Below are 82,924 nucleotides of genomic sequence, written 5' to 3' on the forward strand. Positions count from 1 at the left end.
TGTCGATCACCGGGGCACGTGGACTCGCCAACTCCCGCGCATAGACGGGCTGCCAGGGGCATGGCACGCCCGTATCGTGGACGGCGCCGTCCAGGCCGAGGAAGAGATGTGTGCCGAGGATCCGGCCGATTCCGCCGTCGTCCTGACGTTCCATGTTCACTATCAGCAGGGGGATGAGGCGTTGAGTGACACCGTGGAGGATGCCCCGCTCGCCGGGCCTGCGCAGCTGTCGGCGGAAGTGCGTAGGTCGCGGTGGCTACTGACGGGCTATTTCGTAATACAAGGGGTGGCCATGGCGACTTGGGCGACCCGGCTGCCCGCGGTGCAGGAGGCCGCCGGCCTCACGCCTGGCGCCCTGTCCCTCGCGCTCCTCGCGGCATCCACAGCGATGATCTCCATGCTGCTGGTGAGCGGACGGCTAGCCGAACGTCCCCACGGCACGGGCAGGTTACTCCTGGGAGCGGCGCTCGCGTTGGGGACGGCACTGGTGCTGGTGGGCCAGGTGCGGTCTTTCGGTCCGATGGTCGCGGTGGCGGCACTGTTCGGTACAGGACAGGGCATGTTGCTGGTGCCGTTGAACACGGCCGGGGCCGCCCTGAGCCGAGAGTGCGAACGTCAGTGCGGGCGGCCGATCATGGCCTCGCTGCATGCCGCGTATTCCGTGAGTGCGGTCTGTACCGCAGGCGCTGCCACGGTCACCGCTCAGCTCTCCCACACGATGGTGTTCAGCGTGGTGGGCTGCGTCGTGGTCATGGCGGCGCTCCTGACCGCGTCTGTGACCCTCTCCCTCGCGGAGCCGGACGCGGCGGCTGCGGCTGACGGTCCGCTCGTACGGCACCGGAGCGTGTGGCTCCTCGGCGTCATGGTCGCCTTCGGGCTCATCGCGGAAGGCACCGCCCTGGACTGGGCAGCGGTCCACGTACGGTCTCTTGGTGCCTCGGTCACGACCGCGGCCTGCGCGTACTTCCTTTACGGCAGCGGCATGGCCACGGGGCGCTTGTTGAGCGACCGTCTCACCCAGCGCCATGGCCCCGTGGTGCTGCTGCGGACCGGAGCCTTGATGGCTGCCGCCGGTCTCGGAGCCGGCCTCTCTGTCACCGGCACCGGTGTCGCGCCCGCAGCCGCGCTGATCGGGTGGGCGCTCCTTGGGCTCGGGCTCTCCCCGGTCGTCCCCTTGCTCTACTCCGCCGCTGGCTCGTGTGGCCCACGCGCGGTCGCTGCGGTCAGCACCATCGGAAACGTCGGCCTGTTGGCGGGCCCGGCGGCCATCGGCGGCATCGCCACCGTCGCCAGTCTGCCGCTCGCTCTGACGGTGCCGGTGGCCCTGGCCGCGACCCTCGCTCTCGGCGCCAAAGTAGTCGCACCAGCCCGCACTTGACGGAATCACAAGGGCAAGGCGATCGCCGTCTACAGTCCCGTCGCGGCCACCCTGGAGGCAAGGAAGGCCGTGGTCGATCTGTCCAGCCCCGCCTTCGGCACGGTCCTCCTTGGCCGCCAGCGGGAGCGCCGCCCGCGCATTCCCCGTCGTCCGAGCTTCCGCTTCGCCGCACCGCACAGGTGATTCGTCTGCATGACGGCGGCATGCCGCCTTCATCCCTGCTGTGCTGGGCATAGCCCTCATAAGAGGCACAGTGGAAATCATCCGGTTTCGGGAAAACAGGGGTCCTCTATGCACATGTGGAAACGGCTCGCCAGGATGACCGTCGTCGCAGGCTCGGCGTTCGTGCTGGTGACAGGGGTGTCGACCAGCGCCCAGGCGGCGTCGGGCACCTTCTTCTACAACCGGGCCGACACGGGCTTCCGGGTCCCGATCGCCGATCCGCCGGACGACACGTGTGTCCCGCTGGACGGTGGGGCGGGTATCGCCGACAACGGCACCGACACCCAGGCCGTGCTCTTCCGCGACACGGAGTGCATGGTCCCGCAGGACGCGCTGGCGCCCGGCGGGAGCGGCGCCTACGGCGGAGCCACGGTTCCGCATGCGGTGATCTTCACCGGATAGCGAGCGCGGCGGCGGAACCTTGGGGCGCTCTCGGCGCCCCAGGTTCCGCTTCCCCGCGTACGCCGCCGGATCAGTACGGGCGGTCGCCCGCGATCGCGACCCGTAGTCGTCGACGGCGTAGTGCTGCGTGGCGCGGTTGTCCCAGAAGGCGACGTCACACGCCTGCCAGTGGAACCGCACCTGGTACTCCGGCACACGGGCCTGGCGCACGAGGAAGCTCAGCAGCCGGTCGCTCTCCGCCTGCTCCATACCCACGATGTGGGTGGTGAACGAGGTGTTGACGAAGAGCATCCGCCGACCCGTCTCCGGGTGGGTGCGCACCACGGGGTGGGTGACGGGCGGGAACCGGTCCTGGTGCGGAGCGAGCTTGTCGGGACCGTAGAAGCGGGCGAAGCCGGGGATGAAGTCGTGCACGGCCCGCGCGCCCTCGATGCGCTCCTTCACGGTGTCGAGCAGGTTGTCGTACGCGGCCGCCATGTCCGCCCACATCGTGTCCCCGCCGTACGGAGGCACCTCGCGCAACTGCAACACGGCGCCCAGGGCGGGGTGTTCGCTTCAGCCAGCAAGGCACCCGAGAGCGCGCATAGCAGGAGCCCAGAACTGAACAGCTCACCGCGCCACTGAACTATCGCGTGCGCGACTGAACTCTTTCGGGCCGTTCAACATCAGGCCGGCCGCCTCCTTCACGGCTGGCAGGCGCGTCGCCCATGTCGCCATCACGACGCCCTGACCAGCGAAGTGCCCCGTCAGCAGCCACCGCGCCCGCCGCACGTCGGCTGACGGCTGAAGCGCAGCGCCGAGCGAGGTCTCGTCAGCGGTGTCGCTCACCCCGCGCCTCGGGCTGCGGGCAGCGTTTTTTCCAGGCGCTCGTACGGTTCGATCGGCTGCCCCGTCCGGCGGCGGTCGCTGCACTCCCGTGCTGGGCGACCGCACATACAGACCTGCGGGACTGGAGTCGCGGCGTGCGCCAGGACCATGGTGTGCCAGTTGAGGGTCTCCTGGTCGTACACCGCTCCCACCCGGCCCTCGACGGACTTCAGATACGCCAGGGCGCGGGCAAGGGCGTACTCGATCCGCTCACGGTGCGTCCCGACGGTGAGGTTCCGGTCCTCGGCCATGGACTCGGTGATGCCGTCCTGGGCCAGCAGGCGAGTGATGTACTGCCCGCCCTCGACGTCGGCCGGGGCGAGCGTACGAAGCTCCTGACCGATGTCGCGGGCCAGATGCTCCCGGTCGCCCTCGCTGTAGTCGATCATGGGCCCGTCCCCTCCCTGATGTGGAACGCCAGCCAAACTACGGTGCTCGCCAGGCCCGTGACAGCCGATTGGGGCAACCAGGCCCCGTCGCCTACGAGTTCATCGTGCGGTTGGGGAGTTGCCCTGGAGTGCCGCGGGTACCGTGGAAGCACTGGAGGATCCAGGAGGGCCAGTGGACCGACGCGGCTTCGTCATCGCATCTCTGGGCACACTCGCCGGCACCGGCGCGCACTGGATCACAGCCGCTCCCGACGCCGTCGCCGCCACCCGGGGCCGGCGCATCGGAGCGAGCACAGCCACCCTCTTCGAGTCCCGCCTGGACACCCTGCGCCGCCTGGACGACAAGGTCGGATCGACCACGGCCTACGACGCCGCCCGCGCCGAGCTGAAGCTGATCCGGCACACCCTCAAGACGAAGTCGTACGGCAGCAGCACAGCGGCCCGGCTGTACGCGGCCGAGGCCGAGGCATCCCGGCTGGCCGGCTGGTGCGCGTACGACAGCGGCCGCCTGGCCGACGCCGAGGGCCGCTTCGTCGTCGCCCTGCGCGCCGCCGCCACCGGCGGGAACAGCACCCTCGGTGCCAGCACGCTCGCTTTCTGGGCCAACCTCCGCTACAGCGAGGACGACCCCTACGGCGCCCTCGGGCTGATCGAGTGTGCCCTCGACGACCGTCACAAGATCACCTCCGGCCGGGTCCTGGCCATGCTCCACGCGCGACGGGCCCGCGCGCACTCCAAGGCCGGTGAGCCGACCGCCGCCTACCGGGCCCTCGACGCTGCCTTCGCCGCCAATGACCGCTCCGGGGAACATGATCTGGCGTCGATGTACTGGATGAACCACGGCGAAGTCCACGAGGTCGCGGCCAGCTGTGCCCTCTCGCTCGGCGAGCCACAGCGGGCGCTGCGGCACTTTGCGGACGCATTGCGGCACGAGGACCCCTACGACACGAACACCGAGGCCCGCGGCGCCGGGATCTACCTCGCCCGCCAGGCCGGGGCGCACCTTCAACTGGGCGACGTGGACGCTGCTGTGGACATCGCCTGGCAGGCCATCGAACAGCTTGGCGGCGCCGGCTCTGCTCGCGGCAGCAGCACCCTCGGCGCCCTGCGGGAGCAGCTCGCTGCCTACCGCGGCGCACACCCAGTCGCAGACTTCCTCGACCTCACGGCCTGAGCTCGACCCTTACGTGCGCATGGGCCCAGATGGGCCGCCGGGAGGAGCTCCGGCTCGGGTGTGTGCGTGACGATGTTGGGCTTGCTTACCCGCCCGATGGGCCAGGCTCCCCGGAAGGTCGCCTCCTGTTCGAAGGATGCGTGCTCCTTGAGGCCGTCCTGGTGGTGGGCGCGGCCCTCCTGCTGATCATCGGGGCATGGCTCGGCTTCATCTGGTTCCTGTACCGCTTGTCCGGCTGCGACCACAACGGGCTCGGCGAGCACGGCGAGCCACCGCGTTCGCCGAGCCGGGCCCGGCGGCGCCGTGGCACCGCTCACGTACCGGATCCGTCGGCTAATCAGCGATCCACACCCGGCGGGGTGATGCGGCCGACCAGGTCGTGCCACTGCTCGATGGTCACGACGAGCATCTGGTCGTGCTGCGAAGACATCCTTAGGAAGACCTCTTCGCCGCCGGGCATCAGGGCGAACTCGACGTGGTCCTCCTCCCTCGTCCCTACGGGGTAGAACCAGTCGAGGCCGCCGGCATCCTTCACGGTGGCGACGGTGCGCACTTCCATAGCCGCCGCCAGCGCCTCCAGGGCGGCCTTGGGGATCCGCAGCTCTGCCTTCTCGGGCTCGGGTATCTCCGTCACGATGAGCACTTCCTCTCCGGGGTCCGGTTCCGCCGCGTTAGGGCACCGACCGGCACCGTGTCCCGCCTTGCCTCGTCTCAGTGCGCCATGGGAGTACCGGTCAGGAGCCAGAGCGTCGTTTCCGAGAGCACGTTCGGCTCCGGCGGCCACGGCGCGGGGAGTTTGCGCCTGGTCAGCGCTCCGGCGTCCTGCAGTTCGGCCCCGGGTGCGCAGATGCCGGCGAGCAGCCCGGTGAACAGGCCAACGGCGTAGGCGTGTTCGGCGTAGAGGGCTTCATCGGTGGGATGGGGTTCCGTGCCGTTCTGGACCGCGGCGCGGTCGTAGTACGCCTCCGTGGCCTTCACGGCGTCGAGGAGGTTGTCCCCGGTGAGGAACACGGTGAGCTTGGTGATGTCCTCGAGCATGCGGGTCGGCTCGCCGTAGTTGGAGATGAGGACGAGTTCGGCGTCCGCGGTGCCGCGGTCGCCGATTTCGTCTAGGTAGGTCAGCAGCAGGTGGACGGTGCCGTTGTCGTCGATGATCAGGCCAAGCCCGGGAGCGGGCATCGTCTCGGTCAGTTCTGCGGGGACACGGTCGCTGGCGGTTGCCTGTAGCGGGAGCGTGGTCAGGACGCTGTGGCGTCCTGCGCTGCGCCAGGCCCCCAGCGCAGCGATGCGGGGACCGTCCCACATGGCCTGGTCGACCGGCGCGTCGTACATCGTGATGAGCCACCTGGATACGCGGACGGTCGGCATCCAGCACCACGGTTGCCACTGCGAGCCCTCTTGCGCGCGCAGTTCTTCCAGGCTCTCGAAGACGCCGGGGTAGCGCTGGGCGGCCTGCATTTCCAGGCGGTGCCAGTGGTCGGCTGCTTCCCGGTAGATGTGGGCGAGGCGCCGGTGGCCGGCTTCGAGCTGGTGGTCGAGCGTTGCGTCGAAGACGCCGTGATCGGCTTTCTTCGGGGTGGCGGCGAGTTCCGGCGCAGGCTCGAAGATGTCGCCGTCGCTCACCTCACGCAGCTTCTGCGCGGCGCGCTCGGTGATGTCCTGGCGGGCGGAACTGGTTCCGCTGGTGGTGGCGACCTGGACACCGCGCTTCTTCGCCTTCTGCTCTCTCAGCGCTTGCGTGACGGTGGCGTTCGGCCGTTCCTCGCGGTGCGTGGTGCTGTCCGCGGTGAGGGCGTACCAGGCGGCCACCACGGTGCGCAGCGGGACAGCAGAGTAGATCAGCCCGGAGGGCAGCTGCTTCAGGTGCAGGCGGGTATCGAACAGCGGCAGGTAGGACAGGTGGAGGTCGAAGTCCGGAACCACCGGGATCAGCCGGCCGCGGGCAGCGGCGTCCTCTTCCTGCTCCTCCTCTCCCATGGCCGCCCACCACGTCAGATGCACTCCCGGTGAGAAGCCGTCCATGGGCGGCCCCCAGGTGACCGCGACCACCGGGTCCCCTGGGGGGATATGCGTCAGCGGCTCGTCCTCGGAGAAGACGAGCATGCCCGACGGTGAGGGCAGGACATCCGGGGTGAACGGGAGAGGGATCGACTGGTCGTGGCCGACCTCGCGTGCCGCTCGCACGAGGTCGGCGGCCATCGCGAACGTGGTGCCGTCGGCGACCCGCTTTCCCTCTGCGGCGAGCAGCCCCTCGATCTGACGAGAGCGGGGCAGGGCTGACCATGCGGCCGGCATGACGAACGCATGCCCCTGGTCGAGGAGCATGTCCCAGAACTCGCGGCTCACCGGGGCACGCAGGAAGGTGAGGGTCCTGGAGCGCAGGCTGGCGGCCAGGTCAGCAAGGGGATGCGCAGGCATGCCGCAACACTAGAGCGCGTCGTCGCGCCTGCGGTAGGTCACTGGGTCTTGGTCGGTCCGGCTGGCTCGCACTGCCCGGAATTCCGCGGGCACCGGGAACCGCCGCACCGCCCTGGGCCGGCCGTCCGGTGCTCAAGGCGAGTTCTACGTGGTCGACTCGGCAGCGGAGCCGGCTGATCCGGAAGCACTCTGCCTCCAATTCGCCACGCGAGCCGGTAGGTTCGGGGAGGCTGAATTCCAGGTCCGCGCACTCACCGACTAGCAGGAGCCACCCCATGCCCCCTTGCTCACCGGCCCCCGATCCGTGGGACGACGCCGCCCGGCTCGGCGGGACGGACGTATGGAGGCTCGCAGCATGACGGAGAAGCGTCCAGTGGCCTGGGCACCGGCGGTTCAGCGCGCCGACGAGATCGCGGAGTTCGGACATCATCCGGCGGACTCGTGGGATGGGCGGGCGATTCGCGGCGTCCTCGCGGTGACCCTGGCGGGCCTGGCCGAGCGGCAGGAGAGTTCCGCTGAGGACGTGGAGATCGGCAGCGTGCTGTGGCACCTCGACCGGGGGCCCGCCATGGTGTACGAACTCGGGGCCGAGTTGGGGCTGTCGGCTGAGGATGCCGATCCCGAGAGCGCGGCCGTTGAGTGGGCGTGGCTGGTCCGCCGGTGGCTTACCGCGCCCGCGCTCGCCAACAGTGACGGCATGCCGCGCGGCATCGGACGCGGGTCACCCCTGCCCGCGGTTGACGTTGCTACGGGATGGGCCTGCGCAGCTGCGCAGGCGGCGCTCGCCGCCGAGCGGCCAGCAGGACTGGCGCCCCGAACCCGAGTACGGGTAATCGCCGGCGAGGAGAAGGGGCGGAGTGGGGAAGTTGTTGCTCCGGCCTGGCTGATGGACGATGAGCACCGCACCGTGCTGCCCGGGCCGCCGCCCGGCTACGAGGTGGCGCTCACCATGCCGGGGCAGGAGAGCGAGCCTCGGCGGCTAGTGATGTCGACCATCGAGGGAGAGATCCAGATCGAGGCCCCCGGCCCGCATGGCGAGCACGTGATCGTAGAGTCAGACCACCTCGATCCAGAGGACCAGGAACCCGCCGCAGAGCCCTGTTCGCCGTAGATGTCGGCGAGTTGGCACGACGGTCCCGGTCGTCGTGGGCGGGCGTTGCCCTCGGCCCGTATGGGTGTCCGCCTCAGGATGGGACCAGCCGATCACGAGACCGACCACAGGGCCGCGTGATCTGATGAACTGAGTTGTCCCCATCGGGGCGCCTGCTCCCCCGCCTTCGTCATCTCGCTCGCAGCAGCGAGAGAATTAGGAGTCTCATGCCCGCAACCGCCGTGGTCCCCGCCCGGGACGAGCTCGCACGCCGCATCGCCCAGGCTGATCCTGAACGCGTCGTCCCAGGACTGTATCCGGGCATCCTCAAGATGGCCGGGCGCACGCTGACCGGCGCGGGCGTTGTCGTCATGCTGTCCAACGCCATCGCCGAGCACACGCGAGGACCGGACGGCGACAACACCTCACCCCCCATGTACGAGTTGCTTCTGATGAAGCTGCTGCCCGATTTCGTCCACGCGATCGTGGATGACGAACAGGTCCGCGCCGACGCTCTCGCGATGCTGGAGAAGTCCGCCGGTCCTGGTCGGGGCCATTCTTAGTCCTCGTCGCCCCAGACCTCGGCGAGTCGGTCAAGTCCACGACGGTGCTGCTCGCCGAGAAGAACATCCCCGATCGTGGTGGCGTGCTCCCAGTACGGGCCGTCGGCCCGGGCGCCGGGGTGGCGGGGGCCGGTGTGACGCGCAGGGGTGCGTCTGGCGGCGGTGTCCACGACGGTCAGGGCGGCCGATCGGGCCCGGTCCCACAGCAGTCGGTCGTCAGGGTGCGATGAGATGGCGTTGCGCATCAGCAACGCCCGCGAGGGACCCCCTTGTTCTTCGAGGTCAGGGCTGAACTCCAGCGCGCTGTAGGCCGACCGTCGCAGCGTGCCGGTCACACCCTCCTCCTGCGGAGCAGCAAGCGGCACGAACACCGCATCGGTGAATGACAGGTCCAGTCCCAGGATCCGCTCGTGCAGGGCCGCCCCGATCAGGAAGGACACCAAGTGCCGGTCCATCCCGACGTACAGCGAGCTCTCCTCCTCGGAAAACTTGAAGAGCCGGTCGCGGCGGTCCTGCTCCAAGGCTTCCATGTGAAGGCCGATCAGGAGGTCCGCCCAGACCAGGCAGCACTCCCACACGGTCTGGGGCGAGGTCGCAGCCATCGGCGGCTCAGGGGGTGTCATCAGCCATCACTCCCGCATCAAGGACGTGGACACCGGCGTCGTCCACAGGCTGGACCAAGCCTATGAAGCCACCCGCGAGGGCGGGGAAGGAACAGCACGATCCAGCGGGTGGTGATGTGCACCCGGGCAGGCCGTCTGCAACGGCTACGCGGGCTTCAGCCGCCTGCCTTCGGCTCGGGCGCTGCCCCTTCGCGTATAGCCGCCCGGACGAAGTCGGCGATGTCCTCAAGTCCCGGCTGGTATCCGTCCGAGGTATCCACCGTCAGGGTGGGGACGTCCAGGGAGATCGGCACCCAGGAATCGAGGGAGTGCTCCCCCGCGGTGATGGCGTCGAGCAGGTCTTGGTCACCGTGGGCGGCTCGGTGCGTGTTGTCCTTGGCGCGCTGGACGATGCGGTCGTGGGCGACGGCGGCCTGGGTGGTGCAGCGGATGACGCGCAGGTGTGCGAGGCCGGTGAGAGGTTCGAGGTTCGGCCGCCACAGCCGGTCCTGGAAGGCGGCTTCAGCGATGAGCGTGACGCGCGCTTCCAGGAGCGCCTTCAGCACGCCGAAGAAGGCGTCGAGGGTCGGGTAGTTGAGGGGGTCGTCGGCGCCGCTCTGGTAGCCCGGGTGGGACATGGCCATGCCCTGCTTGATCTCGTCGCGGATGATCGCGGGGCATCCGAGGGCGCGGGCGAGCTGGTGCGCGAGCGTGGTCTTCCCCGTTCCGGGACTGCCGCTCACGACGACCAGGGTCGGCACCCCCGGGGACTTGCATGCGATGTCCGTCTTGCCGGGCGTCTGCCCCGTGGGGCAGACGCTACGCATGCGGTGAGCGGAGTCGGGCTCTGTGTGCGGCCGGACGGCGTCCATGCCGGGAGCCTAGCGAGTTCGCCAGCACCACGCCGACCGCACCTGCCGTCCGGGATACGCGCCAGTAGGGTGCTGTTGAGGAGCAGATCATCGGGGGTGGAGAGAGTGAACTTGCGGGACTGGGGGCTGGCTTGGTGGTGTCCGCGGTGCGCGGCTCAGCCGGGCAGGGCATGTGTGTCGGCCCAGGACCGGGCACGCAGCACACACTGGGCGCGCGTGTTCAGCGGGTGGATCTTCCGCAAGGCGGTGGATCGTGCGAGGCTCCTGCCGCAGAGTCAGCGCCTGGAGCTGGCCGCCCGTCTCCTTGTGCCCCGGACGGATCCACCTGAGCCGCTCACCGCCGTGACCCCACTGTCGTGGCAGGAGACCGCCGACGGCATCGAGAAGGCGGCCCGGCTGCTGGACGACGCCGCGCTGAGCCTACGGCCGGTCGCGGGCCTGTACCTGGACGTTTCCGACCTCACGGCCAGCGTCGAACAGACCGCGCACGAGGTACGGGAGGCCTCGACGCTCCTGACCGAGGTCTACGGCGACGGCGAGCACCTGGTCGACCAGGCGCTGGTGCCACGCTTCATGCCAGACCCGGACCAGCTGCGGCTGGCCCGGCAGGCGGGCGAACGGGCCGCGCTGGTCGCCGCGTTGGCCCGTCGCTCGGTTCCCGGTGACGGCGAGGGAGTGTGGTCGGCGACCTGGCGGGCCGACGGCACGGTCGAAGCGCGCTGGCCCGGTTGGCTGGTGCGGGGCTGGGCGGCGCTGCCCGAGGCGGTGCCGCACCTCCTGCTCCCGTTCCAGGAGTACGGCCGCCCGCCGGCACGGGTCGAGCTCGAAGCTGAGGCACCGGAGCCGGGCTGGCCAGCCGGGGGCGTCCCCGAACTCGAGCGGGCCGAGCGCCGTGCCGCGTTCTATGACCAACCGGGCCGCCTCGCCGACGTCATCGACCAGATCACACGACTGCAGGGGGCATGGCCAAAGGACGAGATCGCTGAGCGCGTCCGGCAGGCCGCGGCCGAGCTGCACCAGCGGGCACCGATGTGCCCGCACATGCGATTTCGTGTCGACGATCCGGCATGGGCGATGGCCGACAGCGCGGGGTGGGTACGCTGCGAGGCGATCGTGGAAATGGGCGACCCGGTATGGGGTCAGTTCCAGCGCGCCGGCACCGACCGGGGGCCCGTCTGGGCGCCGACCGCCGCACAGGAGCTCCTCGCCCAGGCCCCGGACACGCTCGCAGAGTTCCTGCTCCACCATTTGGGGCAGAAACCCAGCGTGCGACTGCGGGCGATTCCCGGCCCGGCGGGCCCCATCTACACCCTGGGCGGCGACGGGATCCACCGCACCCACCTGTTCCGGATCCTCGGACTGCCCTGGATCTTTGCCCGGGTCAGCGCAGATCCCCTGCCCCGCGAGGTGGACGCCATCACGATGGTCGCCCGGACGGACCCAGCCGACCTGAAACCCACCGCCGCGCGGTGGCAACGGCTCCTGGAGCGCGGTCTGGTGACCGGCCGGCTCGGCGAGCGCTATAGCAATGCCGTACTCACACTGGATGCGGCCCCGGCCCCCTGGCTCCTGGCAGCCCCGCGCGTCGCAGCTGCCTACCACCGTGCCTATGAACGGATCTATCCAGGATCCCTCGCGCCTCTGGGCATCCCCAGCCAGGCGGTGGAGAACGAAGAAGCCTGGCGTCGCTGGCTCGACGAACCGTCGCCGGGCCCGTAAGCCCACCAACTGTCGGCGTACGCCGTGTCCTCGCTTATGACCCGCCGCACCGGTGCCCGTGCCGCCCACTCCCGCGAGTGGCGAGTCACCCGACTCGATCGCTGCCGTTCGCCGTCGCGGCCCTGCCGTTGGCGTCATCCTGAAGCGCCGACCTGAATCGGGGAGCAGGACCCGCCCACCATGGGAAGCCCCAGCGGCGAGGACTCCAACGCCGAAGTATGGCTGCGCCGGTGCCCCTCGGAACGGTGCACCCCAGTCCGCCCGCGCCGCCGATAGCCGATGTGGTCGGGGACAGGAGAGGACGGCGGGGCGCCGCGCTGCACGGGGTGCCACCGAACAGCGCGGGTACTATCGCCCCTGGAGAGCTCGACGAGTCAACAGCGCGAACTCATCCGCCCGTTGGCGTACCGCGCGTAGTCTGCAGGGAGTCGGCCGGCGGAGGCGGTGCGGGTATGGGACGCGACTTCTACTGCGAGCAGGTGTTCAGCGGGCGGACGGCGGTGCGAGTGGTGGAGGACGGCCCTCGTGTTCTCGCCTTCGAACACACCAAGCCCGCGTATCCCGTTCATGTGGTCGTGGTGCCCAAACAGCACGTTCTCTCGCTTCTGGACCTCGGCGACGGGGGCGAGGAGTTGCTCAGCTCCGTGATGGCGGTGGTGCGTTCAGTGGCGGCGGCGGTGACCGACGAACACGGTGCATGTCGGGTGATCACAAATACGGGGGCCTATCAGGACTCCCCGCATCTTCATTTCCACGTGGTGTCCGGGCAGCGTCTCGCCTGATCGCCCGGCGCGGCACACCGGGTGGGGCCACGCCGGGCAGTCGGGCCCTGTGGCGGGGCATCTGTCGGGCATGTGTCCCTCAGCCTGGCCTGCCGGGCCTTCCAGACCCGGCCGCGCCGTGCTGATGGCAGCGTCAGGGGTGCGTAGGGGCTGGAGACTTCCCGCGGCGGGCGCGGTCGGTCAGGCTTCCGGGGACGCCGGCTCTCACGGTGCGGGGGTCCACCGCTTCCAGCGGGGTCGCACTCTGGTAGAGGGCCGAAGGGCTCTCGGAACGGTCGTGGGGCAGCAGCCAGAAGATCCGCCGGTCGAACCGTCCCGAAGACCGGGTGGAGGTGGTGCCGGGGCGCAGATTCGCGTAGCCGATGAGGCGGCCGGCCCGTGTGTAGGCCGGGCGGCCGGTGGCACGTTTGGTGATCTCCAGGCTTTCGCGTACGTAGTCGAGGTCCTCGGTGGGGACGAGCCAGACGATCTCGGTCTCGTCGGTGAGCCGGTCGGGGGTTGCCCGGTGCATACGCGTCCTTTCAGCCAGCGGGGCGCGGTCCCCGCGCGGAATCTCCATGGTCCCGCACACGGCCAGCATGGTGCCGACGGCCCGGTCCGCGCCGGGTGCCGCACCTACTGGGGCGCTGGCCCCATCAGGGCATCGAGCGCTGCATCCTCTCGCCGGGCCGGCGGGCATCCCCCAGGTCGCTCAGGACGGGGGTGAACGCCGCGTGCGCCTGGGCCGCGGTGATGCGTCCCGTGTCGATGAGATCCAGCAGCATCAGGACGGCGGGCAGTTCGACGGCGGCGCCGTTGCCAGGCAGGTCCAGGCGGCTGGGTGGGGGTGGATCGCTCCGATCGTCCAGACCATGTGCTCAAGGGTGACGCTCCCGGCGGCCAGGCGCTGTGGCTGTGCGGCACGGGGACGTCCTCTCCGGAATTCCTTCCGGCACGGTCGAGATCAACGTGTCGACTGTCCGTCGAGTATCACGACTCATGGCCGCGCCCCCTGGTAGCGACGCCGAGGTGACCACCGGCCGTTGCGTGCCGGGACTCAGAAGGACTGAGTACGGCGACTCATGCTTAAAGCACCGCGGTCTCGTAGCGTCCACATCATGATCAGGATGGGAATGTCGAGGGTCCCGCGCCGCTCGCGTGCCGCGTTGGGGGCCATCGTGCTCGGCTGCACGCTGCTCGCCGGCGCGGGGACCGCCGCGGCTCTGGTGGTGCCCGCGGCCCTGCACAAGATTGCGGACGGGACGCCGTATCCGACGGCCGACCCGGATGCCGCCGCGGAGCGCCTGCAGGAATACTCCCGCCAGGCATACACCACGCTCGGTCTGCCCGAGCCCACCACAGTTGCCCTCAACAGCCTGGACTCCGGGCCCTGTTACTCCCACGGGTTCATGCAGATCGACAAGACTGCGCCGGGCGTGGTCAGCGTGCGCCACTCCTGGGGTGTCACAGGCGTCCCGCAGGCCACTGCCGACGCGGCCCTGGACCGGCTCGAGGCCCGGCTTGCCGCCCAGGGGTGGACACGGACCTATGACCATGACCGCAGCGGTCCGGGATGGAGCGAGCTCGGCTTCCGCTACGAGGATCCGCACGGCGGCGACAAGCTCGACGCGCACTGGAACAGCACCGGCGGCGGCCTCTACGTCGACGCCTACGCCCCGTGTGCCACGATCCCGGCCAGCAACCCGGCCCGCGGCGACGCGCGTTTGACGTGGACGCCGCACGCCCCCTTCCCCGCTGCCGGCCAACCCCGTTCCTGAAGACCGGTCCCGGGCCCGTGCACGGTGGCACGGGGTTCAGGGCTGGTGAGGGTTGAGCGCGCGGAGCCGGTCCAGGAAGCCGTGGTCGGCTAGGGCCGGAACGTGCCGTGCGGTGTCGAGATCGAGGTAGCCCCAGGTACCGGGGCGGCCCGGGCCGCACACCATCAGGCTGAGCGTGCCATGGGGTTCGTGGACAGCGGTGACCTCGTGGTAGTCGGTGCGGCTGATCGCATTGGCGCTGCCCGCGGTGCGGGAGACGCCGGTCTCGGTGCGCACCTGGCCGCCGACGAGGGTGTAGCGGTCTTCGGTGTAGCCGCCGGTGAGGATGTGCGAGGTGAACGCCCATGGGTGGTTGTGGGGTTGGGGCTCCTCCGAGCCCCGGCGGTCCGCCCGGATCCATAGGTTGATCTTGATGGTGCGGGCGGGGTCGTTGCGCAGGACCAGCTCGGCCTTGTAGGCGATGCCGTGGTCATCCGGGACAAGCCACCAGGCCCTTGGAGTGGTGAACTGCTCCCGGCTGAGCAGCGGGTGCCCGGGGACGTGGACGGCGATCCCGGCGACCGCCGCCTCGTACAGATGCTCGGTGATCGTGAGGCCCGGGATGACCGTGGTCGGCTTCATGAGGTCAGGGTGCGGCTTCGCCCCGGCCCGGCGGAAGAGCGCCTGCCATCGTGACCACCGGCCTCCTCCCGCCCTTCGGGGCACGGCGTCGACGTCGACTCCCCTCGCCCCTGCGGAACGTCTGTGATCTGCGCACTTGTTAACGTCCCGGGATGAGCACGACGGGCATGCGGTACAGGCATCCATCCAGGCAGCCGAGGCCGGCACCGCGCCCGACAACAGGGCCCTGAGGACCCTGATCACTTGAAATTCCGGAGTCCCGCCCGTCTCAACCGATGGTTGCCTCTGGACACGGACCAGATCGTTTGCGGGACACTTGAGTAGCAGTACTCATCACAGGGCTGTCGCATTGCGATGGGGTGGAGACATGTCTCGCTCCCTGCCGCTCATGTGGGCGCTGCGCACCGCTGCACTGTTCGCCGTCGCAGCAACCGCAACAGCCTGCACCAACCAGGTTGACCCTTCCGCGCGCTCGGACAGGCAGGCGTGGGATGCGATGTACCCGCCCGCCCGGGACGCGGTGAGGGCCGTTGACCCCCACATCGAACCGGAAGAATCCGGCGGGGGACACAACGCGTGTCACCCCACGGACTTCATCGGCGACTCCTTGGACAAGAGCGAGGTCATCGGGTCCGCCTCGATCACTCTCTACACGTCCCCGTCGGACAAGCGCTCGCCGACGCAGCTCGCGCGCGAAGTCGTCACGCGGATGGAGCGCAAAGGGTGGCAAGGGCCACGCCCTGACGGCATCGCACCAGTGAACGGCCAGATCTCCGTGAGCCTGAAGATGCCCGGCTCGGGCCGGGCTGACGTCTCCGCGAGCCATGAACATCCCACCGAGGCCCCGGCCTTCAACCAGGTGACAGTCAGCCTGACCACAGAATGCCTGCGCAACTCGGACTGGCACGGGTGAATGGTTGCCCCTCGGCTCATTCAAGCGGGGGGGCTACGCAGGCACGGAAGGGACCGGGTTGCCCGCCTGAACTGGTTCGGCAACATCATGCGTCCGGTGGTCTCCGGGAGTGTTCGGCGGTGTTCGGTGCAGCGCCGCCTGTGCTGGCCCGGCTTAGGGCCTGGCAGCCGGGATTCTCGCCCATGTCTGCCTGCACATGGGCGGCGGTCGGGGAGAAACAGAAACTTTGTCTGTCCTGGATGAGGGGTGCTCGTATTGCTAATCCGCCAGGTGGCGGGCAGCGCTACGTAACCGGAGATCAGCGCGATTGGGTACACCGGTCAAGCCACTGAGCTGTTTTGGTACTCCACCAGCTGAGACTGGGCCGATAGGGTCGCTGGTATGACTTCCCAGGAGCGCCGTATCACTGGCGAGGCCGTCACCGAGGCCGGCCACTACCCGACGCCGCCGATCACGCGTCTGAACGCCCAGGCGCTGCGGCTGTTCGGAGCCGAGCCCATGATCGCGTTTATCCAGCCGGACACCGTCGCGTACATCGCGGAGTCCGGCGAGTCCCTCGCGGCGGACACGATCGAGGTGTCCATGCAGGCGAACGGCGCCCGGCGCATCACCATGCCGCCTGAGCCGCCCACGGACATCACGGACGGCTGGATGGCCCGTCTGAACGTGCGCACGCACGAGCTCGTCATCCACTTCCCCAGCGGACTCGTCTTCTACGACGGCACCATGCCCACGGCCCCCGGCTGGCACCAAGACCTTCCGTCGAGCGGCAGCGCACGCAGCGGAAACCCGATGGCTCGGCGTCGGCAGTCCGTCGTGATTATCACCGGTCCCATGGCCACCGCCGCCGACATGGAGCCGGTGATGGCAGCTGGCCGGGCGCACTGGCTGCGCATCCCGATCACGGTGACGGGCTGAGCGCAGGGCCTCGATATCTGCATCTGCCTGGTGCGGTGAGCGGGAGTACCCGTTGGGACCGTTCGTGAGTTGGGGAATCAGGCACGAAGTCTGGACGTTGTTGGCGATCTTCGGCGAGGTCGCCGTCGCATTCCAGGATGCACTGGGCGGCCGTCGCCGCCCAGCAGCAAGGGTGCTGGCTGAGGACCGCCTGTGGGGGCGCTTCGGGCTGCCGAACCAGCCCGCTGTATAGGGCGCAGCGGCGCGATTGAGCGATGGGTGGCCAGGCGGTATGGATCGACCTGACCGAGAGGGGCCTCGCGTTTTCCGGACAGGCTTCTGACGATCTCTTACGCGGCGGCTCGCAACTTCTGGTACTCGGCGTGAGCGGTCAGCCCCGCCACCAGTCCCCGGAATCCTCCAGGGCGCGACGCAGGTAGTCGTCCAGTCCGTTCGCCGCCCACACCCGCTCGTCCGTCGCGTGATCCCAGACGAACACGTCGGCACGCAACGGGACCCTGACGAAAGCGAACTGATCCCCGCCACCGTTGTCGCCGAAGAACATCAGCGGCTCAAAGGGCATATAGAGCTTGGCGAAGTCCGCCGACGCGCGGAAGGACGCGTTCTCCTTGGCTATCCGCTCAGCACTCCACACAGCGTCGGTGCCGTAGTGTCCACGCACTCCATTGCACTCATGGAGCAGAAGCGCGAGATCCTCGGGAAGCGGCTGCCCCAGCACACGTTCGACCTCGGCCAATGCCTCACTGGTTGCCGGCTGAGCAAGCTCCGCGTCTGCCATCACTTCCAAGATCTGTTCACGCCACATCCGGCGAGCATCGCAGGGCGTCGAAGATGACGACAACCCGATCACGCCTTCAAGGCACGCCTTCGCCCCGGAGTGCCGACATCTCACCACGCCAAGATCAGCAAGTGACATTCGGACTCATCGACGATCGACACTCGCCGGCACCGACATAGTCACCCGGTGATGGGCCAAGGCACTGCTTCGTCATCCGGCGGAGGGACGGAGCCGGGTTGGAGCAACGTCAGGGGCGGCGGCACCTTAGCGCCCCGTCGTAGTGAGTCCGGCAGTCGCGGGGAGTAGTTCGGTGACGGCGCGCACGGTGTCGGGCAGTGAGGTGTGGACCGTGAGTTCGGGCCGAGCGTGGCGGAGTTGTTCGACCACGTCCAGGCGGCGTGCGTACGCGGAGTCCGTGCCGACGGCGATCGTCGCGCCTCGCGCGGCGTGGGCGCCGAGCTCGTACAGGGCGATGGGCTGTACCGGACCGGCGGGGAACCAGAACATGATGGCCGTCGCGGCCGTGAGGGCGTCGAACTCCCAGGCGATCTGGGCGGGAGCGGCTGCCGGGTCGTGGATCGGGAAGACTTCCCGACGGGGGTTAAGGACGGTGGCAGGGCAGGTGCTGAGCAACTGCAGTGCCGCCGAGAGCTGCCAATTCCACGCCCCAGTGATGGCGCCGGCGGTGAAGATCGTCGGCTTGCCGCGGGTCTGGGGGGCGGGTGCCTCGACGTAGCGCGCTGTCTGCGTCAACTCCCCGGGGAGCCGGTTCGTGGCGATGGCGTGCAGCAGATCGCGCACCAGGGCCTGCGCCTCGCTACCGCCCGCGGGGTAGGCGCGCAGCACCTCGGTCAGCCGCCATGCTTCCACCTCGGCGTCGAGGGAGTCCGTGCGCAGCATCTGAGCGATGGCCGTCTCGGTGAGCACTCCCCCGGTGGGCAGCTCGTCCAAGCCGCCGTCGGCGTCGGCGTCCACGGCCAAGGTGCGGGCGCGGTGTTCCTCGGTCGGTTCCGGCCGCCACCTGCCGTGCAGGTAGTCGGCGGCGAGGGAGTCGGCCAGGCGCTGGAGTTCGGTCACAGGGCCAGCGTACGGAGAGGACATGTTCGGCTGGAACCCCTCCTGGTCGACGGGAACTTGAGGCGAGCCTGATGTGGGCGGGGTGCGGAGTAGATACGGTGCCGGGCACGTCGCCGACGGGGAGGTCCCGCTCGCGGGCCACGATACAGAGGGCGGTGGCGAGCCCTGCCGTGCCATGCCGTCCGCGAGCTCTCCACCGGCGGCGCGCCAGCCACCACGCGTAACCCACGTCGGGCAGCATCGCGACCGACGCAAGCAGGTCAGCGTCGTCGTTCACTACCTAAGCTGACGGCGGCTCGTGCGACGCCTTGCAAGTCGAGTGGGGGCAGCGCCGAGGCAGCGACGCCCACGTTCGGCCTCCGCGAGCCGCCGTGCCCACTCCACGTCCGGCTCATCTGTCTGAAGTGAATGGTCTACGCGGCGGTTTCGAGGGAGCCGAGGAACGAGACCAGATCACGCGCGAGACCTTCCAGCGCGTCGACCTGCTTCCACATGGCGCGGGAGACGGTCCGGTTCTGCCAGTCGCCGTACGAGGTCTGTGTTTCGTCGGGGCGCAGCGCCTGCTCTGCCCACTCCTGTTCCAGTTCCTGCACCGTGTCGGCCAGCGCCTCAAAGGCGTCCGTGGTGGACTTGAACGCCACGGTGAGCAGCTCGCTGACGGGTTCGCCGCCGGGCGGGGTGGCGGTCGTGACGGTATGCAGGGTTGTGGCGAGGGTGATCAGGCGGTGGGCGCGCTGCAGCCAGGACGGGTGCAGATCGTCGGAGGGCTCGGGGGTGGCCGGGTAGTCGTAGGACGGCGGCTGGTCGAGGCCGGTACGGGTGATCGCAGCCCGGTCGGCGGCGCTGACCGGGCTGCTGAGAAGCCTGGCGAGGTCGATGTGGTGGCGTGCGCGGTCGATGGACTTGGCCCAGTCCCCGAAGGTCCAGCCGGGGGTGGCCCGCAGACCGCGGACGAGGTAGCCGATGCTCGCCGCGATCTGCTTGTCCGGCTTGTCGTAGCGGTGGCCGTGGTCCGCCAGCATCTGGGAGATGCGCGTGAGGACGCTGGGGTCGATGGTGCTGGGCGGGGGGATGATGCCGAGCGGGGCGGTGGGCAACTCCGCGGCGAGCAGGTCCTGTTCGCTCCAGAACAGTGTGTCCGTGAGCAGCGCCTGGTCGACCAGGACGTCATGGTTCAGGGCCGTGCGCCACAGGATGAGGGCAAGCACGCTGCGCTCGGTCCGCCACCTCTCCTGAAAGCCTTTGTTCTTCTTCTCGTACCGTTTGCGGGCGTCGCGGTCGGCAAGGCCCAGGGTGCGCTCGACATGCCAGCAGTGCAGGTAGCCGCCCATTTCGGCGGCGCGCTCCCACGCGCTCTTGCCGTACGCGACCTGATGCTGCTCGTCCCATGCTTTGCCCGCCCTCATCATGGTCGCCACGGTAGTCCGCGCGTGTGGGGGCGGGGATGCGAAGTGGCCATCTCGCATGTGCTGGGTCCGTCGGGGACACTGCCGCTGCCCCGAGGGGGTTCGCAGCAGGCCTTCATCATGGCGATGCGGCGCGGGCGGCTGGGGGCACAGCGCTCGCGTCACTCGATCGGGGCTGATCCTTGGCGTTTTGCGCCGAGAGGTCTGACCACAGGGCAGACTCGTCCTTGTTGTCTGCCCTGCTGTGCAAGGGCGGTGCGGGTGAGGGGAGTTCGTCGGCTGTGGGTCGCTACCGCCTGATCGATTACGCGGCGGCGCTTGACCCTGCCGATCCTCCGCGTTCGGGCCGGATGGTGTTCTGGAGGCCCTTGGCGACGATGGGGCCGCCCGAGAGGCTGACCGTTCCCGAGGGTGCCGAACGCGGAGAGCGGGAGACGACGGTGGTGCGGGCTCGCCGTGACGGGGTCGGCTCCGCCCGGGCGCCGTACTGGTGGATGCCCCTCGACGCCGCGCTCCCGGTACTCGCACGCAGCCGTCTCGACGGGGAGGGTGACGAGAGCTGCCAGTTCTGGGGTGCCGCGTCCCTGTTCGCTCTCCAGTTGCTGGCGCGCGGCCGGCTGCGCCCGGACGTGACCGGGTCGGGCTTCGACACCTGGCGCAGCGCCGCCCATCTCCCGGACGAGCAGGAGTACTTCGACGTGCTCGCCGGGGCGATGCCCCCGCAGGCCCGTGCTCTGCCGGTCAACGCCAATACCTACCCGCCGACCATTGCGGAGCGTTCGTTCCTCCTCGGCGCCTTCCTCGACGCGGTCGCCGACACCCTCGCGCGCACCCCGGGCGGTTCAGGGCCGTACGCGGCCCGCGAGCCGCAGCATGTCCCGCATCTGACGCTGGGCACGGGTGCGCGGCCCGCGGGCGCGCCGGTCAGCGTGCAGATCTCCCTGCGGCTGGAGATCGAGGAGCTGGGTGACACCGGTGTGCGGGCCGTTGTCCAGGTGCAGGACGTCGATCCGCCCCAGGACCTGGTGGACGCCGGCGCGCTGTGGCGTCGCCCGGCGCCGCCGGGATCACCGGACGCGGCACGCCAGACGGGCACGCTGATCGCGCTGCGCGGTGCCGCGCGCGCCTGGCCGCCGCTGGAGCACCTGCTGGAGGAGGCCGTGCCCGACGCCCTCGAATTGAGCCCCGAGGAGGTCGACGACCTCCTCGGGGATGCCGTGGACGACCTGGTCGCGGCGGGCTGCGCGGTGCACTGGCCCCGTGACCTGGTCCGCTCGCTGACGGTACGGGCCGTCCTGGGGCCCAAGAAACCGGGTGCCGCACCGTCCGGCCGTCTGAGCCCGGACGCACTGCTGAGCTTCCGCTGGCAGGCCGCGCTCGGAGAGAAAGGCGACCTCACCGACAGCGAAATGGACAAGCTGGCCGAAGCGAAGCGCCCCTTCGTACGGCTGCGCGATCAGTGGGTCCGGGTGGATGCGGCCCTCCTGCGCAAGGCCCGCCACCGGAAGATCACGGACCTGGCAGGCTTCGACGCCGTCGCGGCGGCGCTGACCGGCCAGGCCGAAGTGGAAGGCGAGATCATCCCGGTGGAACCGGCCGGGTGGCTCGCCACGCTGCGCACCGTACTCACCACGCCGGTCCCCGAGACGCCGGCCCCCGAGGCCCTGGCCGGCACGCTGCGCCCCTATCAGCGGCACGGCCTGTCGTGGCTGCGGCAGCTCACCTCCCACGGTGTGGGCTGCTGTCTCGCCGACGACATGGGCCTGGGCAAGACGATCACCCTCATCGCTTTGCACCTCACCCGCCAGGAGGCCGGAGCGACCCGCGGCCCGACGCTGGTGGTCTGCCCGGCCAGTCTCCTGGGCAACTGGGAACGCGAGATCGGCCGCTTCGCCCCCGCGACGGGCGTGCGCCGCTTCCACGGCCCCGGCCGCACCCTTAACGGCCTCGGCGACGACAGCTTCGTCCTGACCACCTATGGCACCGCCCGGCTCGACACCGAACAGCTCGCCGCCGAGCAGTGGTCTCTGGCCGTCCTCGACGAGGCCCAGCACGTCAAGAACTCCGCCTCCTCCACCGCCCGGGCGCTGCGGAAGATCCCCTCCCTGGGCCGCGTCGCGCTCACCGGCACACCGGTCGAGAACGACCTCTCCGAGCTGTGGTCGGTCCTGGACTGGGCCACCCCCGGACTCCTCGGCCCGCTCAAAGGGTTCCGGACCCGGTTCGCCAAGCCGATCGAGACACACCGCGACCCAGCCGCCACCGCCCAACTCGCCACCCTCATCCGCCCGTTCGTGCTGCGCCGCCGCAAGAGCGACCCCGGCATCGCGCCCGAACTGCCCCCCAAAACCGAGACGACCCAGTACGCGCGCCTGACCCGGGAACAGGCGGTGCTGTACGAGGCGGTGGTCCGCGAGACGATGGCGCAGATCCACGCCGCCGAGGGCATCGCCCGTCGCGGCCTGGTCCTCAAGCTCCTCACCGCACTGCGGCAGATCTGCAACCACCCCGCCCAGTACCTCAAGGAACAGGAATCCCCGCTGCTGACCGGCCGTTCAGGCAAGCTCGACCTCTTCGACGACCTGCTGAGCGTGATGCTCGCCGAGCAGCAGTCAGTGCTCGTCTTCACGCAGTACGTCGAGATGGCCCGCCTGGTCTCCGCCCGCCTCGACCAGCAGAACATCAACCACCGCACGCTGCACGGCGGCACCCCGGTCGCCCGCCGCCACGCCCTCGTCGACTCCTTCCAGAACGGCGACTTCCCCGTGTTCCTGCTGTCCCTGCGGGCCGCCGGAACCGGCCTGACGCTGACCCGGGCCAGCCACGTTGTCTTCGTCGACCAAGGGTGGAATCCCGCGGTCATGGGCCAGGCTGCCGACCGCGCGTACCGGATCGGCACCCCCCATCCCGTCCAGATCCACAGCCTGATCAACGAAGGCACCGTCGAAGAGCGGATCGCCGAGCTCCTCGCCGCGAAGAAGGACCTCGCCGACACCGTCCTCGCCCAGGCCGGCAGCGGGCTGACGGAGCTGGACGACGAGCAGCTCTTCGACCTGATCGCGCTCAGGAGCAGCGGATGACCCTCACCGACCAGAGCCCCTACCGGATGCGCTTCGCCCCCTTCGCCCCGCTGCCGGACGACAAGCTGTGCGAAGAACTGGGCGGCCGCCTCTGGCTGGACTCGCTCTCCCTCCGAGCCAAGGGCACTGCGAAGGGCGGCCCGTTCGGCCGCGCCCGGGCCTACGCGCGGACCGCCCCGGTGACGCAACTCGTGATCGAGCCCGGCACCATCCGCTGCTGGATCAACGAGAACACCAACCCCGCCCCGCACGCGTATACACCCCAGCCCAACCCCACGGTCCACATCCCGGTCCTGGACGCCGCGCAGTGGCGCGACCTCACGGTGATCACCCGCCACCTTGCCGACCGGTTCGCCCGCCTGCCCGCCGAAAGCGTCTTGCAGGAGATCAACAACACGGGCGCCCGCAACGGCATCCGCCTCCTGCCGACCCTCGACCAGTGCCACACCTCGTGCAGCTGCTCCAGCCGCAGCGCCCTGTGCAAGCACGCCGCCACAGCCCTGATTCAGGTCGCCCGCTGCCTCGACGCAATGCCCCTCGTCCTGCTACTGCTTCGCGGCCGGTCCCCGGTCGACTTCTTCTCAGGCCTCCAAGACCCCGACCATCCCAGCCTCCGCCCCTACTACCTGCCCAGGCATCACCCGGACCCGCCCGCCGCCTCCGCCCAGACTGCTTACGACCGGTGGCAGCACTCCCCGCGCCCGCCCCTGCCTTCGCTCCCGCTGCCTCCGGAGCGCCCGGCCGAACCGGTGCTGCCCGCCGTGCCCGGTCTCGACGCCCAGGACCTTGCCGGGCTCGCCGTCGAGACCGTCCGGCGCGCCCACGCCCTGCTGTCTGCGCTCACCGCAACACACGACACGGCGTACACAGTGCGGGCGTCCATTCCCGATGGCGAGGGCTGCGATGGCGACCAGCCGGTCGCTCGCCTTCGTCCCCAGATCCCGTTGCAGCAGCGGCTGCAGGACCTTCAGGAGGCCACGGGACTGACCCGAGAGGAACTCGCCCGTGCCGTCAGCGAATGGGGCACGAGCAGCTGACCCGCTGCTCCTCCTCGACTCGCTGTCACGCGTTGGGATCGAAGCCCGGTACCGGTCAGCGCTCTGGTTTGGTTGGTCGTTGCATCAGCGCGGACGTGGCCTGGTCGAGGGTCACTTTCCCGTTCAGCAGGGCGGTGATCACGCTGGTGATCGGCATGTCGACATCGTGGGCGTGGGCCAGGGCGAGGACGGCCTCAGCCGACTTGACGCCTTCGGTGGTCTGCCGCGTGGCGGCGGTCGCCTCCTCGACGTTCAGTCCGCGGCCGAGGTGGGTACCGAACGTACGATTTCTGGAGAGCGGCGAGGCGGAGGTCGCGACGAGGTCGCCGAGCCCGGACAGACCGGCGAGGGTGGCCGGATGGGCGCCCATGGCCACGGCAAGCCGGGTGGTCTCGGCAAGTCCCCGCGTGATGAGCATGGCCGAGGCGTTGTCCCCGAGGCCCATGCCGCCGGCAATGCCGACCGCGAGGGCGACGACGTTCTTGACGGCACCACCCAGTTCACAGCCGACTACGTCCGTACTGGTGTATGGCCGGAAGTAGGCGGTGTGGCACGCCTTTTGAACACGGACAGCCACGGCTTCGTCGGGGCAGGCCACGGTCGCGGCGGCAGGCTGTTCCGCCATGATCTCGCGGGCGAGGTTCGGGCCCGAGAGCACCGACACCCGTTCCGTGGGGATGCCGGCCACCTCGGTGATGACCTCGCTGGCTCTCCGACTGGTCTCGCGCTCGATCCCCTTCATCAAGGACACGATCACAGTGTCGGGCCCGATGAGCGGCGCCCACTCGGCGAGGCTGACCCGCAGGGACTGCGCGGGGATGGACAGGACGAGGAAGTCCGCGCCCTGCAGCGCGGCGGCCGGGTCGGTCGTGGCCGTCAGAGCGGCTGGCAGCTCAACGTCGGGAAAATACCCGGGGTTGCAGTGCGTCGCGTTGATCGCGTCGGAGATCTCGCGGCGACGGGCATGCACGATCACGTGCGTTCCCGCGTCGGCCATGATCTTGGCGACGGCGGTTCCCCATGACCCGGCGGAGAACACCGCCGCACGCACAGGACGGCGCTGGGTCATTCCGAGCCCTTCCAATAGATGCGGGGACACCGGACTTCGGTCAGCCTAGCGGCCCCGGGAAGTGCCAGGCACGGTCGCGGCGCGGCGCCCGCTCAAGGGCGCAGCATCCGGTGCTCCTTCATTGGATATCGGTCCGGCCCAGCGAGCCGGCGTGACCGTTCACTCTCCGAGCTGTGGGCTCCTCGTAGAGGTGCCGGGGATGACATCACAGCACGTTGAGGAGTCCGGCCTGAACGCCTTCGATGAGAGTGAACGAGTGCGTTGCGGGTTGCTGCGGGGCGCGCGGCAATTGGTGGTGGTAGATCGCTCCAGGGCTGTTCTGCGTGTCGGCAGACCGGGTTGGGGGACGGAGGATGTCATAGAAGCACCGCCGAGCCGTTGATCCAGCCGACCGCGGCGTCCTTGGCAGCCGCCAGTGCTGCGGCTTCCTGCCCTGCCTGATCGATCCCAGCTGTCGTCGCAGCCTCCCGCGCGGCTGCCACACGGCGACGGACATCGTCGGATGCCCGGCGGGCGGCGGCCAACTTGTGTGTACCGGACAGCCCGCGGCCGGCTGCGTCCATCGCGGCGATCTCCGTCTGGGCCAGCGTGTGCCGGACGGCACATCGACCGCACCGGCCATCGGGACACCGTCCCGGTGCCCAGGACCGGCAATCCGGACACCGGCTGGGCACATCCGACTCCAGCCCTGCCGAGCTTGGCGGGACTGAGGGCCGCAGAGCCACGGGTGGCTTTGCGATGGGAGGCAAGGAGGCCGGATAGGGAGGATCCTGCTCTGGATCCCCCTGGGACGAGGTGTCGTGGCCGGACTCGTGGAGACGCTGAGCACGACGATGTCGGCGTTCCTCGCGGCACTCGCCGCACTGCTCGCCAGTGTGCCATCGGATGCCGCCTTCGCACCGGGGGTCGTGGCATCCCCACCGGATCGCAGCGACCTTGAGCAGCCAGCCCTCGACGTTGCGGATATCGACCGGGAGGGTGGTCGCGAAGCGTCCCGTCAAACGGCTGCGCAGGCGTTCTGGCTCGGTACCGAGAGCCATCTCGGCACTGAGAAGCCGGGCGAACTCTCGCTGGACGTACGGCCTAGCCTGAGCGAGGAGCAGCCGTACTGGCTCGGTGATCCAGGCCATTTGTGGGCTGAACGTCAAGCGGGGCCCGGAGTAGGCCGGTTTTGCTTGGGGTGAACGGCCCAGTGGGGAACGGGTTTTGGAAACCGCGCGGAGCGCGAGACTCGGAGGGCCAGCGTCACCAGAGGCTGAATCGGGTGAGTTATCCACAGGAGCCTCGCGCGTTGTTACCTCAGCTCCGCCTACGGCGGGAACCACAAGACGGCCTTCGTTCACGAATCGGTCAATCTGCAGGTCTTCCTCATTCGTGAGGGAACCGTCATCGGTCCCAGAACCCGATCCGTCACTAACACCAGAACCATCGAACTCCCCTTTAGGCGTGGCGTCATCCGGCTTCTCCGGCGCTAGCAGGGCAGCACGAGCAACGGTAGGAGCCTCCAGTACCTCGTAGGAATGCCGGCCCTGCCACCCCGCCCGCCGGTGGACTCGGACCCAGCCTTGTGCCTCCAACCCATCCACCACCGCGGCGGCAGCACCCGCCCCGATTGGCTGTCCTGTCCGCTTGCCACTGTGGTGAACGAGGATCTCGCCCAACTCCGCCTGAGACACTTGCTTGCCCACCGCGTCTGCGTACGCCAGGGCCGCCCACGCGCGCAGCTGCCGCGGCTCCAGGAGCTCGGCGGCGATGACAGGAACCCACACGAAGGCCTCCCTCCGGCCCACGGCCCGTACCCGACGCTCAGCGGTCGTTCCCACTCCCCCACTCTTCGTACGACGACGCGTCGTCACCTCAACGACACCCCGCGAGGAATGAGGCCTCGACAGCGCCCGAAGCCCGCGCTCAACCGTGGAGGGGCTCACGCCTAGGTAACTCGCCAACACCGACACCGCCGCGGTACACCCCTCAGGACGCCACGCCAACGCAGCGACCTTCACATACACAGTCAGGGCTGCATCGGGATACGTAGGTGAGGAGACGAGGCGCCACGGAACCTTGACACGGCCGCGACGATCGGCGAGTGCCGCTAGGTCTGCTGGTGGTGTGGCCCCCGCTCGTCGTGAGAGACGCCGCGGCGTACGACTGTTGTGCGAATGGGGAATTGAGGATTCTTCGTGACCTTTAGGGGTATCTGGACTTGTGTCAGGCAGCACGAGACCAGCCCCAGGAGTGGCAGCTATGATCTGCTCCAGGAGCGCGTACGGAAAGAGACAAAACGACACCAGCCGCTTGGCTTGTCGAGTTGCAGAGCGGCAGAGTGTCTGTTCAGTTAGAGGTTTGGCTGCGTCTCACCACGTCCGTTTCTGTTCGGCGTTGACGGTTGCTGAGCAGGTGCTCTTTGGGGAGTGGGTGGTGCCACTCCCCCGAACTGCGCCGCCGGGCGGCACTTTGGCTGACAGGACTGACATCCTGGTAGCCAAAGCACCGCCCGGTTGGTTCGCAAACCTGCGCGTGCTGAGTGTCATCCTGTGCTCCGGCGTCGCACTGTTGATTCCTTGACGGCACCTAGATGCTTCAGCTGCGGTCCGTACTCATCGAGAAGAGCCTGGAAGGCTAGCGGGCGTCGAACGAGCCCGTCCCCTGGGAGTTCGTACAACTCGTGCCATGGAGCCGTCGCTGCAGCATGGGCGTGCAACGGCCTCTCTACGACTCGGATGTTCACACCAGGGTTTCGCGTCAGCACGTGATTGCGAATGGCTTTGACGGCGGGTGCCTCAAGCCCTCGGGGGCTGCCGCAGAAGGCCGTGATCTGTCCTCGAATGGTGCTGAACGCCGTGATGTGCACTTCGACGCCATCAGAGAGTGCAAGGTTCTCGGAGAGGAGCTGCCGAGGCCAGTGGAAGATTGTCTCGAGATGAGGAGGGAGCTCTGCGACCCACTCCCCGATGGGCATTCCGACGAATCCCGAGCGGATTGATCTTGAGTTGACCAGGAAGGCGGCGTGAGCCCCCGGCGAGTGCGTCAACTCCACGCCGTCGGACATGATCCAGAGGATTGAGTCGAGGTTGGTCTGTGGATCCCGTGCTGCATCGCGCGCGGCGTTTACTGCCAGGGACTGCCACGGTTCCATGCTTCGCGAGGCACTACGAGATCGCCGTTCCCCGGGCCAAACCAACTGGTCGACGAAGGCGAAGACACGGACAACGATGAGGTCTTCGCCGTCGAGCGCGCTCGTGTTTACAAGGCCTAGTTGTGCAGCCTTGGTTACCCAGCCGCGGTTCATGTTGGCCGCGTTGGCGAGTCCAGCCGGCGGAACGAAGGCGGACAAGGGTTCTCCAGCTTGTGAGCATCGATATGACTGTGGATCACCGTAGCGCATCTGGCGCCAGTTTCATGTCACGACGCGACACGCAGGTGCATTCGATTTGCGGCTCCGACCTGGCCTTATGGGCGAATTCAACAGTTATGTGCCACTAGATCACTGTCGCGACGTGTCAATTAGGTGGGAGGTCGGATGGGTGATCGGTGCGAACATAGGAAGAAGTATGAATGCCTACAGACATCGCTACGGGATTCCCTACATAGATGCCTACAGAGCTACAAGAATCACTACAAGATGAGTCGCGGTGTACCTCTTGAACGCCGAAGGGCCAACCACCTCCTGGTGGTTGGCCCTTCGGCGTTCAAGAGAGCGTGCGCTACGCCGACCCCCCGAGCAGCCCTTCCTCCTCAAGTGCCCTGAGGTAGAGATCCAGGGCACCCGAGTAGACGTGCACGGCCGTTCGGGCGTGACCGGCCTGCCGCAGCTCGTTCGGAAGTCTGGAGGCAATCGCGAAGACCTCGGGACTGACCCGATGGCTCCCCTGCTTTCCAGCATCTACATCGGCCTCCCTCGAAACGAGGAAGTCCTCTGCGAGGTCGAGTTGCTGCTCTATCGACACGGGCAGATACAGAGACATAGCGGCATCGACGTACTGCGCAGCAGTGAGCTGCTTTCCCGAAGAGGTGCTGTCTGCCGCCACACGCGCGCTGAGAGTCGTGACAAGGTCCGGTGCGAAACGAAACGGATGCGTCTGCCAGCGCTGCTTGCGCAGCTTGAGATCCATCCGGCTCCCCCGCCACGATTTGAGCAACGCCTCGTGAGCGGGACCAAGCTGCTTCGGCTCATCCGTGGTCGAGGCATGCACCGGCCGCCGAGCAGCAGGTTCTCGTCGCTTCGGCGGAGTCGGTGTCTTCGATGCCGCTTTAGGCTTTGTGACCTCTGGAGCAACCGGCTTGTTGTCCTCCCGGCCCGGAGTGGAGGTGTGAGCCGGGGGCGACGGAGTGGACTCAACTACAGGCAGATGACCGGATAGTGGCTCAGTTGACTGCTCAGTTCGGCTGGCGGGCACGGCGACGGCCTCAGTCGGGGCTTGCGCAACCTCGGTGACGTGCTCAACGTCGCGAGCGGCGTGCGCATGCACACGCGCAGACGATGCGTCTGCCTCGCCCGAGGCGGCTGCCGGACCCGAGGGCTGAACATCAGCGGTAGTGACTGGCGGGTGGACCGGGCCAGCCGGAGCTGTTGTACCGCTGCCCTGTCCAAGTGCGGACCGTGCCACGACTGACTGGACGCCGGCCAGGGCAGCGTTGTTGAGGAGGGATGACCCGCTGCGTGCTCGCAAGGCGGCCACCTTCTTGGCTGCCTTCTTGGCAGGCTTCTTGGCCTTGCCTTCTTCCTGACCGGGGGCGTCGGGGGTTTCGCCGGCCTGATTGGTGGTTGGTTCAGTCATCAAGCTCGTCCTCTGCGCCTACCGGTTCGGCGATCTGCCACTTCTCACGAGGCAGCACGATGCGGTCCAGGATCTCTTCGATTACCGCGGAGTACTGCTTGCCGCAGCTGTGGTTCGGGAAGCGCACGACCGCTGGCTTGCCGTGGATGTACGACTCCGAAATTCGGACGTCCCGCCGGACATCTTGGACGAAGGGCAGAAGTCCTCGCCCCGGCAGGGCGGTGACGCCATCCCCGACCATGGCGTTTCGGATGTCTACGTCTTGTACGGTCCACGCCGACTCTGGGTTGGAGCGGTTGAGGAGCGCACCCAGGAGCTTGGGTTTGCATTCGCCGTCGGTGTTGGTCTCGACCGCGTAGGTTGCAGCGCTGAGGACGAGCGCGCCCTTGATGCTCTGGTACTCCGGAACACAGACCGTTACGACGTAGTCTGCGGCGGCTAGAGCGACGGCGTTCAGGTGAGACACAGCTGGCGGAGTGTCGATGAGGACAAACTGGAAGCCCTGAGCTTCCGCCAGGAGCAGTCGACGAAGAGTTGGCGTCATGCTGTACGGCTTGGTGACGAAGGCGTTCTGAGCCGCAGTCATTGAGGCTTCTTCAGAAGCGAGGACACACAGGCGGCCGGGTTCTTCGAACTCCCCCAGGACTTCATCCGTGCGGTCGAACATTGCTTCTTGAAGGTGGGGCCTGGGGAACTTCTGAAGCGCCATCTGGAGGATGTAGCCCAGAGACCGCTGAAGCTCTGCTTCGTTCTGCTCGTCGTCCTCAGACCCGCCGAGGGTTACGCCCAGCGCTGTGCCGGCCTGGGCCTGCGGCTCCAGATCCACGATAAGGACGTTGGCGCCCTCCATCGCGAGGCGGGCGGCCAAGTTGACTGTCGTTGTGGTCTTCCCGACGCCACCCTTCTGGGTCGCGATGGCAAGAACGATCGGCGGAGTTGCCACAGCTTCCTTGTCCAGTGGGTTCTCGCTGGTGAGTGAGGTGGCAGTCATCGGACCGGCCTTCCGGGCAGGCTGAGGGAGGGGGACGGCACAGTGCCTTGACTGTTGCGTCGCATCAGGGGCGATGGCGAAACAGACGCTGGCTGGCGACCACTTGTGAGCATCTAGCAGGCACTTTGCTGGCGAAATCGGGCAATTGACCGTCACGTCGATGGACCGTTAGTGAAGTGCTGTGCTACGACGCGACACACGAAACCCTAACAGGAACGGCAAGCACGTCAGCGCTCATCGGTCAGATCTGCGGCGTGTCGGCGTGCTGGGGGCAGACGGGGTGGGTGTATGGGGGCGCCGCTCCCGGAATGCGCGACGCAAGAGGCAAATCCGAGAGAAGCGCGCATGCCCGGTGAAACTGTCCAGCCGTCGTGAGGTCGAGGTAGCGAAGCATCCCGCGGACGGACCCTCAGCGTGAACGTGTGAGTGCTGATGAAGCCATCAGTGACCGGCAGTTGAAGTCGACAGGAATGTGCGACGTGGAGTCGATTGCATAAAGCGTTGGCGTAACTGGGCGAAGCAGAGAGTGGAGGTCTCTCCTGACATGCCTCGACTGGTCGAAAGGGAAGCACGGAAGTGCTTGAGGAGACAGGTAGTTCAAAAGCATCAAGCGGAAGTCCCTAGATACGTGTCCAGGTTGAGCGTGAGATAGGTCTCTGCGTGCCAGGTAGAGATGGCAGGTACCGCCATAGATGCGTCGGCAGGGAGAGAGTGTGGTCAATTCATTCCGAGTAAGGCACATCGTAGCGATCGATCGAGAAACCATGCATGCGAAGAGGAGCAGGCGCATGCGTCGCTAGATGCGGATGGAGCTAGCTAGCAAAGCAGGAACACACATCAGTGATAGATGCCGAAAGGAGGAGAATCAAACAGGGAGACGTACTGTAGCGAAGAGCCTAGATGTAGAACGAGGTAGGTCAAGAAGAGCGTATCGGTGTGCACTGGTGATGACATCCCTACAAAGATCAATAGATAGATGCGTGAATCACTACGTAGATACCTACTGAGATGCCTACAGACCTACCGGCATCGCTACTGACAAGACTATCTAGTTCCATACATGACTCACTACCGACTTCGCATCCGTTGCGCCTACCTAGGAACCTACCGAGATACCTACAAGCATCAATACAAGTGCAGGTCAGCGAGACAAACTCGCTCGCATGGCGACTGTCCAAGATGGGAGTGCGAGGGGAGGCCCTCGAAGTCAAGTACCTGGGACTTCGCGGCGCAACAGCACTGAGCTCCACCGACGGGCTGAGAGGGAGGAAGTGACCGCAGGGCTCAGGGGGAACTGTGTGCCGGTGCTCCATGCCCGGCAGCAACTGCAGTCGACGCTGGTGTAGAAGCAAGCGACTCCACCGCCGCACGCACACGGATTGCGACCTGCGCTCACCGGCATTGCTACGCGGTGGGCGTGGATGGGCCATGTGTAACGCTCCGCGTGCTGGCAGCCGCTGCATCCGCGACGGCAATCAGAGGTGGAAGTCGGATCGAGATCGCAATACCCGCTCCTCAAGATCCCGCCCCTTCTCCAGTCAGCGCACCTACTGACCGAGCATGAGGTCGGCCCTAAGAGACTCGAGGAGCGACGAGTCGAGAGACGCCGTGCCCGCGAGGACGCTATTGAGGGCCAGTGGGAACCAGGCCCGGATGTTGGGGAGTACGCACGATTACCGACGTCTCGTTGGCGGGTATGTGATGGGAACAATGCGAGGGAGGAACAAGGCAGCGTTGGGGAGCCCCCTGGTTGGAGATGGTGAGGGCGTACGGCAAGGCCCTGGACCCTGGCCACCATGCCTACGACGAGACCGGGCCGCACAGTGATCCGCACGGATACAGGAGCATCGCCGCGCGCCTCGTGCTGGAAACCCACGTGAGGACCGAGGCGACGCACCGGCCGCACGGGTGTGTCCCGCGCTGTGCAACATCTCACATGAATTCGCATCAATAGGTACCCGTCCCGAACCTGCTGATCCCGGTAGTGGGCAGCAAGACCGGCCCAGGGGAGCAGCTACTGGTAGAGCTCCTCCCCAGCAGGTCAGCTCCGGGGCAGGACACTTGCCAGCCGGCCAAACATGCGGTCTTCGCCGCAGAGTTGGTGTGTTCCCGTGGGTGGTTGGCTCGGCCGGGGGAGCACCGCTCTAGCGCCGGTGAGGCAAGGACTGGTGGCCCGGCGGCGGGCGCGTCGCGGGACTCTACCCAGCCCCTCTGACAATCGGACGTTCCATCACTATCCAGCCAGGTCGGCTGTTTTGCGTCACTCGGTGGCTGCTTGCTTCCATGACGCTCGCTCAACGCCCTGATCTGCACTGATGCCGGTCCGGGTGGTCAGTGCAGTGAGAGGAAGGAGCCCCAGCGTGCTGCATCCGTTTCGTGTTGACCGTGACCCGTGTGTCCCGGTCCGTGTCCGTGCCGGTCTGACCGCGGACGAGGCTGAAGAGTTGGCCGGCCTGGTGCCCGGGGCGGTCGAGGGCGGCACGGTCGTCGTTGGCCTGCGGGCCGTGTTCGAGGCCGCGCATCTGCTGGCCGACCTCGAGGTGCCCGAACCGCCGGTGGAAGCGATGTGGCGCCGGATGCTGGCTGCGGTCGCCCTGCGGGTGGGCGGCCTGGACACGGCGGACGGTGAGGCCTGGCTTGATGCCCGCGAAGGCCTGCTGGACGGAGGCCGGTTCGATGCTGCCCGGGTCGCCGGCTATTTCGACCCGGCACCGGAGCGGTGGCGCCTGTACGGGGGGCCGCGCCCGTTTCTCCAGGACGCGTGCCTGGCTGATGAGGGCGGTGACCTCGCGCCGCCGGGCCGGCTGGTGATGACCCGGGCGTCCGGTGCGAACGCGCTGTGGGCGGACTCCACCCCGCAGGACGTCCCGGTCGAGGCGGGGGAGGCCGTCGCCTGGCTGCTGGGCTGGCGCGGCTATGGCCCCTCCGGCACCGTCGGGACGCGCAGCTGCGGGGGCCGCAGCAGTCACATCGCCAAGGCCAGTCCGTACCGCGCGCTCATCTCCTACTTCCCCCATCACCCCGACAGCCTGTTCACCACCCTGGTGCTGTCGGTGCCCGCGCCCAGCGCCTGGCCCGCGAACCCCGGCCTGGACCGGGCCCCTTGGGAGAGCGAGCAGCTGCCCGACCCGCTGTCGGTACAGCCACCACCCTCGGGTCCCGCGTCCCTCCTGGCCGGCCGCGCCGCCCACGCCGTTCTGCTGACCGGTGACGATGAGGGCCGGACCGTCGGCTGCCGGGTCACCTGGGGCACCACTGCCGATCTGCCGCCCGCCACCGACCCGTACGTCATCGAACGCGACAGCGGAGGCCCGGTCCGCGCCTCCCGCAGCCGTGCTGTCTGGCGCGACCTGGACGCGCTCCTGCTCCACCAGCGCCCCGGCGACAAGAACACCTTGCGCCGCCCCACCGTCTTCGACCACCTCGCCGAGCTCGACCCCGACCTCCTTGGCGTCCTCGGCGTCCGGGCGCTGGGCTGGGACCAGGAACGCCGCGACGTCGACCGCGCCTGGTACAGCGCCACCACCCCACCCGTGCTGCGTCACCTTGCCGAAGCCGACCCGGACGGCGCGGCCGCGATCGCGGCCGCCCACCGCAGTGCCGAGACCTGGGCCGGAAAGCTGCGCGGCGCTCTCGCCTCGGCCTGGCGCGGCGCCAACTCCCTGCGCCACAAGGACGACCAGCCCGGCTTCGTCGACCAGGGCGCCGCACGGTACTGGGAGCGCGCCGAGAGCGAGTTCTGGACCGCCATCACCACTGCATCCGATGCGCCTCCGGCCTTCGCGGCCCTGGCCATCTCCTGCTTCGACACCGCTACCGCCACGCTCAAGTCCACGTCCCACGGCCGCCGCGCCACCGCGCAGGCCCGCGCCCAGCTGACCCGCGCTCCCCGTAAGGCCGCCGCCTCACGTCCGGCCGCCTGACCCCGTCACGACCACCTGGAGATCAGCGCACCGATGCCCCCCACCACCGCCCAACTGCCCGCCGACGTCACCCCCGACAGCCCAAACGCCGAGCCTCCCTCGTGGCTCGTGCGGGAAACCGCCTACATGACGTACGTCGCCGACGTCTGCTCCGCCCCGCAAGGCCGCCGCGATCTGCGGGACGGGCTCAACATCCGCCGCCTGGACGAGTCGTGGCGCATGATGCGGCACCTGCGTCCGCGCATCCCCAAGTGGGGGCCCGACGCCACCCTTGCCCACCTCGCCGTCGCCGGCCTCTACGCCCACCAGGCCGCCAACCCCACCACCGACCGTGACACCCCCGTTCTGTACGACCCCGGGCACGGCAACCTCGGCTGGTCCCTCGAACGCGCCGTCCACCACAGCGTGTTGCGCGAGGACAGCACCGCCGACCTCCTGGAGCGCACCGCCCGCCAGCGCCGCCTCCAGCCGGCCCTCGCGCTGCTGCACCGGCCCGTGACCCGGATGACCGCAGCCGGCATCCCCGTCTCCTGGCCCAGGCTGCTGCGCGACCTGAACAACTGGCCCAAGTACCGCACCCAGATCGCCGATGCCTGGATGCAGAGCCACTACAGCCCCGACCCCACCCCCGACACGAACACCGCCGAGGAGCTTTCCGCATGAGTCTGATCATCGACGCCCACGTCCTGCACGCCTACCCGCTGTCCAACCTCAACCGTGACGAGTTCGGGTCCCCGAAGATCGCCGTGCTCGGCGGGGTCGAACGCACCCGGATCTCCTCCGCCTGCCAAAAGCGCGGCTGCCGCATCAACACCGAAACCGTCCTCGGTGACCGAGCCCTGCGCACCCGCCGCATCCCCGAGAAGGTCGCCGCCGAACTGCGCGCCCGGGGCTGGAACGAGAAGGAAGCCCTCGACGGCGGGCAGGCCATCGCGCTGAGCGCCCAGTTCTCCGGCCTGAAGCTCGCCGAGACCGGCATCACCAACGTCATGCTCTTCGTCCCCGAATCGGCGATCACCGACCTCGCCGACCTCGCCGACGCCCACCGCGACCTGCTCGCCGCAGCTGCCGAACTGGCCCGCGCCCAGGCCGATGCCGCCGACAAGACCAAGCCCAAGACCAAGGGCAAGGCGAAGGGCCCGGAGCTGGACAAGGCCACCAAAGCCAAGATCGCCGAGCTGCGGGACGCCGTCCGCACCGTGCTGTGCCAGCGCAACGGGTCCATCGCCGCGTTCGGACGGATGCTCGCCAACACCCCCGAAGCCACCGTCGACGGCTCCATCGCCGTCGCTCACGCCATCACCACGCATGCCGGCGAAGAACAGCCGGACTACTTCACCGCTGTCGACGACATCCCCGGCTCCGACAACGGCTCCGCCCACATGGGCCAGCACGCCCACGCCTCCGGCACCTTCTACCGCTACGCCACCATCAACGTCGACGAACTCATCCGCAACCTCGGCAACGACCAGGCCATGGCCCGCGAACTCATCCACGCCTTCCTCACCGAGTTCGCCCGACACGTCCCGAGCGCCAAGAAGAACAGCACCGCGCCGTTCACCCCGCCGGCCCTGGTCCACTTCACCGTCCGCACCGACCAGCCCATGAACCTCTCCGGCGCCTTCGAAGCCCCCGTCACCGCCGACGACACCTCCGGCTGGACCGCCCCCAGCATCACCGCCCTCGACCGCCACGCCACCGCCGTCAACACCTTCCTCGGCGACAAGCACCTCCTGGCAGCCGCCCACTCCGGCACCGCCGACCTCACCCGCATCACCGCCCTCGGCGCCCACATCCCGAACCTCGAAGCCCTCGTGGACACCATCACCGACACCGCGCTCGCACCGGCAGGCCAGCAGTGACCCCCGCCCTCCTCCTGCACCTCTCCGGCCTGCAGTTCTGGGGCGGCCCCCAAGGCGGCACCACCCGCACCAGCCACCCCCACCCCACCCGCAGCGGCATCACCGGCCTCCTCGCCGCCGCACAAGGCCGACCCCGCGAAAGCGACCTCACCGACCTCGACCAGCTCACCCACACCATCCGCGTCGACCGGCCCGGCCATCGCCTCCTCGACTTCCACACCGTCGGCGGCGGCAACCCCAAACACCACACCGTCCCCACCGCCAGCGGCGGACACCGCGGCAACGCCCTCATATTCCGCGACTGGTACCTCCACGACGCCGCCTTCACCATCGCCGTCACCGGCCCGGCCCCCCTCATCGACGACCTCACCACCGCACTCCGCAACCCCGTCTACCCACCCCACCTCGGCCGCCGCGCCTGCCGCCCCGACACCCCGCTCCTCATCACCACCACCACCGACCCCGACACCGCACTCGAACACCTCCCCCTCCACCGCACAGCCCCCCGCACCGACCAGACCGTGCCGGTGACCTTCCTCCACGAACACCCACCCACCCCCAACACCCCCCACACCCGCACCATCGACGACGCCCCCCGCCCCGGCCGCACCTGGACCACCCGCCGCATCTGGGAAACCACCCGCCACCTCCCCGCCACCCGCTGCGCCGGCCTCGGCACCGCCTACCTCACCGCACTCACCTCACACCGAACCCCCTGACAGCACCCGCCCGCCCACGCGGGAACCCCCACCGGAGCACCACCATGACCCCCACCGCCCACCTCACCCGACTCAACCTCAACCCCATGTCCACCGAGGCCGCCCGCGACCTCCGCAACGCCCACTCCCTCCACCGCACCGTCCTCACCCTCGCCCCCGACCACCTCGGCGACAGCCCCCGCCAAGCCGCCGGCATCCTCTTCCGCCTCGAACACCACCCCCGCGGCCAGATCCTCCTCATCCAGTCCCAACACCCCCTCAACCTCGACGCCCTGCCCATCGGCTACGCCACCACCATCGACGAACGCGACCTCACCCCCCTCCTCACCTGGTGCCAACCCGGCACCCCCATCCGCTACCGCATCCATGCACAGCCCACGCGCAGCACCCGCCCCGAGAACCCGGAACGAGACGAAAAAGGAAGCCTCAAACGAGGCCGCCGCATCCCCCTCCACGGCGACGACGCCACCCACTGGTGGCACGAACGCGCCACCGCCGCCGGCCTCACCCCCCACACCGACACCACCAACACAGCACCCCAGCCCGGCATCGCCGGCTGGAAAGACAACCCCGACCCTGACGGCAAGCGCATCCCCATCCGTGGCCGTGTCACCCGCTTCGAAGGCACCGCCACCATCACGGACACCACTGCCCTCCACATCGCACTCACCACCGGCATCGGACGCGGCCGCGCCTTCGGCACCGGCCTCCTCTCCATAGCCCCCCTCGGCCGACGCTAGACACACAAACCACCCGGCCCTGCAGCCACGATCCTTGATAACAAAAGAGCAAAGCCCTCAGGAATGAGCAGGTCGTGAAGTGTGCCTCCCGCCCGTGCGGGTGTCCGACGTTGTCGCCGCGCGGGCCGAGCAGGCCCGTGCAGTGCCTCCCGCCCGTGCGGGTGTCCGACACCACCATCATGCAGCTGGTCCGCGAGGTGGCCGTGCCTCCCGCCCGTGCGGGTGTCCGACGTTCAACGCCCGCGTCGAGGCCGCCCGGTTCAAGTGCCTCCCGCCCGTGCGGGTGTCCGACGCTCTGCACGGCCCGCGCACGCCAGCGTGCCGAGTGCCTCCCGCCCGTGCGGGTGTCCGACGCGCAGCGCGCCAGGGGCGAGGGTCGGTAAGCGGTGCCTCCCGCCCGTGCGGGTGTCCGACGGACGCGACGTCCGACGAGATGGGCGACGCGATGTGCCTCCCGCCCGTGCGGGTGTCCGCCGTCGACCTTCGGGTCGATTGCCACGCACCCTGTGTGAAACCTGCCTGTGCGGGGGTCCGACGTTTGGCGGGGCGGTGTCGGCTTAGTCTCCGAGGTACAGCCCTGCCCGTGCGGGCGTCCACTGCCGAACAGGCCAGACTGGAACTGCCGTTGGCTGGTGCCTCCCGCCTGCGCGGGCGTCCGTCGGTGAACATCACCTCATCGCCAGGCTGAAGGTCGTGCAACCCGTCCGTGGAGGGGTCCGCCGTGCTCACATACCTGCCGCAGCGACGGCATGGTGTGAAACCCGCCCGTGCGGGTGTCCGACGGAGTTCGACCCCGAGGTCATCCAGCGCCGTGCGTGCTTGCCGCCCGTGCGGGTGCCCGACGACGACAAGATCCCTGGGCAGAAGAGCATCGTCGTGCCTCCTCCCGTGCGGGGACCGTCGAGGGCGAACTGGACGAGCGGGAGGAGCGTGCCAAGTGCATCCCGCCAGTGCGGGGTCCGCCGTTGCCGTACGGAGCGTTGCCTAGGACGGCGTCGTGCAGTCATGCAGTCCGCCCGAGCGGGTGTCCGACGGTGATCGAGGCCGAGCTGGAGCGGCGGGAGAAGTTCAACCCGCCCGAGCGGGGGTCCGCCGATCAGCACCCACATCACCTACGAGCACGTCCTGTTCAACCCGCCCGAGCGGGGGTCCGCCGCACCACACCATCTGACCGCGGGCGTACGACAGGTTCAACCCGCCCGAGCGGGGGTCCGCCGCACCACACCATCTGACCGCGGGCGTACGACAGGTTCAACCCGCCCGAGCGGGGGTCCGCCGCTCGACGAGCTCGAAGGGGAGCCCCGCGGCTAGTTCAACCCGCCCGAGCGGGGGTCCGCCGCAGACCAGTTCGTGTGTCAGCTGGTCGGGGCCGTTCAACCCGCCCGAGCGGGGGTCCGCCGTTCACGGAGTCTCCGGTGCTCACCGAGCACCCGTTCAACCAGCCCGAGCGGGGTCCGCCGTCGACGACCGTCGCCTCGACGTTGTCCCGGACGTTCAACCCGCCCGAGCGGGGGTCCGCCGTGGTTCACGATCACGGCTTTCAGAGTCGGGTCGTTCAACCCGCCCTTGCGAGTGTCCGTCGTCGACGACCAGGTCGAAATGGCTGCGCCCCCAGTGCAACCCGCCCGTGCGGGTGTCCTGCGCACGGGCGGATGCCGAGATAGACGGGCAGGGTGTGTAACGCCGTCGGCATGGCTCTGGTCGGCCACGACCACCACCTGCCGCCCGAGCGGGGGTCCGACGACAACTACCGAGCGCGCGGACGAAGTTGAGGTGTGTAGCCCGCCTGAGCGGGGCTCCGCCGCTGATTGTGTCAGCGGGCAACCCCGTGCGGGGGTCCGTCGATGATGCAGCTGATGATGCCGGTGATGAGGACGTGCAACCCGCTAGTCCCGTACTTCGCGGGTCGTCGTTTCAGGTCTGTGGCCAGCGGGTTCGTGTGATGTCGGTGTCGAGGAGATCGAGGAGGTGGAGTTGGATGCCGCGGGTGATCTGGACGGTGGGCGGATCGGTGGTGTTGCCGATCCGCAGGGTGAGTTCGCCGAGGTGGTAGAAGATCATGCGGCCGGTGGGGCGGACCCGGCGCTGGTCCGGATAGAGGCCGACCATGGTCTGCTCGGACCCCAGGGCGCGTCTGACCTGCCGTTCGATCAGGCTGAAGACGAGCAGGGCCAGGCAGATGACCTGGATGAGGGCGGCGACACGCCGGTTGTGCTGCACGAAGACCGGCGCGACCGCCAGGGGGCCTTTGAAGTCGTGGTAGCGGCGTTCGACGGAGCCCTGGCCTTTGTAGTGGACAAGGATCTGGTGCGGGCCGGCCTTCTTGGCCGGGATGCTCGTCAGCAGCGCCCACCAGCCGTCCACCGCAGCCTCGGCCGCCAGGACGTCTTGGTCGAAGTGCCACTGAAGGGCGGGAGGTTCGCCTTCGCCTCCGATGATCGTCCAGCGCAGGCAGGAGGTGACGTGCCGCTTGGCGGCGATGACCCCGATCCGTGCTGTGATCTTCTGGTGGGTGCCGTAGTGTCGGCCGCCTGCCGCGCCGGCGAGCTTGTCCATCTCCTCGCCGGCCCGGGCCAGTCGCTTCTCGCGGGCCCGGTGCTGGCCCGCCGCGACAGCGGTGGAGTGCACCAGGATCCGGCGCACCCGGTGCACCGGATCCCGCTTGCGGCGCCCGGCCATGGTGTGAATGTCCTCCAGCACCCGGTAGCTCTCCCGCTTGGCGGCCGGTTTGCCCGCGTCCCGCTCGGGCACCCAGTCCACCGCCTGTGCCTGTGCAAGTTCCAAGGCTGCGTAGACCTCGTCCTTGACCTGGGCAGCCGGGACCGGCGCGATGAAATCCACCCCGGCCGCGAGCAGTGCGGCGACATTCGTATAGGACACCAGCTTGGAATCGGCGACCATCAAGAACTCCCGTGCACCAGCCATGCCTTGCAGGTCCTTCATCGCGCCGACGACCTGGCTGACCTCGGCCGCACCCCCGTCGAAGACACGGGCGTGGACAGGGATGCCGCCGTCGGCGGACACCGCGAGCCCGGCCTGGACCTGCTTCAGGTCCACCCGCCGGTCCTTGGGACGCCCGTAGCCGATGAGCGGGTACTGCTCGTCCTGGCCCTCAACAGGGAAGGCACCATGGACAGACATACTGGTCATGTCCCAGTGCAGCCTCGACACGTCGATGCCGAACTCGGCGATCGCCCGGGCGCCGACCGTCCCAGCGATTCTGTCCAGCGCCGGCGCGATCGCGTCCAGGGCCCGGGCCAGACGGTCGTCATTGAGCAGAGCCGGCTCGATGCCGAACACCTCCTCCACCGCCCAGCACCTGGCCCAGTCACCGACCCGCACCAGCGGCGCGGGCGAGGTCAGCCGGTTGGCCACCAGCGCCTCGATCACCTGCCCATGGGTCAGAAGCGCGCTCGCTCCTCCCGGACACACCTCGTCGACGATCCCGGCGACATCCAGCCGGCGCAGAAACTCGGCAGCGACAGGCAGAGCGCCCAGACGCTTCTCCACCACGGACGTCACCACCACATCAAGGCGCTGACGCTGAAACCGAGGCCGCGGAGACCGGGAAGTCATCGACACACCCCACCCAACGCCACACCACCGGCCCAGGACACCCCCGGACCGGTCACACCATACGAATCAACGACCTGCGAAGTCCGGGGCTAGTGCGGGAGTCCGCCGAGCAGAGCCTCGGTCATGTGGTCGCGCACCGCGTTCAACCCGCCCGAGCGGGGTCCGCCGGCGCCCGGCTACATCCGGATGCCGGTCCGCTGCATCAACAGCCCGTGCGGGGGTCCGCCGGCCCTGACCAGTGGCCCCGGCCTCAAGGTGCTGGTCAACCCGCCCGAGCGGGAGTCCGACGTCCGGCCTGTCGACCAGTTACTGCGTCACCGTGCGCAACCTGTCTGTGCGGGTATCCGCCGCACCTTTTCCCGTCCGCCCTTTGGGGTGGATCGTGCCTCCCGCCCGTGCGGGTGTCCGACGATCACACCGGCGTCGCAGGCCAGGGGCCCTGTGTGCCTCCCGCCCGTGCGGGGTCCGCCGAAGGCGAACTGGACGAGCGGGGGAGCGTGCCAAGTGCATCCCGCCAGTGCGGGGGTCCGCCGAGACCGAAAGCAGGATGGCGGAGCACAAGCGCGACCAACCCGCCAGCACGGGGGTCCACCGAACCAGGGCAAGGCGCCATCAGCCAGTACGATCCAACAACCCGCCCGCGCGGGAGTCCGCCATCGTGCTCGGCGGCCACGACCGAGGCCTCTGTGGTGCAGTCGCCCGTGCGGGGGTCCGCCGCCGAAGTCGTTGGTGATTCCCGCGTCCTCCGGGTGCAACACTCCCGTGAGAGGGTCCAGCGGTGCTCGCCTGGGTCACCCCGGACAAGGACCGGTGTGTCTCTATCGGGGTCGTGCTCGGCGAGGTGCGACCCGCCCACGCGGGAGTCCGCCGTCCCGGGGGACCCCTCCGGACGTCCGCCCCCGTGCAACCTGCCCGTGCGGGTGTCCGACGCTGGTGAGCAGGACGCCGGACTTGGTGTTTGTGTGCTTCCCGCCCGTGTGGTGGTCCGCTGAACGGGGCCGTGCTCGTGGCTTAGAGCCGGGGGTGCAACCCGCCAGCGCGGGGGTCCGCGGTGCGCCGGACCTTCGTGTTGAAGCAGCTCGCCGCCCGTGCGGGGGTCCACCGCCCAACGACGACGGCGAAGTGGTCGAGGGGTCGTGCTTCCCGCCCGTGCGGGTGTCCACCGGCCGTGCTGTCCGAGCACCAGGTGCTGCTGCTGTGCAACTGCCCGTGCGGGTGTCCGCCGTAGAGATGCAGGGGTCATGGACTCGATGGACGTGCAGCCCGCCCGTGCGGGGGTCCACCGATCAACGACTTCTTCGAAGTGCTCGGCGGGAGGTGCAACCCGCCCGTGCGGGTGTCCGACGCTGCGCGGAAGCGCGCGGAATCCGAAATGACCGTTCAACCCGCCCGTGCGGGGGTCCGACGTGGAACGTCTTCACCACCACGGTCCCGTTCATGTTCAACCCGCCCGAGCGGGGGTCCGACGCCAGCGGCCTGCTGGTCTACGTCGCCTGGAACGTTCAACCCGCCCGAGCAGGGGTCCGACGATCGCGGTCGGCACCGACTACATGCCCGGCGAGTTCAACCCGCCCGAGCGGGGGTCCTTCGGACCGCCTCCGGCGGGGCCCTTACTCCCAAGGCGTAACCCGCCCGTGCGGGTGTCCAACGAGTGCCGGCACCGCAGGCGAGCAGGAGAACCAGTTCAACCCGCCCGTGCGGGTATCCGACGGCCTCCGGCAATGGGTGCTACCAACACCCGCCGTTCAACCCGCCCGTGTGGGTGTCCGACATGTCGCTGGTCTTGGTCTGGCCGATGGAGGAGGTTCAACCCGCCCCGTGCGGGTGTCCGACGCTGGCGGGCTACGAGCCGCTGATGGACCAGGAGTTCAACCCGCCCGTGCGGGTATCCGACGGCGAAGGGCTGCTGGGGCGTCACGGCCAGCCGGTTCAACCCGCCCGTGCGGGTGTCCGACGTTCTGGCACCACGGTGGCGACAAGCTGGTCGTATGCAACCCGCCCGAGCGGGGGTCCGACGTCGAGCCCTGAACGTCGCGCCCGTACGGCACGGTTCAGCCCGCCCGTGCGGGTGTCCGCCGCAGGCGATGTACATGCAGATGCAGCGGATGCAGTCCAACCCGCCCGAGCGGGGGTCCGCCGGGGGCGGACGTCCCCGGAGCCGAGGACGAGGAGTCCAACAACCCGCCCGCGCGGGGGGCCGTCGGCACGGCTGGAGGCCGAGCTCGCCGAGACCGCGTTCAACTTCAACCCGCCCGTGCGGGTGTCCGCCGCCGAGCCGGGCCTTGAGGCGGGGCCACCAGCCGTGAAGACTGCCCATACGGGGTCTGCCGATTGCGCATGGGAGATCCCTCTCGGTGAGAACGTGCAACCTGCCCCCATGCGGGTGTCCGCCGCCGAACCCGACCGGGGTGGTGAACACTCACTGGTTCAACCCGCCCGTGCGGGTGTCCAACGCACCAGCCGACCACCACGACGGCGGCGCGTCCGTGCAAGTGCTGCAAGCAATCCGCCCGAGCGGGAGTCCGCCGTCCGGCCTGTCGACCAGTTCGCGTCACCGTGTGCAACCTGCCTGTGCGGGGGTCCGTCGCCCTGGTTGGCGAAGTCGACGGCACTGCGGTCGTGCAACCCGCCTGCAGGGGTCGGCGCATGGGCCAAGATGGCGACCCCGGCCAAGTCGGTGCCTCCCGCCCGCGCGGGGGTCCACCGGATCCGGGTGTGCTTCATCAGAGTGCTCCGGGGCGCCCATGCAGGGGGCCGACGAGGACCAGGACGTGAGGTCGCCGCCATGCAGCCTGCCCGTGCGGGAGTCCGCCGGCCGGCAAACTCGGCGGCGGCCCGCTGATGCTGTGCAACCCGTCCGTGCGGGTGTCCGCCGATCCCGCTGGTGGAGGGCCAGCACACCCGTGAGTGCAACCTGCCCGTGCGGGTGTCCGACGCTGGTGAGTAGGACGCCGGACTTGGCTTTTGTGTGCTTCCCGCCCGAGCGGGGGGCCGACGGAGTAGTCCATGGCCACAGTCAACGAACAGTCGTTCAACCCGCCCGAGCGGGGGTCCGACGCCCCGGACGATGGGCGGCACGACCAACACGGGGTGCCTCCCGCCCGCAACCGCCTCGCCCCCCGCCGAGTGCCTCCCGCCCATGCGGGGGTCCGTCGAACACTAATGCGGCTGCTGTCCCCAGTGTGATGTTCAACCCGCCCGTGCGGAGTCCGTCGTTCAGCTCCCGGCTGGCCGGGGCGGTGGGGCGGCCTTGTCGTGCAGCGCCCTGTGCGGGTGTCCGTCGACCTGCCCCGGTCCGACGGCCGGCAGCTGGCCGTGCAACCCGCCGGTGCGGGGGTCCATCGGAACACGAGCGGGCGGGCGAGATGGACCCGATGTGCAACCCGCCAGCGGGAGTCCGCCTGTCCGGCGGACCTTCAGGCCGCCGAACACCAGTGCAACCCGCCCGTGCGGGTGTCCGACGCCCATGATGGCTGACCTGCGCGAGTCCGGGTCGTGCCTCCCGCCCGTGCGGGGGTCCTTCGGACCGCCTCCGGCGGGGCCCTTACTCCCAAGGCGCAACTCGCCTGTGCGGGAGTCCGCCGGCCGACAGGCTTGGACAGCAGACCGCCCGGGCGTTCAACCCGCCCTAGCGGGGGTCCGACGTAGTCGGCAACTGTGGGGTGCTCGCCCAGGAAGTTCAACCCGCCCGTGCGGGTGTCCGCCGATCCGGGCTACTGAGCGAGGTCTGAACGTCTCGTTCAGCCCAGACGTGCGGGGTTCCGCCGACGCTGGAGAAGCCGACCCTCGGGCACGCCCAAGTGCGACCCGCCGGAGGAAGCCGTACGGATGCGACCCCTCAAGGCGTGCAACCCGCCAGCGCGGGTGTCCACCACAGGTGACCTGGGCCAGGTCGAAGGTGGTGACGTTCAACCCGCCCGTGCGGGGGTCCGTCGGTGCCCGGCGTCCTGGAGGGCAGGGCGTCCGGTTCAACCTGACCGTGCGGGTGTCCGACGCGGACAGGTCACGGATCGAGCGGGGTGGACTCCTTCAACCCGCCCGTGCGGGGTTCCTTCGAGGTGTGCCGTTCCTGGGTCATTCGCAATGCAATTCATCCCGCCCGTGCGGGGGTCTGCCGTTTAACACCGCGTTCACGGACGATCCTTTCGTGTACAACCCGCCCGTGAGCGGGGCAGTGGCCGTTCGTGCAACCTGCCCGTGCGGGTGTCCGTCGTCCTGGCTGTCCGTACACTTCCGGCCCATGGAGTGCGTCCCGCCCGTGCGGGGGTCCGTCGAACACTATGGCCGCTGTCCCCAGTGTGATGTTCAACCCGCCCGTGCGGGGCCCGCCGCTCACGGAGGCCGCGCAGAAGAGGGACGCCGGTGCGATGGTCCGTCGGCCTCCGGCATTGGTGCTCCAACACTCCTCCGGAGCAACCCGCCTGTGACCTGTCCGCCGAACGAACGGCATCGGACGAGGCCGCGCCTTCGGCACCGGACTCCTCTCCACACGCCCGGCGCTAGACACACAAAACCATCCGGCCCCGCAGCCACGAACCCTGATAGCAAAAGAGCAAAGCCCTCAGGAATGAGCAGGTCACGAAGTGTTCAACCCGCCCGAGCGGGGGTCCGACGCCCAAACGCACCCCGACGCTCGCCCAACCCGCCCGAGCGGGGGTCCGACGCGAGGTTCCCGACCAGCGGCCGGACGGCTGGGGTTCAACCCGCCCGAGCGGGGGTCCGACGGTCAGGGCGACGGTCAAGCTCGACGAGGAGTCGTTCAACCCGCCCGAGCGGGCGTCCGACGGCCTCGCCCGTCGGCGCGGCGCAGAGGGGCTCGTTCAACCCGCCCGAGCGGGGGTCCGACGGTCGGCCCGCGGCCCAGCTTCGACCAGCTGACGTTCAACCCGCCCGAGCGGGGGTCCGACGTCGACCGCATACCTGGAGAGGCAGTTGGAGAGGTTCAACCCGCCCAAGCGGGGGTCCGACGGCCTCGTTGGCGGCTTCTTGCAGGCGCGTGAAGTTCAACCCGCCCGAGCGGTGGTCCGACGGCGGTGCCGCAGGCCTGCGCTGAGGTGGCGGCGTTCAACCCGCCCGAGCGGGGGGCCGACGGTATCGTCACTCCGCGACGATACGGAGCGCTGGTTCAACCCGCCCGTGCGGGGGTCCGACGGAAGCGGCTCGCGAGGCGGCCCGGAAGGCAGAGTTCAACCCGTCCGAGCGGGGGTCCGACCTGGTACGGCGAGCTGCGCCGCCGCGGCCAGGAGTTCAACCCGCCCAAGCGGGGGTCCGACGGCCGCGAAGCCGGAGCAGGCCGCGCTGTTCGAGTTCAACCCGCCCGAGCGGGGGGCCGACGCTGAGGCGCAACGGCTTGTTGGTCGAGGGCGAGTTCATCCCGCCCGAGCGGGGGTCCGACGTGGATTTCGGTGATGGCTGCACCGGGCATGGCGTTCATCCCGCCCGAGCGGGGGCCCGACGCTGATCGTGCTGGCCGGCCTGTCGCGGGAGTCGTTCAACCCGCCCGAGCGGGGGTCCGACACTGATCGACGGTATCGAGCAGCGCAGGGCAAGGTTCAACCCGCTTGCGCGGGTGTCCGACGCTGATCAACTCCACGGCGTGGGCGGTGGTCGCGTGCCTCGCGCCCGCGCGGGAGTTCGGCGGCCCAGGACACACGCACGGCATCGGGGTAGGTGTGCAATCCGCCCGGCAGCCCTGTGTACCCCGCCCGCGGGCGGGTGTCCGACGGCAATTTCGCCTTCCCTGTGCACCCGAAAGCGGCGCCTCCCGCCCATGCGGGTGTCCGACGTCCGGCTGCGGCTGTGGGCCGAGCAGGCTGCGGTTTAACCCGCCCGTGCGGGTGTCCGCCGGTGATCCAGCTGTCCCTCCTGAGCCGCCACAGGTGCAGCCCGCCCGTGCGGGTGTCCGACGCGCCAACACCGCTCTTGACGCCCCATGGCCCGGTGCATCCTGCGCGGGTGTCCGCCGACCACCAGCGGAACCGCCGAGATCACTTGGAGGTGCGACCCGCCGGTGGGGGTCCGCCGGCGGGCATCGCCAGGACGCCCACCCACGCGGCGTGTAATCCGCCCGGGCGGGTGTCCAACGCTGACCTGATTGGTACTTCAACAGCTACGCACGTGGCCTTCCCGTCTGGGTGTCCGACGTCGCAACGGGTCGTAATGCTGGCGAACCCGCCGAACCCGCCGAACCCGCCGAACCCGCCGAACCCGCCGAACCCGCCGAACCCGCCCACCTGTACCGCCTTGACCTGTCCGTCGAAGGAACCCACTCGTGCGGGGAACCGTCGCCGGTTGTGCCAGCGGGCAACCCTGACCCAGTGCAACCGCGCGGGGGTCTCCGTCGGAGACGACGGCCAGCATCAGCGGGCCGCCACCGTGCGATCCGCCCGTGCAGGGGTCCGCCGAACCCGCTGCTCATCGCCTCTGACAACAAGCAATGCAACCCGCCTGTGCGGGTGTCCGACGACCAACGCCTACGGGCTGACGACAGGAACCATGCGCAACTCGCCCGAGCGGGGGTCCGACGGGTGGGGTCGGGAAAACCGCGAACCATCAAGTTGAACCCGCCCGTGCGGGGTCCGACGGTGGTGAGGTGCTGGAAGAGCGCCCGGTCCTTGTTCAACCCGCCCGCCCGAGCGGGGGTCCGACGTCGACGGCGCTGCGGTCGCCGGAGATGAGCTTGTTCACCCGCCCGTGCGGGGCCGCCGAAGGACCTCAAGAGTTCCGCGAGATGCTCACCCCGTAGGCTGCCAGGCAGATAGACCCGACCGCGCGGGTGTCCGCCACAGGTGACCTCGGCCAGGTCGAGGATGCTGACGTGCAGTGCAACCCGCCCGTGCGGGTGTCCGACGTCGCCGGAGAAGCCGGCCAATCCGGCGGAGGTGTGGAACCCGCCCGAGCGGGGGTCCGCCGCTCCGCGAGGACCTGCAAGGCGCCTTCGTCGAGTTCAACCTGCCCGAGCGGGGGTCCGACGTCATCTCTATGGAGCCCGACTTCGGCCCGGCCGTTCAGCCCACCCGAGCGGGGGTCCGACGAAGAACCGGCCCGAGATCAAGGCGCCGATCTGGCTTAACCCGCCCGAGCAGGGGTCCAACACGGCTGTTGGAGGCGACGGCGCCGAGCTGCGGGTTCAACCCGCCGAGCGGGGGTCCGACGCCGAGGGCAATCCCATATCAGGTCGTGATCAAGGTCAACCCGCCCAAGCGGGGGACATTTTCCGTGCGTAGTTCCATTGTTTGAGGTGATTAATCTATGAAGTTTGTTCTGTGTTCTTGTGTGTGGGGGAAGTCTGACGAGCTTCCGGCCCCGTATCCGTTGGGCTGTCATGCGCTGGATACCGCGGCTGTCGCCATGCTGCTCTGGGATATTCATCTCTCGGCAGGCCAGCGTCGGTTCGTGGCTGAGTCCTTCGGGGTTCCGGAGTGTCAGGCGCGTGCTCTAGTGGCGTTCTGGGCTGGTCTCCATGACCTGGGGAAGTGCTGTCCTTCCTTCCAGTCGTCGCAGACGGGGCCGGAGCCGGAGTTCTTGGAGCGGGAGGAATTCGCGTCGCCAGCTGGCTGGATGAACGAGGGCTCCGTGCGCCATGAACGGGTCACCCACCTTGTTCTGCCGTCCATCCTGGCCGACTACGGATATGACGCCGCGTCGCGTCCGGGGAAGTCGGTGGCCCATCAGGTGGGGCAGATCCTCGGGGGACACCACGGGGTCTACGGCCCGATGCTGGACCGGGTGACGCTGAGGCACCCGGGCCGCTCCGAGCCGCGGATCGGGACGGCGCCGGGCTGGCAGGAGCAGCGGGCCGCGTTGGTGGATGTCGTGCACGCGGCGTGCGGACGGCCTGTGGCGCCGGGGCGGGTGGCGCCCGCTGGTGCGGCGGTGCTGGTGACCGGGCTGGTGGTGCTCGCGGACTGGATCGCATCCGGCCATACGTGGGTGCGGGCCCGGCAGACTGACTGGATGACTGCCGGAGATGAGGACTGGCAGGCCCACTTCCAGCGGGCGTACACCGCTGCGGGCCCGGACGTGGAGGAACTGCAGCTCGCGGCACCGCAGTGGGCGCCTGCGGCCGGGTTCTCGGACGTCTTCCCGGAGATCACCCGGCCGTACCCGTTGCAGGCCGACATTGCAGCCCGGCTGCCTGGCCTGGTGAGCGGACCAGGCATTCTTCTGGTGACCGCTCCCACCGGTGACGGCAAGACGGAGACCGGGCTCTTCGGTGCCCGCCTGCTCGGCGCTGCGGCCGGCCATCCGGGACTCGGCGTGCTGCTGCCGACGATGGCCACGACCGATGCGATGTGGGAGCGTGTGCGCGCCTACGTCCGCCGTGCCGCGGCGGCCGACACCCCGGTGACTCTGCTGCACGGAATGGCCTGGCTGAAGGAGGCGTACTCCACGGACGCTCCGGATGCCGAACTCTGCGACGACGGCGTGTCCACGACGGCGGGCGACTTCGTGCGTCGCAAGCACCTCGGCCTGGCGGCCGGCACCGCGGTGGGCACCTGGGACCAGGCCGCGATGGCTTGCCTGCCCATGCGGTTCAACACCCTGCGCTGGCTCGGCCTGTCCGGCAAGACGTTGATCATCGACGAGGCCCATGCCTACGACGCCTTCGGCCACGCCCTCACGGTCCGCCTGTTGCAGTGGCTCGGCCACCTCGGCGCACCGGTCGTGCTGTTGTCCGCGACCTTGGCTGGCAGTCTGGCCGAGCGCCTGGTCCACGCCTACCTCCAGGGCGCCGGACACACCGCACTGGAGCCCGTCGCCCCGGCCTACCCCGGCTGGCTGTTCGCGGACGCCGCCACCGCCACCGTGACCGCCTCCGGCACCATCCCCAGCACCCGCGCGCACCCTCTTACCGTCGACCAGCACCTCGTGCACCACACCCACGACCCCAACGCCGCCGACGGCCGCGCAGCGACCCTCAACCACCTTCTCGCCCCGCTCTACGAGGATGGCGAAGCGGCGGGCGCCGTCCTGGTGGTCTGTAACACCGTGCCCGACGCGCAAGCCACCTACCAGGCCCTCGCCGCCCGCTCCGGCACCCGCACGCCGAACCTCCTGCTGCTCCACGCCCGCATGCCCCAGTGGCAGCGCGAAGACCTCACCCGCCAACTCCTCGATCTCCTCGGCCCCCGCGCCCAACGCCCCAGCGAGCCGTGGATCGTTGTGACGACCCAGGTCGCCGAGCAGTCCCTCGACGTCGACTTCGACCTTGTCGTCACCGACCTCGCCCCCCTGGCTCAGCTCCTCCAGCGCGCCGGCCGCGGACACCGCCACACCCTGGGCGGCCGCGGCCGCAGGCCCCGCTGGGCGCCCTCTGCGCGCCTCGTGGTCCTGGCACCCGCCGGAGAGCTCCCCCCACCGGCGTGGGGCAACGTCTACGACCCGGCCCTGCTCAGGCGGACCCGTGACCTGCTCACCGAGCGGGCCGACAGCCCGGTCGCCATCCCGGAGGACGTCACCTCCATGATCGAGACTGTCTACGCGGACCTCAACACCCTTGCCGAGGAGGCCCTTCACGACGACCACCGGCGCGCCGGCCGGGACGCCGCGCACGCCGCGGCGGCCGACACCGCCGCCATCCCCGCCCCCGGCACTCTCACCGACCTCTACCCGATCACCGACCGCGACCTCGATCCCGACCTGCTCACCACCCGCCTCGGCGCCGACTCCGCCCGCCTGCTGCCCGTCTACAAAACCGCGGACGCCACCTACTGGCTCGACCCGGAGTGCACCCGCCCACTGCCGATGCCAGCCCCCGGCCACAAACGCCTCACCCGCGCCCAGGTCGCCGACCTCGCCCGCCTGAGCGTCCCCGCCCCCGGCACCTACCTCCCCCAAGGCCCCGACACCGCCGTACCCGGAGAATGGAACAAGACCCCACTCGTCCGCGAACTGCGCCTCCTCCCACACCGCGTCCTGCCCAACGGACACATCCACGGCCACCGAACCGAGCGGCACACCCTGCGCCTCGACCCCATCCTCGGCCTGGTCCGCACCGCGGTCCGCGAATCCTCGGGGTGACGCGGCTTGCGCCCACGACAGGGCGAGCGGACCAGAGGCACTGCACCCCTGTACGCCACTTCGCACAGGCAGGGTTGGACCCGCGGGGCAGGGCGAGTGGCATCCGGCAGCGTGAGCGAACCGCCGCGGACGGCACGAGGCGCTCCCGACGCCACGCGGGTCCCGTCTGGGAGCCGCAGAACTCGGTGCGAGTTCGCTCGCCCACTCACCTTTGCGGACGTAGCTGGCGGTGCCCGGCCCAGCCACAGCGGGAGCGCCCGGTGTAGGGCGGGGCGGGGGCGATGTCAGCGCTGGCGCTTAGAGTGCTCGGGTATCCAGGGGGACGAGGAGAAGCAGATGATCACCGGACACTTCAGCGCGCTCGACGTCCTTGTGCTGGCGCCCCCGGTCCTGGCGGCCGTTCACCTGTTGCTGCCGCGGCTGTTCAAGGTCCGCCCTGACCTGCTCGGCCGTCGCGCGGCGGTTTTCGCCGGCCTGTGGGTTCTGATGTGGGCGGTCGCGCTGGCTCTGCCGCGCCTGGGCGAAGCGGTCGACGGTGAGCTGGGCGGTGGGCAGTCGGCAGTGGTCGGCTCCCCGGTTTTCGCCGGCGTGATGTCGGCGGCCGTCGCGGTGGCGCTCGCGGGTACGGCGGTGAGTGTGGTCCGCGCGTGTCGGCGGCATGTCCGGCTGCGCCCGGTGGCGGAGACGGAGCTGCCCGTGTTCCGCGAGATCCTTGCGGATGCGGATCGGTCGGGCGGTCCTGAGGCCGAGTGGGCGGAGTCCTGCCTCCACGAAGCGGAGACGGCTCTCGGATCGGGGCATGGGTCGGCGGCCGTGTGGCAGCTGCACTCGGCCGCTGCCGTACTGGCCGAGGCCGAAGACCAGGGCGGCGCCGGCCGCAGGGCGGCGGAAGTCCGTGACCGCCTCCAGGCCGCCGGGGAGAAGGAGAGGGTCTTCGACGCCCATAGCCCCGGTTATCACTCGGCCGTCTGAAACAACACAGCACAGCAGGAGCCCCGCCCGAGATCGATACGCGGCGGGGCTCCGTGCTGTGCGGGTGGGCGTGGGGCCGGTGCTTCAGCCCGTGGGGTCGTCGTAGGCGAGGTGGGCCAACAGCAGCACCGATGGGCGTCCGAGGAAGTCGTCGGGATCACCGTGGTTCCGGTACAGGGTCAGGCCCGCCTCCGCGAGGGTGAGCAGCTGGGAACGCGAGAGCGCCTCGTGGATGTCGAGAGCGTCGGGCTGGCCTTCGTCGATGTCGTCCAGGACGCCGGACAGGAAGTGCAGCAGGCGAGCGGCCTCGGGCGGCAGGACCGGGCGGGCGAAGCGGGCGTAGTAGAGGGTGTGGCAGGCGCGGGCGAGGACTGCCAGGTCCGTGAGGGTGAGATCGGCGCGGGTGACCGGCACGATCGCGGAGTCGGGCAGGCCGAGCACCCGCCACAGTCCTTCCGGGGCGCGGCTGGGCCGGACCGGTGCGGTGGAGCATCGCGGGCACGGGCTGCTGGACGGGAGGAACTCGCCGCAGCCGGGTCCCCCGCACAGGTCGGCGACGAGCGCGTTCGGGACGAAGCGCAGCTCGATCCGGCCGTCGCCGGTACGGAGGTTCAGCGTCTGGGGGTGGGTACTCGACACGCTGCCGGCGGGCTGGGCGCGCAGCACGCGCCGGACAGTCAGCAAGACATCGAGGCCGGGCAGTTCTCTCTGGCCGGGGTCACCCGGCGGCGCCCAGCCGGTGGTGGTGCGTACGTGGACGAGGTAGTCGGCGTCGGGGTCGATCATCTGGCGGGCGGCGGCGTAGGCGAGTTCGGGGGTCATGCCGGTACTCCGTGCGTGAGAGGGCGGGGGTGTGCGTGTTCGCCGCCGTTGTTCACCTCGACGAGCAGCAGACCGGGACCCTCGCCCTGGTCCTCGATGTGGACGTACGGCACTTCGGTGGCGGGGCCCCACTGGGCGCGGCGGCGGATGAGGACGCTGACGCCGAAGACCTGGATCTCGTAGACGTCGCTGGGGGTGTTGTCCTCCGGGGAGGCGTCGACCACGGTGATCAACGCGTCGCGGATGCGGTGCAGTTCGGGATCGGGCATGGGGGTTCCTGGGGCTGTCGGCGTGGGGGAGTAGGTGGCGGGGCGAGGGTGGAGTTCTGCAGCAGCGCGAGCTTGTCGTGTGGCGTGTGTGGTCGATCGCGTCGAGCACCTCCTGGTCGTCGGTGTCGTCGCACGCCCTCTGATGGGCTTCGGCGCGCAGCGCTACGCAGAGGAGGCCCGCTGCGTCGTGGGGGCGCATGGGGGCCTCGGGGCGGGGTGCCGGGCCCTTCGGGCTCCGCCACCCCGAAGGGGAGGCGTGGTTCAGGCCGAAGCTTGTCTGTGGTCAGCTCGTGACGACCTGGTTGAGCGGGGGAAAGGGGTGGGTGAACTCCTTCGTGGTCTGTCCCTCGTGGTTCTCTCCAGCCGGGAACTTGGGGAGTGTTGGGGGTACGTGCTTCAGGTGGTGACCAGCGGCTTGTGGGCCGACCGCTCGGCGAGGGCGGCGCGGCCCGGCTCGGTGATCCGGCAGACGTTCGCGTCCCACTCGGCCAGGCCGGCCCGGACGAGCAGGCCACAGGTCTTGGTGGTTCGCCCCCAGGTGCCGACGAACCACGACATGGCGGTGGCGTCGAGCGGGCGGGCGTCGAGCTTGGCGAGTGCTTCCCACATCGTCGGTGTCATGCGGTGGACGGTGGAGACGGTGACCGTAACGGTGACGCTGGTGTGCGTGACGGCGGTCAGAGCGTGGGTGGTGGGGTTGTTGGCCATGATGGTGGTCCTATCCGGGGACGGGCGGGGGCCGCGCAGCGGACGTAGCCCCCGTGGGCGGGCATGCCGGGCGTCAGGCGATGTGGAGGCCGGGCGGGTCGAAGGTGACCGTGAGGACGCTGTCGTCACCAACTTCGTGCGCCAGGGCATGGTCGACGAGGAAGCTCCGGCACTGCCCCGTCCAGCCGAGGTTGACCGTCCGTCGCAGGCCGTCGGCCAGGACGACCTGGGTCTCGTCGGCGAGCCAGACGTAGCCGTTGTCCTGCTCGGTGGTTTCGAACTCGGCTGTCACGGGCGCGCCGTGCTCGGCGGTGGTCTTTTCGTCCAGCGCCGCGCGGACGGCTCCTTCGACGTGCCGGGGCAGAACCTGCTCGCTGTGCGCGGTCATGAGGTCCTCCGCCCGGCGGTAGATGGCGAGCAGCGTCTCGAACGGCAGCTGGCCGTCGTCCATCTCGACAGGGACCGTCTTGAGGGAGTCGCGGATCACGTCCGCGACGGCGCCGGCAACGTGGTCGATGCCCGGGGCGGCGCCGACGGTCTGGAGTACGGCCAGCGGCTCGGAGCCGTCGGCCTGGACGGTCAGGTTTCCGTGGGGGTCCACGGTGATGACGAAGCGTCGTGCCTTCCGTCGCGGTGCTGGATCGCGCCGGCGGCCCGATAGGGGGTGATCAGCGCGGTCTCCCAGTCGTGGCCGAGAAGGTCGACGGTCGCCGTGGCGAGCGCTGGAAGGTTGAAGCCGGTGGTGGTCATGGTCGGCTCTCTGCTCGTACGGGCGTCTGGGCGTGGGGGAGAGGTATGCCGGCTCCGGAAGGGGGTGTCGGGGGCGGCGGGCCTCCAACAAAAACAACACTACACATTGGAACATGAATAAGCAACAGAGTTCGACGGGTTCGCATCGCGCCGCCGGGTCGAACGCTGTCGGGGGTCGCTCGGCGGCGCGGCATCTCGCCCGAAGTTTCAGTGGGCGGTTCGACGTCTCGCCGAGTCTCTCGGTGGCTCGCGTCATCCGAAGCTCCCGGGGTTGACGCCGTCCGTCAACTCTGCGTAGGGTTGACGGACAGCGTCAACCCTCCCTTGGAGCTTTCATGCCCGAAGACCGCGATCCCTTGCTCGAACAGATCTACTCCGAGACTCAGGCCCTGGTAGCTGGCCTGGAGCTGCTCTTGGGCCCCGACTTCCTTGAGCAGGCGATGCAACTGCGCTGGCAACTCGAAAACGCCGCGCGCACGTCCGCCCGCGTCCTGCGCTGCGACGACGATCGAGAAGCAGCGGGCAAGGCAACCGAGTTGCTGTGTGCGCTGTTTCCCGGCGAGACGCCGATTCCGGACGACTGGTGGTCGAGCCCACTCGGGCGGGCGTGCGCGATGACCGCTGGCCATCCCACTGCCGAGCACGTCTCATACAGCGTCGCCGGCGCCATGCTTGGCGGCATCAGCCGCCAGCGCATCGGAGTCCTGGTTGACGCAGGAAGGCTGGACCGGCACCCCGACGGGGGTGTCACTGTTGTCTCCGTCCAACAGCGCCTCAAGAGCCAGTCGCCGTCGGCCTGAGACGCCCCCTGTACATCAGTTACATGAGCCATGGGACAGCCCTAGAGGTCACGCAGATGTCAGCGGGTAGGTACGGAGTGACCTCGCCAGTTCAGGTGTACGCCGCCGGAATCCGGGCAAGCGGCGGTGAAGAACGGACCACGAACAACGGGGTGAACACCATGCACGGCGGCGGAGGGTTCAGCGGGGGCGGCCACCACGGGGGTGGATTCAGCGGGCACCATCACAGCGGGGGGCTGGGCTACCACGGCACCCACCACCATCACACTGGGGACTCGCAGGGCTTCGTCGGGATCCCCTTGTTCCGGCGTCGTGGAGCATCAGGCGATGCCGCGGGAGTGACTCCCCTGCGCCTGGTGCTCGGTCTGCTGCTGGCCGGGCTCATCATCGGGGCGCTGAGGGCGGCCTACTAGGCCGGTCGACGAAGCACTGACATCGACGGCGGGAGGCAGCTGAGCCCGACCCCGCCTCATGGTTCCGGTGAACGGCGATGCAGTCGAAGTCACTTGATCCATGACCTGAATTCTCCTCTGATGCCAAGGTTACGAGACGGATTCTCAACGAGTCCCGACATGCTCCGAGGACCCGAGGCGGACCCCTGCGAGCCGACCTGGCCGTATCGGCGGGTCCTCCATCCGCCTGAAGGCGCCCTCACAGCCCTCGCGCTGCCGTGGGCGTGAACCGCGCCCAGCACGCCGGAGGGCCGGCAGGCCCGCGCTCCGGATGGGGGCCGGCGTACGGTCGCGGATGCTCAGGAGAGGCAGGCGACGCCGAGCTGTACGGTCCGCCCGCACGGAAGACGTCCCCGCCCGTCCAGCCCGCTGTCGGTGCGCCGCGTCCGGAGCCGCTCCAGCCCTGCACCGGCGGCAGCGGCGACGGCTTCCAGCTCGGCACCGCTCGCCGCGGTCGCAAGCAGCTGCACCGTGAAGGTCCGGCCGTCGTCCTCCACCCACAACTGCGCGCCCGGCAACAGATCGTGGTCCAGTCCGGCCGTCCACGCCGCCAGCGACCGCAGCAGCCCCGCCGCCGCCGACGTGGATGTGACACGGACCTCCGCCCCGGCGCCGCGCACCGGCGGAGCCATGGCGGCGACCAGGACCAGGCCGTCGTCCAGATCGGCCGTCAGTACACCATCGACGCCCGGCGGGCCCGCCACCTCGCCGCCCGCCACCGCAGCCAGCCGCACCAGGCTCACCGACGCGGCCGGACCGCTCGCGCACACCTCCGCCTGGATGTCCCGGTCGCCCACGCACAGCCGCACCGGTTCCAGTGGTCCGCAGACATCCAGCAGCCGGGCGACAGCTTCCAAGCAGTGCGCCAGAGAAGGTGACATGGCCACCATTCTCACCGCCGGACCGCCCCCGCGTCCCGAGGACGGCGACAACCACCGGCAGCCCCGCCCTCGGCCGGCCCGTACCCGGTTTCAGACAACTCCCGGAGGCGGCCGGGCCCGTCCCGATACGATGGCCTGGCCAGGAGAGCCGGTCCCTGGCGGGATTCTCCCCGCGAGCGCGGGGACGCGGCCCGCTCCGGCGCGGGCCGGCCGTCATGCCCGCACCAGGGCTCCCGCCGCCTCCTGGAGAATCCGTTTTGCGTACCCTCACCATCCCGCTGAACGCCTCCTCGCCGCACGCCCGCCTGGTCCTCGCCGACACGGACGCCGGCGTCGCCGTATGGGTGTGCGCGCCAGACATCAGCACCGTCCGGAAGCGGATCGTGCAGACCGGTTCCGTCGCCCGGCACCACGCCGCCGAGCTGGGCGAGTTCCTCCTCCAGTGCCCGGAGCCCGACTATGAGCCCGAGCGCGGGCAGGACCAGGCCACGTGGCTCGCGAAATTCGTCGCGGGCAGCAGCCCCCGTCCGCTCACGGACTTGGATCTGCGGCTCAACCGGGGCCGTCCGCACCCCCGTTCCGACCGGCCACAGGGCCTCCTGCGACGCCTCGCCCCCGCAGGCAGCCCCCTGCTGCTCACGGCCCTCAACGTCCCCGTCCTCAGGGCGGACGAGCCGCCGCCCGGACACACCACCGGGGCCGAGGCGTACGTCGGCCACATCCACCGGCTCGGCGAGCAGCTGATCAGCCTTCACCCGTCCGCCGCCTGAGATCTGTGACCGTCCTACAGAAGAGGAACCCATGACCGCCGCTCTTACCGACCGCATCCGTCCGCCGCTGCCCACCCCCCTCCACCACCGGCTGTGGAACGGCCTGACCTGGGGCCCCTTCCGAGGTTCGCTGCGCCGCGACGGCGCCCAGGGACGGCGCCTGCTCGCCGTGGCCCGGCAATGGGAGGAAGAAGGGCTGGTCAACGTCCACCTCCTCGGCCGGCAGGACTGGGTCGCCGAACTCGTGCCGGCCATGCGCCAGCCGACGTCGCCGCACACGGCGCCGACGGTGCGGCTCGGCGTCCTGGGCGCCGAATTCCTCGAAGGGACACGGGAGTCCGACTTCGACAGGGCGGCCCTGAGCGCCGTGACGGACGCAGTCCGCGATGTCTTCGGCGACGAGGCCCGCCACTACACCTACGAACAGGTCAGGACCGATGCCGGCGAGCTGGCGGGCTGGACGTGGAAGCACTACCACCGGGCGCACTGGGTGACCGTGGACGCGGCCGTCTCCCCGAACGACATCACCGAGCAGGAAGTCGCCGACTACCACGCGGTGAAATGGCCCTTCCCCAACTACGACCCCACCAGCGCGCAGGAGGCGGTCCGCACCACCTACGCGGCCCACCGCGAGGAGACCGCCGCGGCCAAGAACGCCGCGCGCCGCGTGTGGCCGGCCGCGACCGGGTTCCGCCCCCACAGGGACCAGGGCGAGCTGATCGGATACCTCTTCCGGGCCGGGCCCCTGGACGCCCCCGAGGCATGGGTGACGGCCGACGGCAGCACGGTGGACCACCTCGGCCACGACTACCGGTCCCGCGCGGACACCGCCCTGCGCGAGGCCCACTACGCCGCCGCTCGGAAGAAGGCCGCCGCGGCCGTCGCCCAGGCGATGCTGCCCCACCTCGACGAGGAACAGGCGCGCGCCGCGCTCGACGAGCCGGACCGCAGCGCCGACCTGTACCCGGTCACCGACAACGAGCGGGTACTGGGCTACCTCGTACAGGTCGGCAGGGGGATGGCGCACGGATACGGGTGGATCACCACCTGCCGCTCCCGCCACATCCGCCCCGAGGACTCCCGCGAAGACGCGGAGACGGTCCTGCGCGCCGCCCTGGCCGACGACCTCGCCCAGAAACGCACCACAAGCTCAGAGCCCCGACCGCTGCAACCGCAGACGCCCCTCCTGACCGCCGCCGGTGCTCGGGAGACGGCGGCCCGCGCGATCCCGGCCGGGACCGTCGCCGTGGGCTGGACGGAAGTCCGCAGCGAACCCGAGGACGAGCTGATCGGCTGGCAGTTCGAGCTCCTCACACACCACGAGGGAGCCTCGCCGAGCCCGGGGTGGATCACCCGCCACGGCACCCTCAACACCGACGTCCGCTACCCCCACCTCCACACCAGGCGGCTGCGCGAGCTGACCGAGCAGACCTCCGCACAGCAAGAGCTCCTGGAGATGGGCTACGCCCACGCCGTCGCGAAGGCATCGACCCTCACGACCTGATCCCGCACACACCGACCACCTGCAGCCCGCCCGCCGGTGGCATCGCAGCGGATAGCAGCCGGGCCGAGGCACCGATCCGGCGGGCGGAGAGGAGCCGCCGGACAAGGGCCCGGTGGCAGAGCCGTCAATTCTGGCCGGGCGGTTGCCCGGGGCTGGGGTGTTCTCGAGTGGGGGCTGGCCTGTGGCACGGTGAGGGTTTCGTAGATCGTTGCCCGCTCGTCAGAGTTCGTACGGGGTCAGAGCCTGCAAAGCAGCGTCGTACTGGCGGCGGTCGAACTTGAACGGGCCGAACTCCGTGTAGTCGCGTGTCGTGCGGTGGGGTTGTTCGAAGCAGTCCCAGATCACGAGATCGGCCGTCACGGTGATGCGGGCCATGAGGGGCCAGCATCCCACCTCACCGCATTCGCAGCCGAGCACGGGCGTGTTTGGTCCCAGTGCGTCGGTGGACCGTCCGTGAAAGTGATCTCCCATCGGGCCGAACCGAAAGATCTGTGGGATGAGACCGCCGTAGGCGTCGCCGGCGGGCTGCATCCCAGCGTCAGTCTCGAACCTGTCGATCAGCTCGGTAAGTGGTGTTCCGTTGATGCGTGGAACGACCTCAAGCACTTCACGGTCATCGCGGATCTGGCAGTCGAACTGGATCTCATTGCTGGCCACCTCCTGATTGTCCCAGCTCGTCCCTTCCTTCCTCCCGCCCGGCTCTGTTGGGCCGGGGGCAGAGGTGGCATGCCGGGGTTGATTGCAGTGCCGCCGGATGCGTGCGGTCGATCCGGCTGCTGGTCGCGCAGCCGGTGCCATCTCAGGCGTGGGTTCGTGCGCTCGCGGCTCCGTTCGGTGAGGCTGGGCGGGTGAGCATCCAAAGTGAGCATCCGGTGAGTGCTGATCAGGTGTACGCGGCGCTGGTGGCGCTGGGGGCCGAGCCCGTACTTGATCCCGAGCTCCGGCCGCATGGCCCACAGGAGGAAGACTGCCGGCGGCTGCTGGGGGGCCTGCTGGCCAAGGTCGAGCTGGAGATCACCGCGGCGGTGCGGTTGGGGAACGACCAAGACGAAGGTGAAGCGCTGATCGGGTGGATCGAGCAGGTGGGGCCTGACGACGCGCTGTCGACCAACGTGCTGATCAATCGGCTGCAACGCACCGGGGTGCAGCTCATGGGACTCGACGAGGAGGAGACACTCCCGGGCCGGATGGCATCCGCCATGGCCATGGCCGTCGCAGCGGACACGCTCGGTGCCCACCTCCACTTCCAGGACAACGACGTAGACGGGGTCCGGAGGTACCTAGGCCGGGCGGAGACAGCCCTCATCGAGATCCAGCGGAACATCCATGACCTCCGTGTAGCCGTTGGCGACGCTGAGGAAGAACCGGACTGAACGGGGCGGTCCAACACCACCGTCACAGGTCAACGAGACCCGACATCCGAGGCGGCTTCGCGGGTCGTAACGCTGCCGTGGTCGCAGGGCCCGCCGCGCTCCGCCCGAGCCAGAAGCTCGGTCTCGCCGGCCGCCCGTCACCACACCGGTAGTCAGAACAGGCAGGCGACGCCGAACTGCACAGTCCGGCCGCACGGGGCTCCGCCCGTCCAGCCCGTTGTCCGTGCTTCGCGACCAGAGCTGCTCCAGCCCTGCGTCGGCATAAGCGGCGGCCGTCAGATAGCCCTCAAATGCCGGGGCCGGCGGGTCGGAACTGGGTTGTCACGCGGAATCCGCCGGAGCCACAGGCCGAGAGCCTAATGTGGCAGAAAGTGCCCCGGTGAAGCGGATTGGGATGGTCGAAAGCTGCCGTTGGGGAGCTTGCCGAAGAGGACGTCCTCCCTCTCGGCGAGGGAAGGGAAGGCCCGTTCGGGGGCGGGCAGAGTCCGATCCTTCTTGGCCGGTTGATCGCTTCAACATGCCTGTGCTCGACATCTATGCTCTGTGGCAACGGCGTACGGGGGAGGGCGGCGGGTGCACCGCAAGCGGTGGGTGATGAATGTGCGGGTGCTGGCGGTACTGATCGGTGTCGTGTTGACGGCAGTTGGCTGCGGCAACAGCGCAACGCCGCCCAGCAACAAGGGGAACGGCTCGCCGACGGCGACTCCCGACCCGGCGGCGCTTGTCAGCCTCTCCCAACTCAAGAAGGTCCCGGACCTGCAGAGCATGCCCAACGGATGGAAGACCGGCAGGCTGCATCTGAGCGGCCGGGACGTGGGCAAGGACTGCCCCAGGTCCTCGAACGTCTGTGCCGGAATGACGAGCAGCGCCACGGCGCAGTACGACAACGCGGACAGCACGGGGAACGTCTACCTCGAACTCGCGGCGTACCAGGACAGGGATACCGCACGGGCCGGGTACACGAGCCGCTCCGCCTCCTTTGCCAGTAAAGACGACCGCCAGATTTCCATGCCTGCAGTCGGTAATGCCAGCGTGGCGCGAACGGGGTTCAGTATCTCCGGTCATCCTGTGACGTCGATGGTGATGCGGGTCGGCACCGTGGTCGTTGCGCTGGCTTATACGCATGAGGACAAGGCCGATTCGCAGGTGCTGCTGTCCGTGGCGCGGACGCAGGCGGAGCGGATCCAGCAGGCTCAGCGAGGTGAGACACCCATCGCTTCGCTCGCCGGCTAGTTGAGCGCCTGATGCATTCAGGACCACTGCTCCCACGCGGCAACCACAGCCATGACCTCATCCGGGGACGTCGTGCGGCGGCGACCTGGACTCGAAGGTGTACGCCACGGCGCGGGCTCCCGCGCCGTGGCTGTCCACGAATCCGTCAGCGACGTCGACGCGCAGGCCGTGACCGCGGACGGACGGTGACTTTGCCGTCCGCGGCGGCGGCGGTGGCGGTGGCGGTGGCGGTGGCGGTGGCGTGCGCGGGGCGGTGCCCACCGGCACCGTGACGACCGCCGGGAGGCGGCCGGTGTGCTTGAAGTGCAATACACCTTGAAACGTGTCGGACCGCACCGAAGATTTCAGCGCCCACCGGCAGCGTCAGCGGCTGGGTAAGCGGCTCAGGGTGCACGATGCGGATCTCATCCGTGCCGGGGTGCGCAGCCCTGCGATGGAGCACGCCGTCCGGGATCACCTGCGCTGCTACACCGGCCGCTCCTACCCGCGCGGCTAGCGCGAGCCGCTGGCACCGCGCTGGGCTTCCACCACCGGGGAATCCCTTCGAGCCGACTCCGCTCGTCTGCGCACCGTCCAGGTTGCACCGTCCCCGGGTCCGGGTCGTCCGGATGCCGTGCGCGAACGCCCCGGACCGGTGCCCGGCAGCGGCCGAGGTGCTCAGTGCCCGCGGGTGAGTACGTGCAGTGCGTCCCGGATCCGGTCACTCGCCTGGTACAGCCCTCGTCGTTCAGCCGGGGTCCAGGGCTGCTCCGGGTCTTTGCGGACTGGCAGGTAGAGCACGGTGGACAGCATGATCAGGCCGACGTCGTCCGAGGTGATCTCGAGGGACTCCGCGCGGCCGCGGCGCTTCCAGCAGCGGCTGGGGGCCACCTCGTTGAGGATGCCAGGAATGGCCTCCTCCAGTCGGCGAGCGTAGGCCCCGGGCAGGACCACGGTCGCCGTTTCCAAGGGCTGCGGCGTTGACGGCGCCTCGGTCGGGCTGTCGAGCCAGAACACTTCCGTCGGTTCGGCCGGCCATCGCGGCCTTCCGGAGTGGTAGGCCTGTCCGGGCAGTTCCATTCCGGTCAGCAACCGCAGCTGGTCCAGTCGCTCGAAGCGGGCCCGGTCAACGGACACCGTCCACCGGCTGCCGCAGTCGCGGTGCGTGCACTGCGCCTCGGCGCTCGCGTGGCCGGCGGACAACTGGGCGAACACGCACTCCCAGATACTGGTCCCGTCGGCCCATTCGGCATGGCCGTAGGCCGGGTGGCGGGCGGGATCGTAGTGCTGCAGGAGCAGTTGCATGGTCGGCAGGATCCGGGCGGCCCGGTTGCGTATCGGCGGGTGGCCGGCCGTCCGGCATCCGGGGCAGCGCATCAGGTGCTCGACGCCACGCCGGGTGTGTACCCAGAATCCCTCGCTCCCGTTGCAGCTGCGGCACAACGGGCCGCGGATCAGGCCGTGGTCGTGGCAGTGGTCCCAGAACGCGGCCGGGTCCGGGCACAGGTCGCACCGATAGACGCGGGCGGGCGGCCGGTAGCGCGGATGGTAGGCGGCGCCGGTGTGCTCGCCGGTGTGGCAGGGCAGCAACGGCGCGCTCTGGGCGGGGAGTTCTAGTGGGGGCATGTGGGTCACGGGCTCAGCCTGGCCTACGCCACTGACAGCGCCGCTCGCATCAGGAGGCGGCGTTCGGGCCGGGCGTGACGAAGGCGGCAACGGCGGCGGTGATCTCGGCGGCGGTGATGCTCGTCGTCCAGAGGGCGTTGTGACTTCCGCCTGCGTGTCGGCCGTCTGGTAGTGCAGCGCGATGCCGTACGACTCCCACGCTGCGCTACTGAAGAACGTACTGAAGTCTTTCGTGCCGTACTGAAAACTTCACTGCGGTCCGACAAAACGTGTCGGGGCGCGCAAAAGGTTGCAGTGGGCAGGCCCCTGACTTGGGCACTGAAATCTCTCGTGCGATGGCCTGGGTCACAGTCGCCGCACGAAACACTTCAGTAGCCGACGGTCCGAGCCGACCGGCAAGCCCCTGACCAGCCTTGACGGCAACTTAGGTTCGCCTCACTGAAATCTTCTGTGTGCTACTGAAACCTTCGGTGCGTCCCGACAAAACGCGAGAAGGCATCGGTACTCCCGGCAGGGGAGTAGGTTAGATTCGCGTTAGATTGTGGTTCTGGGAGTGGAGGCGGAAGTGGACCCGGTGACCGATCCGGTATCGGCGGTGCTCGAACGGATCCCGCTCGACGGTCCGGTGCCGCCGCTGCCGTACCCCGCCGAACGCGTCAGGCTGCGCGAGGACTTCGGGTGGACCCAGGTCCAGCTGGGGACGGCGCTGAGCGTTCGCCGCGAAACGGTCTGGACGTGGGAGTCCGAACCTCCGCGTAGTCCCCGCGGCGCCAAGGGAAAGATGTACGCCAGGATCCTGGCCTACTTCGCCGACGAACTCGCCCGCACAGCCGGGAAGGCCGACGCCTCCACCCCGGCTCCCGAGCCCGAGCTCAATCCTGTGTCGCAGCCGACGGCGGTCGCCGAGGAGTCCCCTCTCCTGCTCGACTTCGACATCGCGGACCCGTCCGACTACGGCTGGGAGGACGCCAGCCAGAGCCCGGCCCCCGACAAGACGGCGGAGCCGGAGTACCCCGAGTACGACGCGCCCGGCTCCTGGACGGACCTGCCCGAGGGCATCACCCGGCCCTGTGCCCGCTGCGGGCAGCCGACGTCATGCCTCGTCGGCGGCCAGCCCCGCCATGTCTACCTCCAGGCCATGGCCAGCATGGGCATGCCCCGCTGCGGAACCCAGCCCCCCGCCGTCCCCGAAGCCCCGCCCACCTCCGCCGCTCCGGTCCCGCCGGGGGCCGCCGCGGCTAGTGCCCCGGCTCCCGCCGCACCGGCGGACCCGCTCGACGAACCGGCCGCCGCCCCGGCGCCCCCGGCTGTTGCCGCGCGTCTCCCGGCCGCGCCGTGCCGCCCGAGTGCCGCCACCGGTGCGGGCTCCCGCCGCAAGGCGGCGAAGAAGCCGGTGGCGCCCGAGCACGCCGATGGTCCGCTGGCCGTCCTCGACATCACCGACGGCGCGCTGACCGCGCACCTGGCCGACGGCCGCACCGTGCCGTGCCCGGCCAAGACCCTCCAGGCCCTGGCCGCGTGGGCGCTGGACAAGAAGAAGATCCGCCTGGGGGCGGCCAAGGTCCACGACAACGGCTTCGACCAGGACCCGCTCCTCATCCTCACCACGTCGGCCGTAGCCCACTTCGGCCTGCCCATCGACCTCGCGGACCAGGAGGAGCTCCGCCTCCCGGCCGACCACAAGACCGTCAAGAGCCTCACGAAGGCCGGATGGGAACTCACCAAGTCGGGCCTCGGCCCTTGGCCGAGGATCTTTAAGCGCCTCGACGGCAAGCGCCACTGCGTGCAGCTCTTCCTTACTCCCTGGGGCGCCCTGGAGGACCGCGTCTGGGGTAAGGCCGGCGACCTGTCTGCGGGCGAACTCGCCAGGATGCTCGGCACCTACGCCCGCCTGGTCATCACCCCCCGCGGCACCGTCGCCGTCACCGGCGAGGAACTCATGACCTCGCTGCGCCCGCCCACCAAGGCCGAATGGAGCCAGGACGAGGGCCGCTACGTCTCGGCGAAGGTGCCCCACACCCTTCACGCCGTTGTCGACCCCGCCCCGTGCGAGGCCCCCGACGAACACCCCGTCGTTGCCGCCGACTACCCCGAGGAGGGCTCCCGGCCCGTCAGCGAAGCCCTCGACGAAGAGGCGTGCATCTGGGTCCGCCCCGCCGAACTGATCACCGACGACGAGCGGACCCGCTCGCACGTCGCGGCCCTGGACGTGCAGACCGCCTTCCTCGCGGCCTGCCGTCGCCTGCACGTCGGCACCGGCCCGGCCGTCCACCGCCCCCGCAACCCCGCCTTCGACCCCGACCTGCCCGGCTCCTGGTACCTGGACCTCTCCCACATCGAGACCGACCCCCGCCTGCCCAATCCCTTCACCGCCAGCGGCGAGCGCCCCGAGGGCCCCGGCTGGTACGCCACCCCCACCGTCGCCTACGCCGTCGAACTCGGAGGCGACGTCCGCCCGATGGAGGCGTGGGTCCGCGAGACCCACAGTCCCTACCTCCAGCCCTGGTACGAGACGCTGCGCGACGCCTACCTGACCGTCATGGCCGACCTCGGCGTCACCGCCGATCTCGACGACGACGCCTTCCTTGAGGCGATGGCCGGCTACAAGGACGGCGACCCGCTCCTGGTCACCCTCACCAACGCCATCAAGGCCACCGCCAAATCCGGCATCGGCAAGCTGCGCCAGCGCCCGAACCTCGGCGTCAACCACGCCTTCGGCGACCCGTGGCCCGCCCTGAAAAGGGTCACGTGGCGGCCCGACATCCGCGCCATGATCCTGTCGAAGGCACGGACCAACATGCACCGCAAAATGCTCAACCTCGCGCGCGTCGCGAACCGTTACCCGCTCGCCGTCAACAACGACTGCGTCGTCTACGCCATCGACGGCCTCTCCCCGCTGCCGGTCCTCCTGGGCCCCGACGGCGACGCGGTCCGCGGCGGCTTCCGCCTCGGCGTCAACCCCGGCTCGGTCAAGCATCAGGGCTCCCAGAGCATCGGCTGGGCCCTGGACCTGCTCGCCGACGGAGTGAACATCGCCAACGAGATCAAGGACGCCTCGCTCGTGCGCGTGGCCTGACATCTGAAAGAGACTGACTGACCGTGGGACTGATCGAAGACCGGCTGGCAGAGGCCGTCGAGACCGCCTACTCCCAGCCCATCCCCAAAACGCTCGGCGCTCGGATCCGCTTCCTGCTCAAGCAGGAGAAGGGACTGGGCCGGGCCGCGGCCGCCCGCGCGGTCGCCGAGAAGATCGGCAAATCCCAGCGCACAGTCGAGCGCTACCGCGACGACGAGATCAAGACCGCGAAGCCGGACACCGCTGCCCTCGTCGAAGCCGAGGTCAACAAGCTCTGGCAGCCCCTGGTCAAGGCGAAGAAGCTCCAGGCCGCCGTCACCACCGGCGGCATCAAGGTCGACGTGCGCGGGAAGTTCGGGTTCAAGTCGCCCAAGGGCACCACCAACGATCCCCGCTACCGGCGCCTCACCCGCCGTCTGGACGCCGCCACCGCCGCCGCGCTCTTCGACGCCAAACAGGCCGGTGCCTCCGAGGACGTCCTCGCCCAGATCGTCGCCGACGGGCTGCGCGACGACTACTTCACCGACGGAGGCTCCCGCGCCCAGTCCCTCCAGCAGGTCGCGCTGAGCAAGATCGACCACATCCGCTTCAGCATCACGTAATCCCGCCGCCCGCCCCGGCCGAAAGGACCGACCACTCCGTGACCGCGACCGTCACCGCCCGCCCGCCCCGGATCAGGCTGCGCCCGCACCAGTCCAAGGCCGTCCACGCCGCGCACACCGCGCTGCGCCACACCGCCCGGACCTCCGTAGTGATGGCCTGCGGCACCGGCAAGACGTACGTCGCCGCGCGCACCGCCGCCCGCGTCGCCCCCCAGGGCACCCGCCTGGTGCTGCTGCCCACCCTGGAACTGCTCGCCCAGACCATCGACGACTGGCGTACCGCCGGCATGACCGGACCCGTGCTCGCCCTGTGCTCCAAGCGCCCCACCACGGCCGGAGAGTCTGTCCCGCACACCACCGACCCCGCCGCCCTCACCGCCGCCGTCCTCAAGAACCCCGGCCTCACCGTCTTCGCGACCTACCACTCCCTGAGTCGCGTCGAGTACGCCCACCACCACTACGCCCTGCCGCCGTGGTCACTGATCGCCGTCGATGAAGCCCACCGCACCAGCGGTGACTTGGGCAAACGGTGGGCGGCCGTCCACGACGACGCCCTCGTCCCCGCTCACAGGCGGATCTACCTCACCGCCACCCCCAGGATCTGGTCGGCCGGCGAACCCGACGAGGACGAGGACGCCACCCTTGTCGCCTCCATGGACGACACCAACCTCTACGGCGAAACCTGCTACCGCCTCCCCCTCGCCGAGGCCATCGACCTGGACCTCCTGGCCGACTACCGCATCGTCGTCATGGAGGTCCACGAGGCCACCATCCGCACCCGCCTGGGCATCTCCGACCGGGCCACCGAAGCCGAACTGCGCCTGGCCGCCCTCCAGATCGCCGTGCTGCGCGCCATGGCCGAACTCGACCTCTGCCGCATCGTCTCCTTCCACCACCGCGTCGCCGACGCCCACACCTTCGCCGCCACCCTCCCCGAGGCCGCCGCCCTCCTCTACGCCGCCGACCCGACCGGAACCAGCTGCCCCGACCCCGGCGAGCTGTGGGCGGCCGCGATCGACGGCACCCAGGACCCCGACGTACGCCGCCACCTCCTCGACCGCTTCGACGGCCAGCCCTCCGACGAACAGGCCCCCGCCCACCGCACGGTGATCGCCAACGCCCGCCTCCTCGGCGAAGGCGTCAACATTCCGAGCATCGACACCGTGGTCTTCGCAGACCCCAAGGAATCCATCGTCGACACCGTGCAGGCCGTCGGTCGCGCCCTGCGCCAGCACCCCGGCCAGGGCAAGAAGGCCACCCTGATCGTCCCCGTCTACGTCGCCCCCGGCGAGGACACCGACGATCTGCTGGGCTCCAACCTGTACAAGCCGCTCTGGCGGGTCCTGCAGGCCCTGCGCGCGCACGACGACCGCATCGCCGACCGCCTCGCCGTCACCCAGCAGCCCTCCCATCCGGAACCGGCCGACGACGACGAGCACGCCGCGGACATCCCGGTCGACGTCACCTTCGACCACCCCTTCCCCGCCGACACCATCGCCCAGGCCTTCCGGCTGCGCGTCCTCCACCCACGCGACGCGAACTTCCGCCGCGGCCTGGACTCCGCCACCGCCTTCTACCAGACCCTCGGCCACCTCGACGTCCCCCAGCTCCACGACGACAAGGACGGCTTCGCCCTGGGCCGCTGGATCAACCGCATGCGCAAGGCGTACCAGGCCGGCACCCTCAAACCCCGCCAGATCAAGGCCCTTGAACACATCGGCATGATCTGGAATCTGCACGCCCAGGCCGCCGAACGAGGCCTGCTCCACGCCCGCAACTGGGCAGATACCCACGGCCACCTCGCCGCTCCTTCCAGCGAGATGATCGGGGACTTCGCCTTCGGACGCTGGCTCACCAACCGCCGAAGCGCCGCCCGTACCCGTACGGACCAGGGCCTCGAACCCGACTCCACCGACACTGCCCTCGCGGAGATCGACCCCCGGTGGAACCCGCCGTGGCCGATCGCCTGGCAGCGTCTCTACTACACCGCCCGCACCTACGCCGAGGCCAGCATCACCCTCGACGACCTCCCCGCCGACTTCCTCACCGACGACGACGAGCCCCTCGGCGAATGGATCGCCACCCAGAGCCGCACCTTCCACACCCTCCACCCCGACCAGGCCCAGCTCGTCACCGGACTCGGCATCACCCCCGTCGAACTCGCCGAGGACGAGCCGCCGCAGCCCACCGGCCGGGCCGCCCGCCAGCAGCGGCAGCTCGAAGCGGGCCTCGCGGCGGTCGAAGCCTTCCGCGCCCGCGAAGGCCACGTCCACATCCGCCAGCGCGACACTGTCACCATCGGCGGCGAGGAGCACAAGGTCGGCCAGTGGCTCACCAACCTCCGCAAGCGCTGGGACACCCTTCCCGACGAACACCTCCACGCCGTCACCACCGCCGGACTGACCCGCCACGCACAGCCCGTTCACACGGCCGGCTCCGGCTGACAACTGAAGATCGCGGCACCGGTCGGCCTGGAGGGCGACATAGGCAGCGATGCGATGACGGGGCTGCTGTAGGAGGTGGCGGCGCACGCCCGCCGCCCTTCCCCGACGACGGTTCGGAGCTGCCTTCCATTCGCACGTTGTCCAGCCCGGATTGGGCCAGGACCCGTATCATCGACGGACTGTAATATTCCATCCATTTTCGATTCGTTGAGGGAGATCGCCGGTGACCGCTCACATAGCCCCTCCCTGTGTCGTTCTGCCAGGGAATGTGGTGACGACCGACGAGATCTGCGCCGACATCCGCCGGGCCCATCCGGAACTCCCGCGCCTGGAGGCCATGTTGCGGGTCGCCCGGGCGACGACCGTGCGGACCCGGCACTTCACCCGCCCCCTGGACGCGCCGACCGTGTCCGGAAGCGCTCTGGTCGATGAGCGCAACAAGGCGGCGTACGAGGACGCGTTGGGCCTCGCGGCCGAGGCGGGGCGGCGGGCGCTGGCCCGGGCGCGGCTGCGGCCCGAGGACATCGACGCGATCGTCACCAGCCACACCACGTCGTGGACGGTGCCCTCCCTCGACGTCCACCTGGTCGGGGCGCTGGGCCTGCGGCCCGACGTCCGGCGCCACCCGATGGGCACGGTCGGCTGTGCGGGCGGCGCCCAGGGCCTGGTCCGCGCGCACCAGGACATCGCCGCCCATCCCGGCGCGAACGTCTTGGTCGTGACCTCGGAGTGTCTGTCGGCGGCGACGTACAACCACGAGGACACCAGCCTCGAATCCATGGTCTACAAGGTTCTTTTCGGGGACGGCGCGGCGGCTGCGGTCGTCTCCGAGAGCCCGGCCTGGGAGGGGCCGAGCTTCGTCGTCGAGGACACCTTCGAGTACGTGCTGCCCGACAGCGCCGACCGCTACCGGGGCCGGCTGAGCGGCGCCGGGCTGCACTTCGACTCCACGAAGGCCGCGACCGCCGGCTTCAACGACAGCCTCCCGGCGCTGCGGAAATGGCTCGAGGCCGACGCCCAGCCACTCGACTTCGCGGTAGTGCACCCCGGCGGCCCCCGCCTCCTCGACGACACGGCCGCCGGCCTCGGGCTGGACAACCAGCGCGACGGCGGCGCGCTGCATCACGCCTGGGACAGCCTGGCCGCCAACGGCAACCTGGGCGGCTCAGCAGTCCTGGACGTCCTGTCCCGTACCTTCGCCAAGCCGCCGGCCACCGACGCCTCGGGCCTGATCATTGCCTTCGGCCCAAGCTTCGTCTTGGCAGCAGTCCGCGGCCGCTGGTCCACCTGACCGGCCACGAGGCCCGAACTCACGGACTACGCCGCCGGGTCCAAGGACACAAGCAACGGAGGACGACGCCTCCCCGATCAGGCTGTGCGGCACGTAATCAGCAGCCCACTTCACCGCATCCGCCCAGCCAGGGCGCTGTACCTCTCTTGCCCGGTGGCGCCGCAAGCGCGTTAGCGTGAGCGGAATCCCCAGGTCGCGGGCCTCCAGGCCCACCCAGGACCCAAAGATCAACAAAGGTACGGACGGCATGACGGAGATCCTGACCACCCTGGCGCTGCTGGTGCTGCCGACCATCGGCCTGGCCGCCCTGCTCGTCTGTCTGGTGCTGCGGTTGCTCCGGATCCGCCGGGTCATGGTGCACGGCGAGACCGCCGAGGCGGAGTGCGTCGAGGTCCGGGACGTCCCCTCGAAGTCCACCGACATGGATACGCACCGCTACCACGTCTTCGCGTTCGCGACCCGCGAAGGCCACCACGTCACCTACACCGAGGACGCCGTCGCCCCGTACACCCAGGTCGGATACCGCACCATGGTCCACTACGACCCGGCCGACCCGGCCCGCACAGCCACCGTCGCCGGCCGCGACGACCTCGCACCGGTGCTGGTGCCGGGCTGCGCCGCGCTCGGGGTCGCCGCCGTGCTCGTGGTGCTGCTGTGGATCGACGTGTCGATGCTGTTCCAGTAGAGGGAACAGGCCGTCTCATGAGAACGGGCCAGAGTGGTGAAGCGCTCTGGTGTCGCAGGGGCCGCAGCGGACAGCTGGTGCGCAGCCTGGGTGGGCACCTTCCTGCGCCGACGCCGGGTCCCGCCAGAGCACACAACAGCGCGAGCGCCCGCGATCCTTCGGCACTCAGAAAGCCTGAACCCAGGCTGCGATGGCGAAACCGGTCGGCACCGGGCAGGCAAGGAGCCCGGTAAGGAACAAACGGCCCGGCACGGTCAGCCGGCGGATGCCGGGGGCAAAGGCCAAAGCAGCCAGGGCAGCGAGACCGCCGGTCACGGTGAGGACGAAGCGCCGTACGAAGCCTCCGACTTCCGCCCCGTCTGCCATGCCCCACAGAGCTGTCAGGCCTACGAGGTACGTCAGCCAGGCAAGCGATACGGCGGTGGTCATCCACAACACCCCTGCCAGCGCGGAGACCACAGCGCGCCCGGTGCGCGGTGCAGGTGGGGGCTGCCAGGGGCCGTACAGCGCGGCATACGTACGGGGGTTCACGACCAAGTCCTTCCGCAGGAGGTGCACCCCATGCTTACCGGCACACCAGCACCCGGCATGAGCCCGGCTACTCATCGCGGCCGGGGCCCCGTACTCACCTCCAGCCCAGCGAGCGCTCAGGGTGGTGGCCATCAGCAAGAACGTTCTCATCGTTGTCACGGCGGCGGGCCCGCTGGCCACCGGGCGCGCGGGCGCGGGCAGTTCCACTTGGCGCGCTGTCGGCGCCCAGCCGCGGCCGGCACCCCGCTGTGTGTCCCGGCGCGCGTCGCCCAACGCATCCTGGCGATGGCCGACGGCAGCTGGCACACCAATGCCATCGGCTTACCAGTCATCCGCTCGCTGATCGCCTACGACCTTTGATCGCAGTCCTGCTCATCGAGTCGGCGGACCTCCACCGGGATGCCGACGACCAGGGGCACAGATCCCTCAACGAGTTAGGGATGCCCGGGAAAGCGGTCGATGTGGCGGTGGCCGCCGCCGTCCACGGCAGCCACTGCGGTGCTGCGGTGGTCATGGCATCGAGATTGGCTGCGAAGAGAGCCCTGGCGACGGGATCACCGCTGATCACAAGGATTCGACGCTGGGAGTCGAGATGAATCAACACTCCAGGCCCGGGAGCCTGCCTGACTTCGACCCCTGCCAAGGTCTCGCTGTCCAGCGCAGTCGCAGACACGGCGCTGATGAATCCCTCGCCCTCGGCCACCGTGCCTGCCAAGCGGGCCAACTCTGTCGCCGCCCCAGTGAGTTCCACTTCGCCGAAGATGGGGTCGGACATGAGAATCATGCGCGCCGCTCCTGCAAGGTCGGGATGGGGCCGCGAAGATCACCCACCCTACGCATCGGTGAGCAAACCCGTGAGGCGTGGTCACACACATCGGATCCACCTATCTAGGCCCGCCGATTGGCGCCTGCCCGGCACGGCACGAGCAGGACATGGAACAGGCCGGAGCCGGATCGTGGAGGGAGTACGACACCCACCGGCTCAGCAGACTGTGGCCCACGGCACGCGCCTGGCTACACACTCCCCATCAGGGCAGAGTGGCAGGATTGCTCCTGACCACTCCCGTCCGCTGCGCGGCCGGGACGTTCCACGGACAACGGAGTACCAACTTCATGACTCGCACTGAGCTGGTGGCGGCCCTGGCGGACCGCGCCGAGGTGAGCCGCAAGGACGCCGACGCCATCTTGACCGCCCTCGCCGCGGCGGTTGGCGACGTCGTCGCCAAGGGCGACGAGAAGGTCACGATCCCCGGCTTCCTGACCTTCGAGCGTACGCACCGCGCGGCCCGCACGGCTCGTAACCCGCAGACGGGCGCCCCGCTCGAGATCCCCGCCGGCTACAGCGTCAAGGTGTCCGCGGGTTCCAAGCTCAAGGAAGCCGCCAAGGGCAAGTAACCCCGTGCCCCAGCCCTTCCTGCACTCGATCCAGAGGGCGGGAAGGGCTGGATACCCCGGGCAAGCCCGGGGTAGAACGGACCCGAGCACCCCCTCTCACCAGAGGAAGCGCTCATCCTGACCTCAAGCCGGGACACCCGGTGATACCGAAGGAACAGAGCATGGCCAGCGGCATCGTGAAGTGGTTCAACGTCGAGAAGGGCTTCGGCTTCATCTCCCAGGACGGCGGCGGATCGGACGTCTTCGCGCACTACTCCAACATCTCCGGCCACGGCTTCAAGGAGCTGACCGAGGGCGAGAAGGTCACCTTCGACGTCACCCAGGGCCAGAAGGGCCCCCAGGCCGAGAACATCGTCCGGGCCTCCTGACCGTCGTCATGCGCGCCGCCCCGCCCCGCTGACTGTGTAGAGTGACACCACCGACGCGGGGTGGAGCAGCTCGGTAGCTCGCTGGGCTCATAACCCAGAGGTCGCAGGTTCAAATCCTGTCCCCGCTACTGAAGAAGGGGTCCGGCGCGCAGCCGGGCCCCTTCCGCATATCCCGAGTTCGCCAAACCGGTTTGCCCAGCGAGACCAGTGCTCGGGCCAGGACGCCGGACAAGGGGCGCGAGCGGCGTCACTCCCGAGGCACGGCACCGGCCGGTGCACCGTGGCGCAGCTGGATTGCGGCGGCGGTCGCCAGGGCCGAACCCACCAGCTGGGCGTGAGCGCCGATGACGATCCGGGCGTCGTCCAGCGATCCCAGCTCGGCGTCGATCACCACCCGGTGGCTGCACACTTCCACCTCGTACCGGCCGGGACCGATCTCGTGCACGCGGTAGGTCTCCGCGCCCAGTTGGCACTCCCAGGTCCCCGGCGTAGCCTCCGCCAGGTCGACGAGGGTACGGATCTGGTCCAGGGGACTCTCCACGGCCGGGTGAACCTCATCGGCATGTTCCTCGAAGGAGCGCCGCGCGAGCAGGAGGTAGCGATGCCGCCCCACCTCCCCGCACTGCGGGCACTGGAGCACGAACCGTTCCGGACCGCCGGCCTCGTCCTCGGTGAGCTCGGTGATCACCGGCCGCAGGCCGTTCACCGCCGGCTCCTGCGCTTCGGCCCTGCGTGGTCGTCGGCTCACCGGACCCCGTCCCTCGTGCTGCTGCTGATGACTTTCGCATTGTCCCGCCCCGGCGCCGGTAGCCGTGACAAGCAGACGCGCTGTCGGCATGAGCACACCGCGGACGGCCCTAGGGTCCTGGAGTATGACGCAGCACATCAGAATCGCGAGCAGGGCCTCCGTCATGGCCACCGCCCAAGTCACCTCGCTGATGAGGGAGATCACCCGGATCAGCCCGGGCGTCACCACGGAGTTCGTCCCGATCACCACGAGGGGAGACCGCTGGACGGGGCCCCTTTCCGAGGTGGGCGGCAAGGGCGTGTTCACGAGCGCCGTGGCGCGTGCCGTCCTCGACGGCCGCGCCGACCTCGCGCTGCACTGTTCGAAGGACATGCCCGGCGACACGCCTGAACCCGACGGCCTGGTGTGCCTGTACCGGCGGCGCGACGACGTCCACGACGTCCTGGTCCACCGCGGCGGGAGGCGCCTGGACGACCTGCCCCCGGGCACCCGCGTCGGAACCTCCGCTCCGCGCCGGATCGCCCAACTCACCGCCTCCCACCCGCACCTGAAACTGGTCCCCGTCCGCGGGAACGCCGACACCCGGCTCGACCTTGCCCGAGCCGGCGACGTCGTCGACGCCGTCATCCTCGCCCGAGCCGGCCTGCGCCGGATCGGACGCGAGGACGAAGCCACCGAGATCATCGACACGGCCCGGATGATGCCCGCCCTCGGCGCAGGCCAACTCGCCCTGCAGACCCGCACCGACGACCAGCACCTACTCGACCTCCTCGCCCCGCTCGCCGACGACGCCGCCACCCAGGCCGCCATCGCGGAACGGACCCTGCTGCGCGCCCTCGCCGGACACTGCCACGCCCCGATCGCCGGCCACGCGACCACCGACGAGGCGGGCGAGCTCTACCTGGCCGCCCGGGTCTACACCCCGGACGGGGCAGCGATGCTGACCTCCGCACGGACCGGACCAGACCCGCAGACAGTGGGGAACACGGTGGCCGACGACCTCATCGCCCAGGGCGCGAACGAACTCCTCGCCTCCTCCCGGCGCAGCTGACCGGCGCTCTCCCTCACAGACCCGGCGTCAGTCCTTCGGTGTCGGCGGGGGCCAGAGGAGCCGGGCCCGGCCGTAGCGGGCCCTGGCCGCGTCGGCACTCAACCCGTGCGGGCGCCCGATCTGCTCCCAGGTGGCGCCCGCCTCCCGGTCCGCGATCACCGCGCACCGCACGAGCTCGCCGGACAGGTGCCGGAAGTCCGCAGCGGCGATGCTGTGCAGACCTGCCTCGGCCCGCTCGTGCCCGACCGCGTCGACCACGAGCAACTCCAGGCCCTCGCACCGGGCCCGGATCTCCCGCGAGATCTGCAGAAGAGCAACCCGGGCCCGAACGGCGGCCGCGGCCCGTCTCCGGTCCCGGTATGCCGCCTGACGGCAAGGACGCGGACGAGAGCAGTACCGGCGCCGTCGCCCGCCGGGGAGCGCGGCGCCGCACCACGCACATGTGCCGTCCATATCCGAAGGATTCCCCCGGAACCCGACGACATCACGCCGCCGCAGGAGGCAACCCCCGCGGCGCCAGCTCCGGCAGTACGCGGTCTGACCAGCGAGGGGAGAGCACGTAGCGCTTCGTGCGCCCCGTGCGCGCCCGTGCGGAACTGCGGATGATGCGTTGGGCGGGCTCCGAAAGGCGTGTGCGTATGCTCCGCCGCACCGCTGGGCGTGCCCGCGCCCGCGGTGCGCTGCGGCCGCCCGGTCCCGGTGCCCGAGCACGCAGGGCTGGAGGAACGATGCGCGGCACGATGGTCGCCGGCCGCTACCGGCTGCGGGACACCCTCGGCAGCGGAGGCATGGGCACGGTATGGCGCGCAGAGGACCTCCTTGAGGGCCACGACATCGCCCTCAAGATCATCCCCGTGGGGGAGGGAGACCCGGTGCGCGAGGCGGCCTTCCGCCGGGAAGCACATGTCGCCGCGCGCCTCTCCCACCCGCACGTCGTGGCCGTCCACGACCACGGCGCCGCCGACCTCGACGGCCGGCGCACCCTCTTCCTCACCATGGACCTCATCGAAGGCCCGCCCCTGAACGCCCGGATCACCGGTCCGCTCCCGCTTACGGACACCTTGATCTGGGCCGCCCAGATCAGCCAGGCCCTGCACGCCGCCCACCAGGCCGGGATCGTCCACCGCGACATCAAGCCGTCCAACGTCCTCATCAACAACGGCGCCGCGGTGTTGTGCGACTTCGGCATCGCCCGCCTCGCCGACCTCACCAGCCACCACACCCTGACCGTCACCGGCGCCGTCATCGGGACCCCCGCCTACATGTCCCCCGAGCAGGCTCGCGGCGACAAGGACCTGGCCGCGCCCAGCGACCTGTACTCGCTGGGCTGCCTGATCCATGAACTCCTCACTGGGGCAGCGCCCTTCACCGGCGCCGGCTGGAATCTGCTCCACCAGCACGTCCACGAGGCCCCGGCCGCCCTGTCCACCCTGCGCCCCGACGTCCCCCGCGAGCTCGAGCAACTGGTCCTGGAGCTCCTGGACAAGGACGCGGCCCGCCGGCCGACCGCCGCCGAGACCGCGGAGCGGCTCACCCGGCTGCACCACGCCCTCGCCGCCTTCGCGGCCGCGTCGACCGCCGTCCCGACGCGCGTGCCTGCGGTGCCCACCGTCGTGGACGCCCCGGCAGCCGCCCCCGCCCGCCGCGGCACCGGCTCGCACGCCGCCGCGCCGCGGGCGGGGGCGGTGACCGGCGCCGCGATCGCGGGCGAACTCGCCTGGCTCACCCCGATGCCGCACCCGTGGCCGCTCAGCCTCGGCGTCCTCGCGGGCCTGCTCGTGAGCGCCTTCTACTTCCTCGACCCGCCCCAGCAGGCCCGGCCGGGAGAACTGAAAATCACCACCGCCGGCCTGTTCACGATGCTCCTGATCACCCTCGGCACGTCGGTGAGCCTTCTCGCTTGGCAGCCCGCGATGTGGTGGGCCGCCCTGGCCACCGCCGCGCTCGGCGGACCCGCGCTCATTGGCTGCTCCGCCGCCGTACGCCGGACCGTTCAGCACGTACTGCACCGCCCCCCACGCCTCGCCGACCTCGCCTCCACCGCCGGCGCCCTCCACACCCTCACCCTGCTGCTCGCCGCCGGCCACGCCGGGTTCTCCGCTCCCGCGCTCCTGACTGCCGGGCTCGTACTCTGGCCGGCCACGGCACTGGTCACCGCGGCGGTGACATCCCGCAGGGCCCGCAACTCCCAGACCAGCCGCCCCGCTTGCCCCGCGGCGGACGGCGGTATCCCGGCACGCACCGTCCGGGCCACGATGGGCGTGTACCGCATCTGACGCGGCGCCGCGCCCCTGGCAGCTGGCTGTTGCTCAGTGGATCAGGTGGCATGCCCGGCCGCCCCTCACCCCGCCGGGCAGTCGGCGGCGGATCGGCAGGCAGCAGAACTACTCGTAGTCCTCGACCGATGGACGGGGCGGACCGTACGTGCGCCGGGCCTGCCTGGCCTTCTGGGCGTCCGTGCGGCGCCGCAGACCCGCGTACAAGAGCGTCCCGGCGGCCGTGGCGAAGAGCCCCGCGCTGATCGGCAGGCTGACGGTGTCCACGGACCGGCTACGGGTCTCCTGAACCCACGGGTCGAGGAGACCCGCCGGGTCCTTGAACAGGACGACGTGCGCACCCACCGCGAACTGGCCGTGGCAGTTCTGCCGCTCGGACAGCGTGCTGCGCTCGCCGGAGGTATCGGCAACGGAACAGGTGTCCAAGGCGGTGCCCTTGGAGTTCCGGTCCTGCCCCGTGCCAAGGACCACCGCGTCGACCGGCGTACCGAGCCTCTTCGCGTACACCTCGTACAGGGTCGGCCCCGCGAACATCGGGAGCGCCAGGACCACGGAGCTCGCCAGGGTGGCCGCGCCCGCGCGGTTCCATACGCCACCGGCCATGATGGCGGCGGCTGCCACGACGGCCAGGACGACGACGACACCCACCCACAGACCGCCATAGGGGTACTGAGTGAGGAACCCGGCCGCCACCGCGACCATGGGAATCCCCAGCGCCCAGCACAGCGTACTGAGGGTCCGGCCACGGGCAGTTCTACTCTCCACCGCTCCGGCTCCCTGGGCAGCCGTCGGTATCTCTGCCGCCTTCATCGCCTTGATCAGCCCCCGTCGCGCACGTCCGTTCACGTCAGCAACACCCTAAACGCGCACCTCTGACCGGCCTGCCGGTGCCATTGATCTGACCGGCCCCTGGGCACCCCTCGACCTGTTTCGTGGCTGAGCCCCCGGCACCGGTCGCCGTGCGTCGCGCAGGTCCGTGCCGAGACCGACGGCACCCGACGCAGTTGGTCTTGGTTCCTCTTCCACACGACCGGCATTCGTGGTCCCCTAAGCCGTGGATCAAGGGGGTGGGAGCGGTGGACAAGGCGCGCCTGTATGAGAACGGCGACGTCGGCCCGGTGGTCTTCGCGCACCAGATCGACGACGAACCCTGGTGGCGCCGCCAGAAGACCCCGCTGATCTGCGCGTTCTGCATGACACCGGTCGTGTCCCAACGCACCACGGTGGGCCGCGCTCCCCGGGGCGCGCTGTTCCGGCTCGCGAAAGACCAGACGCACGGGGAGATCTGTCCCCTCAACCCCACCGAAGTCCTCCAGAAGATCGCCCACGGCTCCCAGGGGGTGGCGGTCATCGAAGGCGACGAGCTGCACCTGGTACTGCCCGGCGACCTGGGACAGATCGGCACCCCCACCTCCGTGACCGAGACCGGTCCCGCCGCCCCCGGCGACCGGTTCGGGGTAAACATCTCCACGGTGCGACCCCTGCTGCCGCCGCTGATCAACAGTGCGGTCGTCATCGCCCGGTTTCTGCAGAGGTACGACTACGACGCCGACGTGGTCGCCCAGTTCAAGGTGCGCCGCCCCGGTGAGACCAGGGCGGTGGGCTGGGGCGAGTTCTGTCACGGCCCGGGGCCCGGCGATCAGGCCCGGCTGTACGCGCGGCTGACCGGCGGCCGGAAACCCGGGCACCCGGTGGCCGTCTACGGCCGCATCACCGCGGTCGAGAAAGACCGTCGGAATCGGAAGGTCCTCCGGCTCGCCGACGGGCCCGGTTTCACCGTGCGCATCCGCTCGGACCACAACACCCTCTTGGAGCCGCTCAAGGCCGGTGTCTTCGTCCTGGCCGTGGGCCACTGGAAGGTCTGGACGCCCCCGAGAGGGAGGCCAGAGCTGCAGATGTACGCCGAAGAACACTGGCAGCTCGCCCACTGGACCTATGACGATGCCAGCGGCCGAAGCGGTCCACCCGCTTGCCCTCCACCGCTCTCCCTCGCCCAGCGAACCCTCCGCCAGGCCCGCAAGACAGCAGCCGCCCCTAAGCCTGCACCGCGATCGGTGCCCAGTTCCTCACCCAAGCCGCACCCCAGCGGACCGTCTACGTCGGTGGCATCACCGCCCGTGACGCTGCCGCCGCTGCCACCGGCAGCACCGCCGCCTGCGGTACCGGAGCAGCCGACACTCCCGCCCGGGCCGGATACGGCTCCCGTTGTGCCCGCACCCCCGGCGCACCCGCCTCTGTCACCACGGCCGCCCGCCTCACCGCAGCGGCCGGCTGACCCACCCCGACGCCGCACACGGCGGGGATGGTGGCCGTTCGGCCGCCGACACTGAACGAAGGGCTTCGGCCAAACCCCGTGGTCAGTCATGCGGTCTGTCCGAGGTGGCACGGGCGCTGTGCTCTTCGGGTCTTCACCGCGAACTACGAGAAGCCGGGGCCGAGATGTGGATCAACAGATGAGACCGGCCTTCGTGTGCCCTGAAACACGGCACCTGGAAGGGGCGTGTGCGAAGTCCTTGCACGGAACTCCGTGGAGAGGTGGCCGGAGCCGTCCCCGGCATCACGCGGTCAGGAAGGGCGCCTCGAAAGCCTGCGTCTGGTCAGCGTCGCTGCCGACAGGACTAGCGGTGGTTTGTTAGACCTGGCGGTAGAGGTCGAGAGGTCTGCCGGTGGCGACGGTGTTGAGGAGGGCTTGGAGTTCGGTGGGCGGGGGCTTGATCGTCCATGCTTGCCAGTAGCGTTGCAGCGTGGCCCAGGGCGTCAGCCAGCCACGGACGGCCCGGATGGCTCGGGGCCAGCAGGCCGGCTGGGGCTGCTGGGACTCCGGTTTGCCCCCTCTCTGCCGCTCCTGATGGTGTGTCAGGCTCAGGTGCCGGGGCGGCGGGTGTGGGTGTGAGTGGGGCGAACCAGGTGTTCCAGCAGAAGCTGAACGCGCAGTTCACGAGGGTCTGGTGGCGGCGGATGGCGGTGTCGGAGCGGACCTGGAAGTCGGCCCATCCGAGTTCGTCCTTGACCTGTTTGTAGCTCTGCTCGACCCAGTGCCGCAGCCCGTAGATCCGGACTACTTCGGTCAGGTCGGCGGCCGCATGCCGGCTGAGCGGTTCGCGTGGTGACCCGGGCCGGGGCAGGTTGGTGGCCAGATACCAGGTGGACGTTTCGGGCAGGGTGGCCGGGTCGGTGGTTGCCACCACCAGCCGGACCAGGCCGTCGGGTCCCCACCAGCCGAGCCGGGCGTCGGCGGCCCACCAGGTGGCGGTGCGTCCGTCGCGGAAGGTGCGGGTGACCGGCTGCCAGTCGCCAGGCTCTTCGGGGCCGTGCCAGGCCAGTTCCCGGGCGGCGTCCACGGGCCGGAAGGCGTCCTTGTACTGCCAGGTGCCGTGGCCGCGCTTGAGGGCCATCACGAACGGCAGGTGAGCGTCCCACAGTTCGGCGCGGAAGCAGGTGTGATCGCCGTAGGCGCAGTCGGCGACGACCGCCCGGAAGGACACCCCCACCTCCGCGGCATGACGGGCCAGTGCGGCCCCGATCTGCAGCTTCGTGCGGAAACCCGGGTCGTTCTTCCCGCCGGGGAAGTGGTGGGCAGGGGTATAGGGCACCGCGTGCAGTGGGTAGTAGACGCACTCGTCGGCCCAGCAGGTGGTCACCGTGACCACCCCGCGGTCGATCTTCCCGACCGAGCCCAGGTACTGCTTGCCCACATGCGCGGTCGCCGACCCGTCCTTGCGGTCCCCGGAATCGTCGACCACCAGCACCCCCATCCCATGCGGCGCAGTGGCCGGATCCGTCAGCAGCAGTTCCAGGCGGCGCGCGTTGACCTGCTCGTGGTCCCAGGTCGACTCCGAGAGGAAGAACTGCAGCCGCTGCACCGCCGCATGCTGGGCACCCACCACCGGTTCGGCCCCGGCCAGGCAGGTCAGGGTCTTGTTCCGGTCCCGCGGCAGCAGCAGGCCGGCCAGATACCCACGGAACCCACGCCGCTGGGCCAGCGTCTCGAAGAACCCATCGAAGCGGGCGGCATAGCCCTCCAATGGACCGGGTGCGGGCGGGCATGGCAGCCGCTTCGTCATCTCAAGCTCCACGGAGGCGAGTTGAGGCTCTCACTTCCGGCGTACTACCGCCACGACCCGCCGTCAACAAACCACCGCTAGGAAGGTGAGAGAAGTGCCTGGAAGGCATGCGCATGTATCCGAAAGGGGAGCGCGAGGCGCCAGTCGCTTAGCGCAGTTGATCCCCTGGTTAGGGGGATCGCAAGCCTGCTTCGAGTAGTGATCGAAGTAGTGGTTGAGCTGCGCAAGTAGCAGCTGGCGCCCCGCCTGAGAGGTGGGTCAGGGGTCGAGTCTTGCGGGCTGGCCCCTGGCCTGCCGCCTCCGAATGTACCCGCAGAGGGGGGCGTCCGTTCGCGTAATGAAGAAGAAGTGCAGCGAGAACACCAACTACCCGCTCCCACCAGCAGATCGCTGTTTCGTGGCTGGCCCCCCGGCCCCCGGCCCCCGGCCCCCGGCCCCCGGCCCCCGGCCCCCGGCCCCCGGCCCCCGGCCCCCGGCCCCCGGCCCCCGGCCCCCGGCCCCCGGCCCC

The 82,924-nt window shown here is 69.6% G+C and carries 68 protein-coding genes, 1 tRNA gene, 1 pseudogene and 1 CRISPR repeat array; of the genes and pseudogenes, 37 read left to right on the plus strand and 33 right to left on the minus strand.

The window, feature by feature from the left end:
- The first annotated feature begins 76 nt into the window (after positions 1-76).
- Positions 77-1,378 (plus strand): MFS transporter, encoded by a 1,302-nt coding sequence (locus ACIBK6_RS31105; RefSeq protein ID WP_399054788.1) that lies wholly within the window; start codon positions 77-79, stop codon positions 1,376-1,378.
- A 291-nt stretch (positions 1,379-1,669) separates the two neighbouring features.
- Positions 1,670-2,002 (plus strand): hypothetical protein, encoded by a 333-nt coding sequence (locus ACIBK6_RS31110; RefSeq protein WP_399054790.1) that lies wholly within the window; start codon positions 1,670-1,672, stop codon positions 2,000-2,002.
- Between the two features lie 45 nt (positions 2,003-2,047).
- Here ACIBK6_RS31110 and ACIBK6_RS31115 read toward each other — a convergent pair.
- The 3 genes and pseudogenes from ACIBK6_RS31115 to ACIBK6_RS31125 form a co-directional block, all read right to left on the minus strand.
- Positions 2,048-2,554, minus strand: a pseudogene (locus ACIBK6_RS31115) (TauD/TfdA dioxygenase family protein); the annotation flags it as partial.
- Between the two features lie 57 nt (positions 2,555-2,611).
- On the minus strand, positions 2,612-2,830 hold the full coding sequence (locus tag ACIBK6_RS31120) for a hypothetical protein (RefSeq protein ID WP_399054792.1): 219 nt from the start codon (positions 2,828-2,830) through the stop codon (positions 2,612-2,614).
- Complete coding sequence (locus ACIBK6_RS31125) at positions 2,827-3,258, minus strand: hypothetical protein (protein ID WP_399054794.1); 432 nt, start codon at positions 3,256-3,258, stop codon at positions 2,827-2,829. The genes ACIBK6_RS31120 and ACIBK6_RS31125 overlap by 4 nt, the downstream gene beginning before the upstream one ends.
- A 172-nt stretch (positions 3,259-3,430) precedes the next feature.
- Here ACIBK6_RS31125 and ACIBK6_RS31130 point away from each other — a divergent pair, with 172 nt between their 5' ends.
- Complete coding sequence (locus tag ACIBK6_RS31130) at positions 3,431-4,432, plus strand: transcriptional regulator (RefSeq protein ID WP_399054796.1); 1,002 nt, start codon at positions 3,431-3,433, stop codon at positions 4,430-4,432.
- 337 nt (positions 4,433-4,769) lie between these two features.
- Here the strand turns inward: ACIBK6_RS31130 and ACIBK6_RS31135 are convergent, their stop codons facing one another.
- Positions 4,770-5,066: a hypothetical protein gene (locus tag ACIBK6_RS31135; protein WP_399054798.1), complete on the minus strand. Its 297-nt coding sequence runs from the start codon at positions 5,064-5,066 to the stop codon at positions 4,770-4,772.
- Positions 5,067-5,143: 77 nt separating this feature from the next.
- A complete protein-coding gene (locus ACIBK6_RS31140) occupies positions 5,144-6,850 on the minus strand; it encodes a hypothetical protein (RefSeq protein ID WP_399054800.1) in 1,707 nt (568 codons plus the stop codon).
- 355 nt (positions 6,851-7,205) lie between these two features.
- Between ACIBK6_RS31140 and ACIBK6_RS31145 the strand changes: the two genes are divergently transcribed.
- Together ACIBK6_RS31145 and ACIBK6_RS31150 are read left to right on the plus strand one after the other, a co-directional pair.
- Positions 7,206-7,961: a hypothetical protein gene (locus ACIBK6_RS31145; RefSeq protein ID WP_399054802.1), complete on the plus strand. Its 756-nt coding sequence runs from the start codon at positions 7,206-7,208 to the stop codon at positions 7,959-7,961.
- A 206-nt stretch (positions 7,962-8,167) separates the two neighbouring features.
- Positions 8,168-8,503, plus strand: coding sequence for a hypothetical protein (locus tag ACIBK6_RS31150; RefSeq protein WP_399054804.1), 336 nt, complete (start codon positions 8,168-8,170; stop codon positions 8,501-8,503).
- Here ACIBK6_RS31150 and ACIBK6_RS31155 read toward each other — a convergent pair.
- Both ACIBK6_RS31155 and ACIBK6_RS31160 read right to left on the minus strand, forming a co-directional pair.
- Complete coding sequence (locus ACIBK6_RS31155) at positions 8,500-9,126, minus strand: hypothetical protein (protein ID WP_399054806.1); 627 nt, start codon at positions 9,124-9,126, stop codon at positions 8,500-8,502. The two genes, ACIBK6_RS31150 and ACIBK6_RS31155, sit on opposite strands and share 4 nt — an antisense overlap.
- A gap of 155 nt (positions 9,127-9,281) precedes the next feature.
- A complete protein-coding gene (locus ACIBK6_RS31160) occupies positions 9,282-9,932 on the minus strand; it encodes an AAA family ATPase (RefSeq protein ID WP_399054808.1) in 651 nt (216 codons plus the stop codon).
- Positions 9,933-10,193: 261 nt separating this feature from the next.
- Between ACIBK6_RS31160 and ACIBK6_RS31165 the strand changes: the two genes are divergently transcribed.
- Positions 10,194-11,696, plus strand: coding sequence for a hypothetical protein (locus ACIBK6_RS31165; protein WP_399054810.1), 1,503 nt, complete (start codon positions 10,194-10,196; stop codon positions 11,694-11,696).
- Positions 11,697-12,148: 452 nt separating this feature from the next.
- Complete coding sequence (locus ACIBK6_RS31170; RefSeq protein WP_399054812.1) at positions 12,149-12,478, plus strand: HIT domain-containing protein; 330 nt, start codon at positions 12,149-12,151, stop codon at positions 12,476-12,478.
- A gap of 133 nt (positions 12,479-12,611) precedes the next feature.
- Here the strand turns inward: ACIBK6_RS31170 and ACIBK6_RS31175 are convergent, their stop codons facing one another.
- Together ACIBK6_RS31175 and ACIBK6_RS31180 are read right to left on the minus strand one after the other, a co-directional pair.
- The gene (locus tag ACIBK6_RS31175) at positions 12,612-12,989 is read right to left on the minus strand and encodes a DUF6009 family protein (RefSeq protein WP_399054814.1); all 378 of its coding nucleotides are present in this window, start codon (positions 12,987-12,989) and stop codon (positions 12,612-12,614) included.
- Between the two features lie 124 nt (positions 12,990-13,113).
- Positions 13,114-13,242, minus strand: coding sequence for a hypothetical protein (locus tag ACIBK6_RS31180; RefSeq protein ID WP_399054816.1), 129 nt, complete (start codon positions 13,240-13,242; stop codon positions 13,114-13,116).
- A 333-nt stretch (positions 13,243-13,575) separates the two neighbouring features.
- On the opposite strand from ACIBK6_RS31180, the gene ACIBK6_RS31185 reads away from it, so the two are divergent.
- Positions 13,576-14,235: a hypothetical protein gene (locus ACIBK6_RS31185; RefSeq protein WP_399054818.1), complete on the plus strand. Its 660-nt coding sequence runs from the start codon at positions 13,576-13,578 to the stop codon at positions 14,233-14,235.
- Between the two features lie 36 nt (positions 14,236-14,271).
- On the opposite strand, the gene ACIBK6_RS31190 is transcribed toward ACIBK6_RS31185, so the two are convergent.
- Entirely contained in the window at positions 14,272-14,856 is a 585-nt protein-coding gene (locus ACIBK6_RS31190; RefSeq protein WP_399054820.1) for a hypothetical protein, read from the minus strand.
- A 367-nt stretch (positions 14,857-15,223) separates the two neighbouring features.
- Between ACIBK6_RS31190 and ACIBK6_RS31195 the strand changes: the two genes are divergently transcribed.
- Both ACIBK6_RS31195 and ACIBK6_RS31200 read left to right on the plus strand, forming a co-directional pair.
- Positions 15,224-15,769 carry a hypothetical protein gene (locus ACIBK6_RS31195; RefSeq protein ID WP_399054822.1) on the plus strand — a complete coding sequence of 182 codons (546 nt, stop codon included), beginning with the start codon at positions 15,224-15,226 and terminating at the stop codon, positions 15,767-15,769.
- A 381-nt stretch (positions 15,770-16,150) separates the two neighbouring features.
- Entirely contained in the window at positions 16,151-16,687 is a 537-nt protein-coding gene (locus tag ACIBK6_RS31200) for a hypothetical protein (protein WP_399054824.1), read from the plus strand.
- Between the two features lie 370 nt (positions 16,688-17,057).
- On the opposite strand, the gene ACIBK6_RS31205 is transcribed toward ACIBK6_RS31200, so the two are convergent.
- From ACIBK6_RS31205 to ACIBK6_RS31215, 3 genes are all read right to left on the minus strand, one after another.
- On the minus strand, positions 17,058-17,492 hold the full coding sequence (locus ACIBK6_RS31205; protein WP_399054826.1) for an SMI1/KNR4 family protein: 435 nt from the start codon (positions 17,490-17,492) through the stop codon (positions 17,058-17,060).
- A gap of 237 nt (positions 17,493-17,729) precedes the next feature.
- Positions 17,730-18,542 carry a nucleoside 2-deoxyribosyltransferase domain-containing protein gene (locus ACIBK6_RS31210; RefSeq protein WP_399054828.1) on the minus strand — a complete coding sequence of 271 codons (813 nt, stop codon included), beginning with the start codon at positions 18,540-18,542 and terminating at the stop codon, positions 17,730-17,732.
- A gap of 413 nt (positions 18,543-18,955) precedes the next feature.
- Positions 18,956-19,951, minus strand: a complete 996-nt coding sequence (locus tag ACIBK6_RS31215) for a hypothetical protein (protein ID WP_399054830.1) — start codon at positions 19,949-19,951, stop codon at positions 18,956-18,958.
- Between the two features lie 374 nt (positions 19,952-20,325).
- Between ACIBK6_RS31215 and ACIBK6_RS31220 the strand changes: the two genes are divergently transcribed.
- Positions 20,326-23,028 carry a DEAD/DEAH box helicase gene (locus ACIBK6_RS31220; RefSeq protein WP_399054832.1) on the plus strand — a complete coding sequence of 901 codons (2,703 nt, stop codon included), beginning with the start codon at positions 20,326-20,328 and terminating at the stop codon, positions 23,026-23,028.
- The gene (locus ACIBK6_RS31225) at positions 23,025-24,065 is read left to right on the plus strand and encodes an SWIM zinc finger family protein (protein ID WP_399054835.1); all 1,041 of its coding nucleotides are present in this window, start codon (positions 23,025-23,027) and stop codon (positions 24,063-24,065) included. The genes ACIBK6_RS31220 and ACIBK6_RS31225 overlap by 4 nt, the downstream gene beginning before the upstream one ends.
- Before the next feature lie 55 nt (positions 24,066-24,120).
- On the opposite strand, the gene ACIBK6_RS31230 is transcribed toward ACIBK6_RS31225, so the two are convergent.
- The 5 genes from ACIBK6_RS31230 to ACIBK6_RS31250 all read right to left on the minus strand — a co-directional run bounded on the left by ACIBK6_RS31230 (position 24,121) and on the right by ACIBK6_RS31250 (position 30,903).
- Entirely contained in the window at positions 24,121-25,134 is a 1,014-nt protein-coding gene (locus ACIBK6_RS31230; protein WP_399054837.1) for an NAD(P)H-dependent glycerol-3-phosphate dehydrogenase, read from the minus strand.
- Positions 25,135-25,490: 356 nt separating this feature from the next.
- A complete protein-coding gene (locus ACIBK6_RS31235) occupies positions 25,491-25,697 on the minus strand; it encodes a hypothetical protein (RefSeq protein ID WP_399054839.1) in 207 nt (68 codons plus the stop codon).
- A gap of 1,964 nt (positions 25,698-27,661) precedes the next feature.
- Complete coding sequence (locus tag ACIBK6_RS31240; RefSeq protein WP_399054841.1) at positions 27,662-28,468, minus strand: hypothetical protein; 807 nt, start codon at positions 28,466-28,468, stop codon at positions 27,662-27,664.
- Between the two features lie 370 nt (positions 28,469-28,838).
- Positions 28,839-29,246 carry a hypothetical protein gene (locus tag ACIBK6_RS31245; RefSeq protein ID WP_399054843.1) on the minus strand — a complete coding sequence of 136 codons (408 nt, stop codon included), beginning with the start codon at positions 29,244-29,246 and terminating at the stop codon, positions 28,839-28,841.
- A gap of 658 nt (positions 29,247-29,904) precedes the next feature.
- Entirely contained in the window at positions 29,905-30,903 is a 999-nt protein-coding gene (locus tag ACIBK6_RS31250) for a ParA family protein (protein WP_399054845.1), read from the minus strand.
- 2,360 nt (positions 30,904-33,263) lie between these two features.
- On the opposite strand from ACIBK6_RS31250, the gene casA reads away from it, so the two are divergent.
- Genes casA through cas6e form a run of 5 tightly spaced genes read left to right on the plus strand, consistent with a single transcriptional unit; the run spans position 33,264 to position 38,147 of the window.
- Positions 33,264-34,826, plus strand: a complete 1,563-nt coding sequence (gene casA, locus ACIBK6_RS31255; RefSeq protein WP_399054847.1) for a type I-E CRISPR-associated protein Cse1/CasA — start codon at positions 33,264-33,266, stop codon at positions 34,824-34,826.
- Positions 34,827-34,859: 33 nt separating this feature from the next.
- The gene (casB, locus tag ACIBK6_RS31260) at positions 34,860-35,489 is read left to right on the plus strand and encodes a type I-E CRISPR-associated protein Cse2/CasB (protein WP_399054849.1); all 630 of its coding nucleotides are present in this window, start codon (positions 34,860-34,862) and stop codon (positions 35,487-35,489) included.
- Positions 35,486-36,688 (plus strand): type I-E CRISPR-associated protein Cas7/Cse4/CasC, encoded by a 1,203-nt coding sequence (cas7e, locus tag ACIBK6_RS31265; protein WP_399054851.1) that lies wholly within the window; start codon positions 35,486-35,488, stop codon positions 36,686-36,688. Before casB ends, cas7e begins: the two co-directional genes overlap by 4 nt.
- Positions 36,685-37,407 carry a type I-E CRISPR-associated protein Cas5/CasD gene (cas5e, locus tag ACIBK6_RS31270; protein WP_399054853.1) on the plus strand — a complete coding sequence of 241 codons (723 nt, stop codon included), beginning with the start codon at positions 36,685-36,687 and terminating at the stop codon, positions 37,405-37,407. Before cas7e ends, cas5e begins: the two co-directional genes overlap by 4 nt.
- Positions 37,408-37,451: 44 nt before the next feature.
- Positions 37,452-38,147, plus strand: a complete 696-nt coding sequence (gene cas6e / locus ACIBK6_RS31275) for a type I-E CRISPR-associated protein Cas6/Cse3/CasE (RefSeq protein WP_399054855.1) — start codon at positions 37,452-37,454, stop codon at positions 38,145-38,147.
- Between the two features lie 81 nt (positions 38,148-38,228).
- Positions 38,229-38,684: a CRISPR direct-repeat array (repeat unit 29 nt; unit sequence GTGCCTCCCGCCCGTGCGGGTGTCCGACG).
- A gap of 1,377 nt (positions 38,685-40,061) precedes the next feature.
- On the opposite strand, the gene ACIBK6_RS31280 is transcribed toward cas6e, so the two are convergent.
- Complete coding sequence (locus tag ACIBK6_RS31280; RefSeq protein WP_399054857.1) at positions 40,062-41,660, minus strand: IS1634 family transposase; 1,599 nt, start codon at positions 41,658-41,660, stop codon at positions 40,062-40,064.
- Positions 41,661-48,974: 7,314 nt separating this feature from the next.
- On the opposite strand from ACIBK6_RS31280, the gene cas3 reads away from it, so the two are divergent.
- The gene (cas3, locus tag ACIBK6_RS31285) at positions 48,975-51,746 is read left to right on the plus strand and encodes a CRISPR-associated helicase Cas3' (RefSeq protein ID WP_399054859.1); all 2,772 of its coding nucleotides are present in this window, start codon (positions 48,975-48,977) and stop codon (positions 51,744-51,746) included.
- A 336-nt stretch (positions 51,747-52,082) separates the two neighbouring features.
- Positions 52,083-52,718: a hypothetical protein gene (locus ACIBK6_RS31290; protein ID WP_399054861.1), complete on the plus strand. Its 636-nt coding sequence runs from the start codon at positions 52,083-52,085 to the stop codon at positions 52,716-52,718.
- Between the two features lie 84 nt (positions 52,719-52,802).
- On the opposite strand, the gene ACIBK6_RS31295 is transcribed toward ACIBK6_RS31290, so the two are convergent.
- The 5 genes from ACIBK6_RS31295 to ACIBK6_RS31315 form a co-directional block, all read right to left on the minus strand.
- Complete coding sequence (locus ACIBK6_RS31295) at positions 52,803-53,540, minus strand: hypothetical protein (RefSeq protein ID WP_399054863.1); 738 nt, start codon at positions 53,538-53,540, stop codon at positions 52,803-52,805.
- Complete coding sequence (locus ACIBK6_RS31300) at positions 53,537-53,809, minus strand: hypothetical protein (RefSeq protein ID WP_399054865.1); 273 nt, start codon at positions 53,807-53,809, stop codon at positions 53,537-53,539. Before ACIBK6_RS31300 ends, ACIBK6_RS31295 begins: the two co-directional genes overlap by 4 nt.
- 396 nt (positions 53,810-54,205) lie before the next feature.
- Complete coding sequence (locus ACIBK6_RS31305; protein ID WP_399054867.1) at positions 54,206-54,517, minus strand: hypothetical protein; 312 nt, start codon at positions 54,515-54,517, stop codon at positions 54,206-54,208.
- A gap of 73 nt (positions 54,518-54,590) precedes the next feature.
- A complete protein-coding gene (locus ACIBK6_RS31310) occupies positions 54,591-55,118 on the minus strand; it encodes a hypothetical protein (protein ID WP_399054869.1) in 528 nt (175 codons plus the stop codon).
- Complete coding sequence (locus ACIBK6_RS31315; protein WP_399054871.1) at positions 55,097-55,267, minus strand: hypothetical protein; 171 nt, start codon at positions 55,265-55,267, stop codon at positions 55,097-55,099. The genes ACIBK6_RS31310 and ACIBK6_RS31315 overlap by 22 nt, the downstream gene beginning before the upstream one ends.
- A gap of 335 nt (positions 55,268-55,602) precedes the next feature.
- Between ACIBK6_RS31315 and ACIBK6_RS31320 the strand changes: the two genes are divergently transcribed.
- Both ACIBK6_RS31320 and ACIBK6_RS31325 read left to right on the plus strand, forming a co-directional pair.
- Positions 55,603-56,067 (plus strand): hypothetical protein, encoded by a 465-nt coding sequence (locus ACIBK6_RS31320; protein WP_399054873.1) that lies wholly within the window; start codon positions 55,603-55,605, stop codon positions 56,065-56,067.
- Positions 56,068-56,219: 152 nt separating this feature from the next.
- Positions 56,220-56,480 (plus strand): hypothetical protein, encoded by a 261-nt coding sequence (locus ACIBK6_RS31325; protein WP_399054874.1) that lies wholly within the window; start codon positions 56,220-56,222, stop codon positions 56,478-56,480.
- Positions 56,481-56,818: 338 nt separating this feature from the next.
- On the opposite strand, the gene ACIBK6_RS31330 is transcribed toward ACIBK6_RS31325, so the two are convergent.
- On the minus strand, positions 56,819-57,400 hold the full coding sequence (locus ACIBK6_RS31330) for a hypothetical protein (protein ID WP_399054876.1): 582 nt from the start codon (positions 57,398-57,400) through the stop codon (positions 56,819-56,821).
- A gap of 257 nt (positions 57,401-57,657) precedes the next feature.
- On the opposite strand from ACIBK6_RS31330, the gene ACIBK6_RS31335 reads away from it, so the two are divergent.
- Positions 57,658-58,170 carry a hypothetical protein gene (locus tag ACIBK6_RS31335; RefSeq protein WP_399054878.1) on the plus strand — a complete coding sequence of 171 codons (513 nt, stop codon included), beginning with the start codon at positions 57,658-57,660 and terminating at the stop codon, positions 58,168-58,170.
- Positions 58,171-58,201: 31 nt separating this feature from the next.
- Entirely contained in the window at positions 58,202-59,674 is a 1,473-nt protein-coding gene (locus tag ACIBK6_RS31340; RefSeq protein WP_399054880.1) for a hypothetical protein, read from the plus strand.
- A gap of 219 nt (positions 59,675-59,893) precedes the next feature.
- On the opposite strand, the gene ACIBK6_RS31345 is transcribed toward ACIBK6_RS31340, so the two are convergent.
- Positions 59,894-60,331 (minus strand): hypothetical protein, encoded by a 438-nt coding sequence (locus ACIBK6_RS31345; protein ID WP_399054882.1) that lies wholly within the window; start codon positions 60,329-60,331, stop codon positions 59,894-59,896.
- A 191-nt stretch (positions 60,332-60,522) separates the two neighbouring features.
- On the opposite strand from ACIBK6_RS31345, the gene ACIBK6_RS31350 reads away from it, so the two are divergent.
- The 3 genes from ACIBK6_RS31350 (at position 60,523) to ACIBK6_RS31360 (ending at position 62,776) form a co-directional block, all read left to right on the plus strand.
- Entirely contained in the window at positions 60,523-61,047 is a 525-nt protein-coding gene (locus ACIBK6_RS31350; protein ID WP_399054884.1) for a hypothetical protein, read from the plus strand.
- Positions 61,048-61,620: 573 nt separating this feature from the next.
- Entirely contained in the window at positions 61,621-62,280 is a 660-nt protein-coding gene (locus ACIBK6_RS31355; protein ID WP_399054887.1) for a hypothetical protein, read from the plus strand.
- Positions 62,281-62,602: 322 nt separating this feature from the next.
- Positions 62,603-62,776 carry a hypothetical protein gene (locus tag ACIBK6_RS31360; RefSeq protein WP_399054890.1) on the plus strand — a complete coding sequence of 58 codons (174 nt, stop codon included), beginning with the start codon at positions 62,603-62,605 and terminating at the stop codon, positions 62,774-62,776.
- A gap of 161 nt (positions 62,777-62,937) precedes the next feature.
- Here the strand turns inward: ACIBK6_RS31360 and ACIBK6_RS31365 are convergent, their stop codons facing one another.
- Positions 62,938-63,885 carry an endonuclease domain-containing protein gene (locus ACIBK6_RS31365; RefSeq protein WP_399054925.1) on the minus strand — a complete coding sequence of 316 codons (948 nt, stop codon included), beginning with the start codon at positions 63,883-63,885 and terminating at the stop codon, positions 62,938-62,940.
- A 574-nt stretch (positions 63,886-64,459) separates the two neighbouring features.
- Between ACIBK6_RS31365 and tap the strand changes: the two genes are divergently transcribed.
- The 5 genes from tap (at position 64,460) to ACIBK6_RS31390 (ending at position 71,983) form a co-directional block, all read left to right on the plus strand.
- Complete coding sequence (gene tap / locus ACIBK6_RS31370) at positions 64,460-66,961, plus strand: telomere-associated protein Tap (protein WP_399054892.1); 2,502 nt, start codon at positions 64,460-64,462, stop codon at positions 66,959-66,961.
- Between the two features lie 23 nt (positions 66,962-66,984).
- Complete coding sequence (gene tpg, locus ACIBK6_RS31375; RefSeq protein ID WP_399054894.1) at positions 66,985-67,563, plus strand: telomere-protecting terminal protein Tpg; 579 nt, start codon at positions 66,985-66,987, stop codon at positions 67,561-67,563.
- A 38-nt stretch (positions 67,564-67,601) separates the two neighbouring features.
- Positions 67,602-70,007 (plus strand): Helicase associated domain protein, encoded by a 2,406-nt coding sequence (locus tag ACIBK6_RS31380; protein WP_399054896.1) that lies wholly within the window; start codon positions 67,602-67,604, stop codon positions 70,005-70,007.
- Between the two features lie 271 nt (positions 70,008-70,278).
- Entirely contained in the window at positions 70,279-71,298 is a 1,020-nt protein-coding gene (locus ACIBK6_RS31385; protein ID WP_399054897.1) for a PhlD, read from the plus strand.
- 247 nt (positions 71,299-71,545) lie between these two features.
- Positions 71,546-71,983, plus strand: a complete 438-nt coding sequence (locus ACIBK6_RS31390) for a DUF3592 domain-containing protein (protein WP_399054899.1) — start codon at positions 71,546-71,548, stop codon at positions 71,981-71,983.
- Positions 71,984-72,148: 165 nt separating this feature from the next.
- Here the strand turns inward: ACIBK6_RS31390 and ACIBK6_RS31395 are convergent, their stop codons facing one another.
- Together ACIBK6_RS31395 and ACIBK6_RS31400 are read right to left on the minus strand one after the other, a co-directional pair.
- The gene (locus ACIBK6_RS31395; RefSeq protein ID WP_399054901.1) at positions 72,149-72,412 is read right to left on the minus strand and encodes a hypothetical protein; all 264 of its coding nucleotides are present in this window, start codon (positions 72,410-72,412) and stop codon (positions 72,149-72,151) included.
- 430 nt (positions 72,413-72,842) lie between these two features.
- Positions 72,843-73,298, minus strand: a complete 456-nt coding sequence (locus ACIBK6_RS31400) for a hypothetical protein (RefSeq protein WP_399054903.1) — start codon at positions 73,296-73,298, stop codon at positions 72,843-72,845.
- Positions 73,299-73,627: 329 nt separating this feature from the next.
- On the opposite strand from ACIBK6_RS31400, the gene ACIBK6_RS31405 reads away from it, so the two are divergent.
- The 3 genes from ACIBK6_RS31405 (at position 73,628) to ACIBK6_RS31415 (ending at position 74,405) form a co-directional block, all read left to right on the plus strand.
- Positions 73,628-73,909, plus strand: a complete 282-nt coding sequence (locus tag ACIBK6_RS31405) for an HU family DNA-binding protein (RefSeq protein WP_399054905.1) — start codon at positions 73,628-73,630, stop codon at positions 73,907-73,909.
- A gap of 161 nt (positions 73,910-74,070) precedes the next feature.
- Positions 74,071-74,277 (plus strand): cold-shock protein, encoded by a 207-nt coding sequence (locus ACIBK6_RS31410; protein ID WP_399054907.1) that lies wholly within the window; start codon positions 74,071-74,073, stop codon positions 74,275-74,277.
- A 54-nt stretch (positions 74,278-74,331) separates the two neighbouring features.
- Positions 74,332-74,405, plus strand: a tRNA-Met gene (locus ACIBK6_RS31415).
- Between the two features lie 119 nt (positions 74,406-74,524).
- On the opposite strand, the gene ACIBK6_RS31420 is transcribed toward ACIBK6_RS31415, so the two are convergent.
- Positions 74,525-75,025, minus strand: coding sequence for a hypothetical protein (locus ACIBK6_RS31420; RefSeq protein ID WP_399054909.1), 501 nt, complete (start codon positions 75,023-75,025; stop codon positions 74,525-74,527).
- 124 nt (positions 75,026-75,149) lie between these two features.
- Here ACIBK6_RS31420 and hemC point away from each other — a divergent pair, with 124 nt between their 5' ends.
- Positions 75,150-76,076, plus strand: a complete 927-nt coding sequence (gene hemC, locus ACIBK6_RS31425) for a hydroxymethylbilane synthase (RefSeq protein ID WP_399054911.1) — start codon at positions 75,150-75,152, stop codon at positions 76,074-76,076.
- Between the two features lie 27 nt (positions 76,077-76,103).
- Here the strand turns inward: hemC and ACIBK6_RS31430 are convergent, their stop codons facing one another.
- Positions 76,104-76,334 carry a hypothetical protein gene (locus tag ACIBK6_RS31430; protein WP_399054913.1) on the minus strand — a complete coding sequence of 77 codons (231 nt, stop codon included), beginning with the start codon at positions 76,332-76,334 and terminating at the stop codon, positions 76,104-76,106.
- 470 nt (positions 76,335-76,804) lie between these two features.
- Here ACIBK6_RS31430 and ACIBK6_RS31435 point away from each other — a divergent pair, with 470 nt between their 5' ends.
- A complete protein-coding gene (locus tag ACIBK6_RS31435; RefSeq protein WP_399054915.1) occupies positions 76,805-78,352 on the plus strand; it encodes a protein kinase in 1,548 nt (515 codons plus the stop codon).
- Between the two features lie 108 nt (positions 78,353-78,460).
- Here ACIBK6_RS31435 and ACIBK6_RS31440 read toward each other — a convergent pair whose 3' ends face one another.
- Positions 78,461-79,117: a hypothetical protein gene (locus ACIBK6_RS31440; protein WP_399054917.1), complete on the minus strand. Its 657-nt coding sequence runs from the start codon at positions 79,115-79,117 to the stop codon at positions 78,461-78,463.
- 311 nt (positions 79,118-79,428) lie between these two features.
- On the opposite strand from ACIBK6_RS31440, the gene ACIBK6_RS31445 reads away from it, so the two are divergent.
- Entirely contained in the window at positions 79,429-80,682 is a 1,254-nt protein-coding gene (locus tag ACIBK6_RS31445) for a hypothetical protein (RefSeq protein ID WP_399054919.1), read from the plus strand.
- A gap of 288 nt (positions 80,683-80,970) precedes the next feature.
- On the opposite strand, the gene ACIBK6_RS31450 is transcribed toward ACIBK6_RS31445, so the two are convergent.
- Entirely contained in the window at positions 80,971-82,416 is a 1,446-nt protein-coding gene (locus ACIBK6_RS31450) for an IS701 family transposase (protein ID WP_399054921.1), read from the minus strand.
- Positions 82,417-82,924: the final 508 nt, after the last annotated feature.

The organism is Streptomyces sp. NPDC050485, from assembly GCF_044458185.1.
Taxonomy (GTDB): domain Bacteria; phylum Actinomycetota; class Actinomycetes; order Streptomycetales; family Streptomycetaceae; genus Streptomyces.

Bases quoted from the DNA above. Each gene is read 5' to 3' on its own strand.
- ACIBK6_RS31110 (WP_399054790.1), top strand. From the start codon at position 1,670: ATGCACATGTGGAAACGGCTCGCCAGGATGACCGTCGTCGCAGGCTCG.
- ACIBK6_RS31125 (WP_399054794.1), bottom strand. From the start codon at position 3,258: ATGATCGACTACAGCGAGGGCGACCGGGAGCATCTGGCCCGCGACATC.
- ACIBK6_RS31140 (WP_399054800.1), bottom strand. From the start codon at position 6,850: ATGCCTGCGCATCCCCTTGCTGACCTGGCCGCCAGCCTGCGCTCCAGG.
- ACIBK6_RS31145 (WP_399054802.1), top strand. From the start codon at position 7,206: ATGACGGAGAAGCGTCCAGTGGCCTGGGCACCGGCGGTTCAGCGCGCC.
- ACIBK6_RS31150 (WP_399054804.1), top strand. From the start codon at position 8,168: ATGCCCGCAACCGCCGTGGTCCCCGCCCGGGACGAGCTCGCACGCCGC.
- ACIBK6_RS31155 (WP_399054806.1), bottom strand. From the start codon at position 9,126: ATGACACCCCCTGAGCCGCCGATGGCTGCGACCTCGCCCCAGACCGTG.
- ACIBK6_RS31160 (WP_399054808.1), bottom strand. From the start codon at position 9,932: ATGCGTAGCGTCTGCCCCACGGGGCAGACGCCCGGCAAGACGGACATC.
- ACIBK6_RS31170 (WP_399054812.1), top strand. From the start codon at position 12,149: ATGGGACGCGACTTCTACTGCGAGCAGGTGTTCAGCGGGCGGACGGCG.
- ACIBK6_RS31175 (WP_399054814.1), bottom strand. From the start codon at position 12,989: ATGCACCGGGCAACCCCCGACCGGCTCACCGACGAGACCGAGATCGTC.
- ACIBK6_RS31180 (WP_399054816.1), bottom strand. From the start codon at position 13,242: ATGCTGCTGGATCTCATCGACACGGGACGCATCACCGCGGCCCAGGCG.
- ACIBK6_RS31185 (WP_399054818.1), top strand. From the start codon at position 13,576: ATGATCAGGATGGGAATGTCGAGGGTCCCGCGCCGCTCGCGTGCCGCG.
- ACIBK6_RS31190 (WP_399054820.1), bottom strand. From the start codon at position 14,856: ATGAAGCCGACCACGGTCATCCCGGGCCTCACGATCACCGAGCATCTG.
- ACIBK6_RS31195 (WP_399054822.1), top strand. From the start codon at position 15,224: ATGTCTCGCTCCCTGCCGCTCATGTGGGCGCTGCGCACCGCTGCACTG.
- ACIBK6_RS31200 (WP_399054824.1), top strand. From the start codon at position 16,151: ATGACTTCCCAGGAGCGCCGTATCACTGGCGAGGCCGTCACCGAGGCC.
- ACIBK6_RS31205 (WP_399054826.1), bottom strand. From the start codon at position 17,492: ATGTGGCGTGAACAGATCTTGGAAGTGATGGCAGACGCGGAGCTTGCT.
- ACIBK6_RS31215 (WP_399054830.1), bottom strand. From the start codon at position 19,951: ATGATGAGGGCGGGCAAAGCATGGGACGAGCAGCATCAGGTCGCGTAC.
- ACIBK6_RS31220 (WP_399054832.1), top strand. From the start codon at position 20,326: ATGGGGCCGCCCGAGAGGCTGACCGTTCCCGAGGGTGCCGAACGCGGA.
- ACIBK6_RS31225 (WP_399054835.1), top strand. From the start codon at position 23,025: ATGACCCTCACCGACCAGAGCCCCTACCGGATGCGCTTCGCCCCCTTC.
- ACIBK6_RS31230 (WP_399054837.1), bottom strand. From the start codon at position 25,134: ATGACCCAGCGCCGTCCTGTGCGTGCGGCGGTGTTCTCCGCCGGGTCA.
- ACIBK6_RS31235 (WP_399054839.1), bottom strand. From the start codon at position 25,697: ATGGACGCAGCCGGCCGCGGGCTGTCCGGTACACACAAGTTGGCCGCC.
- ACIBK6_RS31245 (WP_399054843.1), bottom strand. From the start codon at position 29,246: ATGGATCTCAAGCTGCGCAAGCAGCGCTGGCAGACGCATCCGTTTCGT.
- ACIBK6_RS31250 (WP_399054845.1), bottom strand. From the start codon at position 30,903: ATGACTGCCACCTCACTCACCAGCGAGAACCCACTGGACAAGGAAGCT.
- casB (WP_399054849.1), top strand. From the start codon at position 34,860: ATGCCCCCCACCACCGCCCAACTGCCCGCCGACGTCACCCCCGACAGC.
- cas7e (WP_399054851.1), top strand. From the start codon at position 35,486: ATGAGTCTGATCATCGACGCCCACGTCCTGCACGCCTACCCGCTGTCC.
- cas6e (WP_399054855.1), top strand. From the start codon at position 37,452: ATGACCCCCACCGCCCACCTCACCCGACTCAACCTCAACCCCATGTCC.
- cas3 (WP_399054859.1), top strand. From the start codon at position 48,975: ATGAAGTTTGTTCTGTGTTCTTGTGTGTGGGGGAAGTCTGACGAGCTT.
- ACIBK6_RS31290 (WP_399054861.1), top strand. From the start codon at position 52,083: ATGATCACCGGACACTTCAGCGCGCTCGACGTCCTTGTGCTGGCGCCC.
- ACIBK6_RS31295 (WP_399054863.1), bottom strand. From the start codon at position 53,540: ATGACCCCCGAACTCGCCTACGCCGCCGCCCGCCAGATGATCGACCCC.
- ACIBK6_RS31300 (WP_399054865.1), bottom strand. From the start codon at position 53,809: ATGCCCGATCCCGAACTGCACCGCATCCGCGACGCGTTGATCACCGTG.
- ACIBK6_RS31305 (WP_399054867.1), bottom strand. From the start codon at position 54,517: ATGGCCAACAACCCCACCACCCACGCTCTGACCGCCGTCACGCACACC.
- ACIBK6_RS31315 (WP_399054871.1), bottom strand. From the start codon at position 55,267: ATGACCACCACCGGCTTCAACCTTCCAGCGCTCGCCACGGCGACCGTC.
- ACIBK6_RS31320 (WP_399054873.1), top strand. From the start codon at position 55,603: ATGCCCGAAGACCGCGATCCCTTGCTCGAACAGATCTACTCCGAGACT.
- ACIBK6_RS31330 (WP_399054876.1), bottom strand. From the start codon at position 57,400: ATGTCACCTTCTCTGGCGCACTGCTTGGAAGCTGTCGCCCGGCTGCTG.
- ACIBK6_RS31340 (WP_399054880.1), top strand. From the start codon at position 58,202: ATGACCGCCGCTCTTACCGACCGCATCCGTCCGCCGCTGCCCACCCCC.
- ACIBK6_RS31365 (WP_399054925.1), bottom strand. From the start codon at position 63,885: ATGCCCCCACTAGAACTCCCCGCCCAGAGCGCGCCGTTGCTGCCCTGC.
- ACIBK6_RS31390 (WP_399054899.1), top strand. From the start codon at position 71,546: ATGACGGAGATCCTGACCACCCTGGCGCTGCTGGTGCTGCCGACCATC.
- ACIBK6_RS31395 (WP_399054901.1), bottom strand. From the start codon at position 72,412: ATGACCACCGCCGTATCGCTTGCCTGGCTGACGTACCTCGTAGGCCTG.
- ACIBK6_RS31400 (WP_399054903.1), bottom strand. From the start codon at position 73,298: ATGATTCTCATGTCCGACCCCATCTTCGGCGAAGTGGAACTCACTGGG.
- ACIBK6_RS31405 (WP_399054905.1), top strand. From the start codon at position 73,628: ATGACTCGCACTGAGCTGGTGGCGGCCCTGGCGGACCGCGCCGAGGTG.
- ACIBK6_RS31410 (WP_399054907.1), top strand. From the start codon at position 74,071: ATGGCCAGCGGCATCGTGAAGTGGTTCAACGTCGAGAAGGGCTTCGGC.
- hemC (WP_399054911.1), top strand. From the start codon at position 75,150: ATGACGCAGCACATCAGAATCGCGAGCAGGGCCTCCGTCATGGCCACC.
- ACIBK6_RS31435 (WP_399054915.1), top strand. From the start codon at position 76,805: ATGCGCGGCACGATGGTCGCCGGCCGCTACCGGCTGCGGGACACCCTC.
- ACIBK6_RS31450 (WP_399054921.1), bottom strand. From the start codon at position 82,416: ATGACGAAGCGGCTGCCATGCCCGCCCGCACCCGGTCCATTGGAGGGC.